Origin of the sequence: Amycolatopsis benzoatilytica AK 16/65, from assembly GCF_000383915.1 — a bacterium.
GTDB lineage: Bacteria > Actinomycetota > Actinomycetes > Mycobacteriales > Pseudonocardiaceae > Amycolatopsis > Amycolatopsis benzoatilytica.
Window position 1 is genome coordinate 4,599,682 of record NZ_KB912942.1, and the last position, 115,343, is coordinate 4,715,024.

Genomic DNA, 115,343 nt, shown 5'->3' on the forward strand with positions numbered 1-115,343 from the left:
CCTCGGTCAGGACAATGTCCAGCACCTCGAAGGCACGGCGTTGCCATCCCGGCAGGTGGATGAGAAGCGGTACGCCCAGTGCCAACTGAGCCCGAGCGGCCGCGCGGAGGCGGACCTCTTCTGCTTCGGTGAACTCGGGCGAGACGCCGATCTCTCCGATGACACCCGGCTTCGCCCCCGTGTCGCCGACGCCGTGCGCAAACTCGGCGAGGATCTGCGCGCAGAGCTCCGCTGCAGTGGCCAGGGCGGTCCCCCTGTCGTGATACCGGTGCACGTACCAACCAGAACCCATGACGATATTGAGACCGGTTCGCACCGAGATCTCGCGCAGCGCACGAGGGTTTCGACCGATGTCTCCGTTGGTGCAGTCAACGACCGTCCGTCCTCCTGCGTCGATGAAACACTGGAGTTCATCGACCGCGGCCGCGGTGTCTTCTAGGCGTGCGTTGTCGTAGCAGCAGGACGGATCCTCTGTGAGCAGCCAACAGATCGAGGGATCCACACGGCGAGCGAAGACACCGCGGTCAACGGCGCACTGCGGTTTGCGCAGGGCCTTCGTCCAGTCACAGATGAGGTGCTCGTGCGTCAGCGTCGTTCCGAGCTTGTCGGCCGGCACGGGACCCAGGACGGCGTTGACCTGGACCTGGCTGGCAGAGGCTTCGTCCATAGGTGCGGTTCCCTCATTGAATTCACGGTGCCGCGCCGCCGCGGCGCCCACAGACACTCGAATCGTTTCTAGTCGGAGCATAGCTCAGCGAGAACCACCCGCGCGGCAGCCGCATGGCACCCCCGACTTGAGCGCGCGTCGTTTCCGGATGCACAGATCGGCACCAGCACCTCGTCGGGCGCGCGATCGACACCTGCGAGAGGATCAGCGCGAGGCTGCTCACGGCGCCTGCAGCATGGGCTTACACCCGCCGCTTGCTGGACGAATCCCTTCGCAGAGGCACCTTGGCCGACGACGAGCGCACCGTCGGCCAGCGGTCAACCGGCATGCCGGTTGACCGGCAGCGAGCGCGCTGTTTTCCGCGCAACGCTGGCTCCAAAACCGCGAGGCCAAGGGCTTGGAGCAGTTGGCAACGCGCCGCAACAGGCAACGGGGCACAGACTCGCCGGGTTCCCTTCACGCGCGACCGCGCCGGTTCGGGAGCCCGCACGCTAAAGCAACGCCCCCGCCCCACGTCGGCGGACAGCCGGCGCGCGGCGATCGCGGGGGCGGCAGAAGGATGCGGGCCCTGCCACGACTGCTCGCGGTCAAGAGCAGCCGGAACTGTATCGAATCGCTTCCACAGGTGCCCTGAAGCGCCGTATCGCACTTCTATCGCCAGAAATGACAAGATCGGAGAGGTCGTTGACACTCAAAGTAGAATCGATAATACTTTTGCCCCAGAGCGTACCTGCAGTCCATGCGCCCAGCGAGGCCCGCGGCCGAGTTCGCACACCCCGGGGGGGGCTCGGCACAGTCGGCCAGACCGAGCCGCAACCGTGGAGTCGTGTGCCTCTCGGTGCCAGAAGTGAGGATGGGAAGAGATGTCGGACTTCAAAGATCTGGTGCGTTCGGCCTGGGATGCAGCCTGGAACCGAGGCGACTCCGATGCCTTGGACGAGATCGTCCACGCCGACTACGAGTTGGAGAACGCAGGGCTGGGGAGCACCTCAGGGCTGGCCGAGCTCAAGCGCCAGGTTCACGACATGCGGATGTCCATCCCGGACCTGCGGACGACGGTGGACAGCATCGTCGTGGACGGCGATGACTTCGCGCTTTTCTGGTCGGCAACCGGTACGTTCATGAACGCGTTCGGCGACGTCCCCCCGACAAGGTCTGCGCTGCACGCCCGAGGCGCAGTACAGGGAACGCTCCGCGACGGCCGGATCATTCGCGAGCGCGTGACCTGGGATCCGTCGGTCGACATGCTGTCCGACCTCGGAGCACCTGGCCTGGGATCGGCGCTCGAAGCGTCCGCCGCGTTCAACGGCACGGGCGACCCGGACGAGATGCCCAGCATCGAGGATCTCAAGGAGTTCAACCGGAAGTTCGTCACCGGTGTGACCGTGGTGACGACCATGGACTCCGCAGATCGGCCCCGCGGACTGGCTGTCAGCGCTTACATGCCCATCTCGCTGGACCCGCCGCTGGTGGCCTTGTGTGTGCAGAAGACGTCCTCGACCTACCCGTCGCTCTTCGAATCCAAGCACCTTGGCATCAACATCATCGCTAACACACAGCGTGCGGTCATCGACAGATTCGCGTCGAAATCGGATGACAAGTTCGCCGGGCTCGATTGGCACGCCGGGCCGGATAATTCCCCTCTGATCCGCGGGTCTGCCGCATCGATCGAGGCAGAGATCAAAGAACGCTTCCGGGCAAAAACGCATGTTCTGATCGTTGCGCAAGTCACCTACCTGGAAGTTTCCAGCTCGGATCCGATGGTCTACAAGGCTGCGAAGTTTTACGACGGGGCCACGCTGGAAGAGATGTAGCCGCACGAGGCCATGGCGTTGGTGACGCCTGCGGGAAGCTGGGTGGCTGGTTTCCCGCCGCGGTGCGCGCTCGAAGCCAGCTCCTCTCTGTCAAGTCCCGGCGTGTGTTGAAGGGGTAGGCAGGTTGTCGGGCGGCGGCAGATGACAGTGGCAAGCCGTCGTTTGAGGCAGCACATGGCTTCGCGGCGACCGTTGCCGTCTGCGCGCTTGCACTGGCAGTAAGTTCACGCCGGGGCGTGGCTGAGTGCGATGAGATGCGGTGCGTGGTTGAGCTCCGGCCCCCGGTGCGGGATAGCCAGCGGCGTGTGACGTCGCCAGAGGAGAACTCAATGGGCGCGATGCCGCAGCAGGACGCAAAAGGGATCGGCGTGGGAACCGGTCGAGTGACCCGAAACGACTGATCATGCGGGCAGCCAGGACGGGACCGCCTCCGGGCAGGTGCAGCAATCTCGGTTCGAGGTGCCCACGGCCCTCCGGTCGGCGAGCTGCCCAAGCGTCCACCGGGTAGATCCAGAAGTACCTGTTGCGACGCGTGGTCGCCGCCGGTTCGCTCCAGAGAATGCGGTGAGTGTGCTGCGGCCCTGAGCTATTCCGGTTCACTACTGGCATTTCACGGAGTGCTTCCAGCAGGCCAAGAACGCGGCCGGGCTGGATCGCTGCCAGGTCCGGTCCTGGCGGGCGTGGTCCGCGCACACCACCCTGCCCATGCTCGCGCGCGCCTGGCTGCCCACGACCAGAACCATCGCCGCAAAAGGGAATCGGTGTCCGCGATGCGGTGATCTGCTATCCAGCACGCGATCCGCCGACTCTTGATCAACCAGGTGCACCGGCAGGTTCCCGATCCCGAGTACGTCTGCTCATGGTCGTACTGGCAACGCCGATGCCAGCACTAAGCTCGCCTCAGTCACGGCAAACGACGAAGTCGCCCACCAGTTGAGTGCGGGTGCCGCATCAGGCGGCTGCACCGGCGACGTGGGGCCCGGGTCCACATTGGCGGCGGGGAACCCAGCATTCACCCGCGCTGCGCCCCGATGACGACAACACCCCTGACCGCGCACAGGACGTGCTCGCCCATATCGGCTCCTCGGGTCATTGGGCAACTCTGCCGTCGTCGAGGATCAGCTTCGGTTCGTGCCCCGCCCGATCCCGCTTGATCTCCAGGTAACGGATGTTCTCGGGGGTCGCCGGCACCGGCACCTGACCGAGCACCTTCAGGCCGTAATCTTCGAGCCCCACGCGTTTGGCGGGATCGTTCGTCAGCAGGCGCACAGAACGGATTCCGAGGTCGCTGAGAATCTGCGCCTCGGTGCCGTGGTCGGCGGAGTCCGCGGGCGGGCCGAGCCCCAGATTGGCGTCGACGGTGTCCGCGCCCAGCTCCTCCAGCTGGTAGGCCTGCAGTTTGTGCAGCAGCCCCATCCCCCGTCCTTCATGGCCCCGCATGTACAGCACGACACCTCGGCCCTCCCGCGCGACGGCCGAGAGGGCGGCATCCAGCTGGGGACTGCAGTCGCAGCGCAGCGAACGGAAGACGTCACCGGTGAGGCACTCGGAATGCACGCGCACGAGCACGTCCTCGCCGTCGGACAAGTCGCCGCAGACGAATGCGATATGCGCACGCTCGTCGTGGAGGGACGAATAGCCGATCGCGGTGAACTGCCCCGACGGCAAGGGGAGACGGGCCGAGGCAACACGTTCGACCAGTTTCTCGACCCGCCACCGATAGGCGATCAGATCGGCAATCGAGATCATTCTCAGGTCGTGCTGTTCCGCGAAGCGCTGCAGCTCCGGGCCGCGGGCCATCTCGACCGGGTTGTCCTCACTGGTGAGCTCGCACAACGCAGCCACCGGGGCGAGGCCCGCGAGCACCGCCAGGTCGACGGCCGCCTCGGTGTGCCCCTTCCGGCGCAACACCCCGCCGGGCCTGGCGCGCAACGGGACGACGTGACCGGGACGGCTGAAGTCGCCGCTGGTGGACGCCGGATCAGCCAGGCCGCGAATGGTTCTCGCCCGGTCGCGTGCCGAGATCCCCGTCGAGATCCCGTGCTTAGCGTCGACCGTGACCGCGTAGGCGGTTCCCCGCCGATCCTGGTTGGTGTTGACCATCGGCGGCAGGTCGAGCCGGTCCGCATCCTCGCTCGTCAACGACACGCAAATGTATCCGGACGTGTGGCGGACGGTGAATGCGACCAGCTCGACGGTGGCGAACTGGGCGGCGAAGATCAGATCGCCTTCGTTCTCGCGGTCTTCATCGTCGACTACGATCACCGGTCGCCCAGCGGCGAAATCGGCTATGGCCGCCTCGACTGCAGCTGTTCCGTGCACGGTTTCCTTCTTCAGTAGTCGACATATGCGCGACAGCGGGACATCGGCCCGCGACGCTGCTCAAGGCCAGTCCCAGGACTTGACCGCTCGCTGACGATGACACGGACATTCACATCACCAGCTCACGAAACTTGCTGCCGGGGAAGCCGGGAGTGAGACAACGTCGAGGTTTCGAACGTGCCCACTCGGAAAAGGACGAGTTCGTGATCCCGCCCGGCAGGACGCACCGATCATATGACCCTGTGTCCGGGTCAGAATAAAAAAGACCCAGCGGTCGCGACAGCGACAAGCGCTGAATGCGCGCTTGACCGGTATTCTCGAATCACACGAAGCTCCTGTCCGTACCAGCGGTCCGCTCGAAGGAAGGCCGGTCGCCGGGTTCTGAACCGCGAAGGTGGTATCGGTCATCGTTGTCTCCAGATCACGGTCAGAGTCCGCGCACGGGCGCAGTGCTGGCCGACGTGCAGGTCGTCGGCCAGCACTCGCCGGCCCCACGCCGTAGGCGCGGCCACAACTCCGTCAGCAGGGTCGGCGGTTGGTCAGCCCAGCAGCTTGCCGCGGTAGCCCCAGTGCGAGGGCTCGATACCGTGGAGGACGATGGCTGTGTCGTTGGCCGCGTCGTCCCCGAGTACGGAACCGACTGCCTGCGTCAGCGCCTCGACCATCTTCGCGCTGAACGTCTCGTCGTCGAAACGACTCTTGAAGAACGATGCTTCGATGTGAGCCATTGCTTTCTTTCTCCTCTTCCGTTGTTACCACGTGCGAAAGTCGTCTGAGCCCGGCTGGGGCCGGCCCCACCGTTCGCTGGCGCCGTTCTCGGTGAGTTCGTGGTGGTTGTTCGGTCAGGAATCCTCGGCCCGAGTCGGGTGCTCCGCTTCCTGGAAGTCGAGCGCCTCCGATACGGCTCGCAGATACCCGCTGAGCTCACGCCCGGCCCGCACGACGTGCCTGATGTTGGAGGGCTGGGCCAGGCGGCCGATGTCGTTGAGCACGTTTCCCTCGACTACGACGACATCGCCGACGGCACCGGTCCGCAGTGAGCCAAGATCCGGTCGGTCCAACAGCGACGCCGCGTTCGTCGTAGCGGTGGTGATCGCTTCTTCTGCGGACATGCCGTGCCGCACGTACAGCTCGAGCTCGCGCGCGTGCGCGCCGAACGGACACAGCGTGCCCGAGGAGTCGGTGCCCATCGCCACCTTGACCCCGGCCTCGCGTGCCAGTGCGAACGACTTCAGCGTGCGGTCGTGTGCTTCGCTGAGGTCCGCCACTCCTTGGGCGGTCAGGCCCCGGAGTGTCCCCTCCCGTTGACACCAGTCGTTGAAGGACATGGTGGGGACGAGGAAGGTCCCGCGCTCAGCCATCTCGATCGCCATCTCCTCGTCGAGATACGAACCATGCTCGATGGAGTCGACACCTGCGGCAAGACTGCGTCGAATGCCTTCGGCAGAGAGTGCGTGCGCTGCGACCCGCAGGTCCAGCTCGTGGGCAGTCTCGACGATGGCGGTCAGCTCGGCGATGCTGTAGTTGGGCCAGCTCGGCCGTTCGCCCTTCGACATCCCGCCGCTGGCCATCACCTTGATGAAGTCCGCACCAGCCCGGGCTTGGAGGCGCACGAGCTTGCGGCACTCCTCGATGCCGTCTGCCGTGTCCCACTGTTCTCGTGGCGTGTACGGCGGATAGAACAGATCGCCGTGACCGTTGGTCATGGTGATCCACCACGGAGCGACCACCAAACGAGGTCCGACCGCCAAGCCTTCATCGGTGAAATCGCGAAGCTCGGGCTCTCCGGCGCCGCGGTGCCCCATGACACGCAGCGTCGTGAATCCGGCGGCGAGCGCTCGGTGGGCGTTGCGCAGCCCGTGCAGCAGCTTGGCCGGCTTGCTCACCTGGCCGCGGAAGACATCGCTCGCAATTACGTGCTGGTGATCGGAATTGGTCGTCAGGTGGACGTGGGCGTCGATCAGGCCGGGCAGGACGGTGCAACCTGCAGCGTCAAGCCGGGGAGTCCCCGGGGGGACCCTGCCCTCTGCCCGCGGCCCTGCGTAGGCCACTGTGCCTGCTCGGATGTGCACGAGTCCGTCGCTGTGATGCTGGCCCGGCCCCGACCACACCAAGCCGCCTTCGATCGCGATGTCGCCGGCAGTCATCGCGAGCCCGGGAAGCACGCTGGATCTGACATTCTCATCCCCTTAGAAGGTGTGGTTCTTTCCGCCGAAGACAGCGCTCACGGAACCGTCGGTGAAGATGCTGCTGATCGAGTCCGCGAGCAGCGGGGCACAGGAAAGCACCTTGATCTTGTCAGGGGCACCTGCGCGGAGCGGGATCGTGTCGGTGACGACGACTTGCTCGAAAGGCGACGCAGCAAGACGTTCGTACGCACGCCCGCTGAAGACCCCGTGGGTCGCTGCGGCGAGCACTCGTCGAGCACCCGCGTGCTTGAGCGCCTCTCCTGCCGCGCACAACGTGCCGGCGGTGTCGATCATGTCGTCGATCACGATGGCGGTCTTCCCGCGGACATCGCCGATGACGGTGGTGATCTCGGCGACCTGCTGCTGGGGCCGCTCCTTGTCCAGGATGGCCAGGCCGGCCCCGATCTGCGTGGCGAACTGCTTGTTGAGCTTCACCCGACCCGAGTCCGGAGCGACGATCACCAGGTCGTCGTCGAGGCCGGCGAAGTAGTCACTGAGGATGCCCAACGCCGTCATGTGGTCGACCGGGATGCCGAAGAACCCCTGCAACTGGCCGGCGTGCAGGTCCATCGTCAGCACTCGGTCAACACCCGTCGCCTCAAGTGCGCGAGCCACCATGCGAGCCGAGATCGGCTCGCGCGGAGCTGACTTCTTGTCCTGCCGCGAGTAGCCATACCACGGAGTCACTGCGATCACGCGGTGCGCGCTCGCGCCGACGGCGGCGTCCACCATCACCAGGAGCTCCAGGAGCGAGTCGTTCGCATTGACGCCCGTCTCCGGGTTCGCGCACATCGGCTGAACGATGAAGACATCCGCGCCACGGATTGATTCTTCGAACCTGCTGTAGACCTCTCCGCTGGAGAACGTCTTCAGGGTCACCTTGCCAAGCTCGATCTCAAGAAGCTCAGCGATGGCACCCGCCAATGGCGCGTTGGACCGGCCGGAGAACACCATCAGCCGCCTGCCCCAATTAGCCTGCAACGACGCGTTCATGAGCTCACCACTCCGCCAGTGCGGATTACGGGCGCCCGAGGGCGCATCCGACCTTCCTCGGTCAGTGGTCAGATTCACGATGCAGAAGCCTTTCTACTTCGGTCCGAAAAATCGGAGACGCTGCGGGTTCGACCGCCGTTACGTGCCCGCGCGGCGCTCGGTGGTCGCCAGGACGGCGTCGATCGTCGCCGCACTCGGCATGCCCGTGCGCGCGCCCGCCGACTCAACCGACAACGCCGCAGCAACCACTCCGCGCCGCGCCGCGCCGGCGACGTCCGTTCCCGCTGCCAAGCTGGCGGCAAACACGCCGTTGAAGGTGTCCCCAGCGCCGGTGGTATCGACCACTCGACGTGCCGGCCAAGCCGGAATCCGGGTGCTGACTCCGTCAGCACCGCACAACAGCACCCCGTCGGCGCCCAGTGTGACTACCACCGGCGCTCTCGTATGCGATGCCACCGCGGCCGCCATCTTCTCCGCCGGCGGGTCTCCGGGCTCACCGAGCAGCTGGTAGAGGTCTCGCAGCTCGCCTTGGTTCGGGGTGATGATCGGGGCGAGCTTGAGGAGCTCTTGGATGCCGGGGGCGACAGGCGCCGGGTTGAGCACACACAGCCACCCCTGCGCGGTGGCGGCTTCGACCGCTTCGACGACTGCCGCGGCGGAGATCTCCGTACTCACCAGAACACACCCTGGCCACCCGCTCGCTCGCTCGATCGCGGCCCTCACGTCCCGAGCGCCCACCACCGCATTTGCACCGGCGGCTACGGCGATCTGGTTCTCCCCGAAGGGATCCACGACAATGAGCGCAGCTCCAGTAGCGGACCCGTCCTTGATCACGACATCGCTGACGTCGATCCCTTCGGCTCGCAGCTCGGCCAACGCAGCCACTCCGAACTCGTCAGACCCGACGGCGCCGACGTAGCGGACGTCGGTGCCTGAGCGCACCGCCGCGACAGCGGCGTTGCCGCCCTTCCCTCCGCCGTGACGCTGCAAGTCCGCCCCCACCACGGTCTCCCCTGGTCCGGGAAGCCTGGAGGCGGCGACGACCATGTCGACGTTCAGCGCCCCGACGACGAGGAGGCGCCCGCCCCTGCCTGATCCGGCCGACCGCGCACCGTCGCTCAAGCTCACGACACCTTTTCCCCGAGCGCCGGCGCTTTTTGCGCCTGCGCGGTCCACGAGACAATCGCCGTCCACATCTCGCCGTAGTGCGGCCAGTCCAGGAACTCCTGAGGTGCCCAGTGCGGGGCGAGATCGGAGGCAAACGCCGCGGTCCTGCCGTCACCGTGCTGGCCCACGACCAACATCGGGTCCTCGCCCACCCGCGCCACGACGGTGGCGTCCGGCTTCGCGATGAGTTTGTTGTAGCCGAGAAGGTGGGGCCATTCCGGCGGCGTGCCGCCCAGGACCGGGTGATCAGGCTGGCAGACCTCCACCTCGACCCCCTCCGACCTCTCGACACGGTCGTCGTACGGGAGCATGGCCACGGGCAGCGGATCGGCGAGCGGGCTCATGCCGAAGCGGCCCTTGCCATCGATTCCGGTGAAGGAAAGATACCCCCCGACCATGACGAGCCCGCCACCTCGCTTGACGTAATCCGCAACCAGGCCAAGCCGGTTTGGCGACCTCTCCGATCGCAGGAAACTCTCGTCCGGCAGCAGGAAGGAGTTGGATCCGATGTCAGAGATGATGATTACGTCGAACTCGTCGATTTCCTCCGGCGAGCGGGGGAACCGCAAGGTGATCTCGTGGCCGCGGACGTAGGTGACGTCGAACCCAGCGTCATTCAGGCAGCCGAGGAAGAAGCCCGCGCCCTCCTCGTACTCGGTCGAGTGGAACTGGTCGAAGCCCTTCATGTGGATCGTGTGTTTCACCCACGACTCCCCCACGAACAGAACCCTGAGCGGCGACCCGATGGTGCTCATGAACTGGAACTCCCTTGCGCGAACTGGTTTCTGGTTGATGCGGCTTTGAGCTGGCGACCCAGCGCATGCGCCTCGCGGATGTCGATCCCGAGGTAGGTCTTCGCGGCCAGGGGCGCCAAGACGGGCGACGGGTTCACCGCGACCGAGTGCGGGAACGTCGTGAACAGCTCCACGTCGCTGGATGAGTCCCCGTAGACCACACACTCGTCGGCGGTCAGGTTGCGAGCAGCGAGAGCCGACTGGGTGATTGCCACCTTCGCCTCTGGCATCAGCGTCGCTGAGTTCTCCAGCGGGCTGCCCAACTCGACGGCCGAGCCGTAGGTCTCGTTGACGCCCCAAAGCTCCAGCCTGCGGACGAAGAACGTCGGCGACTGGGAAATCACGATCACGTCCTCGCCGTGAGATCGAATGCTCTCGAAGGTTTCGGCGACACCGTCCATCCAGGGCGAGCTCTGAAAGGCATCGTCGAAGTCGGCAGGGGATGCGTCCTTGCAGATGTCGAGGAGCTTCGACCAGAAGTCGGTGTCGGAGATCGTCCCCTCGCCCCATGCCCTCTCGATTTCCTGCCCGGCCTCGAGTTGGCCCATCTGGCGAGCCAGCTCGATCGTGGCGGTGCTCCTCAGGAGGGTGCCGTCCATGTCGAAGACATGGAGGCAGCCCACCTTGCTGGCCTCAGCGGATGTGTTCACCTTCAGGGCCGCCCTTCGGGCGAGGAGGAGAACCGCGGCTTCTGATCGAGTACGACGGTCTTGTTCTCGAGGTACGGCAGAAGGCCGGCTACGCCGCCCTCTCGGCCGACACCCGACTGCTTGAAGCCGCCGAAGCCGATCCCGAAGTCTGCCCGGTTGCCGTTCTGCCCCACTGTCCCTGCGCGCAGGCGCCTGGCCACCTCGCGAGCACGGTCCGCGTCGTTGGTGAACACCGAAGCGTTGAGACCGAACACAGAGTCATTGGCGATCCGGATCGCGTCTTCCTCGTCAGCAGCGGCGATGACGGAGATCACTGGCCCGAAGATCTCCTCTTGGGCGATCCGGGAGGAGTTGTTCACATTCCCGAAAACGGTCGGCTCAATGAACCAGCCCCGGTCGAGGTCCTTGGGGCGGTTACCGCCGAACGCCAGAGTAGCCCCTTCGTCCTTGCCGATCTGGACATAACCCTCGACGCGCTCACGCTGTCGGCGAGAGGCCAGCGGCCCCATCTGGACGCTGGGGTCGAACGGGTTCCCCACCTTGACCCGAGAGAACCGCTCGGCGAGCGCCTCGAGCATCTCGTCGTGCCGATGGCGCGCCACGATCACCCGAGTCAGCGATGCACAGATCTGGCCGGAAACAAAGCACGCGCCCCCGGTCAGGCTGTCGGCCGCCGCGGCAATGTCCATGTCGTCGAGGACGACCGCCGCCGATTTGCCTCCCAGCTCGAGGGTGTACCGCCCGATGCGCTCGGCCAAGATCCCCGCGATCCTCTTCCCCACCGCCGTAGACCCGGTGAAGGTGATCTTGTCCACGCGGTGATCGGTCACCAGCGCTTCAGAGGCATCCCTGTCGGCGGTGAGCACGTTAACCACGCCGCGGGGGAGGCCGACCTGTTCAGCGATCTCCGCGATGACATACGCGGCTCCCGGTGCCTCCGGTGACGCCTTGACGATCACCGTGCACCCGGCGAGCAGCGCGGGTGCCAGCTTCCAGGCGGCCAGGTGCATCGGGGTGTTCCACGGAATGATCGCCCCCACGACGCCTACGGGCTCCCCGACGATCATCCCGAAGCCTTCGCCCGAGCTGGTGGGCACCTCTTGCTCGAACGGATACCGATCGGCGAGATCCGCGTAGTAGTCGAACGCCCCAGGGACCTCCTGCAGGACGGCCGGCACAATGCCGGCGATGACCCCCGTCTCTCGGGGCCACAACTGGACCAGGTCATCGGAGCGTTTGGCTGCGGCCTGAGCGATGGCGCGAAGGAACTCCGCCCGCCGGCTCGGCGGCATCCGTGGCCACGGGCCGTCGTCGAAGGCCCGGCGTGCCGCTCCCACCGCCCGCGCGACATCCGCCGCTTCGGCCTCAGCGACACTGAAAAACCGCTCCTCCGTCGCCGCTTCGATCACGTCGATCGTGTGGGTCGTCGAAGGATCGACCCACTGCCCGTCAATGTAGAACTGCCCCGGATTCGAGATCGGCGCGCTGGGCGTCTTGATTGTCATCGGAATGCTTCGCCTCCAACTGGTCGGCTACCGCAGAGCTGGTGGTTGTCGTCAATTGCCGACCCGGCACTTCATCGGATCGCGCCCAGTCGGCGATGGGCGCGAGGCCGGTGGCCAAGGAACTGGACGCGGTGGACCAGCGACTCGCCGTCACACAGCGTGATCCAAAACCCCCTCGAAGGGCGTGGATTCGATTACCCGCCGACGGATGGCCTGGTACAGCGGACCGTTCTCCTCACGACTGGCCAACGCTGATGCCCAATCAGGGTCCGCAAGGAACGTGCCCCATTTGCGCTCCAGCTCAGCAAGGTCGGAGAACCGCATCGTGTAGACGACCTCATTGAAAGAGTTGTCGCCGATGGTGGTGCAACCCACCTGCGTCATCTCCATCCCGTGCTTCCTGAACAGCGGCACCACCACTGACGTGAACAGGTCGACGACATCTCGGAAACGACCTGCCGCCGGGATATACTCGCGAACCTCGTAAATCACCTTGTTGACCTCCTCTGCGGTCTTCGCCTTCTGAGCCCTCACGGCAATCGACGGGTGGACGTCCACGGCTGGTATCGCTCAGGCGCACTTGGAGACGCGAAGGGTGCTAGTCCGCGAACGCGGGAAAGACCTCTTCAGCCATCATCTTCATGTTCTTGACGATCGCGTCGGTGGGCTGACCGACCGCGATGAGGCACGCCAAGTGGTCCACTCCAAGCTTCTCGTAGGACTTGAACCGCTCGATCATGCGATCCGGCGTGGTCAACACCGGGTCGGCGTACTTATCCAGCAGGTTGTCCCTGGAGAAGGAATGCTGCTCAGGTGTCATATTCCCGCGGTGCACATAGTCTCGGCTCTCGCCGACATTGCGGGTGGCGAGCCGCTCTTCCTTGGTGTCGACCGTGCCGGGACCCTTGACCAGGGCCATGTAGTAGTTGTATTCGTTCACGACGTCGTCGAAGTACTCCAACGCCTCTTCCTCGGTACGACCGACCCAGGTGTGGCGGAGCACCATGACCTCACCGCGAGGATTCCCGGTCTTTTCGATCTCGTCGTTGTAGCTCCCGATGAGCTCCTCAAGGTCGCCGTAGGGCTCGAAGTTGCCGTAGTTCGGCGCCGTGATCAGATTCAGGCCCTGCTGAGCGACCCGGCGAACACCTTCGTTGCTCTGCGATGCGACCCAGATGTCAGGATGCGGCTTCGTCGCCGGCTTCGGGACCAGGGTCGTCGGCGGGAATGAATAGAACTGGCCGTCATGGGACACGTCGTCTTCAGCGAAGAGCCGACGGACGATCTCCAGCCCTTCTTCGTACATTGCCCGCTGGTTCTCCGGCTTCACCCCGAGCCGATCGAGTTGGAACCTGCTCCCGCCGCGTGCCACGCCGATCCCGATCCGACCTGGCGCGAGATGATCCAGCAGGCTCATCTCGGAAGCGACCAGGAGCGGGTTGTAAGCCGGCAGGACGACCACCCCCGGGACGATCCGCAGCCGCTTGGTCCGCTGAGCCACGACCGTCGCGAACATCATCGCCGAGGGATTGGCTACGTAGTTCTGGAACTGGTTCTCGTTGATCGTGATCCCCTCGAAGCCGAACTCCTCAGCGGCATCGACGATCCTGAGCATGCTGTCCAAAACCTCGGACCAGGGCCGGGTCGTGTCCGGATAAAAGAACGGCGCCGTAACCCAGAACTTCATTGCCATCGTGTTTTCCTCAACTCTTGTTCGCTGACTTCCAAGGGGACCGCAGGACCAACCCCCGAGGCTCTCGGCGCGGCAGTCCACGGCATCGGGAAAGACCACGATGCCGTGGACTGCTTCATGAATGCCTCGCGGGTGAGTGATTCAGCTGACGGCCGCGCCGTCGGGTGCCGGTGCGGATCCGGTGACCATCGGCGCGAGGTAATCGCCGTACCATTCCTGCGGCACTGGTGCCTCACTGGCAGCGATCAGCTCAGAGAAGTCCCACTTCTTCAGCAGCTTTCCGTTGCGGAAGACGGGCTTGAGCAGGTTCTGCTCAGGGCTGACCGAGTCGCGCGGCACGGTCTTGTACTCACCGTCCTCCAGAACGAGGGCGAGCCGCCCGGCCTTGGACCTCTTGAAGCTGGCTCCGGTGGGCTGCTTGGAGATATCGCGCCACTCACCGTTGACGCACACGGCGTTTGCCTTCTGCGCGAAGTTGTTGGTGTCGCGGTTGACGTGCTGGAGGAGGCCGCCGCCCATGCCGAAGACGGCGTTGTCTGCCGCCAGGCCGCGGCGCTCCATCTCGATGAGGACCGCCCTGAGGCTCTCGCCGGTCACGCCGTCGCCCTGCACCACTCGGATGAACGGAGGGAGGATCTTGAAGCCCTTGCTGTTGACTTCGTAGCCGAAGGCGTCCATGAGCCACTCGGTGGTGTCGGAGGTGACCTGGACGACGTCGCCGGAGTCGGGGCGCGCGCCCACCAGGCCGGGGAAGTTCTGGATCAATTCCTTCAGCTCGCCGCCGAGGATCTTCTTGACGCAGTGCTCGTGGTCGTAGGTGTCGGTCAAGACCAGCGCGAAGCCGTTGTCGCGGTAGGTCTCGAGCATGTTCCGGATGGCGTCGACCTCGAAGTCTCGCCCCCAGGCGGTGAAGCCGGCGTGCTCGGAGTTGGGGCCGGAGTTCGATGGAGCCACGGCGTTGTACCAGCGCTTGGCGGCGAGGATGCCCGGGGTGGTGTCGCTCTGGCTGAAGTTCACCAAGTGCGCCATGCCACCCAGCGCGGCGGACTGCTGCGAGCTGACGCCCCGTGCGCCGTAGTCGTGAAGCATGTGCCGGAGCGCTCCCTCGTTGTCGGAAGTACGTTCCAGGGCGGTGCGGATCACCTGCTTGCACAGCCAGCTCAGGGTGCCGATCGTGGTCGGGTACCACACCGCCCTCAGCAGGGCGGTCTCGAAGAAGCTGGTCACCCAGTGATACTTCGGGTCAGTGTTGATGAGCTGCACGAGCACGTTGTTGCTGGGCAGCACGGTGCCCTCGGGGATCGCCTCGATCTCGACGGGCAGATAGCCGCCGTGGTCGTTGATGATGCCCATCCAGTTGTCGCGGTTGAAGTGCATCCCCTGCTCGCGCATGAGGTACTCGGCCTCATCGACATCCTCAAGCGTCACGGGGCGCATCAGGTAATCCCGGATGAAGGCTTGGAGGCCGACGAACATCGTGACGGGGAACTCGCCGCCGCGGGACTCGATGTACGACGAGATGTACTCGGTGCCCGGCGGGTACAGCGAGTAGTGGCAATGCTTGTAGTTGTCGGTGTTGACGATGATGTTGTCGAACTGCTCGCCCAGGGACATCTTTGTCCTTCCTCTCGGTCGCCCCGCGACTGGAGTAGTCACCAGCAGTCGCCGGCAGGCCATTAACGATTCTACACACGTGCCGAAGCATGCGGTCTGCGACCACGACTTTCGCTGCTCAATATCGTTGACCCAGCGAGTAGAAACCTTTCTAGCGACCGGACTGTATCAGCGGCAGATCGGCTCTGTAAACGGTGAGTTTCGATCGGCCGGAGGGAACCAGGCCAGGGAGGACCCGAGCGGCCCGGCCAGGGGTACCTGACGGCGGTCGAGCTCTCGATCGAACTCGAAGATGTCGTGACCGTGGAGGTCGGAGATTCCGGTGCCACCACCCCCTACCGCGGATCACTGCTCGGCCGTCACTGGCCGCGCCCCCTCGTGTCCGGCGGGCTTGCGGCTCCAGGCCGCCTCAGCGGCCAGCGCCCGAACCGGGGCGCGGAGCGGCGATGCGCAGCGGCCGACAGACCCGCGCCACCCGCGACATCGGGGACGCTGCGCCACTCGCGGCCAGCCTAGTCCAGCAGTAGTTCTGGAAACCGTTCTATCTCTGAGCTGGAATCAGCTATGGTTACCCTTCGCGACGTGAACGAAGTGCCGCATGAGGACACGTGGGGGTGACTTGACCCGAAACTCGGGAGCCATGCCGACGCGCAGGCCCACGATGAAGGAGGTTGCTGAGCGGGCAGGAGTCGCTATCAGCACGGTAAGTTACGTGCTCAACGACAGCGGGCCCGTCGCGGCCGACCGGCGTGCGCGGGTGCTGGAGGCTGTCCGCGCGCTGGGCTATTTGCCCAACGAGTCTGCTCGCAACCTCAAGAGACACAGCGTGGCCACCGTCGGCCTCGTCGTCCCCGACCTGGTGAACCAGTACTTCGCGCTGATCGCCGAGGGAGTGGAACAAGCCGCGTCCGAGAAGGACGTCTTGGTGGTGTTCTGCACACCGGAAGCGACCGGTGGCAGCGAGTCCTGGAACAGCAGACTGCTGCGCAGTCAGCGCCTCGACGGGCTCATCTACCTCTCCGGGTCAGAGACGCGAATGGAGGCTCTGGTCGAGCTGACCCAGGTCGGCCCTGTCGTCCTCGTCGACGAAAAGCTCCCCGGATTCAACCTGCCGTCCGTGGTCTCGCAGAACCGTCGGGGCGCGAGGGAGATCGCCACCCATCTCACCTCGCTCGGGCACGAGCGCCTGGCCATCCTTGGCGGTCCGCTCGAGCTCTGGACGGCCGAACAGCGCCTCTCGGGCTACCGAGAGGCCATCGCCGCCGCCGGATTGGATCCCGATGGCATCCCCGTGCTCGTAGGTGACTACAAGATGTCGTCGGGCGAGCAGTTGGCCGCCGAGATCCTGAGCCGCCCGGCGGACGATCGGCCCACTGCTTTACTCTGCGCGAACGACCTCATGGCAATTGGGGCTCTGACCTACTGTCGCCGCGCTGGCCTGCGGGTGCCGGAGGACGTCTCGGTGGTCGGATTCGATGACCTGCCGTTCGCTTCCCTCCTGACGCCAGCTCTCACCACCGTCCGGCAGCCCGCTCGGGAGATGGGCATCCAGGCCGTCAAGCTGCTGCTCGGCATGGTCGACGGCACCGATCCGACCCCTCCCCCTCCGTCGCCGGTAACTCTGAAGATCCGGGAGTCGACAGGTCCCGTCTCCGTCCACTGACGAGCGTAAAAGCATCGATGCTCAGAGGTACGTGCCCCTAGAGCCGCCCGGCAAGGTTGTGGACTCGGCATCTGACACCCGGGGTGAGCCGGGACCGGCTGTACGTCGCCGCTTCCTGGCCAAGCGTTCACGACACCGGGCCAGGAAGCGTGCGAGACGAGCCGCCAGGATCAGGTGCGCGTGGATTTCTTCGCACGCAAGCCGAGGTAGAGCACGATCAACCCGCAGAACGCGGACGGAATTGCCAGGGTGAGGAACAACTGCTGATGACTCCATCCGGCGGACAGCATGCCGCCCACGATCAGCGGGCCGAGGATGCCTCCGACCCGGCCGATCCCCAGTGCCCACCCGACACCGGTGGACCGCACTTCTTCGGGGTAGAAGACGGCGGCGAGCGCGATCACGCTCTTCTGTCCACCTGAGACCGAACAGCCGATCAGGAAGATGGCGACGAGGACGAGCCACGCCGGTGCGCCGAGTACCGCGCTCATCAGTGCCAGGAAACCGCAGCCGGACAGGTAGAGCGTGGCGAGCGCGCCATACGCGCCGAGCCGGTCCATCGCGGGGCCGACCAGGAACGCGATCGCGATGCCGCCGATCGTGGTCATCGAGGAAGCGGTGGCCAGGGTGCCCGCCGAGTATCCGCGTTCGTGCAGAACGGTGGGCATCCAGCTCTGCAGGCCGTAGAACATCGCCAAATTGACGGCGAAGACGACCCACAACAGGACTGTGCCGAACAGCTGCCGACCAGAGAGGAGTTCGGACAGTTTGACTCGCTTGCGCGGGTCGGCGCTCGCCGCCTCGATCCGCACGGCGGTCGTATCCGGCAGCCGCCGGTCGATCCGCCGGCACAGGGCGTATGCCTTGGCGGTCTCGCCGCGGCGCACGTGGAAAGCCAGCGATTCCGGCAGCCGCCAGGTCAGCAAGCCCAGCAGAATGAGCGGCAGGATCGCTCCGGCGAGGAAGACCGAGCGCCAGCCGTGCATCGGGATGAGCCAGTCGGCGGCGTAATTGGCAGCCACGAATCCCAAAGAGAATCCACAGTAGATCGCCAGTACGAAACTGGCCCGGGCCCGTTTCGGGCTGTACTCGGCGGTGAGCGCGATCGTGCTCGGGGTTGCCATGCCGAGTCCGATGCCGGTGACGAGCCGGAGCACCAGGAGCTCATCGGGGTTGCGCACCCAGACCGAGAGCAGCGTGGACAGCGAGAAGACCGCCACCCCGGCGAGGACGAGCCGTTTGTGGCCGAACTTGTCCGACAGCGGAGCGAGCAGCAGATAGCCGATCATCAGGCCGACCAGCGCAGCGGAGAAGATCGTGCTCATCGTGCCGGTGGAAATGCCCCAGTCTCGGGTGATGGCGGGGGCCATGTAATTGATCGCCTGGGTGTCGAACCCGTCGAGCAGCATGACCAGTCCGCACAGCAGCGCGACGGCGAACTGGAAGCGGCCCGGGCGGCGTTCGTCGATCAAAGCCGGGAGGCGCAACAGTCCCGGCGGCCCGGCGGCGGTGGCGGGAGGCGAAGTGTATTCGGGCATGGGAACTCCAGGTGCGAGAGGATCAGCCGACGGGGTACGGCACGGGCACGGCGGAGACGAACGCGTCGGAGTGGAACCGCTCGGGAGGAAGACCTCGCGCACGGCACAGCTCCTCCGCAGCGGAACGGGTCATGGATTCACTGCCACAGGCGTAGACCTGGTGGCCGCCGAGGTCCGCGTGGTCGGCGATGGCGACCTGCTGGACCCAGCCGGTGGCGCCTTCCCAACCAGGGTGCGGCTGGGAGAGCACGGGCGTGAAACTCAGCCAGTCAAAACGGCCGGCCCAGGCTTGGAGGGTGGAGAACTGGTACAGGTCCTCGACAGTGCGCGCGCCCCAGTACAGGTGGACGGGACGGGTCAGTCGGCGCGCGATGTGGTCGAGGATGATCGACCGCATCGGTGCGAATCCAGTGCCGGTCGCCAGCAGCAGGATCGGGGAGCCGGCCTGGTCCGCCCCTTCGGCGGGGTCTTCGACGAAGAACTCGCCGAACGGGGCTTCGATCTCTACGGTGTCGTGGAATTCCAGCTGCTGCAGGATCCTCGCGGAGAACGCTCCGCCGGGCTCGTGGCGCACGTGCAGCTGGGCGAGGTCATTGTGCTGTGGAGAGTTGGCCAGCGAATAGGATCTGGTGTCGCCGTCGTCCAGGATGACGTTGAGGAACTGGCCGGCGCGGAACGGCGTCCGCCGGCCGATCGGGTAACGCAGGTCGAGAATCGTGACGCTGGGCGCGACCTGGCGCCGGCGGTAGACGGTGGTGGTGAGCTTCTTGCGCACCGGAGGCGTGCGTGCCTCGATGCGGCGAGGGGCGATCTCCACGTCGCCGATCGGGCGCGCTCGGCATAGCCGGACTTCCGCAGGACCGCACGCTCGGCCGCTGCCGGGTATTTCCGCCTCTCCAGCCGTCAAGGTGCCGACGCAGGTGTCGCATACGCCTTTGCGGCAGGAGTAAGGGATTGCCCACCCCGCGGCCTCTGCCGCGTCGAGCACATTCTGTTCGGGCGCGCAGTCGAAGGTGATAGCGGTGTCTTTGACGCTGATGGCGGTCATCTCAGTCCTCCTGAACGGGCGGTGCGAGCAACCGGAGGGCGGAGAGCACGGCGCTCGGGTCGGCGGTGCCGCTCCCGGCTTTGTCGAAAACAGGGCCGTGACCGACGCTGGAGAACGGAATGCCCGCGCCGATCGTGATCGCGGCGGCGGTGCGCCCGGCCAGTGTCTTGACCGGGAGGTGCCCTTGGTCGTGGTACATCGCCAAGTACGCGTCCGCGTCCCGCGTGCCGCCGAGCAAGACGTCTGCCCCGGTCGGCCCCTCGGCGTCAATGCCACGCGCACGCAAGGCCGCCACCGCAGGCTCGGTGACCCGGCGGTCGTCGTCCCCGAAGAAGCCATGCTCGCCTGCGTGCGGGTTGATCCCGAAAACGCCGATCCGTGGCGCGGCAATGCCCATCCGGCGAAGCGCCGTATGGAGAGCGACACCGGCCTGGACGACCAGCTCTGGGGTCAGCCGGCCTATCGCGTCGACGAGCCGTTCATGCAGAGTCACATGCGCGATCCGGACGCCGCCGCCGACCAGCATCAAGAAGACTTCGTCGATCGGCGTACCAGTCAGCTCGGCGATCAGCGGCGGGTAGCCCGCGAAGGCGATGCCGGCCTGGCGGACCGCGTTCTCTGAATGCGGGCAGGCGACGACGCCTCGGTAGCCGCCGTCCATCGCCAGCGCAACTGCCTTGGCGGCATAGGCGATGGTCGCTGCGCCTGCCGCAGCGGTCACTCGGCCGATGGCCAGCTCCGCGGGATCGAGTGCGCCGACGTCGATCACGTCGCACATTCCCGCGTCGGCCCTCGCCCCGGGGACCGCTGCCCGAAGGGCAAGGCCGGCCTTGCGGGCAGGTTCCACGAGGACGTGCCGGTCTCCCACCACGACCGGTGCGGCGGCGCCGAGCATCGCAACCGCTTTGACCGCGATGTCGGGGCCGCTGCCGTTCGGGTCACCGATGCTCAGCAGCGCTCTGCGCGGCTCGCTCACAGCGGAAGCACCAGCAATGTGTCGGTGCGGGAGCTGTCGCAGACCACCACCCGCTTTTTCAACAGCGCCGCGCCGTCGGCGAAGACGTACTCGTCAAGGTAGCGGCCGCTGGCGAAGACATCCGTCGGCCCGTTGCCGGCGATGCGAAGAACCAGGAAGGCGGTTTCGCTGGTGGCGCCGGACTTGCTCTCGGCGAGGATCGCAGGCTGGCCAAGCAGGTGCCGGTAGACGTGCGGCTCGTAGATGTTGGCTTCCTTGAGCGCGGAGATCCGGTCTTTGAGCATCGCCTTGTTGTCGGCCCAGATGAGGCCAGCGGGCAGGCCGCGGCGGTGATTGTCGGCGGTGGTCACCTTGTAGAAGGCGTCCTCGGCGAAATGCTCGGGCCAGTCTTCGATCGGGCCGTCGTCGATGGCGCGCACGTAACTGCCCTGGGCCCTGCTGATCAGCGTGAACGCGTCCATTACCGGCGCACTCCTTCGCACTCGTCGATCGAGAAACCCATGGCTTCGCGATAGACCTTCCAAAAGCCGCGGATCGAGGCCTCGGTTACCCTGCTCTCGCTGGAAACCGCCTGGTCGCCGCCCATCTGAACGGTGGCGAACTCACCGCTCGCGCCGGCGATGCCCCGCTGCACGAAGCCGCCGATCGCGCCGTCTTCCATCGAGACGAACCCGGCTGGGCCGACCAGGTTCGACTGCTTCATCCGCACCAGCTGCTGTTCCTCGGTGTCGTCCTCGAAGCCGAGGTAAGTCCAGTTGAGGTGGGTGGAGTCGACCCCGGTCGGGAGCACCTGGCGCACCGCGATCGAGTTCTGGATCTGCTGCAGCACGAATCCCGGCGAGACCGACAGGATCTGCAGGGTGACGTCGTCGCCGAACTCGCGGAAGCTGTTCACCAGCGAGGGGTCCTCGAGCTGATACTCCGAGTCGGAGCGGATGCCTTGGTCCTTGTAGTGCTCAGCGGTCTTGGCTTCGGCCTCCCGGTTGATCGCCGACCAGCTCACGTGGTTGCCGCCGGACTCGGAGACGATGATGCCGCCCTTTTGGTTCAGCTTGTTGAGCCCGAAGGTGGTGAAGAACAGATGCAGGATGCTGGCGTGGTAAGAGTCCTTGACGTTCTCCAGGTACAGCTTCCAGTTGTTCGGCAGCGTCTGGGTGAACCGCCCGAGCACTACCGGCTTGCGCCCGCCGAGAACACGCTCGATCCGGTCGAGGATCTCCTGGCCGAGGTACTCCTCGATCGCGGGTACGTCGTTGTCGAGGCTGCCGAAGATCAGGCCGTGGACGTTCGCGAGGCGGAGCCGCCGCGGACTGTGCGCGGCCTTGCAGAACTCCTTGCGCATTCCGCCCTTGCCATTGATGCCGTCTTCGAAGGCAACGCCGGTGAGGTCGCCTTGGAGGTTGTAGGTCCAGGCGTGGTAGACGCACGTGAAGTCCTTGGTATGCCCGTAGTGCTCCATCGCGATCAAGGAGCCGCGGTGTGCGCACCGGTTTTCGAAGGCATAGATCTGGCCGTCGTGATCGCGGGTCACGAGCACCGGTTGCTCTCCGATGAAGGTGGCGCAGAAGTCTCCCGGCTCGGCGAGCTCCGCTTCCAGGCAGAGGTAGTTCCACGTGGGGCCGTGAAAGATGTTCTGCTGCTCGGCTCGATAGACGTCCTCGTCCTGGAAAACCCAGTACGGAACTTCGGTCAGCGACACAGGCCACGCGCGGCTCGACATGTCGGCACGCGCCGCGGCCTGCGACGCCGCCCCTGCCCCTCTCGACTCGTTCAACGCATTCCCTCCGGAGACACTTGACTAATTCCGTTCGGTATGCGAACGTATAACCGCTTTCCGAACATCTGCTTCAGTAGACGTGCCGCGGGGCACGCATGTCAAGAGGAGGGCTGCATGGCAGTCGAAGGAATGGCCGGACTCGCCAAAGGGCTCGCTGTCCTCGAGGCATTCGGGACGGCCACGCCCCGGCTGACGATCAGCGACGCCGCCCAGGCCGCCGGGCTGAGCCGCGCCGCCGCTCGACGCTGTCTGACCACGCTTGCGGAAATCGGCTATGTCACCTTCGACGGGAAGTTCTTCTCCCCCACTCCCCGGGTCCTCCGCATCGGTGCCGCCTACGCCGAGTCCGCAGCTCTCCCGCAGCTCGCACGACCACACCTGGCGGCTATCCGCGACGTGATCGACGAATCCGTCTCGCTGGCGGTCCGCGACGAAAACGACTCGCTGTTCGTCGCCCGGAGCGAGGGCACCCGGATCCTCAACAGCAGCATTCGGGTGGGCGCGCGAATCCCGCTCTATGCCTCCTCGACCGGACAGATCCTGCTCGGCGCGTTGAGCGAATCCGAGTTGGCCGACTATCTCGCCGCCGCGCCATTTCCAGCGCGCACTCCCAAGACGCCGACCACTGCCGACGCCGTCGCACAGCGCGTCAAGGACGCCGGTGCGGACGGTGTGGCCATCGGCGACGAGGAACTCGAACCAGGACTGCTCTCCATCGCCGTGCCGGTCCGCGACCCGGCCGGCCAGGTCGTTGCCGCCATCTCCATCAGCGCCTCGAGCTCCCGGGTCACTGTCGAGGAGTTCCGCGACCGTGTCCGGCCGGTCATGCAACAGCACGCGGCCGAACTCGGGCGGCAGCTCTGACTGGGAAGGAGCCGCAGAGGACACTGGGGTGACACGCCCGAAACTCGACAGCGCTCGCCGGGCACTGGTGATGTTGTTCGCCTTCGCCGCCCAGCGGCCGACGCCTCGGTGAAGGAGGTTGCTGAGCAGTGGGCGAGTCCGGTGCCCTCAGCACACCGGTAACTAGCGATGCTGCGGGACATGGGCCTCATCGAAAGAGCAACCGCGGCCACTACCACTCAACCGTGCACGCGGCCGCCCTCGCCCGGGCGGTCAGGCACGCCACACCGACCCTCGCTGCCGAAGTTGCGCGGCCTGGTCGCCCCGCTGGAGTCACACCGATGCAGAACCGAACGCTCAGCGGATCGGTGCTATCTGTTTCTGACAGGCGGCATGGTGCCCTGCGTCGTCTCGGCATCTCCGTCGACGGTCCGCCTCTGGTGTGGTCGCGTCGTCTCCGGCGCGCATCGACCCTTCACGGATCTGCCACGTGCCCCTGCGAACCCCATCCGCTCGCCGCTTGACCGTTCGAGCCAACGAACGCAGCCGTGTCCAGAGCACGAGCGAACCTCAACTGGACGAAGGATTTCCCAACGCCAAGCGCGAGGTACCAAGACAGGCTTCGTCGCATGACATCCCCGAACACGGGATGCACCACCGGTTCTCTCGGCACAGCGAGCGCCGCCGGCTTTCGCCCACGCCCGGGAACCGGATCCGGTCAACGGCTCCTTCCGGGCGATCCGCGATATCCAGGCGGCACAACGGAATCGGGGTGCTCACATCGGGCCCTCCGAGTGGCCTGCCCCGGCCGCGCCGGGCGACCGTGCGGTGAACACCATCGCGACGGTGGCGATCACGGCGCGGGTGGACAGACTGCGTCGCAGGGACGCTTCGCCGGACGACATCGATTCGCTCCATAGTGGACGTAATGAAGAACGTCGACGTAGCCGGTTCGCCTGCCGTTGAGGCCGTTCGGCGCACGTTCTGCCCGGTGGAGGCAGCACGCCTGCGGCACCGCACGACTGTCCGTTCGAGGTATCCCGTATGGAGGAGTCAGTAGGCGCCGGACAGCAGATGACCGGCGTCCGGCACCGTGGTGTCGAGGCGCAGCGTGGCGAGGATGCGATGCACGGTCGCCGCGGCCGCGGTGACCACTGGCACGCCGAGCTTGTCCTGCACCGGCTGGATCGCGGACAGCGAGGGCATCTGGACGCACGCGGACAGGACGACAGCGTCCGCACCCGTGATGTTCAGGCGCTCGACATGGTCGAGCAGGTCGGCGGGGTCGAGGCGGCCCACTGCGAGGTTGTCCGCCACTTCCAGGCTCAGCGCGTCGCTCACCTCGATCGACTCGCTCTCCAGGTATCCGGCGACTTGAGCGGTCAGCTGCTTCAGGTACGGCGTCACGATCGCCACCTTCTTGGCGCCGATCGTCTTGAGACCGGCGACCAGCGCCCCGGCCGAGCTGATCACGGGCGTCGGTGCCCCGTTAGCCTCGGCCACCTCGCCGAGCCGCTGCTCGGACACGCGGTGGTAACCCGGCCCCTGGCACATGATCGCCACCAGACATGCGTAGGCGAGCACATCGCACCGCGCGTCGCTGAGCTCGACGGCGCAGCGGTCGCTGTCGAGGTCCATGCGCTTGAGCTCGTCGGGATCCACGTGCATCATCCGCATCCGCGCGGAATGGAACGTGAAGCGCTCTTCGGGGAAGAGCCGGTGCCGCGCGTGCAGCATCGCAGGAACCTCGGTCTCCATCGTCGTGTTCGAACTCGGCACGATCTGGCCGATGCGGAAGTTGGTGGTCATGCGTTCTCCTCGGAAACGGGGTGGTGGTTCGCGTCGAGTTCCTCGCCGCCGGTTTCGCGCAAAGTGAAAACGAGGCCGGCGGCGAGGAGGTAGGTCACGGAGGCCAGGCAGTAGGTGAGGGCAAAGCCGGCGACGGGCACCAGCAGCGGCACGACGACGATTCCCGCGATCGCCCCGACCCGCCCGAAGTTGAAGCAGAACCCGGCCGCGGCAGCCCGGACACGGGTGGGGAACAGTTCGGCGTACCAGGCGCCGAATCCGCTGAAGTACCCGGTGAAGAAGCCGAGCAGGGCCGAAAGCCCGCCGACGATCGCGACGTTCGTTGTCGTCCAGGCCATTCCTCCGTCGCTCAGCGGGATCATGCGCACGCCGTAGGCGAACAGCGGGATCGAGACGGCGATGCCCACGAAGAAGAACGCGAATGCCCGCCTCCTGCCGATCCGCTCGGCGAGGGCACCGAACAGCAGGTAGCCGACAGTCGCGCCTACCCCTGTCCACACCAGGAAAACCGGTGCCTGGTCGATCCGGACGTGCAGCACGCTCTGGAGGAACGTCGGTGTGAACGTCATGATCACCCAGTAGCCGAACATGCCCAGGACGGAGATCGACAAGGCTTTCGCGGTGGTCGCGCGGAGTTCCCGCCGGAAGATCGCCGCGATGCCGGGCCGGGCGGTTTCGCGTCCGCCATGTGCTTGCTCGGCGATCCAGACGGGAGATTCGCTCACCGCGACGAGAATGCCGAGAGCGACGACGTACGCGGGGATCGCGGCGATGACGAACAGCTTGCGCCATGACGCCGGGTCGGCGGGATCCAGCACGGTCCAGGCGAGGACCGCTGCCAGGAGGTTGCCCGCGGACCATCCGGTCTGCATGACCGCGATCGCCCACGCGCGTTTCCGCGTCGGCCAGACTTCGCTGACCAGCGCGACCGCGGCCGACCACAGGCCGCCGACGCCCATGCCGACCAACAGCCGGTAGACGCTCAGCTCCACGACATTGTGCGCGAAGCCACAGAGCAGGGTTCCGGTCGCATAGGTGACGACCGATACCAGCAACGTGCGTTTCCGCCCGATGCGGTCCGAGAGGTAGCCCAAAAGATAGCCGCCGACACCGGTAGCCAGCAAGAACCAGGCGACGGAGGACGCTACCTCGGCGAGTGTGGTGTGGAACGTGTGCGCGACCGCGAGCAGGACGAAGCTGAACACTGCGGCGTCGAGCGCGTCGAAAAGCCAAGCACCCCAGCAACCTCCGAGCGTTTTCCAGCGCACGGAAGGTGCGACCGAGCCCATGCCGGCAGACGGCGACTCTGGCGAGTCAGCACGGATCATCGATGTCCCCTCTCTCCCTTGTTCCCATGTTCCGGCGCCAGTGCCCGACGGCTGGTCCGGAGCGGACGATGAAGATTAAGCAGGCCGCGTTGCCGTTGCACAGCAATGATTCGCGAGACCGCCATCACCTGCCGTCATGGCTGGAGGGCGCGTCCTTCGTCGCTGAGGAGGTGTTCGAACATGAGCCGCGCCGCGGGTGGCAGCGCCTCGGCTCGGCGGACGCACAGGGACAGGTCGCGGCTGGCCCACGGCTCGTCGAGAGCCAGCGTTCTGGTGCCGGTCAAGGCGTACCCCACGAGGTTCCCGGCCGGAACGACGCCGATCCCCAGGCCGCATTCGACCATCCGGCACAGGGCGTCGTAGGACGCGACTTCGATCTGATGCCGCAGCGTCCGCCCGGCTTGCCCGGCTGCGGTCAGCATCTGCAGCCGCAGATGCGTTCCGGTGCGGAGCACGACGTGCTCGTGGTCGAGCGTTTCGGCAAAGGCGACCGAATCGCGCGCGGCCAGCGGATGCCGTTCCGGCACCAGCACCTTCAGCTCGTCTCGGCGGAACGGGTAGACCTCGATGTCGGCGTGGTACGGCAGGCTGGTGAACAGCCCGATATCCGCCCGGTTCTCGGCGACCGCCTCGGTGATCGCGAGACTGTCCTGTTCGAGCACCTGCAGCCGGACGCCGGGATAGCGGGCGGCGAACGACGCGACCAGCGGCGGCACGAAGGTCGACACCGCGGAGATGTTCGCCAGCAGACGCACGAGCCCGCGCGAGCCGGACGAGAAGTCCCGCATCCGTCGCGTCAGGTCTGCCAGGTCGTCGAGCACCTGCCGGGCCGAGACCGCGAAAGCGGCACCGGCCGCCGTCGGGGTGATTCCGCGGTTGGTGCGCACCAGCAGTTCCGTTCCCAGCATCTGCTCCAGATCGCGCAGCCGCCTGCTGATCCCCGCGGCGGCGAGATGCTCGCGGTCGGCGACTTCGGCGATCGTGCCGTGGTCCACCACTTGCACGAACAGTTTCAGGGACGTCGGGTCCAGCGTCATCGCTCCGGTCTCTCCTTTCAGCGGTCTGAGCATTCCCCGGTAGCTCCTGGCTCGTTTCGGCGGGGTGCGGGAAAGTAATGCGATCGGAAGGCTTCGCCCGAAAGGATACGCATCCCCGGGCCCGCCGCAGACATCCCGCGGGAACGCCGGGAATCCCGGGTTCGCGAAGCATCCCCGTGGAATTCCGGAGCCGCGGATACTCCCGCGCGGCTCCGGCCGCCGTCGCCACCGCCGCATAGGTGTCCGAATCGTTCGTCCAGGCAAGCTTCGGATCCTTCGACGAGTTGCCCGCCGAGTGCGTGCGCCGTGCTGGCGACCGGTTGGCCGAAGCAGTCCGAGCCGCGCAGGTCCTTGTACAAAACGGCGGTGTCGACGAGGGCGACCGCTCGCTGCTCCTCGCGATCTGGTTCAGCGCGATCTCGACCACGATCGGCTGACGGAGGAGGCATTCCGAGTACGGCCACGTCGAGATGACCGATTGGCGACGTCGGATGTTCCGCGTGCTCCGCTGCCGCAGTGGCGGCGTTTCCGCGCCTTGGCAGCGTCGGGTTCACGGACACGCGGCCGTCTTCGGGGTCAGGCAGAACAAAATGGCCGCGGAAACCCGAAAGCCATGACTGACGAAGTGCACCCTTCGGGGTATCCCGAAGGGGTGGCTTGCGCATTGTTCGGTGCAGTGCGCAACAGGAATACCGCTGGGAAGCTCCGGCACGACTGACCGTGCTCGGCGGGCCGTGGCGCGCCGGCGAAACGCCCCCGTCGGCCTACTGCTCAACTGTGCGATAAACGCGAATGGCGACGTGCGACAAGCGCCGCCTTCAGCTCAAGTGACCACCTGGGAGTTTGCGAATGTCGCGATTACCTTTTGAGGGAGTCGCAGCGCCACTCGCAACGGAATGCAGTATTCCGTCGGAAACCAGATCCCACAATGTCTGATTGCACTGCACATCATCGAGCCCCGAAGCTCGGCACGAACTCGATGGAATGTTTCTCGACGGCTAGCGTCTCGCTGGCCGTGTTCGCCGCCTCGGCGACAGCGAGAGCCAGCCGAAGACTCTGCCATAAAGGAAAACGACTGGTCGGATAGCTCCGCTGGCGAGCACGATGACTCGCATCTCACCGGATAATCAAACCATAGTCTTGCGTTCATCGCATCGGTTTATCGATAGATAACCGGCGAACTCGGCCGGTTGCTGGGCGAACTCGCGGACTGCACCCAGAGCGCGGTCGCACTCGGCACGACCATGTCGATCGGGAGCTACCGGCCGCTATTCGTCCTGACCGGCTTCCGCGAACGCGCCGGGAGGCACGCTACGCAGTCGGGCGCATGGCAGATAACTCTCCCGCTAACTGGCCGCCAGAGGGGAGTTAGCTGGGAGTTCAACTGGCCACCGACACGCGCGGCACACCGGTAGTAGGTCCGGGCATCCCGATCAGCCGGCGCGGGCCGGAAGCGCGTCACGTGCCCAGCCGCCCCGGCGTCCGGATCGAGCCGCATGCCCTGCCTCGCCCACCGACCGAAGAGCACGTATCCGGTGTCCCGCCACTGTCAGACGGGAGTGGCGTCGTCGGCCGCGGTCCTGGCGCCGCGCTCACGATCGAGCGCACCCCGGGTTTCCGGGCTGGCCAGGATCGCGATGACGAACACCAGGGTCGCGCCCGCCAAGAAGATCACGAGCCGCGAGGGAACGTCCGACAGAGCCGGGCTGAGCAGGCTCACTACGGTCGGCATCAGCCCGCCCAGCATGAAGCCGAGGTTCCAGCTCACTGCGGTGCCTCTGGCCCGCAATTCGGTCGGGTACCGCTCGTTGAGGAAGATCATCAGCGGCGAGTACGCGGCGTTGGACAGCATCACCATGATCACGCACAGCACCGCGACGACCGCGCCGCGATGGCCTCCGGCGGAGGCGATGCCCCAGGTGAGCAACGGCAACGCGAAGAGGTTGCACAGGCCGAACCCGATCATGGTGCGGCGGCGGCCGAGCCGTTCGCTCAGTTCGCCCGCACCGATCGCCGCCCCGATCACCACGACGCTGCTGATCAGCAGGATGGCGCCGCGCTGACCTGCCGGTACCCCCACCACCTCGCTGAGGAGGGTGGGCAAGTACCCGGACGTCAGATAGTACTGCGCGCCGCCGCCGGCGGCCACCGCGATGTTGAGCGCGAGGATCTTCTTTCCGCGGCCCCGAACCAGTTCCCGGAACGGCACCGGAGCCCGCTGTTTCCCTTCGAACTCCGGAGATTCCTCGACCTTGCGCAGCACGAACAAGCTCAGCAGCGCGCTGAGCAGTCCGCAGAAGAACAGCACCCGCCAGCCCCACTGGTCGAATGCCGGGCCGGTGAAGATCGCCGAGACCACGATGTAGGCCAAGCTGGCCAGCGCGGCGCCGAGGCCCGCTCCGCCGGCCCCGATCAGCCCGCTCATCAGGCCGCGCCAGCGCGCGCCGATGCTCTCCGTGCCGAGCGTGTGGGTGGTCGCGGTGACGCCGCCGACGAACAATCCTTGCGCGATCCGCAGCGCCAGGAACAAGATCGGGGCGAGCACGCCCACCGCGGCGTGCGGCGGGACCAGGCCCATCGCGGCGGTGGTGATGCCGACGCCGCCCATGACCAGCACCATGGTGGCCTTGCGTCCCTTGCGGTCGGCCAGCTCGCCGAAGATCGCGGCACCCGCCGGGCGCATCACGACGGTGACCGCGAACGAGCCGAACACCGCGGCGATACCCAGGGTCGGACTGGTGCTCGGGAAGATGTTCTTGCTGATCGGGCCGGCCACGTAGAGCAGCAGGAACAGGTCGAACAAGTCGAAGGACCAGCCGGCGACGGATGCGAATACCGCGGCACGAGGCGACTTTGACCGTGGTGCGATATCGGGTGTCAAGGTTTTCCCCTCACGGGAGACGAGACAGGACAGCGAGAACCAGGACAGGAATCCGAAACGTGAACTCCTGCCCGCGAATCCGGATCAGCGGGACTTCCGGCGCGGGCGACGCAAAGCTGTCCGGATCCGGTCGAACAGCGGAGCGAACAAGAGTTTCAGCGCGCTCGGCGCTTTGACCGGACCGCTGGGCGCCTGCCCGGAGGTCGCGGCTTCGGCCAGGGCGTCCGCGAACTGCTCGAACATGCGTCGGCTCACGTCCCCGGCCAGCGCGCGGCCGAACTGCGCGATGCGCCCGGTGAGATAGACCTTGGCTTCGGCCCGCATCGCGGTGCCGGCGGCGGTGGCCTCGGTGCGCAGCACGATGTCGGCCTGGGTCTGCGCTCCGCCGGTGTCCTGCCCCTGCGCGAGCACGCGCAACCGCTGACTGGCGCGGTCGTGCTCGACGACGTGCGCCACCCCTTTGAACGCGAGCTTGATCGGGCCCACCGAAACGCGCGCGCGGCCGGCATAGTGGTCTTCGCCCAGGTCCTCGGTGAGCTCTGCTCCTGGCAGGCACCGGGCGAGCAGCGACACATCGTCGAACACGCGCCACACCGCGTCCACCGGCACGCCGATCTCGGTCTCGATGTCGACCGCGATCGTCGGATCGCCGTCCGGCAGCACGATGTCGACCCGGCGGGTCTCGGCGGCGTTGCTGTCCTCGTCGGCTTCGCGGCCGTCGGTGCTGCCCGCTTGACCGCTGGCCCGGCCCACGAGCGCCCGGCGCGCGCAGTTGCCCGGGGCGGGAATGCCGTCCGGGTGCGCCGCCCGGGTTTCCTCGACCGCGGCAAGGATGTTGCGATACCCGGTGCAGCGGCAGATGACCCCGGACAGCTCCTCGGGCAGTTCGTCCTCGGTCACTTCGGGCTTGTTGCTGAGCAGGTCGTACGAGCTCATCAAGAAGCCGGGGGTGCAGAAACCGCACTGCAGCGCGTGGTTGCGGCCGAATGCCTCTTGCAGCGGGTGCAGGTCGTCCGGCCGGCCCAGGCCCTCCACGGTGACGATGTCCGCCCCGTCGAGCTGGACCGCGAACAGCAGGCAGGCCCGGGCTGCTTCCCCGTCCACGAGCACCGTGCACATCCCGCACACGCCGTGCTCGCAACCCACGTGCGTGCCGGTGAGCCCGAGGTGGTCCCGCAGCGCGTCGGCGAGCGTCACTCGCGCGGGCACGCTGAGCACGGCAGGCGTTCCGTTCACCGTCATCCTGACCTCGACGAGAGCGTCCGCGGCCGCCTTGACCGCACGCGGTTTTCCTTTTTGCGCCAAGGGTTCGGTCGTTTCCGGAACAGTCTTCACGAGGTCACCTCACCGGCGCTCCTGCGAGCGCGCTCGTATGCCTTGCACAGTTCCCGGCTCGCCAACGTGCGGAAAAGCCGGCGACGGTAGTCGCGGGACGCGTGGGCGTCGCCGTCGGTGTCGACCAGTTCGTCGGCCACCGCCGCGAGCGGGTCGGACAGAGCGCTCGCCAGGCGGCGCACGTCGCCGCCGCACTCACCGAGCGCGGTGGCGAGCTCGGCGCGGACGGAGCGGGTGACCGGCCGATCGGACACGCCGAACCCGGTCAGCTCCGCCTCGGTCTCCGCACCGCGCACCCGGACCCGGACCGCGACCCCGGCGAGCGCGAAATCGCCGTGCCTGCGCGCGATCTCGGCGAACCCGAAGCCTTCCCGATCGCCGCCTGCCGGGAAGCGCACCGCGGTCAGGATGTCGTCCGGTCCGAGCGCGGTGATCATCGCGCCGGAGAAGAACTCCCGGGCCGGCACCTGACGGGAACCCTCGGTGCCGGTCACGGTCAGCTCGGCGTTCAGGCAGCACGCGACGGCCGGCAGCTCGGCGGCGGGATCGGCGTGCGCGAGGCTCCCGCACACGGTGCCCCGGCTGCGCAGTTCCCGGTGCCCGACCCACGGCAACGCCATGCCCAGCAGGGGAACCGTGGCAGCCGCCGGGTCCCGTTCGACCCGGCGCTGGCGCACCGTGGCGCCGATTTCCAGGTACCCGCCCGCCGTGTCGACCCGGTCCAGCTCCGGGACGGAATTGATGTCCACCAAGGTTTCGGGGCGGGCGAGCCGCATGGCCAGCACAGGGACCAGTGACTGCCCGCCCGCGATGACCTTGCCGCCGCCGCCCGTGCTCGCGAGTTCGGCGATCGCGTCGGACAGACTCGACGGCCGGACGTAGGCGAATGGTGCGGCCTTCATGGTGTCAGCTCACCGGCCCTGGAACTTCGGTGCGCGCTTCTCGGTGAACGCGGCGACGCCCTCAGCGAAGTCGTTGCTGGAGCGCAGCATCGAGTACGCCTTGCGCTCCAGCTCGATGCCGGAGTACAGCGGCGCGTCCACGCCCTTGTCGAGCACCTCCTTGGCGGTGCGCGCGGCGAGCGGGGAGAACCCGAGCAGCACGCCCACGATCCGCTCCACCTCGGCGTCCAGCGCGGCCCGGTCCTCGACCACGTTCGCCACCAGGCCCCAGTCCCCGGCTTGCTGCGCGTTGATCCGGGACGCGGTCATCACGTGGTACTTCGCTCGGGACAGCCCGATCAGCCGGGCGAGGCGCTGGGTGCCGCCGGAGCCGGGGATCATGCCCAGCCGCATTTCCGGCAGCGCGAATTCGGCGCGCCGGGTAGCCACCCGGATGTCGGTGGACAGCGCGAGTTCGAGCCCGACGCCGAAGCAGTAGCCGTCGACCGCGGTGATCACCGGCTTGGGGCTGCGTGCCGGGGCGGTGACGTTCTGCCCCAGGTCGGTGAAGTCGATCGGGTCGACCTCCATGAACCCGGCGATGTCGCCGCCGGAGGAGAAGTGCTCCCCCGCGCCTTGGACGACCACGACCTTGATCTCGTCGTCGGCGTCGATCTCCGCGAACCGGTCGGCCATCACCTGACGGGTCTCCCAGGTGATGATGTTGTACTTGCCGTGATCGAGGGTCAGGTAGGCGACCCGGCCTTCGTGGCCGCGGTCGAGCCTGATCTCGCCTCCGGTGAGTGCCATCGTCAGTGGTTCCTTTCGTTCTGCGAGGTGCTGCCGGTCAGCAGCTCGTGGAGCACGTTTCCGTGCAGGGGCAGGCTGGTGACGTCCACTCCGGCCGGAGCGAGCGCGTCCGCGACCGCGTTGGCGATCGCGACCGGCAGGCTCATGCAACTGCCTTCGCCGCAGCCTTTCGCCCCGAGCCGGGTCAGCGGGGACGGTGTTTCCAGGTGGTCGCTGTTGAGCTCGAAGGTCGTTTCCGCGGTGGTCGGGCACAGGTAGTCCATGAAGGTGGCGGTGGGCTGCCCGGCGTCGGTGTAGCGCATCTCCTCGAACAGCGCGCCGCCCAGTGCGTGTGCGAGCGCGCCGTGCACCTGGCCTTCGAGCAGGGTGGGGTTGAGGATCGTGCCGGCGTCGTGCACGGTGACTACCTGCTCGAGCTTCACCTCGCGGGTGTCCGGGTCGATCCGGACGACGGCCAGTTCCGCGACGAAGCCGTAGCACAGGCTGGAATTGATCTGGTCTGTGCGGCTCGCCGCCTTCGACTGCGGCGGGGTGAACGCTGCTTCCTCGTACAACCGCGCGGACGTGCCTTCCGGCAGCGCGCCGGGATCCCAGTGCACCAACCCGGCCGCGTGCTTGAACGGGACCGCCCGGCCCGTTTCGCCGCGCTGCCGGACGTGTCCCTCGGCGAGCTCCACGTCCTCGGCCGCGACACCGAGGAGGGTGGCTCCGGCGATCTTGACTGTCTCGGCGAGCTTCTCCGCGGCCTCGACCAGCGCGCTGGTCAGCAGCGGTGCGAAGCGTGAGGAGTAGCTGCCCGAACTGATGGTCCACGGGGTGGTGGCGGTGTCCATTTCGACGATCGGGCGCACCTGGTCCAGGGGCAGGCCGAGCTGCTCGGCAACCACCTGCTGCGCGACGGTGGCGTGGCCCTGGCCCTGCGGCACGGTGCCCAGCAGCACCGACACCAGCCCGTTGGGGTCCACGCTGATCCGGACGTGCTCGGTGGAGCCTGACTTGCCGCGCCCGGACGCCCGCTGCTCGGCCGGGGTGGCCAGGCCGACGTAGCCGATGTTGGTCGCGGACGGGTCGACGATGGTGGCCACGCCGAGGCCGAAGTACTCGCCCCTCGCCCGCGCTTCCCGTTGCTTTTCCCGCAGCGCCTGATAGTTCGCGTTCTTCACGACCATGTCCAGTGCGCGGTCGTAGTCGCCGGAGTCGTAGATGCCGCCGGTCGGCGTGGCGTACGGGAAGTCCTCGTGCCGCACGAAGTTCCGCTTGCGCAGCTCGACCGGGTCCAGGCGGCAGGTCTCGGCGACCTTGTCCATCAGCCGTTCCAGGCCGAAGTACAGCTGCTGGCCGCCGAAGCCGCGGTTGAGTCCGGTGGGCGTCTTGTTCGTCACCACCGCACGCGAGCGGATCTCGACAGCGTCGATCTTGTAGGCGCCGGTGATGTTGCCGAAGCAGCGGTACAGCGTGCTGGGCTCCGGCGGCCGCAAGTAGGCACCCACGTTGTCCACCAGGTCGGCCCGCAGCCCCTGCACGATGCCGTCGGCCGACACGGCGGCCTCGAACCGCATTGCACGGTCAGACCCGGCGGAACTGGCCAGCAGGTGCTCGATGCGATCCTCGGTCCAGCGCACCGGCCGGCCCGCGTGCTTGCTGGCCAGCGCCATCAGCGCGACATAGGGATAGATTCCCGCCTTGATGCCGAAGCTGCCGCCGTTGTCGGCCGGGATCATCAGCCGGATCCGCGACGCGGGCAGGCCGAAGGCACCGGCCAGCACCGCCACCATGGAGAACGGGCCGTGGAAGTTCGCCCACGCCTGGATGGCCGGACCGTCCACTTCGTCCTGCCACTCGGCGACGACCGAGTAGCACTCCATCGGGGTGGAGGAGTAGCGCGGGAAGTGGTACTTGCCCTTCACCACGTGATCCGCGTTGGCGAACACCTCGTCCACCTCGCCGAAGGCGAAGGTCCGGTCGGTCGCGACGTTGCCGTCCGCGTCCTCGTGCAGCCGCGGCGCGTCCGGCAGGAGCGCCTTCTCGACGTCGACCACCGGCGGCAGCGGCTCGTAGTCGATTTCGACGAGTTCCGCCGCGTCCTCGGCCAGGTACCGGTCGCCTGCGACGACGACCGCGACCGGTTCTCCGACGAAGCGCACCTTGTCCGTCCCTGTCGGGTAGTACGGCATCGGTGTCTTGAGCGCCAGCGGGAACGGCCGGAGGGTCGCCTTGACCTCCTCGGGACCGATCACCGCGGCGACCCCGGGGTGCCGGCGGGCCCGCTCGAGGTCGACGCCGCGGATCCGGGCGTGCGGGTGCGGGCTGCGCACGATCGCCGCGGTCAGCGTGCCCGGCAACGGGTCCATGTCGTCGAGGAACCTGCCGCGGCCGGTGAGCAGCGCGGGGTCCTCGACTCGCGCCGTCCTCCTGGCCGGTTTGTCGGAGACTGCGTTCATTCGGCTCACCTGCCTGCTTCTGCGGCGCTGTCGGACAGCGCGCGGTAGTTGCCGGAGCTCAGTTCGCGGCGCAGGATCTTGCCCACCCCGGATTTGGGAATGGTCTCGACGGCGACGAACCGCTTGGGGCGTTTCAACGACGGCAGCCCGGACTGCTCGCGAACGAAGGTCTCCAGCACTTCGGTCGCGTGTTCGGGGGTCATGCCGTCGCCCGGGATGAAGAACGCGGTGGCGGCCTGGCCCCACCGGTCGTCCGCGATGCCGACGACGACCAGCTCGCGCACCGCCGCGCAGCGGATCAGCGCGTCCTCGATCTCCTCCGGGTAGATGTTCTCGCCGCCGGAGTTGATCATGTCGTCGACCCGGCCGGCGACCCAGAGGTCCCCGTCCTCGTCGGCGATCGCCAGGTCGCCGGGGAAATACCAGCCGCCGCGAATGGAGCTGGCGTCGGCGTCGGGACGGCGCCAGTACCCGGCGAACGCCTCGGGACTGGACATCGAGACGGCGATCTGCCCCTGCTCCCCCGGCTTCACTTCGGCGTCCGGCGGCGCCGCGGGATCCGGGTCCACCAGCCGGACCCGGGAGAAGAGGCCGGCGCGGCCCGCCGACCCCGGCTTCGCGACAACGTCCGGGCCGATCGTGAAGGTGTAGATCTCGGTGCTGCCGAAGTGGTTGACGAACGACTCCGGTTCCAGCGCGCCAGCGAGTTGCTCGGCCAACGCCGGCGTCATCGACGAGCCGGCGTAGGCCAGCCTGCGCACGGTTCGCGCCTCGGCGAGCCGGCCGGTGCGCACCAGCGACCAGTAGATCGTCGGCACCAGGTACAGCGAACCGATCCGCTCCGCGGTGATCAATTCGAGCGTCTCGTCCGCGTCGAACTTCACCTGCGGCACCCAGGTTCCCGCGCCGACCAGAGTGGCCAGCAGAGTGCGCAGCCCCATCGTGTGGAACAGCGGCATGACGCCCAGCGTGGCGTCGAAGCGAGACTGTCCACTCTGGATCAAATGCGCGATCGCCGCGTGGTGCTCGGCGGAGTGCGTGCGCGGCACGCCCTTCGGCTTCCCGGTGGTGCCCGAGGTGTAGAGCATCACGCTGATGTCCTGATCAGACACTCGGATGCCCAGGCAGCCGCTCGGCTGAGCCAGCGCCCGGCGCTCGACGGTGTCCTCGCCCGGTGACCCGGAGGCGATCCGGGCCACCGGGGGCAGCCCAACCAGCGCCTCGTCCGCGAGAGCCGCGGTCGAGGCGTCGGTGATCACCAGGGCGGGCGCGGCGTCGGCGACGCAGTAGGCAAGTTCGGGCGGCGCGAACCGGAAGGACAGGGGCACCGAGACCGCACCGAGCTTCTGCACGGCCAGGTGCAGGCTGGCCAGCGGTTCGCCACCGGCGAGCGAAAGCACCACCCGTTCGCCGGGCCGGACGCCGAGCTCGGCCAGCGCCCGTGCCAGCCGGTCGGTGTGCGCATCCCACTCCGCATAGGTCATGGGGCTTCTGCCGCCCACCGCGCGACGCCGGGGATAACGCTCCGCCGTCCAGCGCAGAACCGTGCCCAGATCCATGACCGTCCCTCCATCGCGACAGCGGTCGTGCCGATCGGAACTACCGTACGTAACACACGGTACGATTCTGACCGTCTGTTTCGGATGGTTGCGAACCTACGATATGGTTCGGAGCATGTCAACGGTTCGGTTGTCGACGACGTCGTACGTGGTGCTCGGCATGATCGCGCTGCGCGGTCCTTCCACGTCCTACGACCTCAAACGCGCGATCGGCCGCTCAGTGGGCTACTTCTGGAACTTCCCGCACGCGCAGCTGTACTCGGAACCCAAACGGCTCGAGGAAGCCGGCCTGCTGGAACTCGACGAGGAAGATTCGGGGCGCCGGCGCAAAACGTTCTCGATCACCGAAGCCGGCCGGAAGGCGCTGCGCGGCTGGATGGCCGAGCCTGTCGACGAGCATTTCGAGCTGCGCGACGTAGCGGAGATCAAGCTGTTCTTCAGCGAGCTGGCCGGACCGGACGACGTGGCACAGCTCGCAAAGGGTCAGGTCGAGCAGCACGAGCGCCGGATCGCCGAATACGAGGAAATGCAGCGCCGCTTCGGCCACATCGAGGAAGTAGCCGGCCGGATGATCACCCTGGAACTCGGGCTCGGCATGGAATACGCCGCCCTCGAGTTCTGGCGCGGCGTACGCGAGCGCGCCGACCGCGGCGAGTTCGAGGCCGGAAAGCAGTCGCCTCGGGACTAGCGTCCCCGCGCCGGCGGCCGCCGCCCGGAACGCGGCTCTCTGCCTCGTCCACCCAGTTACCTCGCGCCGACAACGCGCCGCGGGAACCGTTGGGCCTGGTGTGCACCCTTGGGCTCCAAGACCTCGGAAACCACCCAGAGCGATGAGGCGAAGTTCAGCCTTTGATCCGCAGCCGGCCGGCCGTAGCCAGCTGCTGCCGGACAGACGACCCCCGCACGGACGGAGACCGCACGGTCACCTCTTCCGGCGCAGCATGCCGCCCCCTTCGACCGACGTTGCCAGTCGTGTACTTGTTGCGTCGACCGAGAGAAATGGTGATCGCCTTCAACGACGGAGCGAACGGCGACGTCAGCTGGACGAGGACATTGAGCAGCTCCCTTTAGCGCAAAGAGAGTTCCTGCTCGTCGAGACGGTGAAGACGCACCGTTTCCACGTATTCAAGAAGCCTCTCGCGCGCAGCCACGCGCATGCGGATGGGATCGCCTACGACAGCGACGTCTTCATCCCCAGAAATCGGGCCGCGACGCGGGGCGGAAAGGCCGGATCTCGGCCTCCGTCGACTCTCCTGGCTGATCTCGAGGAGGAACGATGACGAAGCTGCGCCAGAACCGCGAACCGGAACAGTCCGTCCTCCGGAACTGGGCGCTCGCGGCCGGGCTAGGCGTTGGCTCGGCGGAGGCGTTCGGCTGCCTGCGCGCGAACCGCGTCGCCAGCCCCCGCAGAGGCGCCGTGCAAAGCTTCCCATCGGACGTCGTGCACCGCGGGCCAGAGACTGGCCGCCCACGCGATCTCCTGCTCTTCCGCGGTGAACGGCCGCCACCGGAAGTCCTGATATGCCGCCAAGAACGCCTCGGAGCTTTCGATCGGCGGCAGCGTCGCCGGCCCGGTCTTGGGAAACGCTCCGCTCGCCGCTCCCGCCAGCGCCGCATCCGGCTGCCACGCCAGGCTGTCCCAGTCATGCACAGCCCACCCGCGGTCGTCGCGCCAGCGGATGTTCTGCGCCTCGAAGTCAGCGTGGCCCAGCACGCACGGCAGGTCGGCGGCCAGCATCCGCGCGCGGACCCGCGCGGCCGCGTCGACGGCGGAGGCGGGCACGACGCTCTGATCCCGTTCGTCAAGGAACCCGATGGCCGGCCACAACCCGGAACCCCCGTGGTCCCAATGCACCCAGCGCGGATTCGGCAGCGGAGGAGGCACGACGTTCACCTCGGCCAGTTCCCCCCTCAGCCCAGCGAACACCGCCACGTCCGGCGGATCGTCCTCCAGCAGGTCGCCGCCGGGCCGGAACTCCTCAGCGTGCACGGCCGGCGCACCGACGCCGACTGCAGGCGTGAGCGGCCGGACACACCGAAACCCCCGCTCCGCCAACCGGCCCTGCACGGCAACACACGACGCGGCCCGGCCGTCGTCCTCCCGCGCCTTCACCGCGACGTCGCGCCCACCCGCCAACCGCAACCCGAACACCGCCGACATCGACCGCACCTCGAGAACACAGCCCACGCCAACGACCGACCACTCCCCCGCTGACCCCGCCACAACTCCGCCGTCGCCAACGTGAGCAAGCCGTCCACGATCAACGGCCAGATCGCCGCGGTAGTCCCCTCCGCACCGAACCGCGACGCGAACACCCGACCATGCCGGTACGACGCATACGCCGCACCCAACCCCACCAAACCCTTCGCACCACGCTGCACCCGCAACGACCACGAGCGCCGCGCCTGAGCCCCTACTCCGTTCCTGAAGCAAACAGCACTCTCGTGCATCAACTCCGTCGTCACGCCGACTCACCTCGACGCACCCGGCGGCAGCTCACAATCCCCACCACCGCAGAAACCCACAGCTCAAAAGCCATATTTCCCGATGTAGATGTCGCCCGAACCGCACCCTGGGTTCCGTCGCGCACCAGGTCGCAGCCTGCGCGAAGACTGGTTGGCGCGGCCGATGCCTCGGCATCCTCCTCAAATGCACCCCGCGGCGCAGGGCGGCCTTGCCGCCCAGCGCCGCAATTACGGCCATATAGCCGACCGGCCTGTAGCCCAGCACGGTCCGGCGACGTCCCGCCGGGCAGGCCAGGACCTTCGATGCGGTTTTGCCCAGGCGAATCAGCCCGCGGGCTTTGAACCGCGGCTCAGCTCGCCCTGTCGGCGCAGCGTGCCGTCGAACCGGCTTTCGCTGGGCTGCCGTCCTGACATGCATCAGCGCGCAGCCGGGCTTGCTCACCAAGAAACAGGCGCGATGCTCAGAGACGTCCGGGATCGGGCTCGCTATGTGCCTCGCCGGAACGACCCCCTGCACGACTGGTGGGAAAACCGCATCCAGTGCTGACAGCTTGAATATCTGTGCGGCGGAAGGACACGCGGTCAGCGGCGGTCGGGCACGCGAATTCGACCATCCCGAACACCGGAAGGAGGACCCACAACACCCACCGGTTACGGCCTCAAGCCGAGCCGTCACCCACGCGAAAGATCCGGGCTAACGTCCCTCCGATGCGGGCGCAAACCGGCAGTTCCGGATCGTGGGAGCACTCTGCCACGCACGAAATGGCCATTTTTTTGTCCACTGCGTGAGTGTTGATCGCTGCAGTCCCCTTGGCCAACAGAGCCCTTCACGCCACTGTAGTCGTCCACTGTCGCCCGGGCTCAAGGAAATCATCATGAACTGGCGTAACCCGGTTAGGCGAAACGAGTGACGATCACCGAATACGATGTACCGATGACTGCACAACAGGTAGAGAAGTCGAAATGGATGATGACGAGCTGCTCGAGGAATGGGAGTCAGCCGGGGCGAAGATCCTCGTGCTTGCCGAAGCCGGCGTGCTGCCTGGCCGGATGCCAGTCGTCAAGTACCTCGGGTCGAAAGCGGCACCGTTCTACCGGGCCGTGCTCGACGTCCTGGTCAACGAAGAGTCGCGGCTCGGCCTTCAGCTCCCGACCGCGGCCATCGCCCAGCGTGCGACCGAGCTGCTCGAACAAGCCGCCGACGGTCCTGTCGACTGTCCTCCCGTCGCGAAACTGCTGGAGCAGCTGTGTGAGTGGGGCAACGTCGACCGGATCCACAACACCCACCGCAAGGGCAGCCCCCAAGAGTACCTTCGGCATGACTACCTCTATCAGATGACACCGGCCGGCACGGTCGTCCACCGCGAGCTCACCAAGATCGACCAAGAGCTCGGGATGACCGGCGCGCTCCAGGCATCGATGCTACCCGAGGTGCGCCGGGCGCTGCTGGAGCTGGTCGCTGCGCTCGGCGAGCCCAGCGCAGCGGACCGCAACCAGCGAGCCTACATCGCCTTCACCCGTGTCGTGAATGGGTTCACGCAGCTGTCGGAGAACGCCAAGCTGTTCGTCCAGGGCTTGAACCGGTCGCTGCATCTCGACTCCGCCGAGAAGGCCGAGAGGTTCTTGGCCTACAAGCGGCTCGTGGTCGATTACCTGCAGACCTTCTCGATCGGCATCGCGAAGTTCGCGGCGGGTATCGCCGAAGGGATCGAGGCCGCCGAGCAGCGCGGCATTCTGGCCGCCCTTCCCGGTATCGCCGCAGTCGAGGCCGCACCCACGCTGGATGTGTCGACGGAAGAAGCAGCCGTCCGCGACGCAGAGGTGATGCGCGCCCAATGGCTCGGGTTGCGGCGGTGGTTTTTCCCAGACGGCGACCGGCAACCGGTGGTGATCACGCTGGCCGACCGTTCCATCGAGGCCGTCAGCCGGATCATGACCACAGTGCGTCAGCTGAACGACGAGCGGTTCCGGCGGGTGAATCGCAAGGCGGACCTGGTGGCGATGGCGCGGTGGTTCTCCTCGGCCGGCACTGATGTGACCGCCCTGTGGCACGCTGGTTTCGGGCTCTACTCCGCACGTCATCTGGGCGCGCCGCACCCGGCGGAGGCCCAAATCGACATCCGGCCGGGTATCGGATGGTGGGAGGGCGTCGCCCCTCCGATCTCGCCGCGCCTGCGCACGCAAGGCCCCCGGGCGAGCGGAGGGGTCGCTTCGCGCCTGCCGAACCAGCGCACGGCGAAGAAGCTGCTCCGGATGCAGCAGGAAGCGGAGGATGCCGCGGTGGAGGCGGCCGCCAGGTCTCTCGCCGGTCGTAGTCCGTGCTTGTTGTCCAGTCTCACCCATCTCCCGGCCGCGGAGTTCGACCTACTGCTGCGATGCCTCGACGTCGCGCTCGCCAGCGCTGAGCACAACGGAATCCGGTACGCGGAGACCAGCGATGGGTTGATCAGAGTGACGCTGCGGCAACCCGAGTCCGACGACGTCGCCACGATCACCACGCCGCGTGGCACGATGGGCATGGCCGACTTCCACATCACGCTGGAGGACATGGGGAGCGCATCGTGATCCTGGAGGAAACCACGAGGGAGGAGCTTCGCCAGGCCGCCCGGTTTCTCGTGCTGAATCCCTTGCTGCACCCCGGTGGACGTCACGCCAAGATGGCAACGCTGGTGCACAGCCACGCCAAGCCGCTCAAGGCCTGGTTCGACGAGTACCTCGGCTGGCCGCTGGTGATCGAACGTGACGTCATCCGGTTGGTCAAGGTGCCCGAGCCGCAGACCGTGACACACAAGGACGACGCTCACAGCGCCCGGTGCTGCACCCTGTTCTGCCTCGTGCTGGCCACGCTCGAAGATGCGGGTACGCAGACCGTCATCACCGAACTCGCCGATGAGGTCACCACCATCATCGCGGCCACCGAGGGAATCCCCGCCTACGACTCGACTGAGTACGCCGAACGCAAGGCGTTCGTCCAGGCGATCCGGCTGCTGACGACCTACGGCGCGCTGGTTCCCGTGCAGGACAGCGCCTCGACCTGTGAGGACGAGAACCGGTATGTCGAGTCCGAGGGAGACGCGCTCTACGACGTCGACCACCGCACAGCTGCGTTGCTCCTCGCTTACCCCACTCCCCCTACGCGAGCTGCGGTCCACCAGCACCTCACCCGGCAGTCCTATCCGGACACGGTGGAAGGCGCCAACAGGCGACGGCGCCACGCCGTCATGCGGCGGCTCGTCGACCATCCGGTGATGTACTTCGACGAGCTGACCGATGACCAGCTCGATTACTTCCGCAGCCAGCGCCCCCTCTTCGTCCGCCAGTTGCGGGAAATGCTGGACACCCGCCTCGAAGTGCGCGCCGAGGGCGCCGCCGTCATCGACGACGAGCTGACCGACCTCGCCTTTCCCAAGGACACCAAGGACCAGTTCGCCGCGCTGCTCTTCGCGCACGCTCTCGCCGACGAACCGAACGCCACGGAGGCGGGGAATCAGGTTGTGGACGAAGTCCTGCACCGAATCGCGGACCAGGTAGCACCACAGCTTGCGGCCCGCGCGATCAGAGCGAGCAGTCCGAGGGAGGTTCGGCAGGCGGCGCTCACGATGCTCACCAAGCTCCGGCTGGTCGAGCCTCTCGACGAAGGTGGTGTCCGTACCCTGCCCGCGCTCGGCCGCTACCGCAATGTCCGAGAACCCATCGCACCACAGCAAGAACCGGCAGCGGCGCTGTTCGCACTGGCCGGCGACGAGGAAACCGATGTCACCCAGTCCTGATTCCCCGCACTTACGCGACGTCCAGCTCTCAGCGTTGCTCTCCGGTACTCCCCCGACTCCGACCAGCTCGCGATTCAAGCCGTTGCGTATGGGCCTGATGGGAATCTGGCAGTACGCCAACGAGGAGTTCCACTTCCACGACGGACGGCTGATCCTGCGCGGCCGTAACGGCAGCGGCAAGACCAAGGTGCTGGAGGTGACCAGCCCGTTCCTCATCGACGCGAACCTCTCAGCGCGACGGCTCGACCCGTTCGGCAACAACGCGCGGTCCATGCGCGAGAATCTCCTGTACGAGGGACGCACCCACCAGATCGGTTACGTCTGGTGCGAATACGGGCGCGTCACCGAAGACGGCAGCGCCGAGTACCGGACGATCGGTGCGGGCATGCGTGCACGAGAGACCAAGTCCGGTAGCCCGGAGTCCTGGTACTTCATCACGCCATTGCGCGTCGGCGTCGATTTCAGCGTCTGTGACAACGCGAAGCGACCGCTCGACGGCGGCGACCTCGCCAAGCGACTCGGGGACTCGGACGACACCGTGTTCACGAAGGCCGAGGACTACCTGGCCAAGCTCGCGCGTGAGCTGTTCGGGCTGAGCCCCCGGCGCCTGCACAGCCTCGTGGAGCTGCTGATCATCTTGCGCAGACCCAAACTGAGCGAGAACCTGAGCGTCGAACGGCTCAAGGAAATCCTCTCCAACGGCTTGCCGCCCGTCGACGACGACCTCATCACGGGTCTCGCAAAGAACTTCGACGAACTCAAGCAGGACGAGGAAGACCTCAGGAAGTTCGTCAAGGCGCAGGAGGAAGTCGACCTCTTTCTCGCCAGCTACCGTGTCTACGCGCGGCGGATGATCCGGCACCTCACCCACGACGTCATCGACGCCGCAGCGAAACATCAGAAAGTACTCGGCCGCGGCAGCCGCGCGGCACAGAATCTCGCAAAGACCGAGACCGCCGTCGGCGAAGCAGACGCCGAACTGGCGCGTCTCGGCAACCAGCAGAAGATGCTGCACGGCCAGATCCGCGCGCTCGAGACCAGCCCCGAGATGAAGAACCGCGAGGCGCTCGACCGGCTCAAGTCCCAAGTAGCCGATGCGACGAAGGCTGCGGGGCAGGCGGAGCGCCGCACCGTACAAACGGCCGGATTGCTGGCCACCGAGCGACAAGCGCTCGAAGAAGCCGCGGGAAAGCTCGCCGATGCGCGCACGAACGCGGCCGAGGCCGAGGCCGAGGCACGGACCCATGCCTCGGTGGCAGGCATTCTCCCGGCGCTCGAGGCCGAACTGGACGGATTGCACAGCGCCGCGGCGAGCGCACGGAATACCGTCGAAGGCTACATCTCGGCACGCCGCGCGGCTGTGCAGGAGACCCGCCGGTTGTACGACCAACAGCAGGACGCCCAAGTCGTCGTAGAGCGGGTGCAAACCACTCACGACGACCTGTCCGCTCGCCGAACCAGCGCGACGGAGCAAGTGCAGACACTCGAAACGGCCTTCGACGACCAGGTGTCGCTGCTGTCGCAGGCGATCGTCTCCTGGTCCGGGGAATGCGTCGAGTGCCCGCTCACCGACGAACAAGTCACGTGGCTGGTCGCGGTGGCGGAACGGATCGGGGACGACCAAGCTCCCCGGCTGGCTGATTCGATTGCGGAGTACGTCGACCACGCCCGTGCCAGATTGCAAGAACAGCGCAGCACTGCGAGAGCCGAGCGGTTCCGGGTGGCAGCCCAGCATGCAGCCGTTACCCTGCAACGAGAGCAGGCCGATGCCGAGACAGACCCACCTCCGCCGGATCCCCTGGTCACCCGTCGCGACCGGACCGGGATACCGGGGGCACCGCTGTGGCGTCTGGTCGACTTCCACCCCGAGGTCACGGACGACGCGCGGGCGGGCATCGAGGCCGCGCTGCTCGGATCGGGACTGCTCGACGCCTGGGTCGCCCCGGACGGCACCTTGGTGGACCAGGACAGCTGGGACGCGATCCTCGTGCCGGGTCCGGCCCTGCCCGGCGGTGACTCGCTGGCGAGCCTGCTACACGCCGTGCCGCATGAGCATGTCGCGGCGAGTGTGGTCACCGCCGTGCTGGCCGGGATCGCGGTGGGTGATGACGAACAGCCGTCGGTCGCGCCGGACGGCCGGTGGGCGATCGGCCCCGTCCGCGGACGTTCCGGGCAAGAGCACGCGAGCTGTATCGGCCCGGCCGCGCGGGAAGCCGCCCGGCAACGAAAGCTCGCTACTCTCGACGCCCGGCTCGCCGAGCTCGCCGCGCTGATCTCAGGCCTGGACACCGACCTAGAGGTGTTCGACGAGCGGTTGCGCGCACTCGCCGAGGAACAGCGACGGCAACCCACCGACAGCGGCGTCCGCGACGTGCTGAGCGAACTGGCCGCCGCCCGTAAGCAGGAGGACCAACTCGGACGTGAGCTCGAGAAGTCCGCGACACGGCTCGGCATCGTCAAACGCACACTCGGTGAAGCCGCCGAGGCACTTCGCGCCTACGCCCACGCCCACCTCACCCCGACGACACCCGACCAGCTCCGCTCGGTGGACTCCGCCCTGACCGACCTCAACCTTGCGCTGGAACGACTCGTGGCCAGGATTGGCACCGCCCTGCTTCTGGCCGAACAGCACAAGGAAGCCGAGGGCCGCGTCAACCAGCTGGCAGAAGACCTCGGTGAGCGGGAAGAGGAGTCCACGGCCGCGGCGGAACTCGCGACCGAACTCCGAGAGGAGCTGAAGGAAGCGACGCAATCGCTTGGCATGGGCGTCCAGGAGATGCTGCGACGGCTGGAGGGCAAGCGCGAGGAGCTGACCAGGGCCGAAAAGACCAGCGGAAAGCTCACCGACCGGCTACGAGACCTCGGCGAGCAACGCGGCGCGCTCAAGCAGGAAGTCAGCACGGTCGCCGAAGAAGCCGGACGCCTGCTGGAAGTCCGGCAAGCCGCGGTGGCTGAGTTCCGGCGAGCCGGAGACAAGGGCTTCGTGGCACTGGTCGGCGTGCCCGGCGGCGACCAGCGGGACCCCGACGACCTGGCCGAGGCCACCAGGATCCACGCGCTGCTTACCGGCGAGGAGTTCGACGAAAACGCCAGGAACGCTGCCCGCAACGACGTCGACCGCCAGTTCCGCGACCTGCAGCGAGAGATCGAAGGGCCGGACTGGCGGCCCTGGGGTGACAACGAGGGCGATCTCTTCGTGGTCCAGGTGACGTTCAACGGTGCCGACCACTCCGTGCCCGACGTGCGGGAGCTGATCGCAGCCGAGATCGAGACACGCAGCACGTTCGTGCAGGCCAAGGAGCGCAAGCTGTACGCCGAGGTCCTGCTCGGCAAGGTGGGTGAGCACCTGCGCCAGCGCCGCCTTGACGCGAGCAGGCTCGTGCGGGAGATGGACGAACAGCTCAAACGCCACCCGACCGCATCCAAGATGCGAATGAGCATCCACTGGAAGCCCGCGGCGAACGCCGGTAAAGAGGTGCACAACGCGATCAGGCTGCTCGACCGTGGATCCACGAACTTCCTCGCCGAGGAAGCCCGCGACACGCTCATTGAGTTCCTCGGCGAGCAGGTTCGTGAAGCACGTCAGCGAGCTGAGTTCGGTGATTGGAAGACTCACCTCGCTGAGGCTTTGGACTACCGCCGCTGGTCTGAATTCGAGCTCCAGGTCCTGTCCCACGACAATCCCAAGCCGGCAGAGGTGACCGACGAACTGCACAAGAAGAAGTCGGGCGGCGAGAAGGCCGCGATGTTGCAGCTGCCAATGTTCGCGGCGGCCGCCGCCCACTATGCAGGCGCAGCGCCTACCTCCCCCCGGGCCGATCTATCTGGACGAAGCGTTCGCAGGCATCGACGCCGAGATGCGGGCGAGCTGCATGGGGTTGTTGACGGGATTCGATCTCGACTACGTCATGGCCAGCCACGACGAGTGGGGGTTCCATACCACCGTGCCCGGTCTGATGACGTACGTGCTACGCCGCGATCCGGAGATCTCCGGTGTCCTCGCCACCCCGATCGTATGGGACGGAACCCGGCGGCACAGGCTGGAGGACCGGTCGCTCAAAGCCGGGCCGACGCCGTCAATTCTCGACACGGACGAACAGGAGTAGCTGTGCGACGTGCGGTGGACCCCGCTTTGCTCGCCTGGACAAAAACAGCTGGTGGCAAAGAATTCTGCACGAAGGCACGTGAGAAGCTCGTCCGGGGTCGCAAGCTTGACAAGTGGCTCAACTACACCGTGAGCGAGAAGAACCTCGAAGACCTGCAGGCGTTGTTCGGACACGACGAAAGTGTCGTCAAGCCAACAGGCGTTCACCTGCGCAAGGCGGACTTCGCGCTGCGCCGCACCCGGTTTGACATCGGCTTACACCAGCTCCTCATCGCCGTCGACGGACCGGTCATCAGCGCGCGTGCCCGAAGACGCTACGACGACCGCGTGAATCTGTTCCGCGTGGCGGGACAACGAGCCGACCTATGGCAGGTCATGGTCCCCGTACCGCAGCTCGACCGAGAACGCCGGCTGCTGGAAGCGCTCGAGCTGGCGCCAACCTCGCAGGTGCCATCGGAATCAGCGACCGAGACGAAATCATGGCCTACCTACGAGGCCGCGATCAGAGCCGCGGCGTACTGGTACCCGGCGTCACAGACACGAGTGCCGTGGGAGAAAGAGGTGGCATCCAACGCGCTCAACGGCTCCAAGAGATGGACGATGGCCCAACTCGAAGCATTCTCCCGGTTGGTGAATACGGGCCTCAAACAAGCCCTGCAGTGGACCGACGCATTGATCCGCGTCGCCGGCCCGCTGTCGTGGACCAACCGGGCCCCAATCGCCGACGCAAACCTCGCCACACCGTGGATCGACATCCCCGCCCAGGGCTCACTCGAGTCCGGTGAGCTGGTCTGCCCGGCGGACGGGGTACTGCTGGTGGAGAACCAAACGACATTCGAACACCTGCGCCGCAACACCGATCTGACGAAGACATGGCTCTGCGTCTGGCTCGAAGGCAACATCAGCAAGGGACTTATCCCCTTCCTGCGGCACATCGCCCCGCGGCACGTCGCCGCATGGTGCGACCTCGACCCCGACGGCATCGAGATCGTGCAGAGCGTGGAGAACGGACTCAAACGCCGAGTACTCCCGGCGGGAATGACACCCGAGATCTGGGCCAAGGGCAAAAAGCTCGCGGAGAAGAAACCGGAAGATCACACTACCTGGCAGCACGCCGCGGCCAAGCTCGCCGACCACGGCCCCGAGCAACTGCGCCCGCTTGCGACCGCCATCGCGACCAACGGTCACCGCTGCGAGCAAGAGAGCATCCAGTTCGAGACCACACCGATCGTAGTACGGCAGCTCAAGCAACTCATCGCTTCGCCTAGCGGCTTGTGAGCCTACTTGGGATCGCCGTCGGAATAACCGGAGCGTATAGCCAGCGTCGAGGAACGCCTCCGCAGAACACAGGTGACAGTCCAACTCTCTGGCACGATCACCACGACGGTGTGCGGCAGGTACAGGATGCTGCGGGGCTCGAAAAGTCGTCGCTGCAGCTCAGGCGGCGTATCGGTACTCGTTGATGACTCCTGCGAGGACCCGGGTGCGCAAGAGTCTGCGGGTCCCGGAGTCCTGGACGACATCGGGCTGATCCTGGACATCGGGAGGCCGCTGACCTCGGGACCGATGCGGTCGGTGCCTGTTGCAGTGCTCCTGATACTCGGCGAGGACCCGTCCGGCGTGCACCTCGCTCATGACCAGAATGTGGTCGAGGACTTCGTGTGAGCCGTAGCGCTTCCGGAGGCCGCGCACGGCCAGAGTTGTCATCTGTATTCTCCAAACACCGGCTGCGCGTCGTCAGAGACACGGTGTTTTCCGATCGATGCCTGCCTGCACGTCCAATCAGCAGTGGACGGCACCGTCGCCGCCGCGGTTCTCGGCACCGATGTCCACAGAAGCCAGATTGATTGACGTCGGGCGATAAACGGAATCGGAGCCGTCGGAGGCAGAAGCGTGACCGGAATACAGGGTCACGCTCACCTTCCTCGGGTCTGCGGACCATGTCGGGTTCGCGCTCTTGACCGCCGCGGCGAGCGCAGCCGAGTCGTACATGACCTGACGGCACGTCCCCGCCGGCGTTCGCGATTCGCTCGTGTTGACGCCGTCGAAAGCCGCTGGCTGGCCCAGGTCCGTTGGCAAAATCGTTGCCGCCGCTGCGAGCGCCTGTTGCTCAGTGGTCTTACCGGAGAAGTAAATGTCCACGCCGACGACCCGTCCTCCCCACGTCGTGAAGGGTTGATCGTCGTAGCATGCGACGGCACCGTTTCGAAGAAGCCAGGCATGCTCGGTCCCGATGGGTTGCTCACCCTGCGCAAGACACTCGGCTGGGGCGGCAGGCTTGAAATGGCTTTCCCTGGGGTTGACCCGTTTTGACGGACAGGGTCGTTGAGGTGTGGTCAGGCTACTTGACGCGTGGTTGTTTCGTAGGTGTTGGGGCTGAGGTAGCCGAGGCTGGAGTGCAGTCGGCGGGTGTTGTACCAGCCTTCGATGTAGTTGAAGATCGCTTTGTGCGCGCTGGCGCGGGTAGGCCAGCTGCGCCGGTCGATCAGTTCTGCTTTGATGGTGGCGAAAAACGATTCGGCGACGGCGTTGTCCCAGCACTGTCCCTTGCGCCCCACCGACAAACGCACGCCGTGCTCGTCGGCGAGAGCGCTGAACTGGGCAGACGTGTATTGGCATCCGCGATCGGAGTGGAAGATCACCCCGGGTTCCGGTCGACGCTGGGCGACGGCGTTGTTGAGCGCGTCGGCGATGAGGCCGGTGCGCAGGTGATCGGCGGTGGCCCAGCCGACGACTCGGCGGGAGCCGAGGTCGATCACCGTGGCCAGATACAGCCAGCCCTCCCAGGTGTGGATATAAGTGATGTCGCCGCACCAGCGAGTGTTGATATCGCTTGTGCTGCAAGAGAAGTCCCGTTTGATCAGATCTGCCGGGGTGCTCGCGGCCGGGTCGGAGACGGTGGTGGTGCGCCACCGTTTCGGCGTTCGTCCGGCGCGGCCGGCGGCGCGCAGGAGCCGGGCGACGCGCTTGCGGGAGTGCCGGTGCCCGCGGTTGCGCAGTTCGGCTTGCACTCGCGGTGTTCCGTAGGTGCCGTTCGACTCGTCGTGGATCGCGGCGATCTCCTCGGTCAGTTCCGTGTCCTGCCGTGCACGGGCGGACGGTCCGGCGGCGCGGTGGGCGTAGTAGGCGGCTCGGGAGATCTTCAACAGGGTGCACGCGCGTTTGACGTTGCCGCCCTCGGCAGCGTTCTCCGCCTCGATGAACGGGTAGACGTTCACCGGATCTCCTTCGCGAAGAAAGCTGTCGCTCGTTTGAGGATCTCCACGTCCTCGGACAAACGGCGGTTCTCCCGCCGCAACCGGGCCAGCTCGTCCCGTTCGTCGCTGGTCAGCCCGTCGGTGCGGGTTCCCGCGTCCAGCTCGGCCTGGGTCACCCACTGCCGGACGGCGGTCTCGGTCAGGTCGAAGTCCTTCGCGACCTGACCGACCGAACGGTCGCCGCGCTGGCACAGTTCGACGATCTCGGCCTTGAACTCCCGCGTGAACGAACGACGAGGTCGAGGCTTCTTCTTGCCCATGGTGTCCATGATGAGGGACATCCTTCCGGGGGCACATGCCCCCTCATCTCAGGTGTCCGTCAAAACGGGGCATCCCCACCCACCATGCCTCCGAGTCGAGCAAACCTCTGGTCGGCGCAGCAGCGATCTGCGCAACCGACGCCGACGCCGCGGCGCGCGGCGGCGTTACGGCCGACCCAGCGGGCGGGACGCTCCGAGTCGTCGATCCAGCCGGCCGACCTGCGGGCGCGTCAGCTTTCGTCGACGACGGCGGCGATGGATCGACCATCGATCCGACCAGACCGACAATGAGGAGAACCACGAACGCCCCAGCCGCCCACAGCACAACCTTCTTCCACCTGGGCATTCGACGTCGTCCGGCCCCGGGTTCCGCCGGAACGTCGGTAATCGGCCGTTCACGAGGTTGCTGCACGCCCATCGACACTCCGCCCTGACTCCGTACAGCACAACATCGACGAGCAACGACGCGACGTTACGAGATCGCGCTGTGACCCATGAACGGCACATCGGCGACAGTTGGACCGACGACCCGCCACCGACGCCCCCGCTCATCCCTACGGCTCCGGATCGCAAAGGCTTCGCACGTCTGCTCCGAGCACGCAGCGGCGCGCGAGGCACGCTCTTTGATCGCCCTTGGTTGGCGCGCGACGCTGGCATCCGCGGGCCGATTGCGATCAGCTCCCAATGTTCACGAGCCTCATGGCCGTTTTCAGACGGGCCGAGATCATTCGCGTAACAGCCGGGTACCAGTCGGCGACATCGAAGGACAACTCGCGGATCTGCTGAACCTTTCGACACAAACCGTCCCCATGCCCAGACGATCGCGGAGGCCGCAGAAGCGATGATGCACCGAAAGCGACAGATCCAGCGCACATTTCTCCTAGTTTTCTGCGCCGGCACCATCGCCGCCTGCGCCGCACCCCGCCTTCAGACAGCGAGCTCGCCGACAACGGCAGCCTCCTCAGCACCGGTGCCGAGCACTTCCTCGACCGACAGCCCCCAGCCCCCGACTACGTCCCCGCCACAGTCCACCGGCAAATCCGAAACCCCGCCAACGAACTTCCCGTCGGCGGCGCTGCCCGAGGGCTACCCGAAGGTCGTCAAGGTCGCTTCGCTGCCCGACCAAGTGCGCAATTGGTTCCAGATGCAAGGCACAATCCAGGCTGTACAACTCGCCCCCGGCGTCTGGACCGCGTTGCAAGACGGCGCTGCCGTCGAAGACGCCGTCAACGCCGGCGTACTCGACGGCTTCTGCAGTTCAATCAAGGCATTCGAACGCCGATACCGCAGCGGACGCACCTACCCTGGCGCATGCTGGTGACAACAATGCGATCAACGAGTTCGATCACTCGGTCACCCTCGCTGATCGCCACAGCCGCCTCACTCCGAACGACCAGCCCAGAACGCTGCAGCACCAAGGCGAGCTGCAGATGATGCCTGCAACGACTGACTGCGACGCCTTCGCCCTAGGGGGCCTTCCAGCACCTCGCTGCTCGAGCCAGCCCGCAATCGGCCGACGGCCGACACGAGCTCGGCCCCCGGTTCCGGTCCCGTACCGGACAAGGCATCAGCGCCCGCCAGCCGACCCGATCGCCGCCACCGACGAATAACCCGACGACCGTAGTTGTGCGTTCCCGCCACCCGATCCAATTCCGCCCCACTCGGCGAACGCCCCACAGCAACCTGCTCCACGTAGTAGATCCACATCTGCTCCTCCGCCGTCACCCCTCCATCCCCGGCGAGACCGTCCGAGACCACCGGCTGAACCGCCGCTCCAGTCTCGGTCTCGCGACCACCCGCGATCGCCTCGACCTCGTCTCGCCCGGACACGGTCTCGGAGCAACTCTCGACGGCCCGCTGCTTCAACGCCCGGTTCAACAACTCCACCGCGAACAACAACGCCACCGGCGGACACGCCGCCACCACCACCTGCAACGAACTCAGCACTGGAGCCGACCCAATGTTTGCCAGCAACGACAACCCGATCCCGAACACGAACGCCGACCACGCCACCCACCGACCATGCTCCCGCCCGGCCCGCCGCCGCTTCCACAACTCCACCGTCGCGATCGTCAACAACCCGTCCACCAGCAACGGCCAGACCGACGCCGTCGACATATCGGCACCGAACCGGAGAGCGAACTCCCGGCCGTGGCGATACGACGCATACGCCGCCCCGACCGCAACCAGGCCGGTGCACCCGCACTGCACCCACAGGACAAGGTTCGGAGCAACCCGGTCCCGCTGCGCGCCCATCACGACACCGCACCTGCCACACGACCGAACGCCGGCAAAAACCGCCGAGCAGAGCGTGCCGGACCAGACGGCAGAGCCCGGCACCTGCGAGCCCGAGGGGAGCCCGAGCGCGCAGAAACCCGACGACAAACGACGACACCACCCGACACCAGCGACACCCCCGCACCGAGGAAAATGACCCTGCCCGACATCACGCGACACCACCCGAACCATGATCAAAACGACTCTTAACCAGCGGGTTCGGGGTTCGAGTCCCTGATGGCGCACCCTCAATCCCCAGGTTGTCGGAAACGACAACCTGGGGTTTTGTGTTATGCGGACGTTGTTCTTCCGGTTGTGGACTGTCCATTGTGGTCTCCTGCGAGCCCGAGGGGAGCCCAAGAGCGCGGGCCGGGTGCAGAACAGCCCGTCGGGGGATGGCTCCGGCGAGGCGGCGGGCGGCGTCGGCGGCGAGTTCCTGGGCGACGTTCGTGTAAAGGTCCATCGTGACCTTGATCGACGAATACCTCGGGATGTGCTGGATCACCTTCATCTCCACCCCCGCCGCCAGCATCAGGGTCGCGGCGCCGTGGCGGAGCCCGTGCAGTGTGATCGGGGGCAAGCCCGTCGCCTCGATCAGCCGGGCGAACTCGTCGGCGACGTCGGCGGGCTGCCGTCGGGGCGCGTGAAGAGCAAGTCGTGTTCCCGCCAGGAACTGCCCAGACGCGCCTTGGCTTCGTCCTGACGTGCCAGATGCGCGGCGAGGACGAGCACCGTGTCGGGATCCAGCGGCACGATCCCTCCGACGAGGGGGTCTTGGGTTTGGACTGACCGTTTCCCACCCGTACTGCACGATCTGGTTCGCCACTTCGAGACAACCAGCGTCGAGGAACGTGTCCGACCGGCGCTGCCCGCACGCCTCGCCCCACCGCAACGCCGCGGCTTCGGCCGCTCCGCCCGGGGCAACTCCACCAGCACCGCCACATTCACGATCAACAGGCCCTCCCGCCCCCGCCGGTTCAGCAATGCACGCAGGGTTTCCCGGATCCGGTGCAGCGACAACGGGCCGACCGGGCGCTGCCACTTCACCGCCGCGGCCTTCCTCGGGTCGCCGCTCTCCCGGTCCTGCTCGATCAGATCATTGTTCTCCACGATCGCCTCGAACATCGCGTCCAGATGCGCCACCCGCAGCTTGTCCCGGCGGACCTTCCCCAGATGCGGCCGCAGCAGCCGCACATGCGACTCGTAGGAGCGGTAGGTGTTGCGGCTGACCGTGCGCTTCTTCACCGCGAGGAACTCGTCGAACTCCTTGTCCATCAACGGATGCTCCAACGCCGCCGCCCGCACCAGCCGCCGGACCGTCTCGACCTCAGGCAACGGGTCCTTCTTCGCGATCACCGTGACGAGCAGGTCGCTGATCTTGCGCAACGTCTCCTCATCGCCCTCCCCGGCGATCCCGAGCAAGTCTCGGACCCGCCCGAGACCCGTCTCGGCCTCCGTCGCGCTCGCATACCCGCCGCGCCGCCGGGGCCGGCGATTGCCCGCCGCATCCGGCGGCAGCTCGGTCCGGAAGAACGACTGACCGTGTCGCTTGTTCGTCAGCTTCGGGCAGTCATCGCCCAGCGGCTTCTTGTTGCCGTCCCGGCACGAACACCGCGACCAGTGCGGAGACGTACGCCTCGACCGTCGGTTCCGCGCCAAGCTGGCCGGCGACCCGGTAGTCGCGCAGGCCCCAGTACGGCGGCGATGTCACCGCGCAATCGCCCGAGCCGGCTGGAAGGAGCCGCGACTGGTCAGCGGCGTCGCCTCGGTAGAGGACCACTTGACCGTCGTCGTAAGACAGAACCATCGCTGCCCCTCCGTGTCCGGTGAACGTTCCGAGACACGGAGGAAACGACATAATCCGATACGACATCGGCAGCCGATCTGCACACGAAAGCCTTGGAAACCTGTTCTGACGCAAGCGCACCGGTGTTTTGGCAGCACGGCCGGACTATCGACGCAGCGCCGTGACCACCTTGCGAGCGACGGGTCGAAGGCGGCCGTCGGCAGCAGGTCGTAGCGGACACGAGAGCGGAGGTGGCGGGAACGGATGTGTCGGTGGAGGACAAAGACCTCGATCACGCTCGCTGCCACCGCCGCGGTCACCAACCACAGCGCGGCACTCGTGAGTGCCTGATCCATATCGAGCGCCTGCAGCGCGCTGTTCCCCTGCATGACCTGACGGTCATGCGCTTGCGGGAACAAGTCGGCATTACGAGCAACCCAGGGCCACCCACAACGCACAGATGCGTCCCCTTCTCTCGAGGACGTTCGAGGCAGGGCCGCGAGAGTCCCGACTTGATGTGCCGGCGGGTCGGTGTCAGGGCCGGGTTCCCAGCGGGGTGGCGTCGGCGAGGAAGCGCAGCAGGAGGGTGCGGCTGATCGTGGCGCCGATGCTGTGGAAGTCCGCATCGAAGGCGTGGTCGCTGTACGGGACGGCGTGGTAGGTGACCAGGTTGCCGGCGGTGGTGAGCTGTCCCGCCAGGGCGCGGACGGTGGGTTCGGGGATGAGGTGGTCATTCATTCCGGTGACCAGCAGGGTCGGCATGAGACCAGGACGGACCTTGCTCGAGGCCGAGGCGTAGGCGTAGCGGTCGGGGTACTGGGCGGGGGTGCCTCCGGTGTAGGTCAGGGCAGCGCTCCGGCCGTATCCGAAGAGCCCGTTGCTGGTGTAGATGGCGGCGATGTCACTGGGCGGGAAGAACGCCGCGACCGCGACGGGCCGCTGCGCCGGGGTGCCGCCGCAACTGCTGGCGACCGAGTGGGCAGCGAGACCGTAGGAGGCGTTGAGGGCGAGACTGCCCCCGGCCGATCCGCCGGACAGGACAATCTGACCGGGGTCGATGTCGTAATCGGCGGCGTGGGTCTCGATCCAGGACAAGGCACAGACGATGTCGCCGGTGGCACCCTGCCACAGCGGCTGCGGAGCGAGCCGGTAGTCCACGGAGATGACGGGGTACCCCTGATCGGCGAGATAGCGGTAGAGCCGGTCCTGTTCGGTGAAGCTGCCCGCGGTGAACCCGCCGCCGTGGATCCACATCACCGCCGGCCGTGGGCCGCCTGTGGCATGACGCGGCAGCCACACCCCGGCTCGCAGTTCCTGTCCGCCGATGCGGGCGTAGGTCAGGGTCTGGTCTGGCGGGGCGGCCGGGCCACGGGTGTCGAACAGATCGGCGGCATCGAGTGCTACGTGCTCGCTGGCGGCGAATGCGAGCTGCCCGGCCAGCGCGGTCCCCGATCCGCCCAGCGCGGCAATCGCGCTGACCGTGATCCAGACTGCGGCCGTTCGGGCTCTGCGCCGCAGGAGGACAGCCCCCACCAGCAACACGGCGCCGGAGAGCACGAACCACAGCGCCCGGGGGTCGACGACCAACGATCCCACGGTGCCCAGGCCGGGGACGGCCGGGAACACCGCGCCCAGTACCAGCAGCGCCACCGCGACCGCGCCGGCCACCACGAGGATCAGAGCGGCGCGGCGCGCGGCGCGCGACGAGCGGTGAAACCGGCTTGTGGTGGGCGGTGCCGAGCTGAGAGACATGACCAAACCTCGCTAGTACGCTACCGTTCCGATGGAACACTGTCGTTCCATCGGAACGTTAACGTACATTTGCGGTGTGCGAAACGTGAGGGAGGGCACGGATGGAGGACCATGAGGACCACAGTGGCTCGCGCAAGCTGGTAGGCGCGGCCCTGCCGAGCCAGAAAGTGAGCCGGGCGATCCGCGATGCGTGCGTGGCCGAGCTGACAGAACGCGGGTACCGCGCGATGACGATGGAAGCCGTGGCGCGACGCGCGGGCGTGGGCAAGGCTGCGCTGTACCGCCGTTTTCCGGGCAAGCAGGAGCTCACGCTGGCAACCATCCGCGAAGTCACCGACGTACTCGGCCCGGACTCCGTGGACGGACAGGACCGCGCCGTGCCCAGCGCCGGCTCACTACGCGACGACGTGCGTGCCCTGGTGGGCTCCACGGAGCGGTGGCTGCACGATCCGCGGATCTTCAGCGACCTGATCGCCGAGGGACAGCGCGATCCCGAATTCCTCAGCCTGCTGCGCACCACCATCGCCCGGGTAAGGGAACGACCCGCGGCTCGTATCGCAGCCCGCGCTCGCGAACGCGGCGAACCGGTATCGACCGACGCGCTCGACCTCGCTGCCGACCTCGCCGTGGCAGGAGTGTTCTGGCGCATCGCAGTAAGCGAGGCACCGATGACCGAAACCTACCTCGACGAGGTAACCGACCTCATATGCGCAGCCCTCACCGCAACATCCACAAGCCGAACCGGCGCGTGACAGCGGATCAGCCGCGACAGTGCGCGACGACGGCGATCGCAAGCTCGTCGGCCGGGTCCACCAGCCGCGGCAGATCGCTGTTCCCGCGCGGCAGGACCAGCGGGAGTTCCGTGCACGCCAACACCACGGCGTCAACGGAATCGCGGGCCATCCGCCGAACAGCCTCGACGGCGAATTCCCTGGCCGCGCCGAGGTCGCCGCGTTTGGTCGCCGAAATCGCCGCGTCCACGCTGCCTTGCGTGTCCGCGTCCGGTTCGACCGGGCGGATGCCGGCCGCGGACAACCGGTCCTGATAGAGCCGGCTGTGCAGCACACCTCGCGTGCCGAGCAGGCCGGCCGTGCGTGGCGCGCCGCCGGCGGTGACCACTGAGGCGACGGTCGCTTCGATCATGTCCACGAAACGCAACCCGGTCTCGGCGACCAGGCGCGGCAGGAAGACATGCGCTGTGTTGCACGGCATCGCGGCGATCGTGACACCGAGGTCGCGCAATCGGGATGCGCCGTCCAGCAGAGCCGGATATGGCTCCGCGGTGCCGTTCAGCACCGCGTGGACCCGGTCCGGCACGGTCGGATCGGCCCAGACAGCGACCCGGAGGTGGTCTTGATCCCGGCGGGCGGGGGTATGCCTGATCAGCCGTGCGTAGAAGTCGGCTGTCGCAGCGGGCCCCATGCCACCGAGAATGCCGACCAGGTGCGCGGTTTTCGGCGTCATGACGCCGAAAACGTGGAGCGGTAGCCGAACAATGCCGCGCTGCCACCAGTGTGCACGAACACGACGTTCTCCTCCGGCGCGAAACGCCCCTCGGCGATGTTTCCCAGGAGACCGGCGAAGCCCTTGCCGGAGTACACCGGGTCGAGCAGGATTCCTTCGGTGGTCGCCAGCAGTTTCAGCGCGTCCACCATCGCGTCGGTCGGCACGCCGTAGCCGCCGCCGACCCAGCGGTCGTCGACCAGCACGGCTTCCTCGAGGATCTGTGATTCCGCACCGAACAGCGCGGCGGTGCGCCGGGCCAACCGGTACACCGCGGCGCGTTGTGGCTCTTCCTTCTGCCGGACGCTGATGCCCAGCACCTGAGCGTCGTGGTTCATCATCCGCAATCCGGCGACCAGCCCGGCCTGGGTGCCGGTGCTTCCTGTGGCGTGCACGACCCAATCGATCGGGATCGGCGCGGCATCGAGCTCCGAGGCGCAGGCCACGTAGCCGAGTGCGCCGGTCGGGTTGGATCCGCCTCCCGGGATGACGTACGGCTTGCGGCCTTCGCCGCGGAGGCGGTCCGCCAGGTCTTCCATCACGGCCTGCATGTCCGTGCCGGCTGCCGGCCTCCCGACGATGCGAGCGCCGAGGATCTCGTCGAGCAGCACATTGCCCGAGTGCTCGTACTCCTCGTCGCGTTCTTGCCGGCGCTCGAGGAAGAGCATGCAGTCCATCCCCGCGACGGCAGCCGCGGCCGCCGTCTGCCGAGCATGGTTGGACTGGGTGGCGCCTTGGGTGATCAGCGTGTCCGCGCCCTGCTGGATCGCCTCGCCGACAAGGAATTCCAGCTTGCGCGTCTTGTTGCCGCCGGTGGCAAGACCGGTGCAATCGTCCCGCTTGATCCACAACGCGGGAACGCGAGGATGAAGGTCGCGCAGCCGCTCGGTCAAGCGGACCAACGGCTCGAGCGGGGTCGGGAAGTTCCCCAGCGGGTGACGTGGGTATCGAGCAAGTGCGACCATCGTGAGCCCTCTCGTCAACGGAGTCGGATCTGCCAGCGGCACCCACTCCACAGGATCCGGGCGCCCCCGTCCAATGCCAAGTGCGCCGAGGCTATGCGTCTTCCACATCTTCACGGCCTCGTCAACGACCGGCGTTTTCGGTCGGCCAACACTTCGCGTTCGATACCGAATCGCCATCGCGACCACCTCACGTTCCCGGCGCCTGCGCTGCGGGCGCTGTAACCTCGGTTGCCGTCGAGCCGGAGCTCGAGAGATGGACGGATGCGATGACGCGGACGCGCTGGCTGCTGCTGAGCGCAGTCCTCCTGGCCGCAGTGCTGGCGATCGTGCTGGTCACGCGCGGCAGCGACCGGCCCCCGTCCGCGGCGCCGCTGCCGCTGCGGGCAGCCGGGCAGGTGACGCTGCCCGGCGGCAACTCCCGATTGGACTACGCGAGCCTCGACGCCGAGCGGGGATTGCTGTTCGTCGCGCACCTGGGCGCGAGCGAAGTCACCGAGGTCGACGTGCGCGCGCACCGGGTGGTGCGCACGATCCGCGACCTGGCGCAAGTGCACGGCGTGCTGGCGGTTCCGGCGCTGCACCGGGTGTTCGCGACCGCGACCGGGGCGAACCGGATGGTCGCCCTGGACGAGGACACCGGCGCGGTCCTCACGCAGGCGGCGACGGGCGAATACCCGGACGGGCTGGCCTTCGACCCGCGCCGCGGCGCGGTGTGGACGACCAACGAAAGCGGCGGTTCGGAGACCGTCGTCGACGCGGCGAGCGGGGCCGTGCGCGGCACGATCCCGCTCGGCGGCGAAGCCGGCAACGTCGTCTACGACCCGGCCGGGGACCGGATGCTGGTCGCCGCGCAAGGCACCGGCGACCTCGCCGTGATCGACCCGGCCACGTTCGCAGTGACGCGGCGGCTGCCGCTGCCCGGCTGCGACCACGACCACGGACTCGCCCTCGACACCACGAGCCAGTTGGCTTTCGTGGCCTGTGACGGCAACGCCACGCTGCTCACCGTGGACCTGAACACCGGGCAGGTGACCGGGACCAACCCGGTCGGGCAGGACCCCGACGTACTGGCCTACGACCCCGGCGCGCACCGGCTGTACGTTGCGGCGGAAAGCGGCACGGTCACCGTGCTGGACCTGCACGGCCGGGCGCTCGGCGTGACCGGGGCGGGGCACCTGGCCGACGGCGCGCACGTCGTCGCGGTCGACCCGGGCAGCCACCACAGCTTCTACCCAGTGCCCGCCGACACGGACGGCCGCCCCGCGCTGCTGGAGGAGCAACCCGCCCCCTGAGCGCGGGACGCCCGCACCTGGACGGCAGCCGACGCGCTGGGCATTGGTCGCGTGCGAGATCAGGTAGTCGAGGTCGCCGGCCATCGCGTCGCCGAGAGCGGAGAGATCGGCCGGGACGACTTGGGCGGGCCGCCGATGAGTGAGTCGGTCGTACGGAAGCCGACACCGTCTGTTCCGACAGCCGCCGCCACCGGCGGCGATCCAGTCCATCTCCAGCCTGTCACGATTCTCAGCGTGCCAGAATCGTCGGCGTCGGAATTCGCGACGACCTGAGACACTAAGACGTCCATCGGCTGGAACAATTCTTGCGGATCGCCCTCAGGTCCGCTTCTGGTCTGGGCGCAGTCTCACTGTTTTCTGATCAAGCGTGCGGAGCAGTGGAGGCGCGGACGATGAGATCGGGCCGCAGGAGAACGGACTGCCCCGGCCCCGACGTCTCGCCTTCGACGCGCTGCCGAAGCTGGCTGAACGCGGCCGCCGCGAGCTGCGGAAGAGGTTGGCGGACAGTGGTCAGGGGAGGTGCGACGAGGTCGGCGAGCATGATGTCGTCGAACCCGGTAACCGAGATGTCCGTGCCGACCGTCAGGCCGGCGTCGCGGACGCCAGCGCAGACTCCGAGGGCACAGAGGTCGTTGATCGCGACGATCGCCGTCGGCGGCCGAGGCCGCGCCAGCAGCTCGGCCACCGCGGCACGCCCGAGCCCCGCCAGGTCGACGTCGCCGTATGCCTCGGCTTCCGGGGCAGGCCAGACCACGAAGTCCGACAAGGACAGTCCGGCGGCCTCGATCGCACCTCGGAACCCGCGGAACCGCTCCGCGCGGTTGACACTGCGCAGCGAACCGGAGACGAACGCGAACCGGCGGTGGCCCAGCTCGAGCAAATGCCGGGTCGCCAGCGCCATCCCCAGCGCGTTGTCCACCGCGACGTCGGTCAGGCCCGGCGGGTCGTCGGGCTGCGCGATCCGGTCGAACGCCACCAGGTGCATGCCCCGCTCGACCACCGCCGTCGCGTGGGCCAGAGACGGGAGCGCGGAACAGAGAACCACGCCCCGGACCCCGTCGTCCCACAGCTCCTCCAGGTAGCTGCGCTCCCTCTCGGGATCGCGCTCGCTGTTGCACAACAGGACGCGATAGCCCTCAGCCAGCGCAGCGCCCTCGAGATGCCGGGCGAAGGAGCCCCAGAACGGGTTGGCCACCGACGGCACGACCAGTCCGATCACCCGGGTCCGGCCGGTGCGCAGCTGGCGGGCGGCCTGGTTCGGCCGGTAACCCAGCCGGGTGATCGCCTGCTCGATCCGGGTCCGCGTACCTGCCTGCATCCGCCCCACGCGGCCGTTCAGGTAGTTGGAAACGGTGCTCGGCGACACTCCGGCCGCCTCTGCCACCTGATAGATCGTCACCACGGCACCAGTGTATCGGTGCACCGCACGATTCCTTTCTGTTGACGTCTGAAGATCTCCGACATAGCCTCATCGGCGACCATTTGGTAAATCGATGCACCAGCTTGGGGGCGCCATGAACATCCGAGCCGCCCTGATCGGGCTGGGCTTGACCACCACGTGCGTGCCCGCGGTCGCTGCGGCACCGGCCGCCGCCGCGGACTGCCAGTACCCCGCCCAGGTCCTCGACCTGACGAACTGGAAGGAAACGCTCCCGCTCGGTTCGGCCGGCAAGCCCACCGAAATCCGGCAACCGGAGCTGGCCACCTACACGCGCTCGCCCTGGTTCACCGCCACTCCGAGCTGTGCCGGAGTGCAATTCCGAGCCGCGGTCAACGGAGCGACGACCAGCGGGTCGAAGAACCCGCGCTCCGAACTGCGCGAAATGACCGACAACGGCCAGGAGAACGCCTCCTGGTCGTCCACCTCCGGCACGCACACGATGACCATCTCCGAGGCGGTCACGAACCTCCCCGCCCAGCGCCCCTACGTGGTTGCCGGGCAGATCCACGACGCCGATGACGACATAGCAGTGTTCCGCCTCGAAGGCAGCAAGCTGTATGTCACCAACGGCGACGACAGTCACTTCAAGCTCGTCACCTCTGACTACGCCCTCGGCACGACCTTCGAGGCGAAGTTCGTCGTCCACGGCGGCCAGGTCAACGCCTACTACAACGGCGTCCTCCAGACCACCATCTCCACGGAGTTCTCCGACGCCTACTTCAAAGCGGGCGCCTACACCCAGGCCAACTGCGACAACTCATCCCCCTGCGACGACGGCAACTTCGGCCAGGTGGTGATCCACCAGCTCACCGTCACACACAGCTGACGCAACGCCGCCAGGCCGGTCAGTGACCTCGGCCGACAATCCACCATCGCTTCGCACCGACAGGCGACCCCGCAGGAAACGACCACCGATCCCGCTGGCAAGGGCGGCCCGACAGTCGAACGGCTTTGCGGACCAGGTCAGGCCACCCGAGCCTTGCGGCGGCGCGGCGGACGAGGCCCGGGCCGACGGCTGAGACCGACTGTCATCAACGCGATGTCGACGTAGCGCTCCGCGAGCTCGTCTGGCGTCAACGGGCCGTCGGGCCGGTACCACCGCACGATCGCCTGGCACATGCCGAGCAACGCCCGAGCCGTTTCCGCCGGCTCTTTAGGGGTGAAGATCCCTTCTCGGGCACCGGTCTCGACGATGCCGCTCAGCACATTCTCGACTTCTTTGCGGCGCTCGGCATAGTGCTGGCGATTCTCCGGCGAAAGGTGCCGGAGTTCGTTGTCCAGTGTCGCGAGCTGCCGCCGGTGGGCCATGTGCAGCACGATGGCCTGAATGACGTTGACGAACTGCAGGTCCACTCGGCCGGGCGCCGCGTCGGCGGCGGCCCGCACGCGCCACGCGGCTTCCCCGGTGCCGAGATCCAGCAGAGCCGCGAAGATGCCTTCCTTGCTTTCGTGGTGGTAGTACAACGACGGCACCGTCAGGCCGACGCGACGCGAGATGTCGCGCACGGTCGCGCCGTGGAAGCCGTTCTCCTGGAACACTTCGAGCGCAGCGGCCAGGATCGGCGTCAGCTCGAGCGGTTCGAAGACGCGCCAGTCGCTTCCCGGTTCACCGGCCGGACTCGTCGGCTCGTTCCGCCGATCCATCGTTTACCCCGCTGTCCTGGCTGTACCGCCAGCATCGACTCTGCCTAGCGAGCGCTAGTCTATGCAGCGGAGGTCAGCGAGGGCTCATCCGGATCGCTCCGTCGAGCCGGATGGTCTCACCGTTCAGCATCGGGTTCTCCACGATGTGCTTGGCCAGTGCGGCGTACTCGGCCGGATCGCCGAGCCGCGACGGATGCGGCACCTGGGCGCCCAGCGCCGTTATGGTCTCCTCCGGCAGAGAAGCGAACAACGGCGTGCGGAAGAGCCCGGGCGCGATGGTGACGACCCGGATCCGCAGGCTCGCCAGATCGCGGGCGATCGGCAGGGTCATCCCGACGATCCCGCCCTTCGACGCCGAGTAGGCAGCCTGGCCGATCTGCCCGTCGAACGCCGCGACCGAGGCGGTGTTCACGATGACGCCGCGCTCCTCGCCTGCCGCGGCGGCCCGCGACATCCGTTCCGCGGCCAGCCTGATCACGTTGAACGTGCCGATCAGATTCACGGTGACGATCTTCGAGAAATCGGGCAGCGGGAACGGCCCCTGCTTGCCGACTGTCTTGATCGCGTTGCCGATTCCCGCGCAATTGACCGCGACCCGCAGCGGCCCCAGCGCAGCGGCCGCGTCGAGCGCCGAAGAGACCTCGGCCTCGCTAGTCACGTCCGCCGCGGCGAACAGCACCCCCTCGCCCAGCTCTTCGGCCACCGCCTCCCCGTCCGACGACGGCAGGTCCACGACGACGACCTTGGCGCCCGCGCCGTGCAGGGCGCGCACCGTTGCCAGCCCGAGTCCGGATGCTCCACCGGTCACCAAGGCGACCGAACCTGCGATATCCATCTCTTCTCCTCTCAGTTCAGCAGGCCGGCCAGCCGGCCCGCGATGAGTTCACGCGCCTCGACGACGATCCGGCCGATCAGCTCCGCGACCGTCGGTACGTCGTGGATGACGCCCTGCACGAGACCGGCGGTCCAGACGCCCAGGTCGAGATCACCGGTTTCGAACACCTTGCGGCCGCGCGCGCCCGCCACCAGCTCGCGCACGTCCTCGAACTGTCCGCCCTGGCCCAGAATGGACACGACCTCGCCGCTCACCGCGTTGCGCGCGACCCGAGCGGTGTTGCGCAGCGGCCGGAAGATCAGCTCGGTGTCCCGTTCGGTGGCCTCCACCAAGCGCTGCTTGACCGCATCGTGCACCGGCGCTTCGACAGTCGCCAGGAAGCGGGTGCCCATGTTGATCCCGTCCGCTCCGAGCGCCAGCGCCGCGACCAGACCGCGGGCGTCCCCGAAACCGCCCGACGCGACCATCGGGATCGTGATCTTCTCCGCCGCGGCGGGGATGAGCACGAGTCCCGGGATGTCGTCCTCCCCGGGGTGGCCGGCGCATTCGAACCCGTCGATGGAAATGCCGTCGACGCCGAGTTCCTGCGCCTTGACCGCGTGCCGGACGCTAGTGCACTTGTGCAGCACCTTCACTCCGCCGGCGCGGAACGCCGGAAGGTGCTCCGCCGGATTGAACCCGGCCGTCTCCACGACCGGCACTCCGGTTTCCACGATCACGTCGCGGTACTCCGCATACGGCGGCGGATTGATCGAAGGAAGGATCGTCAGGTTCACCCCGAACGGCTTGTCCGTCATTTCCCGGCACCGCGCGATCTCCTTGGCGAGGTCCTCCGGCGTCGGCTGTGTCAACGCCGTGAGGAAACCCAGACCGCCGGCGTTCGCCACGGCGGCCACCAGTCCCGCACGGCCGACCCACTGCATGCCGCCTTGCACGATCGGATGCTCGACTCCGAACACGTCGCAGAACCTCGTACGCACCATTTGCTCACGGCCCTCTCGCATCGGCAGTGGCGATCACGCTACTTAACGATCGCTAGATAGCGGAGTGACTCACGTCTCGGTCCGCACTGTCTTGACATGCCCTCCTCTACTTAGCGATCGTTAGATCAATCAAGGAGGTCTGTCATGACCAGTGCCGTCATCGTCGACGCGATCCGCACCCCGTCGGGCAAGGGCAAGCCAGGCGGGCAGCTTTCCGAAGTGCATCCGGCCGACCTGCTCAGCCGTGTCCTGCGCGCCTTGACCGAGCGGACCGGACTGGACCCGGCCCTGGTCGACGACGTGCTCGGCGGCTGCGTGTCCCAGGCCGGCGAGCAGGCCCTGAACATCACCCGGAACGCCGTTCTCGGGGCCGGATTCCCGGATGCCGTGCCCGCGACCACCATCGACCGCCAGTGCGGGTCGAGCCAGCAGGCGGCGCATTTCGCCGCGCAGGGCGTGCTTGCCGGTGCCTACGACGTCGTGATCGCGTGCGGAGTCGAGTCGATGAGCCGGGTTCCGATGGGCACGCCGAGCCTCGGCAAGGACGCGGCCGGGCCGGCGGTGGCGGCGCGCTATCCCGAAGGCTTGGTCAACCAGGGCGTGTCTGCCGAACTGATCGCGGCCCGATGGAAGTTCGGCCGGTCCGAATTGGACGAATTCTCGGCGCAGTCGCACGCACGGGCCGCCACGACCGCGGCATCGGGCGGATTCGCCGCCGAAATCCTGCCGGTCCGGGTCGGCGGCACGACGCTGACCGCGGACGAAACCGTCCGAGGCGGCACGACGGCCGAAAAACTCGCCGGCCTCTCCCCCTCGTTCCGCAACGACCAGGCGGCCCAACGATTCCCGGAAATCGACTGGAAGATCACGCCGGGCAACTCCTCGCCACTGACCGACGGCGCGTCCGCGGTGCTGATCATGAACGAGCAGAAGGCAAAGGCACTCGGCCTCCGCCCGAAGGCCCGCTTCCACAGCTTCGCGGTGACCGGCAGCGACCCCCTGCTCATGCTGACCGGCGTCATCCCCGCCACGGAGAAGCTCCTCGCCCGAGCCGGTCTGTCTATTCAGGACATTGATGCCTACGAGGTCAACGAGGCGTTCGCTCCCGTCCCGCTCGTGTGGCAGCGGGAGCTGGGCGCCGACCCCGACCGGCTCAACCCGCGCGGCGGCGCGATCGCACTGGGCCATCCGCTCGGCGCCTCCGGCACCCGACTGCTCACCACGCTGGTCCACCACCTCGAAGCGACCGGCGGCCGCTACGGGCTGCAGACCATGTGCGAAGGCGGCGGCATGGCCAACGCCACCCTGATCGAACTTCTCTAGGAGCCCTCCATGGACCGAAACCTGTTCACCGCCGACCATGACCGGTACCGGGAAGTCGTACGCGAGTTCGTGATCCGCGAGGTGGCGCCCAACCTCGAGCGCTGGGACCGCGACCGGCTCATCGACCGGCCAGTCTGGCTGGCGGCCGGCAAGCAAGGCCTGATCGGACTGAGCATTCCCGAGGCCGACGGCGGCGGCGGGCAGCCGGACTACCGGTACCAGGTCGTGCTGATCGAGGAGCTCGCCCGCGCCGGCGCGGCGTCACTGATATCCAGCTTTTCCCTGCAGGACAACATTGTCGCGCCGTACGTCCAAGAGCTGGGCACCGCGGAGCAGAAACGGCGCTGGCTGCCGGGCATGGCAGCGGGCGAACTCATCGGCGCGATCGCGATGTCCGAGCCCGGCGCGGGCAGCGACCTGCAGGGAGTCCGCACCACTGCCCGGCGCGACGGCGAACATTGGGTCGTCAACGGGCAGAAGACGTTCATCACCAGCGGCGTGAACGCCGACTTCGTCATCGTCGTCGCCCGCACCGACCCCGACGCGGGCTCGCGAGGATTCAGCCTGATCGTGGTCGAGACCGGGACACCCGGGTTCACCCGCGGGCGCAAGCTCGACAAGATCGGACTGCACGCTCAAGACACCGCCGAGCTGTTCTTCGACAACGTGCGCGTCCCGGCGGCGAACCTGCTCGGCGAGGAGGGCCGCGGATTCGTGCAGCTGATGGAGCGGCTCCCGCTCGAACGGCTTTCCATCGCCACCGCGGCGCTCGCCGGCGCGGAGGCCGTGTTCGCCGAGACCCGCCGCTACTGCTTCGAGCGCACTGCCTTCGGCAAGCCGATCGGCGACTTCCAGAACACCCGGTTCCAGCTCGCCGAGATGTCGACCGAACTGGACGTCACCCGCGCTTACCACGATCAGGCGGTCCGAGCGCTGAACGACGGCACGCTGAGCGCCGTCGACGCCGCGAAGGCCAAGTGGTGGGCCACCGAACTGCAGAAACGCGTGATCGACCGGTGCCTGCAGCTGCACGGCGGCTACGGCTACATGCTCGAGTACCCCGTCGCCAAGGCTTTCCTCGACTCGCGCATCCAGACCATCTACGGCGGTACGACGGAGATCATGAAAGAGATCATCGGCCGCGACCTCGCCCGGACGGCGGGCTGACGTGGGCGGCCCGCTCACTGGCCTGCGGGTCGTCGAGCTGGCCGGCATCGGCCCCGGCCCGCATGCCGCGATGATCCTCGCCGACCTCGGCGCGGACGTGGTGCGGGTGGACCGCCCGGGCACCAGGGAACGCAACGCGCTGCTGCGCGGGCGCCGCTCGGTCTTCGCCGACCTCAAGACGCCCGCGGGCCGCGACCTGGTGCGGCGTCTCGCCGCGGTCGCGGACGTGCTCGTCGAGGGATTCCGGCCGGGCGTCGCGGAACGGCTCGGCGTCGGGCCGGCCGACTGCCTGGCCGTCAATCCCCGTCTGGTCTACGGGCGAATGACCGGCTGGGGGCAGGACGGCCCCCTGGCGTCGCGCGCGGGCCACGACATCAACTACCTCAGCCTCACCGGCGCCCTGCACGCCATCGGCCGCGCGGGGCAGCCTCCGGTGCCGCCGCTGAACCTCGTCGGCGACTTCGGCGGAGGATCGATGTTCCTGCTCACCGGTGTGCTCGCCGCGCTGTGGGAACGGGAGCGCTCGGGCCGCGGGCAGGTCGTGGACGCCGCGATGGTCGACGGCGCCAGCGTGCTGTCGCAGATGATCTGGGCGTTCCGCGGCGAAGGTGCCTGGACCGACGAGCGCGGAACCAACCTCCTCGACGGCGGCGCCCCGTTCTATGACACCTACGAATGCGCCGACGGCCGGCACGTCGCGGTCGGAGCGATCGAACCGCAGTTCTACGCCAAACTGCTGGACGGACTCGGCCTGGACGCCGCCGGCCCTCCCGACCAGCTTGACCGCGAGGGCTGGCCCGCCTTGCGCGCCCGGTTCTCCGAGATCTTCCGCGCACATCCGCGACAGCACTGGGAGAAGGTGTTCGCGGACACCGACGCCTGCGTGACCCCGGTACTGACCTTCGCCGAGGCAGAACACCATCCTCACCTCGCGGCGCGCGGCACGATCACCGAACTGGACGGCGTGGTCCAGCCCGCGCCCGCACCCCGTTTCTCCCGGACCACGACCGATGTTCCCAGCGCTGCGCCCGAGCCCGGCACGGACACCGCCGCCGTGCTGTCGGACTGGAAAGCCTGAGACGGCCCGACCACCGCGTGCCTCACCGGCGGCCAAGCGCAGATTTCACGCAAGCAAGGAGACACCGTGCCAGTCGACTTCGCCCTCGCCCCCCAGGTGGCCGACCTCGTGCAGCGAACCGAGGCCTTGGTCCGCGACGTCGTTTTGCCCGTCGAAACGGCGCATGGCGGTTCAGCGCACGACGCGCCGGAGGACCTGCGACGCGGCCTTCAGGACGCCGCGCGCGCGGCCGGGCTGCTGAGTCCGCATGTCAGCCGGGCTTTCGGCGGTCTGGGACTCGGCCTGCGCGACCGCGCGCCCGTGTTCGAGGCCGCGGGCTACAGCCTGTTCGGCCCGCTCGCACTGAACTGCGCCGCACCCGACGAGGGGAACATGCACCTGCTGGAGCGGGTCGCGACCGCCGGACAGCAGGAGCGGTACCTGCGGCCCCTCGCCGCCGGCGAGATCCGCTCCTGCTTCGCCATGACCGAACCCGCGCCCGGTGCCGGGTCCGATCCGAGTGCTCTCGCGACGACAGCGCGGCGCACCGAAGCCGGCTGGGTTCTCAACGGCCGCAAATGGTTCATCACCGGCGCCCGCGGCGCGGACTTCGCCATAGTCATGGCGCGCACCAGCGGCGAACCCGGCTCTCGCGGCGGGGCGACGATGTTCCTGGTCGACGCCGAGACGCCCGGCCTGACGCGGACCCGGGACGTCGACACCCTCGACGAGAGCTTCTTCGGCGGCCACGGCGAGCTGGTTTTCGACAATGTGGAGGTATCCGCCGACGCCGTGCTCGGCGAGGTAGACAGGGGTTTCGAATACGCCCAGGTCCGGCTCGGCCCCGCGCGCACGACCCATTGCATGCGCTGGCTCGGGACCGCGCGCCGCGCGGCTGACGTCGCGCTCGACCACGCGGCCGCCCGTCGCGCATTCGGCGCGCGCCTCGGCGACCTCGGCATGGTGCAGCAACACCTCGCCGACAACGAGATCGACATCGAGGCCAGCCGCGCCCTCATCCTCCAAGCCTGTTGGACGATCGACACCGGAGCGCCGTCCGGGCACCTCACGTCCATCACGAAGACGTTCGTCGCGGAGGCGGTCAACCGCGTAGTGGACCGGGCGCTGCAAGTGTGCGGGGCACTCGGTATTTCCGGCGACGCGCCGCTGTCGCGCCTGTATCGCGAGGTGCGCCCGTTCCGAATCTACGACGGCCCGTCGGAAACGCACCGCTGGTCCATCGCCAAGCGAGCGGTCCGCGAGGCCGCGAAACGAGCGGAGGCCGGACGATGACCAGGTCCTGCCAGGTGCCGCCCGGCATCGATCTCCCAGCGGTGCGACGCTATTTCGCCGACCACGTCCCAGGATCGACCGGCAACCCGAGCATCGAACTCATCGCGGGCGGAAAGTCCAACCTCACCTACCGGGTCGACGAAGGCGAACACCAATGGGTCCTGCGGCGGCCGCCTCTCGGCCCGCTGACGCCGACGGCACACGACATGGCCCGGGAATTCCGCGTCGTCGCGGCTCTCCGCGACAGCGCCGTGCCGGTCGCTCAAGCTGTCGCGCTCTGCGAAGACACCACCGTGCTCGGCGTTCCGTTCGCCGTCGTGTCCTATGTAGACGGATGGACGCTCCGGGGTGCGGCCGACGCGGCCGCCCTGCCGGCCGAAGACGCGCGTCGCTGCGCCGAGGCGCTGGCCGACTCGCTCGCCGCTCTGCACGCAATCCGCCCGGCTGAGGTCGGACTCGATGACTTCGGCCGCCCAGACGGGTATCTGGAACGGCAGGTGCGGCGCTGGCGCGGACAGTGGGCCCGAGTGGCCACCAGGCAACTGCCCCAGCTGGACGCCCTCGGCACGCGCCTCTCCGAGGCGATTCCGCCGCAGAGCACTCCCGGCGTCGTGCACGGCGACTACCGCCTCGACAACACGATCCTCGCCCACGACGACCCCGGCCGCATCCTCGCGGTCGTCGACTGGGAAATGGCCGCCCTCGGCGACCCGCTCGCCGACCTCGGGCTGCTGCTGACCTACTGGGACCCGGTCTCCGAACCCGTGCTCGGCGTCCGCCACGCCCCCAGTGCCAACCCGGGGTTCCCCGACGCGCGCGAACTCGCGGAGCGGTACGCGAAGTCCAGCGGCCGCGACCTGACCGAACTGAACTTCTACCACGCACTCGGCTGCTTCAAACTCGCCGTCATCGCCGAAGGAATCCACCAGCGTTACCTCGCCGGCCAAACCGTCGGAGAAGGCTTCGACACCGTTGGCGCGGCCGTTCCCGCCCTGCTCGACGCCGGACTGCGAACCCTAGGAGCACGCTCATGAAAACGGCTCTGGTCACCGGCGCTTCACGCGGCATCGGGCTGGAGATCACCCGCCGGCTCGCGGCCGAAGGCTATGCGCTGACGATCGCCGCACGGCGCGAACCCGGCCTGCTCGAAGTCGCAGCCTCGTTGCGCGAAACCGGCGCGGAGATCCACGCGGTCGTCGCCAACCTCGCCCGCGAAGAGGACATCACCCGGCTCGCCGCCGAGCATGCCGAGAAGTACGGCGCGCTGGACTTGCTCGTGCTCAATGGCGGCGTCGGCGCCGAGGGCCGCGTCGCCGAACTGCCGCTCAAAACCTACGACCTGGTGCTGAACGTCAACCTCCGCGCACAGTTCCAGCTGATCCAGGAGACCCTCCCGCTGCTGCGGAAATCAGCCGGCACGGCTCCCGCGCGCGGCGCGAAGATCGTCGCACTGGCCTCCATCACCGGCGTCGCAGGCGAGCCCGGTTTGGCCGCCTACGGCGCGAGCAAGGCGGGCTTGATCTCCCTCTGCGAGACGGTCACGCTCGAGGAATCCCGCAACGGCATCACGGCGACCGCGCTGTGCCCCGGCTACGTGGACACGGACATGGCTGCCCAGAAGCGCGACACCATCGGGCTCGAAACGATGCTCACCACCGGTGACGTCGCCGAGCTCGTGCTTGCGGTGTCAAGACTGTCGGCACACGCCGCCGTGCCAACGATCGTGCTGAGCCGGGCTGGAGAGCAGATCTGGCGGGCGTGAAACCGGCCGGAAGGGTCACCGGAGCACACCGGACTTCTCCAGCCGGTCGATCCGCTCGGAGTCGTAGCCGAGCAGGTCCGCCAGCACCTGGTGGTTGTGCTGACCGAATGCCGGAGCCGGGGCCGTCACCGCGCCCGGGGTCTCCGACAGCAGATACCGCGGGCCTTCGACCACCGTGCGACCGAATCGGGGATGCGGAAGCGATATCAGATGGCCGCGGTGGAGCAGCTGCGCGTCCAGGCAGAAGTCCTTGCTGGACGCGGAAACGTGTGCGGGCACGCCGACCTGTTGCAGCGCCGTTTCGACCTCCTCGGCGGTGCGCCGCAGGGTCCACTCCGCGACCGCGCCGTCAAGTTCTCGCGCGCACGCCCGCCGCCCTGAGGCAGTTGCGAGATCCGCACGGTCGAACAGGTCGTGCCGTCCCATCGCGCGCGCCAACGAGCGCCACTCCGAGTCCGAGGTGACCGCGACAGCGACGAACCGGCTCCGCACCGCAGTCGGGTACACGCCGTGCGGGGCGAATTCGCGGTCGGCGTTGCCCAAGCGCTCCACTACGGTGCCGTTGTCGGCGTTGTCGGCGATCTCCGGTGCCTGGAACCAGACCCCCGCCTCCACCTGGGCGACATCGAGGTAGCAGCCGGCACCGGTCCGGGTGCGGTACTCCACCGCGGCGAGCAGCGCGCACAAGGAGAATCGCGGTGCCACATAATCGGTGTACGGGCCGAAGGGCCCGAACATCGGGCGATCCGGCCACCCCGCGATCGCCTGGAATCCCGACAGTGCCGCACCGATGTTGCCGAAGCCGGCAAGTTTCGCGAGCGGACCGGTCTGCCCGTTGAGCGACGTGCTGAGCATGATCAAGTCCGGACGGTCGCGCGCGAGCGTGGCGTAGTCCAATCCCCACCGCGCCATCTGCCCGGGCGAGAACGATTCGACGACGGTGTCGGCCCAGCCGGCCAGGTCGTGCGCCACCGCGCGTCCTTCGCCAGTCTGGAGATCCAGCGTGACCCCGAGTTTCCCGGCGTTCCAGGTCCCGTACAGCGCGGAGCCCTCCCGCGACGGCACGCCGTTGACGAACGGCTGCATGTAGCGCGCTGTCTCGACTTTGGTCGAGGACTCGACTCGCACGACGGTGGCACCGAAGTCCGCCAGTGCTCGCCCGACCATCGGTCCGGCGACCACCCAGCTGAAGTCCAGCACCTTCAGGCCCGCGAGCGGCTGCCTGGCCGGTCGCACGGTGTTCGTGCGCACCGGACCCGCCGGTCGCCACTCGGCGAGTACCTCGCCGGTGTGCTCGCCTTGGCGCGGAGCCGGTCTGCGCAGCGCGAGCCCGGGGGCACCGGTGACCCGGGCAAAGGGGCCGGGCAGGATGCGGCGCCGGTCTCCGTGTCCGGTTTGGACGAAGAAGTTCCGGTCGGCCAGCTGCTTGCTTTCCTGGATGTCGGTGGTGGTGAAGATCGGAACGCACAACAGCTTGTGGCCTACAGCGGCGTCGAGGATCTCGTCCTTGGTCCGGCCGGCGAAGAAGCCCGCGATGAGGGAGCGCAGCTCGCGCGTGTCCTCGTGGGTGAACTCGCCCGCCTCGATCGCTTTGGGGAGCTTGCGGAAATCGAGTGCGGCGAACCGGCCAAGGACTGCGCCTTCGCCCGCCATCCAACGCAGGAGGTTGTTGGTGAAAGCGCCCGCGGCCGCTCCGATGCCCAGGTGGAATTCGACGATCCCGTCCGAGCAGCGCCACTTCTTCAAAGCCGGGTCGGTCGCCGCGCCACTGCCGGACTGGTCGATCCGTCCGGCCGGGAGCGTCGCCCCGGCGTCGGGATCGCGCGGCTGGTCGCCGACCGCGTGCGCCAGCACGTGCCCGAGCGTGGCAGCGCCGAGGCTGGCCTGCACGGACACGTCGACAAGCTGACCACGGCCGGACGAGCCGCGGGCAAGCAGCGCCAGTTGAGCTCCGGCGGCAGCGTCGGCGGCGGCGTGCAACCATGCCTGCGGCAGCGAAATGCGCACCGGCGGACGGTCTCCGTCGCGGTGTTCGTCGAGCGGCCCTCCGGCGGCCCAGAGCGTGAGGTCCGCGGCCGCGTACCCGGATTTGGGTCCGCTGCGACCGAACGGGGTGATCGAGACGTAGACCAGCCGCGGGTTGATCCGCCGCAGGTCGTCGGCGTCCAGGCCGCGCGGCCGCTGGACGGCCGGCCCTTCGTTTTCGACGAGCACGTCGGCCGCGGCCGCGAGCGCGCGGACGAGCTGCTGCCCTGCCGGCGTTTCCGGATCCGCGACCACTCCTCGCTTGTTCGCCGCGTATGCCTCCCACACGTACGAGGTGCTGCCGTCTCCCTCAGGCCGGGGAAGGCGCCCGCGTGCGGTGCTTCCGCTCGGCGGTTCGACCTGGACCACGTCTGCTCCGAGATCCGCGAGGATCCGGCCGGCGAGGAGACCGCGTTCATCGGTCAAGTCCAGGACGCGGACACGGTCGAGGAACATCGTCTTCCTCCAGCAGGGCGAACTCCGACAGCGGGGGCACGGACCGGAGTGTGCGGATCGGTCCGTGTCCCCGTCTTTCCGGCGACTCCGGATACCGGTCGCCGGGCCCGCGGCCGACTTCCGCACACACTACGGACTCGACGGCCGCGGAAACCTCTCATCCCTTGGCGCTGACCAGCGCCGCTTCTTCGTGCTCACCGCTCGGGTGGCAACGCGTGCACGGGCTGAAGCCTTCCTCGACAGCTTCGTCCGCGGTCAGCTCCTCGACGGCGGTCTCGCGCACCGATTCGCATTCCGGGACGTGGTATCGACGCCGCCCCGGCACGACGACCACCAACGCGGGCGTGCGCTCGGCTTCGCCAACGTCCTCAACGTCCTCAACGTCCTCGGAGCCCTCCGCCTCGGCGACGTCTGCCTCGTCTTCATCCGGCTCGGCGGCGTTCTTCCGCTTCGCCCGGCGCCGCCGAATCGCGGTGGCGGCCAGGATCGCGGCGCCGAGCACGCTCAGGCCGAAGGACACTTCGACCAGCACCATCCGGTCCGTCAGGTAGCCCGTCACCAGGCTCGCGAGGGACAGGACGGCCAGTACCAGGACGATCATCTGCTTCTCCTTCCGACTTCGGTTCGCGGCGCCGACGGGACCTCGCGGGGGCCCGCAACGTGTCGAAGCGCTGGGGTTTCGGGCTGACGAACACCAGTACGTCGATCACGACGCTGGGGATCAGGATCACCAGCATCACGGTGAGCACCACCGCCGTCGGCCAGTCGCTTCCGGTTCCGGTAGCGACGATCGCGACCGCCACGACCAGCAGGCTCACCGATCCCCTCACAGCATCCGGACGATCGCGCCGACCACGAAGAGCGCGGCGATGGCGTAGCACGTGTGGCAGCCGCGTCTCAGCACGTCGCGGCGGTGGAAGTGTTCGCCCTGGCTGCTCAGGACGTCGAGGTTGACCGAACCCACGGCACCCACCGCGGCGAGGACAACGGCTCCGACCAGCAGCAGCACGACGGTCATGGCCGCACCGCCGCGTCCGGGGTGTCCGGGTTCGCCGGCAGGTACTTGTCCGCGTATGCGATCTTGTCCGCTTTCATCTGGCCGCCGAGCCAGTCGTTCCAGACCTTGAGCCGGCGTTCGTCCAGCAGCGTGGTTTTCAGCTGGTCCTTGGCTTCGGCCAGGGAAAGCTGTTTTTGCGGCTGGATACCCAGCACCTGGCCGACGTTCCACCCGTTCTCGGTCTGGACCGGGCCGAACACGCTGCCGGAGGGAGCGGCGAACGCGGCTTTCGCATAAGCCTGCTGGAGCTGGTTCGCGGACAACGTGCCGAGGTCCCCGCCTGCCGACTTCGTCTTGCCGTCCAGGGAGACGGCACCCGCGAGCTGAGCGAAGTCCTTCCCGGACTTCAGCTGCTGGGCGGCGTCCACCGCCTCCGCCTCGGTCGCCACGACGATGTTGCGCAGGTGCCGCGCCTCCGGTCGGACCAGCTGGGCCTTGCGCGCGGTGTACGCCTGGGCGACCTCGACATCGGTCGGCGCGGCGACACGGTCGGTCACCTGTTCATACAGCTGCTGGTTGGCCAGCTGGCGTTTCACCTCGGCGAGGACGTCCGGCTCGGAGACCCCGTTTTGTCCCAGCTTCTGGACAAAAGCGTCCCGGCCGAGCGGGAAGTCCTCTTGGATGATCTTCGTCAGCTGGTCGCTCGCCGTCTTGTCCGCGATGACGATGCCTTTCTGCGCCGCCGCGTTGTCCAGCGTCATCGACACCGCCACAGCCTTGGCGCTGGCGCGGGCGAATTCGTCGGCCTTGCTGCCGTCCGGGGGCGCCTGCACCCCGTAGAGCGCCGAAAGCAGATGGACCCGTTGCTGGTACTCCTGCTGCGAGACCACCTTGCCGGCCACCCGCAGCACGGCCCCGTCAGGCAAAGCGGTAATCCGGTCGACGACTAGCTGAGCCGCCGAGCAGGCCAGCGCGACCGCCACCAGCGCCGCGCTGAACACCTGGGCCTTCGGATGCGCGGGCACCAGACTGGGCCGGATCTTCAACCGGGGGAACGGGATCTTCATGCGGTCACCTCCGCGGGTTCGCGCGGTCGGGGGCTGGGACGGACCCGCGGGTGCGGGCTCGGAGCGGAAAGTTCGCGCGGTTTCGGCGGGACAGCGGTCACCACTGCGACCGCGGCCAGCAACGAGAACGCGGTCGTCGTCGCCAGCAGCAACCCGAACTGCCGCAGCAGGGCGATCTGGGATGCGAGCAGCACCAGATAGCCGAGTGCCGCGAGCAAAGCCGTGATGCCGACCGCACGCCGGAGCCACGGACGCCGCTCGCGCCACGCGTCCGCGAGGACCACAGTGAATTCGCAGGCTGTGACCGTGGCGAGGGAGCCCAGCGCCACCGTCAGCGGATTGAGCGCGCCGCCGGCCATCCACAACGCGGCCAGGCCCCAGCCGGTCGACAGCACCGCAGCGAGGGCCGCGCGGCCGGCGTCGGCTCGGCGGCGCAAGCCGATGAGCAGGATCAGGCCGGTCGCGACGACCCCGGCGAGGTTCGCGAGGTAGCGGTCGGCGGACACCAGCTCGTAGCCGCGCACCGCGGCCAGCGGCAGCCCGGCGGGCTCGATGCGCAGCCCCGGCGGCGCCGGAGGCAGGTCTGTCTTGAGCGCATCGACGAGCTTTGCTTGCTGGGCGACGTCGTCGAGCTTCGAACCGAAGATCAGCACGGATTCCTGTCCGTCCGGCCGGATCACCGCGGAGGTCAGGTACTGCGGGAGGATCTGCAGCGCGGCCTTGATCTGGTCGGCGGTCGGCTGCTTTCCGAGGAAAGCCAGCAGGTCCGGCAGCGTCAGCACCGGGCGGACCTGGTCGCCGTGCGCGGTGATCAGCTTCCGCTGGACCTGGCCGAGCCAGGCCAGTCCGGCGGGCGTGCGCACGTCGCCGTGCACGACGAACCCGATCTCGCTCGACGAGCCGAGCAGGGCCTCCACGTGTTGCGCGTCGTCAATCGCCGGCAGGCCCTGCGCGAGTTTCTCCGGCTGCGCCTCGACCGTCATGCTCGGCAGCGCCACCAGCCCGAGACCCGCCACGGCGGCCCCGGCGACGAGGGCGGCGACGCGGTACCGGCGCGGCATCGACGGCGGGCGCCACCGTGACGGCGGCTGCACGACGCTCAGTTTCGGGTGCATCGCCAATGCGAGCAGCAGGGTCAGGACGATTCCGGCGGACAGCGCGATGCCGAGCTGTGACACGAACGGCAGCGGGGACAACGACAGAGCCGCGGCCGCCGCGGCGCTGGACAGCCCGGTGACGACGATCCGGCGGCGGTCCGCGGGCCGCTGGGCCAGGTACAGCGGGTAGCCGCAGCCGAGACCGAGCAGAATCGGAAGGAACGCCAGCACGCCGAGGGACATCGGCCGGTCCAGCCAGCCGAAGGCGGAGAGCACGGCCGCGGTGCCGGTCAGCGCCACCGCCAGCGGCCACAGGCGCTTCAGCCGTCCGCCGAGCCAGCGCACCCAGCCAAGGCACAACGCGCAGACGGCGATCGCGAGCCCGGCCAGCAGCGGCAGCTCCCCTCGGACGCCCTCGGCGAGGCTCGCGGTCAGCACCGGCGCGCCGGTGATGGTTTGTTTCCGGCTGTCCAGCCCCGCTGCGTCGACTGCGCCGCGTACGGCCGAAACGAGCCGCTGGGTGCCCTCCTGGTCGAGTCCTTCGCGCGGCCGGACCAACACGGCGACCGCGGAGGAGTTCGGAACGACGAACTGCCACTGCGGCCGCGGATTCTGCTGGTCGTCGAACACGACGTTGTTGACGAACTGCGGATTGCGCAGCGTCGGCAGGCCCGCAGGCAGCCCTTGCACCAGCAGGGTGCCGTAGCGAAGGTCGAAGTCGCGCACCGCGGACTGGCCCGCCTCGGTCACCGCGCTGTCGCTCTTGCCAGCCGCTTTCGCGTTCTGCTCCGCCTCGTTGCGGAGCGCGTCGCGGCGACCGGCGATCTGGGCGAGGAGGTTCTGTGCCGAGGCCGCGATCTGGTTCAGCACCGACGCGGGTCCATACACCGACGCGACATCGGGCAGCTTCGCCAGTTTTCCTTCCAGTTCCAGCAGCTTGGGCAGCTGAGCCGGGTCGGTGAGCAGCTTGGTGGGCAGCTTCGACTCGACCACGGCGACGATCGGATCGCCGCCGAACGCCCGCGCCTTGTCCTGGATCGCCGTGACCGCCGGGTCGTCGGCGGGCAGGAACGATTCGGTGCTGGTGTCGAGCCGCACGCGCAGCAGGCCGGCGGCCACCGCTGCCACGGCGACGGCGATGAGGGCGGACGCGCCGAGCTGCCGGCGGCTGGGGAGTCGCGTCATTGCGGATCCCTTTCGACGTGGGGGTACGGCCCCGCGTAGATCGTCGGGTTGCCGGACATCCCGGGCAGCGGGTACGGGTTGCTCTTGATCAGCGGGCCGACGTCGGCGGGCAATGGCAGCCCGGTCTTGAGGATCTGACTGGTGATGTTCACCGCGGCCAGCCGCAACACGGTCAAGCCGTCCTCGGCCTTGTACGCCCAGACCGAGTTGAAGCCCGCGAAGAACGCGGCGATGTCCTTTCCGAACGGCTGGAGGTAGCGCAGCATCGGGTTGACGTCACGCAGCGTCTCTCCCAGCGTCGGCGCCAGCGTCCGCAGGTCCTGGCCCGCCACGGGGATCCGCTGCAGCGTCGCCGGGGAACGGTCCAGCGTCGTGCCCAGCGACGGCAGCAGCGTCCGAAGGTCCTTTGTGGACTGCGGAAGCTGGTCCAGCGCCGTGTTCAGCGCGGGCGCGGCCGACTTCAGATCCGCGGCGACCGGGGCGAGCGAGCCAGACAGCGCGGTGAATTTGTCGGCCGCGGTCTTGGTGCTGCCGACCACGCCCGGCAGCTGCCGCAGCGCTGCCTCGACCGCCTGCCGCTGGCCGGCGGTCGCGGTCGTGAGCCGGTTGGCTGCGGAGACGAGGTCGGCGATCTGCCCCTGGCCGGTGTCCAGCGCGTTGAGCAGCGTCGTCGATTGCGCCATCAGGGCCTGCAGGTCGGCCGACTGGGCCGATAGCGCGTCCAGTGCCGTGTGGCCGTCGCGGCCGAGCTTGGCCAGGCCGGTCATGGCGCGGCCGACGTCCTCGGCGCTGCCGTTCGTGGCCTGGCCCAGCGACCGCAGGGTCGAGCCCAGTGCGTCGCGCGTCGGCTGGTCGAGACTGGCGAGGACGTCGTGCAGTTGCACGCTCGGCTTCACTGCGGAGTCGGGCAGCGCGGTGCCGCTGGGCAAAGCCGGCCCGGAGCCGTCGACCAGCTTCACGTACGACTGCCCGGCCAGGGATTTTTCGCTGACCTGCACGGTGACGCCCTGATGCAGCGGCACCGCGCCCGCGTCCAGGTCGAGATCGAGCCGGATCTTGCCCGCTTCGCGGTCGAGCCCTGCGACTTTGCCGCAGTTCAGACCCGCGAGCTGCACGTCGGAAAAGGACACCAGGTTGTCCACGTCGGCGACCCGGACGGACACCCGGTAGGCGGCGGACTTGCCCAGCAACGGGACGTTCGCTCCCGCTTGGGCGAGGAGAAAACCGAGGAACACGACGCAGGCCAGGACGAACGCGAGCACCAGGCTCAGCCGCAGCACTGCGGGGCGGGACCGGAGGTTCATCAGTTGCCCCCTCGCTCGGGCCGGTTCTTCGCCCAGTCCGGCACCTGGTCCGGCACGTAGCCGGTGCCGAGGGTGTCCACCTGCACGCCGAAGTTGCCGCGCGGGAACGTACCGCTCTTGTCACGGACGGAGAACACGGAGTTGGTGTTGTAGACGAAGCCTTGGATGCCGCCGTCGAGCGCGGCGACGATCTTGCGGGTCATGTCGTCGAGCCGGGCGGTCGTCGGCTTCAGCGCGTCCATGGCGCCGTTCAGGTCCGCGGCCAACGGCCGCAGGTCCGCGACGACAGGCCGTGCCTGGTTGACGATCGGCCGTGCGGCCTGGACGGTCTGGCCGAGCTGGTCGACAGTGTCCGAGACGCGTTGCAGGGCGGGCGGGAGGTCGCCGGAGGCGGCCGAGAGGTTGTCCAGTGTCGGGTTCAGCTGGGTGGTCAGGGTGGCGACCCCGTTCATCGCCGCCTTCAGGTCGCCGGCGAACCCGGGCAGCTCGGCCAGGGACTTGCTGAGGTCGTCCTGTCGTCCGGACAAGGCGGTCAGCGTCTGCTGCGTCGAGTCGACGAGCTGGGCCAGCCGCGTGTCGTTGCCGCCGACCGAGGTGGCGATCCGGCTGAAGGCGGTGACCAGCTGCTTGATCGTGTCCTGGCGAGTGCGCAGCGCGTCGACCACCGGCTTGAGCTTCAGCAGCGTCCCGTCGGTCGCGCGCAGTCCTCCGGGCAACGTCTGCGGTGCGTTCGCCAGCGCGACGTCCGACTCCGACAGCAGCGTCGTCAGCGCGTTGCGGCTGCGGTCGTCGAGATGGTCGAACACCTCGTCCGGCTGCACCGGCCGCTTGGTCTGCGCGAGCGGGACGACCCCGTCCGCGGGCAGCGGCTTGCCCGGCGGACCGCCGGGGTTCACCTCGACGTACATCTCGTTCAGCGGGTTCTTGGGCCGCAGGACGAGCTGGGCGTTGTCGTAGACGACGTGTCCGGGGTCGATGGCCATCCGGACCCGGGCGTGCCCGTCAGCGGTCACGTCGGCGCCGGTGATCTCCCCGACCCGGACGCCGGCGATCCGGACCTCCTGGTTGTTGCCGGGGCTGATCGCCGGGGCCTGGTCGAAGTCGGCGGCGAACGTGTAGCGGTCCGCCCACGGCGCGTGGATGTTCAAGTGGGACAGGATGATCGCGCCGGACACGATGCCGAGTGCGATGACGAGAGTCGTCGCGAGGACGTCTCGGCCGAGGCCGGGGACAGTGCGGATCCGCTGCCAAGTCTTGCGGGGGTTCACTTCGGCGCACCTCCCAGCTCGCCGAGAGCTGCCGCCAGGTCGTCGAGGCCGCCGGGCAGACCCCATACCGAACCGGGCCCGAAGCCGGCCTGGATGCCGAGCGTGGTGCCGTTCGCGTTGGTGCGCATACCGTCCATGTCGAGGTTGGTGATCATGTGCGCGACCTCCTGGCCGAGCGTGTATCCGTCGTTGCCGCCGCCGCGGTAGGGGCCGGTGCCGACCCACTTTTCGTTGAGCTTGTCGACGACCGGCCCCTTGAGCCGCTGCAGCGGGGCGCCGCTGACGTCGTCGAGCACGGCCGTCGTCTGCCGGCTGGTCGGCACGAGCTGGTCGACGAGCGGCCGGGCGTCGTGCAGCAGCGGGCGAAGGTCGGCCAGCAGGGGGCGGGCTTGGGCGAGGACCGGATCGAGCTTGGCGAGCAACGGCCCCGCTTCGCGGATCGCGGGGCGCAGTTTCGGTGCCGTCGCGGTGAGCCGGTCGAGACTGCCTCCGAGAGCGGTAAGGCCGGACCGCACGGAGGCGAGGGTCGACGGCAGATCGTGGATGGTGCGGGCGAGCGGGTCGCTCTGTTTGGCCAGCACTGCCGCCGTGGTGTCCGCCCCGTCCACAATGGACGCCAACTGGCCGTCGTTGCGCGTGAGGTCGTTCGCGACGGTGTCGACGTCGCCGACGAGGTTGGCCAGATCGGTGTTGGGGCGGGTGCCGAGCGCCGCGGTGAGCACGTCTCCGGCCGGGGCCAGCGTGCCTGGCGCGTCCCGGACCAGGTCCCGGATCGCGTCCTTGCCGCCGGCGGCAAGGGTCTGGTCGAGTTCTCCGACGCTGCCGCGGATGCCCTGCTGCGCGCGGGGCTGGACGGCCGACAGGACTTCGTCCAGCTCGACCGGGGTCGAGGTGCGCTGGACCGGGATGCTCCCGCCGGAAAACGTGCCGTGCGCACCGCCGGGGATGAGCTCCACGAAGTAGCGACCGCCGAGGATCGTGGTCGGCCGCACGGCCGCGCTCGGCTCGGTGCCGAGCTTGTCCAGCGTGCCTGAGTCGACCTTGACGGTGACGGTGACCGAGCCGGGTGCCGACCGGTCGATGCCGGAGACCGTGCCGACCGGCACGCCCGCGACCTTGACTTCGCTGTCGTCGGCCTTGAGCTTGTAATCGCGGCTGAACTGGACGGCGATCTCGTCGCCGGGCCGCAGTGCGGTGACGATCGACTGCTTGCCGAAGAGCAGCGCGACGGCGAGCACGAGCAGGACGACGAAGGCGAACCCTTGCCAGACGAGCGGGACCTTCTTCAGCCGGTGCATAGTCAGTTCCTCCCGCCGAGCAAACCCGGGCCCTGCGCCCGATCCTGCGTGTCCTGTCCGGGGGCCGGGTACGGGTTGCGCGCCACCGGCGTCATTGCGTTGAGCGGCGTGACCCCAGCAGTCGCGCCGGCGAGCCCGGGGAGCACCAGTTCAACGCGCATGTAGTGGCGGTCGCCCGCGTGCCCGGCGAAGACCAGCCCGCCGTGGTAGGCGAAGTCACCGATTTCCGGGGCGTAGGGCGCGAGCGTCTGCAGCAGAGAAGTCAGCGCGGGCAGGCCGTCGCCCAGCCGCGCTGCGAGCGGGCGGAGGTCCGCGAAGGTCTGGGTGAGGCTGTCGACCGCCGGGGTGGCCTGGTTCGCGAAGCCTGGGATCTTCTGCAGCTGGGCTGGCGCTTCCTGGAGCACGCCTCGCAGATCGGGGGTCGCGTCGCCGAGAGACTTCGCACCGGTCCGCAGGTCGGTGACGGCAGCGCGCGCGTCGGCCAGCGGCTGCGTGAGCGCGGCGGCCGCGGCGGTGCCGTGCCGCAGCAGGTCGGGCGCAGCCTTCAGCGTGTCGGCCAGCGGCTTGCCGTCGTCGACGTGGACTGCCTGCAGCGTCTGGTCGAGCTGCACGACGAGCGACTCGAGGTCCTTCTGTCGGCCTTCGAAACGTCCGGCCAGCCGGTCCGTGCTGGCCAGCAGCGCGGGCAAGTCGGCTTCGCGGGAGGCGATCGCCGACGCCACGGCGCCCGTGTCGCCGAGGATGCCGGGCAAGGAGCCGAGCAGGTCGTGCAGGTCCTGGCTGTGCCCGGCCATGCCGGTGCCGAGTTGCCGCACCGCGCTCGTGGCGGCATCGCGAGTGGGCTGGTCGAGCACGTCGAACAGCCGCGCGATGTCGGCCGAGCCCTCGGTCGCCGCCGCGGGGATGACGCCGTCGCCCAGCGGCGGCGCGGTCGCGTCGCCGGGCAGGAGCTCGACGAATTTCTGGCTCAGCGCCGACTGGTCCCAGATGGCCGCGCGGGCGTTGCGGTACACCGGCTGGTGGCCGTCGAGCTCCATGGTCACCTGAGGCCGGCCGCCGACCAGGTCGACTGAAGCGACCCGGCCGATCCGCACCGAGTTGCGGCGCACGTCCGCGCCCGCGGTGAGGCTGCCGACGTCATCGAACGCCGCTTTCACCTCGGTCCGGGCGGAGCCGGGCAGTCCTTGGTCCGCGGTCAGCGACACGTAGGTCACGACGCCGGCCAGAACGAGGATGACGAGGCCGAGGTAGAACGACCGGCCTTGGGCGCGGGAGACGCGAGCCACGGTCATCGCCCCCCGCCGAGCAGCTGTCCGATCAACGACTTCTCCTGGTCGGCGGTGAGCCCGGTGGCGTTGCCCGGGTCGGGCACCGCCGGAACCGGATTGGCTTGCGGTTTCGGGGCGCTCTTGCCGCTGCCGGGCGAGCCGAGCACCTCCGCCTGCACGGTCTGCAGCAACGGCTTCGGAGTGGCGACGAGCATGCCGCGGAAGTAGTGCGCCACCGAGTCGTAGCCAGTGCAGGCAAGACCCCAACCGGTGATCGTCGCGAGCAGCCCGTCCATGTTGTCCGCGAGCTCGCGGCCGAGCGGGATCGAGGCGACCGACGCGGTACGCAGGTCAGCCAGCTGCGGACGGAGTGCCTTCACCAGCGGCGCGGCCTGGTCCAACAGCGCTTTTGCGTGGTCGAGGACCGGGCGCGCTGCGGCCAGCGCGGGATCGGCGGTGTCGGCGAAGGTTTTCAGCTCTTGGCTGATCTTCGCCAGGTTGTCCGTGGTCGGGCGCACGTCCGCGAGCATCGGGGTCGCCTGCTGGGCGACGCCGGCCAGCTGCTGGACGGCTCGGCGGGCGTTGGCCAGGAACCCGGGCAGCTCGGTCAGCGTGTTCTGGAGCGCTTCGCGATTGGAGGAGATCGTGGCGAGGGTGCGGCTGAACGACTCCACGAGCTGGTCGAGGTTGTTCCCGCTGTTCGCGGCGAGCGCCCCGGCCACCGGCTGCACCCGGTCGAGCAGTTCGGTGAGGACTCCGTTCTGCTCCTGGAGGATCCTGCTCAGCTCGCCGGTCTGCGTCATCGCGGGTTCGAGCGCCTTCAGCGCCGCGGCGACATCGCCGGAGCGGCCAGCGGAGCCTTCGCCGAGTGTGGTGACCAAGGCCGCGAGCGCGGTCGACGTCGGATCGTCGAGAGAGTTGAGGATCTGGTCCAGGTCCACCGACGCGCTGGTGTGGTCGACGGCGATCGGTTGCCCCGCAGGCAATTCCGGTGCCGCCGCGGTGCCCGGGTCGAGCTCGACGTAGCGTTCGCCCAGCAGGCTGACCGGCCGTACCGTCGCGTGCGCGTCCTGGTGCAGCGGCAGCACGCCCCGGTCCACCGACATCTCGACGCGGGCCTGCCCGTGGTCGAGGCCGATGCCGGTGATGGTGCCGATCCGCATCCCGCGGAGGTTCACCGTGTTGCCGGGGATCAGCGGCGAGGCGTCGGCGAACATCGCGACCACGGTCGCCTTGCCGTCGTCCTTTTTCGCCTGCCAGACCACAGTTCCGGCGACTGCCACGGCGGCCACGACGACGGTCGTGACGGCGATGCGCAGCTTCTTCATCGCATGCCCTCCCCGTTCGCGTCGGACCACGGCTGTCCGCCCGCTTCCCCGGGCACCGGGGCGATCTGCCGGGTGAACCCGGGCAGGCTGTGCACCGGAAGCCCGTTCACGCTCGTCGGCGACGCGACCACCAGCCCGTTGATGTAGTGGCCGGTGGAGTCGTAGTCCGCGAACACCGAGCCCCAGTTGGCGAGGAAGCCGGCCAGCTCCGGTGTGTAGGGCCGCAGGTAGCGCAGGGTCGGCGCGAGGCCCTGCACCGCGGTGTTGAGCCCGGGTGCGGTGTTGTGCACGCTGTCCAGCAGACCTGGGGTGTAGTTCAGCAGAGTGCTGGCCGCGTCGAGCGTCGGGCGCAGATCGGCGATCGTGGGTCGCAGGTCCTGCAGCAGCGGGCCGAGATTCCCGGCGACCGACGGCAGCTTGTCCGCTGCCGGGCGCAGATCGTCGAGGAGCGGTTTCGCCGCGTCCGCGGCCCCGGGCATCTTGTCCAGGCCCGCCTTGGCGTCCTGCAGGGTGGCCGGCAACGCGCTGAGCGCGTTCGCGAGATCCTCCTGCTGACCCGCGGCCCGGCCGGCGAGGACGGCGAGATTGCCGACCGTGTTGCGGAGCTTGTCCTGCCGCTGCGCGAGCACCTTGGTCAGGTCGCTGAGCTTCCCGACGAGTTCGTGGATCGCCGGGCCGTCGTGGCCGATCGCGCCGAGCACCTGGCCGAGCGCCTGCACGGTCGGACCGGCGGTCTTGATCGTCGCGTTCAGGTCGGGTTCCCGGCCCTTCAGCGTCTGGTCCAGCTGCTTCACCACACTGTCCACGTGGGACCTGGTCTGCGGGTCGAGGACCTCCAGCACGTCCTCGACGTTGACCTGCGGCCGGGCTTCGACCAGGCCTCCGTCCGGCACCGCCGGATTGGCGGCAGGACCTGGCTTCACCTCGATGTTGCGCTCCCCCAGCACCGACCGGGTCTCGACCCAGGCGGTGGTTCCGGTGTGCAGCGGGGCGTGTGCCGCGTCGATCGACACCGTGATGACGGCCTGGTTGTCCTTGGCCTCGATCGACTGGATCTGGCCGACGTCAGTCCCGTTGGCCCGCACCGGCGCGCCGCCGACCAGACCCGCGGCGGACGGCATGACGAGCCGCACGCGGTAGCCGCCGGTGTCGCGCGACCACCACGAGTACGCGGTCAGCGCCGCGGCCGCGATGACCACCACCGCGCCCAGCACGAACAGTCTCCTGCGCAGCATCGTCAGTCCATCCCCAACGGCCCGGCCGAGTCCCCGGCGAGGAACTGGCGCACGAACGGATCGTCGGAGGCGAACGCCTCTTCGGTCGGCCCGTAGTGGATCAGCCGGCCCTTCCAGATCAACCCGACGTAGTCGCTGACCTTGCGCGCCGTGCGGATGTCGTGAGTGACCAGCACGTAGGTGCCGCCGTGCTCGGCGTGCATCTGCAGGATGAGGTCGTTGAGCAGGCTGGTGCGCACCGGGTCAAGGCCGGAGTCGGGCTCGTCGAACAAGACGACCTCGGGATTCATCACCAGCGCCCGCGCGAACCCGGCGCGCTTGCGCATGCCCCCGGAGACCGAACCGGGTTCCTTGTTCTTCGCCGCCTCGAGCCCGACTTCCCGCAGCCGGCTCATGACGATCTCGGTGATCTCCGCTTCGGACAGATCCGTGTGCTTGCGCAAGGGGAAAGCGACGTTGTCGAAAACGTCCATCGATCCGAAAAGCGCACCGTCCTGGAACAGGACGCCGAACCGCTTGCGCAGCTCGTAGCGATGATCCTCGCCCGCCTTCCAGATGTCGTCCCCGAAGACCCGCACTTCACCGGAATCCGGCTCCAGCAGCCCGACGATGTGTTTGAGCAGAACGCTTTTCCCGGTGCCGGACGGGCCGAGCACCGTGGTGATCGCATTGTCGGCGAAGCTGAGGTTCAACCCGCGCAGGATGTCGAACGAGCCGAACGACTTGTACACGTTGCGGATCTCGACGGTCGCGGCGCCGGCCGGGGCGGCCGTGCGCGGCGGCTGAGTGAGCGCGGCATCGTTGACGGGGGCGGGCATGGGACCTCCGGAGCGGGCGGACATCGGACAGCAACCTCAGTTTCCGATGGGGGCGTTGGGAAATCCGCCCCAGAACAATTGCTGGCAGAACATCCCGACCACGCTGATCAGGACCATGTTGACGAGCATCGACTTCGCGGTGTTCATGCCGACCCCGACCGGGCCGCCGCGGGCGTTGAACCCGTAGTAGCAGGCCACCAGTACGATCAGCGTTCCCGCGACCATGGTCCACAGCAACGAGAAGAGGATGTCGAGCGGACTCTGGAAAGCCCAGAGGACCGCGGAAAAACCGCCTTCGGACACGGTGCCGAGGACTGGGACGAGCATCAGGTAGGAAGCAACGTACATCAGCCCGAGGCCGACCAGATAGAGAAACGGCATGGCGATCCAAGCGGCGAGCACCCGGGTCCCGACCAGGTACGGCTTCGGCCGGATGCCCATGACCTGCAGGGCGTCGATCTCCTCGGTGATCCGCATCGAGCCCAGTTCGGCCACGATTCCGCAGCCGACCTTGGCAGCGAGGATCCAGCCCCACATCTCGGGCGCGCAGGTGCGCAGCCCGCCGAGCGCGGGGAACACCGCCACCAGGCCCTGCGCGCCGAACTGACGGCTGATGTAGTGGCCTTCGACGGCGAACACGCCGCCGATGACGAACTCCATCCCCCAGATCACCAGGCCGCTGGACAGCACGAGAATTCCGGCCTGGCGCAACACTTCCGAGGCGTAAAGCCGGGTTTTGCCGACGCTGCGGACCGCTCCGGCGGAGAAACGGACCACGTCCGCGGTGTTCTCCAGGAACTGGCCGACCCGGCCGAGCGGTGCGCGACGGTTCGCCACACTGGTCATCGGACGCCCTTTCTCAGCGGACCGTTTGCATTTCGGGGTTCAGGCCGAGCATGATCGAACTGAACGCGAAGTCGATCAGCCAGATGACGACGAACGAGATCACAACGGCCTGGTTCACCGCCCGCCCGACGCCGATCGCGCCGCCTTGGGCGGTGAAACCCTTGTAGGAACAGACCACTCCGATGACGAGACCGAAGACAGCGCTCTTGGCGAAAGAGCCCCAGACCTCGATCGGCGTCAGGTTCGCATACAGCGTCGAGAAATACTCTCCGCCGGAGACCCCGCCGAACACGATGATTCCGAACAGCCCGGAGAGAACCGCGATCATGATCGCCACCAGGTTCAGCAGCGCGGTCATGAAGACAGCCGAGACGACGCGCGGCAGCACGAGTTCCCGTACCGGGTCCATGCCCAGGACGCGCAACGCGTCCAGTTCTTCGCGGACCCGGCGGGCGCCGAGATCCGCGGCCAGCGCGGCGCCGATGATGCCGGCCACCACCATGGAATTGATCCACGGCGAGAACTCGCGGACGCTGGCGATGAAGAAATACTGGCCGTAGCGGTTGTTCGCACCGATCAGCGTGGTGAAGTTGATCCCGAGAATCGCGACCATCACGCCGAAGGTGAACACCGCGAGGATCATCGGGAACCAACACAGCTTGAGCAGCGTGTACATCTCGTCGCGCACCGCGCGCCAGTAGCCGACCGGGTGCCGCACCGCGCTCCACACGACTTTGCCCAGCAACTGGGCCATCGCGCCCGCTTGCTCCAGAGGACCGAAGACCGGGGCGGGCAGTTTCGCCGCCACCGGCGGCTTTTCGAAGGTCGGCGGCGGGCCGGAAGGCAGGTCCGCGAGCACCGCCGCCGATCCCAGACCGCTGATCGCGTGGTCTCCGGCACCGGGCACTCGGCCGTCGGAGTTCGCCATTGTCGTCTCCTGGTTTTCGCCGGCAGCGTCGCCGGCTTGTCGCGTCATTGCGGACCAGTTACCTATTGTCGTTAGTTTAAACATGGCATCGCACCCGGCGTCAACCCGAACGGTCGCCGAGCACTCGGCCGATCAGCCTTCGCCCGCGGCGACCAGCTGGCGCACGGCGCGATAGTTCAACTGCCGGATCGCCGCCTCGGAGCGGCTCATCATGGACGCCGTCTCCGTCACCGAATATCCGTGCACTCGCCGCAACAGCAGGCATTGCCGCTGCTCCGCGGAGAGCGCGGTGAGCCGGGTCGAGACCTCGTCGAGATCGAGCGCGGCCAGCACGCGCCGTTCAGGTCCATCGACCGCGCGTTCCAGGTCGACGTCCTCCGACACTGCGATCTCGCGCCGGTATCGGCTCGACTTCCAGTAGTCGAACGCGAGATTGCGCGCGATCGTGAGCAGCCAGGACCCGACGTCCTTGCCCTGATAGCGCACGTCGCGAATCGCCCGCAAGGCACGGACAAAGGTCTCGCTCGTCAAGTCTTCTGCGGTCGCGAGATCGAACGGGCGGCCGAGAAAGTACGCGATCAGCACTTTCGAGTAATGCCGGTAGATCAGCTCGAAACCCGCACTGTCGCCGTCCTGCGCGGCATGCACCCAGGACCAGGTTTCTTCCGGTTTCCACTCCCAGCGACGTTGCTGCATGACCCGACGCCTCCTCGCGATCCGGGTGCACGGTCCCGAGTGGACCAATTTATCTAATGGTAGTAGATAACTCGTCCGGCAATACTCACCCGTGCGGGTGAAACGTGACAGAATCCGGACCGAAGCTGCCGTCAAGAAACCTTGCAGCAGGAGACGGCGTCGCCGGATACCACCGTCCGACACGACCCCAGTGAGTCCACTGTGGAAGATGAACGGACCAGGAAAGTCCGCATCGGACACGACCGTTCAGCTCTGCCCGTCGTTCAGGACGATGAAAAGGCCCCGGCGAACCATACGCGCACCGTCAAGTCCTCGCCGACCGGCGCGACCGAGCGGAAGTTCACGGTCAGAGACGCCGTACGCGCGGGTCAGCGGCCGAAATGCCGGAAAGCCGCCCGGGTACCTCGTCGAACAGCAGCGCGATCGCTCCCCCGTAGACGGCGCCTTGCCGCCCAGGAAAAACCGGCCGAACCGCACACGGGCCATCTCCGGAACCGCCGGGCAAGCCGGCAGCGTCGCCGTATCCACCGGCGGCGAACGACTCCGGAACCCGATCCGGGCGTCCCACGGTTCGGCTTCGCGCATCGCCGACCTGAACACCCCGCACGGCTTGGGAGACCGGCGGGCTCGCACCGCGGCTCCGGCCATAAACCTTCCGAGGTTTGGTTAACAGTTTCCCGGGAAGGAGGAGAACCGGTGCTCCGTCGTCGTGCGACAATCAGGAGGAAGACGGGAATAGGCGACATGAGGAGGACGGGTGCCGCGTCCGAGCACACCACTGATCAGCCGCGAGGCCACGATCGAGGCGGCACTGTCGATCATCGACGAAGACGGCCCGGAGGCGCTGAGCCTGCCGCGCCTCGCGCGCGAGCTGCACGTCAAAGCCCCGTCGCTGTACTACCACTTCGCGGACAAGAACGAGATCCTCACCGCGGTCGCCCAGGCCATCGTCGCCAAGACCGTCTTCCCGCGCAAGCCGGTGTCCGGGGACTGGGCGGAGTGGTTCACCCAGCTCAGTCTGAACTTCCGCGCCGCGGTGCTGCGACACCGCCGGGCCGCGCCGATCCTGCTGCAGTTCCTGCCGCGCGACATGCTGATCGACCTGTACGAAAGCGCAGCACAGTACCTGCAGGAATGCGGCGTGCCGGTCGAGCTCCACGTCCAGATCCTCGACGGGCTCGAGAAGCTCTCGCTCGGCGCGACGATCGCGGAGGCGATGCGGCCGGCGTCGCGGAGCCGGGTGCAGTTCCCCCACGCAGATCCCGAGCGCCACCCGGTCCTGTCCGCCGCCGACCGGGCCAATCGACTGAACGCACGGCAGATCTTCGAGCACACCGTACGCAGCTACCTGCTGGGGATCGCGCACTTCGGCAGCGTCGAGACCACTGCGTCCGGCCAGCTCGACGTCACCGCCTGATCAGCGGCGGTAGATCGACTTCGCCACCAGGTACGGCGCAATGCCCTCCGGTCCCAGCTCCCGGCCGAGACCGCTCGCCTTCACACCGCCGAAGGGCGCATTGATGTGCAGCTCGTAGTGGTTCACGCCGACCGTGCCGGTCCGAATCCGGCGCGCCAGCGCCAGACCGTGCTCGGCGTCGTCGCTCCACACCACACCGCCCAGGCCGTACTCGCTGTCGTTGGCCAGCGCGATCGCCTCGTCCTCGCCGCGGTACGGGATCACGCAGAGGACCGGTCCGAAGATCTCCTCCTGTGCGATCGACGAGCTGTTGTCGACGTCGGCGAAGACGGTGGGCTCGACGAACCAGCCGGGCCGGTCCGGGGCGCCGCCGCCGGCCGTCAGCTTGGCGTAGTCAGTGCCGCGGGCGATGTGGGAGAGGACCCGCTCGCGCTGGACGGCGGAGACCAATGGGCCCACTTGCGTCGCCCGGTCGAGCGGGTCGCCGACGGTCAGGCCGGCGACCGTTTCGGTCACGACGTCGACGACCTCGCGGTATCTGCTCGCCGGAGCCAGAATCCGGGTCGCCGCGTGGCAAGTCTGGCCGTTGTTGGGCAGCGAGACGTCCAAGAGCTTCGATGCGAACAGTTCGAGATCCGCGTCCTCGGCCACCAGCGACACCGATTTGCCGCCCAGCTCGAGGGTGACCGGCCGGAGGAGCCGGCCGGCGACCTCCCCGATCGCCCGGCCGGCAGCCGTCGAGCCGGTGAACGCCACCTTGTCGACGTCCGGGTGTTCGACCAGGCGAGCACCCGCTTCTCGGCCGCCTGGAACCACGTTGAGCACCCCCGCGGGCAGCCCCGCGGCGGCAGCCGCGTCCGCCAGGACGAAGGCGTCGAGGGCGGTCTCGGGCGGCGGCTTGAGGACTACGGTGCAGCCCGCCGCGAGCGCCGGCGCGATCTTCATGATCGCCAGCGATTGAGGGTAGTCCCACGGGGTCACCGCAGCCACGACGCCGACCGGTTCCCGCCTGACTACTGTGTCGCCGCCGGTCGGGCTCGGCCGGGTCTCCTCATCGAGGGATTCAGCCAGGCCCGCGTAGTACTGCGCGATGAACGCGGGCGCGCTGCCGTTGACGAGCCGCGACAGCGCGAGGGGCATGCCGTTCTCGCGGCTCACCAAAGCAGCCGTCTCCTTGCGCCGAGCGTTCAGCTCGGCGGCGAACGCCGTCAGCAGCCGGGCGCGCTCGGCCGGGGTCAGCGATGCCCACGGACCGTTCAGCGCGCGGCTCGCGGCCGCGACCGCCCGGTCGATGTCGTCGGCGTTCGCCAGCGCGGCCGTAGCGAGCGTCTCGCCGGTCGCCGCCTCGATCACCTCGTGCGCGGTGCCGTCGGCGGGCGCGGCCCATTCGCCGTCGATGTACAGGTCCGGCCGGTCGAGTTCCGGTGCCGTCATGATTCCTCCTAGAGAGTCCGGTCGCTGCCGAAGAGCACGGAGCTGACCAGGGGAGCCATCGGCCCGCCGATGAACAAGGACGTGTCGGCGGCGCCGGCTTGATTGCGCGAGGTACCGCGCACCTGGCGGACGGCCTCGACTGCCAGGCCCATGCCGTTGACGAACGAGTCCGCGATGTTGCCGCCGGAGGTGTTCACCGGCAGCGCGCCGCCGGGGGCGGTCAGGTTCTCGACCGTCATGAATTCGCCTGCCGCCGGCCCCTGCGGGCACAGACCGTGGTCGATGAGAGAAGCGACCGCCGGTCCGCTGAAGTTCTCGTAAACCTGGACGACATCGACCTCGCCGGGCTTGACGCCGGCTCGGTCGAACAACCGCGAAGCCACGCCCGCTCCGGAGTCGCCCGCCGCGAAGCCCGCCGACGTGTAGTGCCGGTCGTTCTCGGTGAGAGCCGAGTACCCGCCGGGCGCGCCTTGCGCGGCCGCCAGGAGATAAGCCGGCGGCTGGGCCAGTTCCGCTGCCCGCTCGGCCGCCGTGATCACCAGAGCCACCGCGCCGTCGTTTTCCCGGGAGCAGTCGAAGAGGTGGAACGGCTCGACGATGAGCGGTGACGCGTCGTACTTCGCTTCGTCAAGCGGCTTGCCGTAACCGGCCGCGTCCGGGTTCTGCTGAGCATGGCGGTAGGCTGCCAGGACGAGATTCCGCATCGCGCTGCGTGGCACGCCGTCGTGTTCGAGCATCCGCTGGGTCCGCAACGCGCACACATGCGCCGGCGTCGCCACACCGTGCGGGAGATAGTTGTTGTCGAAGTAGTACTTCGCGTAGCCGAGGCGTCCGGTATCGCGCTGGGCCATGCCGCGGAAAGCCACGACGCATTCCGCCTGCCCGGAAACCACCGCCGCCGCGGCCGCACCGATCGCCGCCGCGACACCCCCTCCGCCCCCGCCCCACACCATGCTCGACCAGCGAAGCTCGCGGATTCCGAGGTCGGCGGCAAGTACCGGACCGCTGTTGTCTCCGCCTGCATACGAGGCGAATCCATCGACGTCGCGAGGGGAAATCCCCGCGTCGCGACAGGCGGCGAGGATCGCCTCCAGGACCAGCGCGCGCTCCCCCGCCGGAGCGCCGCCGCGCGGGTAGTGCAACTCGGACACGCCCGCCACGGCGGTGGCACCGCGGAACGTCATGCGAGACCTCCTGTCTTCCAGCGCAGCACCGGCCATTCGGCATTCGCGGGCTGCTCGATGACGCCCTGTACGCGATCGCCGATCGCCGGGTCGCCGGAGGCGTCGACGAGAATGCCCAGCAATCGCACGGGCGCGCCCGTCAACTCGACCAGCACGGTGACGTACGGGGTTTCGACGTCGAGTTCGCTCATGAACGCGCGGTGGCTGCGGATCCAGGTGTAGACCGTGCCTTCGGGCTCGACCTCTTCCCAAGCGAGGTCGAACGACCAGCATTCGGCGCAGACCGGCCGGCCAAGCGCCCGCCATGTTCCGCAGTCGGCGCACCGTGGGAGCTTGAGCCGGCCGGCGCGCAGGCCTTCCCAGAAGGCGAGGTCGGCGCCGTCTGGAGCCGGACCGGCGGGAAGGGTTTCAGCGCTGGTCACTCGTCGCCCGCCGGGAAGTTTTCCAGCCCGTCGGCCTTCCATTCTCCGTCGACGAGCCCCCATCCGGACCTCAGCCCGATCGGACCGTCCGGAGTCCGGTAGACCGCCTCGCCGGTCGCGCGGTCGCCTTCGACCCGCACGGCCACTACCTCGGCGGAGCCGACCTTGTCCTGCGGCACGTTCACTCCGCGAAAGACCGAGGGGACCGAGCCCGGTGCCATGTCGTTCAAGATGCCCTTGCGGTCGCCTTCGACCACCATGGCCACGTGCCGCCGGTACGTCGTCTCGAAATCAACCGTCATCGGGAACTCCTCATCTCGGCGTGAAAGTGCCGTCTTCGCGTACGTCGGCCTTGATGCCGGCGTCCTCTTCGTGCACCAACTGGCGGACTGTGCCGGGGTCGTCGCAGCGCGCGAGAGTCCGTGCGCCTGACGCCGTGCGCAGGGCCGCCATGGCGGTGTCAGCCTCCCCGTCCCGGGTGAACGCGACTGTCCACGCTTCCAGCTCGGCCGGACCGGTGTAGTCAGCGGCGACCGCGGTCGGCGGCACCCGGTCCGCTTCGGCTTGAGCCGACTGGCGACGGAATCCCTCGCCCGGCCACGGCGAATAGACGCCGATCGAGTGTCTGGTGAGGTAGCCGCTGTTCGCGGTGATCAGCCCCGGACGCTGGGTGCGCCGGACTTCGGCGATCATCGTGGCTATCGCGTGCGTGCTGTAGTTGTTCCACGGCCCCCCGGCGAAGGTGAGCCCGCCGGTGATCGTGAGCGGGCGCGCCGGATCGTCGACCGGCAGCCCGAGTTCCGCGGCCGCGACCTGCACCGCGGAGGGGAAACACGAATACAGGTCGATCGGGCCCAGTTCCGCGACTCCGACGCCAGCCAGCTCCAGCGCTGCCCGACCAGCAGCGCCGATCGCCGGGGAACCGGCGAGCCGGGGCCGTGCAGCGACGGCCGCGGTGTCCGAAGCCTCGGCACCGGCGCGCGGAAAGACCCAGCGGTCCTCAGGCACGCCGAACCGCCGCGCAGCCGCCGCCGAGCAGACCAGGACCGCTGCCGCCTGTTCGACGTTGTTGTTGGAATTCATCAGTTTCGGGTAGGGCCAGGAGATCATCCGGTTCTTCGGCCCGGGCGTCGCGATCTCCGCCGGAGTGTGCGCGCGGGGGGTCCACGCGGCCGGGTTCCCGGCCGCGACCTCGCTGAATCGCGACCAGAGCGACGCTATCCGCGCGTGGTGCTCCTCGATGCCGCGCCCGGCATCGAGGCGGAGCGCCTGCTCGAACAGCGGATAAACGAAGGCGGGGCGGTCCAGTCCCGCCCGCACTTCCAAGGGATCGCGCATCGGCACGTCCGGACGACGCTCCGGCTCGCGGACGTCGTCGCTCTGTACCGTCCACTCCGGACGCCGGCCGTCGGCTTTCAACGTCATTCGCGTCCGCCACGCTTCGGCGCCGACCACGAGCACGACGTCGCACCGGCCCGCGGCGATGTCCTCCGCGGCGTCGTTGACCAGGGATTGGGGATGGCTGCCGCCGTTTCCCGTGTAGACGGTGTGCCGGACCGGCGCGCCGAGCCGCTCCCCGACCAGCCGCCCTGGGTCGCGGTAACGCCAGGACAGCAGACCGACAACCCGGACTGACTCGACGGCCTCGGCGAGTCCGGGGGCGCCGGCGTCGGCTGCCGCACGGCGGGCGGCTTCGACCATCATGTCGACCGGCTCGCGGGGGCGATCGCGCTGGTTGAGCTGGCCGCCGCCGGCCAGGACCGGGATCCGGGGATCCATGTGCCTCCTTCGGGTCAGCCGTCTTGGCGGGCTACGGCGAGCATTTCGGCGACGTCCACCAGCTTCACTCGCGGCCGCCGCTGCCGGCGCCCCGCGTCCACTTCGTGGTCGTTGATCCGCCGCCACCCGCCGAGATCGATGTGCCGCGGCAGCACGTCAGCGATGTCCCCGGCTTCGGCCGGGGCTGGGAGCCTTCCTTCGCGGAAGTCGTCGAGGAGGGCCCCGACAGTGTCCCGCGCACACTTGCGGTTGGTGCCGATCACACCGGACGGACCGCGCTTGATCCATCCCGTCGCGTAGACGCCGGGCACCGCCACCCGGCCGGCGTCGTTGGGGATGACGCCCCGCCGGTCGTCGAACGGCAAGCCGGGCAAGGGCGAACCGCGGTAGCCGACCGAACGGAACACGAGCCCGCAGGCCAGTTCCTCGAAGTCGTCGGTCGGGATCGCGCGCACCACGCCGTTGTCCGCGACGAGCCGGGTGCGGCACAACCGGACACCCTCCACCCAGCCGTCGCCGGTGATCTCAGTCGGCGCGGCCAGGAACCGCAGGGCGACCCGACGGTCCGCGCTCGGCCGGCGACCGGCCAGCTCGGCCAAAAGGTCTATTTTGGACTCGCCGTCCGGCTCCGGCAGTTCCTCCGGCCGTACCACGAGGTCCGCCCCGGGTGTCCGCGCCAAGCCGAGCAGTTCCTTCGTCGTGAACGCGGCTTGCACGGGCCCGCGCCGCCCGACCACGACGACTTCGCGGACCGAACTCGACCGCAGCTGCGCCAGGGCCGGGTCGGCGATGTCGGTCTTCGCCAGGCGCTCCGGGTCGGCAGTCAGAATCCGGGCGACGTCCAGCGCCACGTTCCCGTTGCCGATCACCACCGCCCGCTCCCCCGACAGGTCGAAGGTGCGATGGGCGAAGTCGGGATGGCCGTTGTACCAGCCGACGAACTCCGTCGCCGAATGACTGCCCGGCAGGTCCTCGCCCGGAATCCCGAGCGGCCGGTCGGTGAGCGCCCCGACCGCGACCACCACCGCGTGGTACCGCTCGCGCAGCTCGTCGATCCTCAGATCGGAGCCGATCTCCGTGTTGAGGAACAGGCGGAAACCCTTGCGCCGCATGGTGTTCGCGAAGGCCCGAGTCGCGTCCTTGGTGTCCTGGTGGTCCGGCGCGACGCCGAAGCGCACCAGACCACCAGGTGTCGGCAGCCGCTCGAACATGTCGACGCGGACGTCCAAGCCGCGTTGGGCCAGCAGTTCCTCGGCTGCATAGCAGGCCGCTGGGCCCGAACCGACCACGGCCACCCGCAAGTCGCCACCCGCCCACTCGCGGACCCGCGCGACCTGTTGCTCCTGCGGGTAATCGCGACGGCCCGGGCCGTCGAACCACCGCGCGTTGAGCTCTTCGAACGGGATCTGCTCGTCGGTGAGGTCGTAGTCGGCGCTGATCGCGCCGACCGGGCAGACCTCGACGCACGCCCCGCAGTCGACGCAACCGGCCGGGTCGATGTAGAGCATTTCGGCCGTGCCGTAGTCCGGCTCGTCCGGCGTGGGGTGGATGCAATTCACCGGGCACACCGCGACGCACGAAGCGTCGTTGCAGCACGCGCGGGTGACGACGTGGGTCATCGCTGGCGTCCTCAGAAGTCGATGACGCCGCGAAGGTTGATGCCCGCGTGCATGTCGCGATAGCCCTGGTTGATCTCCTCCAGGGAATAGCGGCGGGTGATCAGCTCGTCCAGCATCAGGTGCCCCTCTTGGTAGAGGCGCAGCAGGTCCTCGACCGCCCGGGTGGGCTGCATCATGCCGAACAGCGAGCCCTGGATCCGTTTCTGGTACATAGCCAGCTCGAACAGGCTCACCGGGATGCCGTACTCGACGACGTTGCCCATGCTGGTCAGCACGACCGTGCCGGCCTTGCGGATCGAAGCGAACGCCTCCGCCACGTGCTCGCCGGTGACGACGCCGACGGTCACGATCGCCGAGTCCGCGCCCTGCCCGTTGGTCAGGGCTTGGGCGAGGTCCGTCGCCTGCTGCATGTTCTCGAAGGCGTCCGTCGCGCCCAGCTTGAGCGCCGCCTCCCGGTGGAACGGAGCCGGGTCGACCGCGATGATCCGTGACGCGCCGGCGAACTTGGCGCCTTGCACGGCGTTGATGCCGATCCCGCCGACGCCCATGACGATCACGACCTGGCCGGGCTGGACCGCGGCGGCGTTGACCGCCGAGCCCCAGCCGGTCGGCACTCCGCAGCCGACCAGCGACGCGACCGAGAGCGGGATCTCCGGGTCGATCTTCAGGGCTCCCCATTCCGGCAGCACCGAGTACTCCGAGAACGTCGACACCAGCGAGCACTGGCCGACGTCCTTCCCGTCCTCGGTGTGCAGCCGGAAAGTGCCGTCCAGTTGGGTGCCCAGCATCATGTAGGCCCCGTTGTCGCACAGGTTCTGCATGCCGCGAGCGCACCACGTGCACCGGCCGCAGCCCGGGATGAACGCCGCGACGACGTGGTCGCCGACCTTCAGGTCGCGCACTCCGGGACCGACCTTTTCGACGACGCCCGCTCCTTCGTGCCCGCCGCAGAACGGGTAGGCCATCGCCGGGACGTCGCCCTTCGCGTAATGGTCGTCGGAGTGGCAGAGGCCGGCATGCTCGAAGCGCACCAGGACCTCGAACTCCTTCGGGTCGTCGACCTCCACCTCGACGATTTCCCATTCGCCGGGCGCCTCGAACAGGACTGCCGCGCGCGACTTCATTCGAACTCCACCTTCCCCATCGTCTGCTGGATGTACATGAAGGCAGGCATGTTCTTCAGCATCTGCGCCATCTTCCCGCGCACCCGCAGCTTGCCCCGGGTCATCGCGACGGTCGGATTGATGCTGCCGTCGAAGCATCCGCGCCAGGTGTCGCTGCTGCCGCTGATGAGGAAGTCTGCCTTGTCGAGGTCTTCCTGGGACGCGACGCGCACCTCGGTGACCCGGCCCTTGTCGAAGCTGACGAAGAACTGGCCCTCGACCGGGGCCTCGTACTTGTAGGCCATGTCGAAGTCGATGTTCTTTCCCTTTTCGGCCCATTCCGGGTCGTTGTTGAGGGCGTCGGCCATCGCCTCGTAGAACTCGACGCTTCCGAGTTTCACGGTCATCTCTACACTCCTTTGTGCGGGGGTTATCAGAGGGATTCGCCGAGGACCAACGGCAGTTTCAGCACGCCCTTGACCTGGCTGAGGTGCCGGACCGGCGGGTCGGCGGGGTCCAGCCGGTAGTCGGGGATCCGGCGGTGCAGCTCTTCGAACGCGACGCGCAGCTCCAGCCGGGCCAGGTGGGAGCCGACGCAGCGGTGGTTGCCGGCGCCGAACGCCAGGTGCGGATTGGGATCACGGGCGAGGTCGACGTCGTCCGGGTCGGCGAACTTGGCAGCGTCGTGGTTGGCCGAGGCGAACGGGATGAGGATCTTGTCCCCCGCCCGCAACTGGACGCCGTCGAGCACATGGTCTTCCTTCACCACGCGCGCCGGGCAGACCGCAGACTCCCAGCGCAGCATCTCCTCCACCGCGGTCGGCACCAGGCCGAGGTCGTCGACGAGCTGCTTGCGCACCTCCGGGTGCTCGGCGAAGTAGATCACCGTGTGCGCGAGCTGCCCCTGCACGGTGTGCAGGCCGCCGATGAGGAAAAGGAACAGGATGTTGAGGACCTCGAACTGGGTCAGCGCGCGGTCCTCGAACGTGCCGTTGATGAGGATCTGCGTGATGTCCTCGCCGTCCCCGGAGTCGGCGCGCTCGTCGATCATTTCCGCGAAGTAGGCGTAGACCTCCATCGCTGCGCCCATCCGGACCTCGGTGGTGCGTTCCTCGCTGGCCCCCGGTTCGCCGAGCACGATCGTGTCGGCCCAGCCGTTGAACTTGTCGGCGTCTTCGGCGTTCCAGCCCATCAGGGCGAGAAAAACCCTGCTGGGCAGAGCTTTCGCGAAGGCATCGACGAAATCGACCTTGTCGTGCTTGAGCATCTCGTCGATCAGCTCGCCGGCGATCTCGCGGATGCGGGGTTCCAGATCGGCCATCCGCTTCGGCGAGAACAGCGGGTTGATCAACTTGCGGTAGATGCCGTGGTCCGGCGGGTCCACCTCGATCGGGATCATCGGGCCGTCCTGGCCGATGGTGTTCGGCACGTTGACCGATTCGCTCGAGAACACCCCGGGGTTGCGCAGGATCTCCTGAATCGTGTCGTACTCGGTCGCGATCCAGTGGCCGCCGTAGCGCGGGCTGTGCGCCACCGGGCATTTCTGCCGCATCTGCGCGTACACGTCGTAGACGGTGTCGGCGAGATCGGGCGAGTGGATGTCGAAGTCGTACTGAACGTCGGCGCTCGCCGCGTCCTTCAGTTCGGTCATCGGGCGTCCTTTCCGTGGTAGGCGGCGGTGATCGCCTGCTCTGGGCAATTGCTCGCGGCCCGGTCCAGCTCGGCGATCTGCTCTGCGGTCGTGGCCTCGTCGGCGACGATCGCGAAACCTTCGTCGTCGCAGTCGAACAGTTCGGGAGCGGTGAGATAGCAGCGTCCGTGTCCCTTGCACAGCACGCGATCCACCGTCGCGACCTTGCTCATCCCCACTCCCCTCCGACGACTCCGTAGGCGCGGACGTCGAGGTCGGTGTCGAGGGCGGTGTAGAGACTGCGCGTCTTGGTATAGGCGAAGAGCCCTTCGACGCCGTTCTCCGAGCCGACTCCGCTCATTCCCCGCCCGGCCAGCGGGGTGCGCGCGACGTCGGCCTGCGCGACGTCGTTGATCCAGGTCAGTCCACCGCGCAGGCGCAGCGCGACTTCGCGGGCCTGCACCAGATTCGTGCCCCACACCGCCGCGGCCAGCCCGTAGCGGGTGTCGTTGGCGATGCGGATCCCGTCCTCGACGCCGCGGTACCTGATGACCGACAGCACCGGACCGAAGATCTCCTCGTGCGCGGCCGGATTGTTGTTGTCCAGGTCGACCAGCACGGTCGGGCTGACGTAGTGGCCGCCCTCCGGCACCCCGGATGGCTGATCGCCGCCGACGAGCGCCCTCGCCCCGTGTTCGATCCCGGCCGCGACGAACTTCTCGACCTTCATCCGGGCGGCCGCGGAAATGACCGGCCCGACGTCGGTGGCGAAGTCGGCGGCCGGGCCGAGCCGCAGCACCGACGCACGTTCCTGGAGCAGCTCGGCGAACTCGTCGTAACGCTCGTCCGGCACGAGCATGCGGGTCGTGGCCACGCACGCCTGTCCGGCGTGCATCAGGCTGCTGAACAACGTCCCGCGCACGGCGAGTTCGGCATCGGCGTCGGGGAGGACTAGTGCGGGCGACTTCCCGCCCAGTTCGAGGATGACCTCCTTCGCGGTGGCGGCGGCCGCGGCCATGACCCTGGTGCCGACGGCAGTGCTGCCGGTGAAGCTGATCAGGTCGACGCCTGGATGCGCGACCAGAGCCTCCCCGGCGGTCCGGTCGCCATGCACGATGTTGAGCACGCCAGGCGGCAAGCCGGCCTCGATCGCGGCGGCGGCGAGCGCGTCCGGCCCGACCGGGGTGAGCGGTGACGGCTTGAGCACCACGGTGTTGCCGGCCAGCAGGGCGGGCGCGATCTTCCACACGCACATGAACAGCGGGAAGTTGTACGGCGTGAAGGCACCGACCACCCCGACCGGCTCGCGGTGCAGTTCCCACTGGCCGAGGGAAGGACTCGCCTGGATCGGGAAACTCTCCGGGCGCTCCAGCAAAGGCGCCATGTCGGCGAAGTCGCGCAGGTGCGCCATCGGAGCCCCGACCTGCAGCATCGGGCAGAACCGCGCGGTGGCGCCGGTGTCGGCGATCAACTCGTCGACCAGGACGTCGAATCGGCTCTCCAGCGCCGTGGCCAGCCGCCGCAGCACCCCTGCCCGGTCGCCGGGGGACATCCGCGCCCAGGGTCCGTCGTCGAACGCCGCCCGGGCGGCTCGCACTGCCTCGTCGACCGTTTCGGCGGGCGAATCGGGCACCTTGGCGAAGACCTCGCCGGTCGACGGGTCGTCCACCGGCAGAACGCCTTCGGCGTCGGCCCAGCGGCCGCCGATGAAATTGCGGAAAGAACGCATCGTCGCAGTCCTCCGTGTGATGCTGTTGACGTCGTTGTCGGTGGTTCAGTTGTCGGTGAGCGGGCGGACGTAGCAGAAGTCCGAGTGGTCATGCTCGAAAGCCAGCTCGCGTGAAGCGCTGACGAAGTCCGCCCGCAGGGCATCGACGTACAGCACCGCCCGGCGTGCGCCTGCCTCCTGCACGTCGAGCAATGCCTGGCTCAGCAGACCCTGCAGAAGCTCACGGCCGGCATCCGGGGTCTCCACGGCCACGCAGGCCGGGTGGCCTGCCGGGTCTTCGGCGTCGACGCCGACCAGCAGACTGCCGTTTCCGTCCACATCGGACAGCCGAGTCATCGCGTGCCCGAACGGCGCCCGCTCGTCCGGAGCCATCGCCGTCCGGTGCCCGGCAACCACTTCCGGCGGCGGTTCCGCAGCCGGTGATCGCCGCACGTCAGCCGAAGGCCCGCGGTACGGGCGGGAGCCGCCGAGGAGCCGCAGCGTTTTGAAGACGCCGTGTTCGACGATCGCCCCGAACCGGCGGGCCGTCCGTTCGGCTGCCGGGTGATTGCCGTGCGCCCACACGTGCAAGCGGCGCAGGCCCGGCACCCGTGCCCAGCCGTCCGGCCGCTCGTCGAGCAGCTCGGCGAGCAGGGTGGCGACCCCGTGCGACCGGAATTCCGGGCGCACGACGAACTGGACGTCGCCGTCCCCGTCGGACAGCTCCAGCCGAAGGTAGGCCACGATGTCCGCCTCGGGCAGCCGGTCGAGTTCGGCGTTCCCGCGTTCTCCCTTGGGCGCTATCGTGACCACGATGTGGCGGGTCGCGCCCGTGCTTCGCTTCGCCGGCAGCGCTGTGGGGAATCCCGCTTCGGCGTCGAAAGCAGCCGCCGCGGTCAGCAGTTCGTCGACCTGGCGGGTTTCCTCGTCGTCGAGCGACTCCCGCCACCGGTAGCCGATCACGCGTCCGCCGTTTCCGCCAGCAGCCGCTTGAGCAGTCGCCGAAAAACCTGGTTGGCGACCTCGTTGCGGCCCAGCAGCATCGAGCCGGCGTCACGGCTGGCCATCCCGGCCTGCGAATCGCGCAGCACCGGGAAATCCTCCGCGTGCAGCACCGAAAGCAGGATCTGCCAGTTCTTCTCCCAGAGCTGTTCCCACCGCTCCGGCGGGAGACCCGCTTCCTCGGGCGAGGGCACGATCAGCCGCATCTCCATGACCGAATGCGTCGGCGACTCCGGGTGCGGACGGAAGGTCAGCAGCTGGAAGTGGTCCGGTTGCTTGAGCAGCGTGCTGTTCGGGCCGAGGAAGTGCGTCTCGGTGACGTCTTCGACGAGGCTGCGGTCGCCGGGGTCCTCCTCGAGCCAGCGGTCGATGCTCTTGCGCGGAGCGATGAACCTGCAGTGCCGGCCGAAATCCTCGAACACCATCACGTTGGTGTGGATGTACTTCGCGGCTGTGTTCGGATGGGCGTACTGAACGTGGTAGCCGTCGAGGAAGGCGTCCTGCATGATTTTCCAGTTGGTCGGCTCCTCGAAGCCTTCCTGCCGGACGCAGGCGAGCCGGTCCAGTCGGTAGCCCGCGAGGATGGCGTCCATCTCGGGCCCGAGCCAGCCCGCGACGTCGATCTCCGCGCCCGCCCGGTCGATCACCCAGACGAACCCGTGGCGCTCCTCGCACGGCAGCTCGACCAGCCCGGCTTCGGCGCGGTCGAGCTCGCCGAAGGTGTTGTCCCGGGTGACCGTGCGCAGCTTGCCGTCGATGTCGTAGGACCAGCGGTGATACGGGCAGGAGAACAGCCGGCGGCGTCCGCTTGCCTCGCATTCCAGCAGCGCGCCGCGGTGCCGGCACAGGTTGACCAGAGCCTTCACCCCGCCGTCGCGCTGACGCGCGATGATCACGTTGTTGCGCGGCATCCGCACCGTCTTGAAGTCGAACGCGTTCGGGATCTCCGACCCGTGCGCAACGATCGTCGGGACCCGGCCGAACACGAGATCGCGCTCGCGCGCGGCGAGTTCCGGATCTGTGAACTCGCTCGCCTCGAAGGGCTCCACCTTGTCGAACTGATCGGTCGTGTCGTTCTTCAGGTGCTGCAGCGCCTGCCTGATCCGCGCTTCGCGGTCGGTCCCCGTTTCGTCCACCGTGACCACCTCACTAAATCTAACGACATAAGATAAACGGAAGCATGGATGTCCGCAACCGAGAACGGAGTTCCGGTTCTCAGGTGCCGATCAGCCCGGCGCCCGGCTGGGCCGGCTTGCCGAGCATCGCCTGCCAGGAGGTGCGTTTCCGCACCGCGGCGCGCAGCTTCATCAGCGGCCCGGTGCGGTCGAAAGCGAACGCGCCGGCCAGGTCGCCGTCGTAGCGGTACTGCGCGAGGAACGGGTCGCTCGCTCCCCCGGCGTCGCCGAGCAGCTCGACCTCGTCGGCCGGTTCGCCGAGCAGCTGGAGCTTGTGCCCATACCACTCAGACCAGAAATACGGCACGATCCCGCACGGGCTCCGGTCGTCGGTCAGCGCGTTGCGCACCACCGCCACGGCCTGTTCGCCGGTGGACGTCCAGTGCTCCAGCCGGCTCGACCGGCCGTTCCACTGGTTGACCCAGCGCGCGACGTCCCCGACCGCGTATACGCCGGGCACGGTGCTTTCCAGATAGGGAGAGCACGCGACGCCGTCGCTGACCGCGACACCCGAGCCGCGCAGCCACCCGGTCGTCGGATCCACCCCGATCCCCACCACGACGAGATCGGCCGGGACGACGCTGCCGTCATTGAGCCGGACCTTCTCGACCGCGCCGTTCCCGGTGATCTCCCGGACCTTGGTGCGAGTCCGGAGGTCGACGCCGTACTGGCGGTGCAGGTAAGCCAGTCGTTCGGCCACCAGCGGGCCGACCGCGTTCGCCAGCGGCAGCGGGAGTGCTTCCACCACCGTGACGTCCGCGCCGCGGGCCCGCGCACTGGACGCGATCTCGCAGCCGACGAAACCGGCCCCGACGACCACGACGCGCGCGCCGGGTTCGAGCGCCGCCCGGACGGTCCGCGCCTGCTCGACGGACCGCAGAGTGGTGACCCCGGGCAGGTCTCCGCCCGGCACCTCGAGCGGCCGCGGCTGCCCGCCGGTCGCGATCACCAGCGCGTCGTAGCCGACTTCGCCGCGCTCGGTGCGAACCAGCCGGTTGCGCGTGTCCAGCGACAGCGCGGCCGTCCCGGTCATCAGCGTGACGGCGAGCGCCTCCGGGTCCGGCAGGTGCGCGACCAGCTCCGGCTCCGTTTCCGCCGTCAGGAACTCCTTGGTGAGCGGCGGGCGGTCGTAGGGCACGTGGTGTTCCCGGCCGATCACGACGATCGACCCGGCGAATCCGATCCGGCGCGCTTCTTCGACGACCCGCGCCGCACCCAGCGACCCGCCTACGACGACCAGTCGGTCGATCCCGCCCACGTCAGCGCCCCGTCCACTGCGGAGCGCGTTTCTCGGCGAAGGCCCGGGTGCCTTCGGCGAAGTCCGCGGACCGCAGCACCCGGCCCATCGCGCGGTCGTTGACCTCCCACGGGGCCTCGTCCCAGTCGGAACCGAGCGCGGCGGTCCGGTGCATCGTCTTTTTCGTCTCCCGCACCGACAGCGGCGCGTTCGCCGCGATCCGCTCGGCGAGCTCGACCGCGGTCTCGAGCGCCTTCCCCGACGGCGCGGCGCGGTTGGCCAGCCCCCAGCGGACGGCGGTCTCGGCATCGACCGGGTCGCCGGTGAGCGCGAGTTCCATCGCGAGTTTCAGCGGGATCTGCCGTTGCGTGCGGATCACCCCGCCGGCCGCGGCGAGCAGGCCGCGTTTCACTTCTGGCAAACCGAGCGCGGCGCCCTCGTCGAGCACCGCGAGATCGGAGGCGAGGACGATCTCGGTCCCGCCGCCGAGCGCGAACCCGTTGACCGCGGCGATCGTCGGGACGGACACAAAGTGCCTCGTGTAGCCCGCGAATCCCCACTCGGGATGCCCTGGGGCCGAGATGTCCTCGCGGCGGGCCAGCGCTTTGAGGTCCGCTCCGGCGCAGAACGCCGCACCGGTGCCCGTGATCACGAGTGCACGGACGCTGTCGTCCGCGTCGGCCTCGGCGAGGGCCTCGCCGATCCCGCCGGCGACTGCGGCGTTCACCGCGTTCATCGCCTCCGGACGGCGGATGGTCACCACCCCGACGTGACCATGCCGTTCCAATGTCACCGTTGCCGGCATTTTTCGGCTCCCTGTGCGATCGTCAGCGGACTTTGGCGTACTGCTCGGTCAGGCCCGCATACTGCTCCCGAACCGCGGTCCGGCTGATCTTCCCGCTGGGCAGTCGCGGCAGCGGTTCCTCGCGCAGCACCACGTAGCGCGGCACTTTGAAGTCTGCGAGCACTTCCGAGCACGCGGCGACAACGTCCGCTTCGGACACGCCGGGCGCTGCGTGGGCGATCACCGCGGGTGTCTCCCCGAACTTCGGATCAGGCACCGCGATGACAACGGACTCCGCGATTCCGTCGATCGCGTCGACGACTTGCTCCAGTTCGACCGGCGAGACGTTGATGCCGCCGGTGATGATGAGGTCTTTGAGGCGGTCGACGAACCGGATCCGGCCGTCTTCATCGGTCACGCCGAGATCGCCGCTGTGCAGCCAGCCGTCGCGGAAGACCTCGGCGTTGACCTCGGGCGAGTCCCAGTAGCCCGGGGTGACGCCCGGACCGCGGATGACCAGTTCGCCGGGCTGCCCGGCCGGCGCCGGGGTCCCGTCGTCGGCCACCACCATGACCTCGGTGAAGATGTGCCCGCGGCCGCAGGTGTCCGGGTGCTCGCGGAACTCGTGCACCGGCGTCGAAGTCGCGATCCCGCCAGCCTCGGTCATGCCGTAGATCTGGCGCAGCGCGACGTTCTTCGCGGCCCACGCCTGCAGGAGCGCGACGGGCACCGCTGCCCCGCCGACCACTGCACTGCGCAGCGACTCGAGGTCGGCCCCGGCGAACTCCGGAGCGGACGCGAGCGCCTGGTACACGAGCGGAACGCCGAAGATCGCTTCGATGCGGTGTTGCTCGATCAACCGGACCGCGCGGGAGGGGGACAGTTCTTTTTCGATCACGAGTTTGCCGCCGAGCACAGTGGTCATGAGCAGACCCCAGACCAGTCCGGGCGTGAAGGCGAGCGGCAGCACCAGCAGGGTGCTGGACCCACGGTGGAAACCCGCTTCGACCAGGGTCGCCTCGAACACGATGCTGAGCAGGGTGCGGTTGGTGAGCACCACGCCCTTGGAACGCCCGGTCGAGCCGCTGGTGAAGATGATCGCGATCGGCTCGTCTTCGGCGCGGTCGACGCGAAATGACGTTTCGGGGCCGGCCCGCAGGACGTCGACGGCGCTGAACGGCACCACCGTCACGGGGCCGCCGCGCGTACTAGCCTCGTCGACCACCCCCTTCAGCGCATCGTCGGCGATGACGACATCCGCCCCTGCGTCGGCCAGCACCTTGCGCAGCTCCGCGGCTTTGAACCGGCTGTTGAGCGGCACCAGGACGGCACCGGCCTTGACCACGCCGAGCGCTGCCACCGGCCAGGGGACGCTGTTCGGGGCGAACAGCCCGACGCGGTCGCCTTCGCGGACCCCTTCGGCGCGCAGGTGCTGCGCGATCCGGCTGGACCACGCTTCCGCCGTCGCGTAGTCCAACGTCTCTTCTTCGAAGACGAACGCGGCGGCTTCGGGCGTATTCGCGGCCCACCACGCCAGGGCGGCACCGACGGTGGCGCTCATAGGCTGTATCTCCTTACAGGTCCAGGACCAGCGGGCCGCGCACGCATCGGCCGACGCAGATCATCATGCAGTCGTTTCCGGCCTGTTCTTCGGCCGTGAGCACGGAATCGCGATGCTCGGGAACCCCGTCGAGAACACCCGTCTCACAGGTTCCGCAGGTCCCTTCTCGACAGGAAAAATCAACGGAGACACCGACCTCGCCGAGCGCGTCGATGATGCTCTGTCCCTCGTGGACGGTCACTCGCTGCCCGGTCGAGGCAACCTCCACCTCGAAGGCCGTGCCGGAGGTGTCGACCGGCTCCTTCGGGGAGAAGCGTTCGACGTGCAGCGATTCGCCCGGTCGCTCGGACATCGCGCGTTCGACCGCGGCCAGGAGGCCCTCAGGTCCGCAACAGTAGACGCGGCGGCCAGGAGCGGGCTCGCCGAGCAGCTCGCCGAGGTCGAGTATCCCGGTCTCGTCCTGAGGCAGGATCGTGACGCGGTCGCGGTAGGTCGCCAGTTCCGGCAGGAACGCCATAGTGGACAGGCTGCGCCCGCCGTAGGAAAGCCGCCAGTCGGCACCCGCCATCTCGGCGGCACGGATCATCGGCAGGATCGGCGTGATGCCGATCCCCCCGGCGATGAACTGGTACGACTCAGCCGGTTCGAGCTCGAATCGATTGCGCGGACCGCGCACCTTCAGTTCGTCGCCTGCTTCGAGCTTGTCGTGAATCCAGGCAGAGCCGCCGCGGCCGTCTTCGACCCGCAGGACCGCGACGTCCCAGCGGTCGGCGTTCGCCGGATCGCCGCACAGGCTGTACTGCCGGACGAGGCCGCCTTCGGGTTCGAGGTCCACGTGCGCGCCGGGGCGCCATGCCGGAAGCACCGCCTGATCCGGCGACGCCAGGACGAGTCCGACGACGCCGTCAGCCAGCGGGCGCCGGTCGACGACGGTCATCCGCAGCGTCGTTTCGCGGTCCATCGCCCACCTCCAGCTCCATTGCCGTTCGTCGGTACTCATCCAACTTTAACTAATCACGTTAGTTTTGTGAACCCCTTGCCCGCACCTCGGACGGTCGAACTCCCGACGGTTCGGCCGACGCGGACGCGTCAAGCACCCCCGGGGCCGCCCCGCGCCGCAATCACCGCACACGGATGTCCGGCCACCGCGGACCGTAGTCCGGATAGTCGCGCGGCACGCGCAACGGAAAGTCCGGCGATCTCTTGTCCAGAAAAGCTCGCACGCCCTCGGCGACGTCGGCCTGCGCCGGCAGGTGGTGCACTCCGCGCGATTCGACGGCGTGCGCGTCCCACGGCGAAGCCGCGCCGAGCATGCTCCACAACAGCTGCCGCGACAGGGAAACGGCCACCGTGGACGTGTTGGCCACGATTTCGCGAGCAATGCCGTAGGCAGCATCGAGCAACTGGCCGTCTGGCACGACCCGGCTCGCCAGACCGGACGCGACAAGCTCGGCGGCGTCGAGCAATCGACCGGTGAGCACCCACTCGCTCGCTCGAGCCATGCCGACCAGTCGCGGCAGAAACCAGCTCGACGCCGACTCGGTGAGCATGCCGCGGCGCGGGAATACGAATCCGAGGCGCGAGGACTCGCCGACCACCCGAATGTCGGCCGGCAGCACCATGGAAGCCCCGCCGCCCACCGCCGCGCCGTTCACCGCGACGATCAGCGGCTTCAGCATCCCGGCCAGTCGGAGCGTGACCACCCCGCCGGCGTCGCGCGGCACTCCCCCGATTTCGCCGAAGCGCTCCGCGAACGCGGTGAACTGCGGGCTCGGCTCGCGGTCGCCGTGATGGAAACCCTCATCGAGATCGGCGCCGACACAGAAGTTGCGGCCAGCGCCAGTGAGCACCACGGCGGCGACCTCGTCGTCGGCCTCCGCCCGGTCGATCGCGTCGACTAGTTGCTCGCACAAGTCCAGCGTCATCGCGTTGCCACGGTCCGGGCGGTCGAGCAGGACCGTCGCGACCCGGCTGTCGACCCGGTAAGTGATCACAGTGGACATCGAACCTCCAGGGATTGGCAAATAAACCGAACGACGTTAGATTAACAGCAGCCGATCGAGGAGGATCCGCGATGACTGCGGGGAAGCTGCCGCTGCACGACGTGCGCGTCGTCGATCTCGGCGACGCCGTCGGGGAAGCGGCCGCCCGGCTGCTGGCCGACTTGGGCGCCGACACCGTGAAGGTCGAGCCGCCGGGCGGATCCCCGTTGCGGCACCAGACCCCCGCAGTCGGCGGTGTATCGATTCCTTTTGCTGTCCGTAATGCGAACAAGCGTGCAATCGCCGCGGATCTGGACGTCCCGGACGACCGTTCCCGCGTCCGGCAGCTGCTCGCCGGCGCGGACATCGCGTTCGTGACGCCTCGCGCACTGGATCAGCTCGGCATCGACGGGCTCGACCACCTAACCGTCGTAATCAGCTCGCCCTTCGGCCGCACCGGTCCGCGCAGCGGGTGGCAGGCGACCGCACGAACCTTGCTGGCGCTCAACGGTTCCCTGTCGCGATCGGGACGCCCAGGCGGAGAACCCCTGCTCCCGCCCGAAAGCATCGCCGAGGCAACCGCCGCCGCCCAAGCGGCGTGGACCGCACTCGTCGGCCACGTCCTGCGCCGCCGAACCGGCCGTGGGCAAGTCATCGATCTTTCCCACCAAGAGGCCCTGGTCACCGGCCTCGACCCCGCGTTCGGCGCCCAGGGTTCCGCCGCGGCCGGCCGGTCCGGCAAAGTCCGTCGCGGCCGCCCGCCGGCGGACGTCTACCCGGTGTACCGCTGCGCCGACGGCTTCGTCCGGCTGTGCCTGCTCAGCGAACGCCAATGGCGCGGCATGTTCTCCTGGCTCGGGGAGCCCGAGGAGTTCGCCGACCCCTCCTACCGCTCCATCGCGGGACGCGTGGCTGCGGCCGACCGCCTGGAACCGTTGATCAGTGCATTGTTCGCTCCTCGGGTCGCGGCAGACCTGGTCGAGGACGCGGCCCGCCGGGGAGTGCCGCTCGCGCAGGTGCTCACGCTCGGCGACGCGGTGGCGAGCGACCACTTTATTGCGTGCGGAACGGTGGCCAACCGGGAAATTGCGCCCGGCCTCGAACTGGCACTGCCCGTCGGGTTCGCCGACGTCGACGGCCGTCGGCTCGGAATCCGGTCGCCGAGTCCAGCTGTTCCCTCCACAGAGGACAGCCGGTGGCGGCCACGGGAACCGCTGCCTGGCTTCGGTTCCGGTGCGGCCCCGTTCTCCGGCATTCGCGTCCTCGACCTGGGCGTGATCGTGTTCGGCGCGGAAGCCGGCCGGGCTTTCGCCGACCTGGGCGCGGACGTGATCAAGATCGAAAACACCGCGTTCCCGGACGGGCTCCGCCAGACCCGCCGTGGCGAGGCGATGAACGCGTCGTTCGCGTGGGGCAATCGCGGCAAACGCAGCCTCGGACTGGACCTCCGCAGCGCCGAAGGCCGTCGGCTGTTCGAAGACCTGGCCAGCCGCAGCGACGTGGTGCTGGCGAACTTCAAGCCGGGCACCTTAGATTCGCTCGGCATCGGCTACGACCGGCTGTCGGCGGTCAACCCCAGGATCGTCGTGCTGGAAAGCTCCGCGTTCAGCCGGAACGGACCGTGGGCGAACCGCCTCGGGTACGGCCCGTTGGTCCGCGCCGCGTGCGGAGTCACGAGCCTGTGGAAGTACGCACCGGAAGACGTTGAGTCATGGGACGGCGTCACCGTGTTCCCCGACCACGTAGCGGCGAAGCTGGGTGCGCTGACGGTGGCAGCAGCACTGCTGGCCCGAGAGCGAACCGGTCGCGGCGCACATCTGGAGATCGCCCAGTCCGACGTGGTCCTTCACCAGTTCGCCGCACTGGCCGCCTTGGCGGGCCTGCGATCAGGCTCGGCCGCCGCGGGCAACGCGGACACGGTGTTCGCCTGCGCGGGCGACGACGAGTGGTGCGTGATCGACACCCGAGCTGCCGAGGCACTCCGCGAAGTCTGCGGAGCACCCCCGGACGGCGACCTGGCCGAGTACGTCGCCAAGTGGACCGCCGGCCGCGCGCCAGCCGAGGCCGCAGAAATACTGCAGGAGCAGGGAATCGCGGCAGCACCGATGGTTCGGCAACCCGAACTGCTCGACGACCCGCAACTGCGCGCCCGCAACACCTTCACGACCATGCGGCACCCGCTCCTCGACGGCGCCCTGCCGATGGAAAACGTCGCAGCCCCCTTCGAGCGCCTGACCGTACCTCCGTCCAGACCAGCCCCGCTCAGCGGTGAGAACACGGTAGAAATCTGCGAAGACGTACTCGGGTTGCCGCCTGAAGAAACACGTGCCCTCCTCAGCCGGCAGGTGGTCCACCGATCGGTCGCCGACAGCGCGTAGCGCACTGGCACAGCGCTGTCCGAAGGGGGCTATCGGCTTCGCGACCGAGGAATCCGAAGAGACGAGCGACACCTCGGTATGAGCACGTCAAGCATTTCGCGACCACGCGGAATACGTCGCTGCCAGTTCAGTGCCGGGCGCTAAAAGCACGGTTTCAGCTAGCGGGCGGGTGCTCCGTGCGACGCCGGCCTTGACTTCCGATAGGTGCGACGTCTCGTCTCAGGTTGTGGGTGGTGCGGCTCGGGGGCTGCGTCGCCCCGTACTCCAGGATACGCCCCAGTCCGTTCCGATGATGTCTCAACTTGAGACACCATCGGCATCGCGCTGTCCGTACCCTGAGCTTCAGGACACCCGATGTGTTCCTTCCGCCGTGTGTTGCGGGTGCAGGAGGGGGATCTGGCGTTGGACGAGCTCCCCCAATCGAACAGTTCGGCGGCCGCGGTGGTCGCCGACGACGAAAACCTGGCGCAGATCCGGATCCGCACCGCCGCGGCATTCGAGACCAAGCAGGTGCCCAAGCCGATTCTTTCGGACTGGTGCCGTTCGCACGATTTCCAGGTGCCTGCCGACCGCATCGAGCCGCCCTACCTCGACGACCCGGATCTCGAGATCCCCTTGGTCCGCGGTGCCGAACCCGCCCTGGCCCGGCTCGGCGACCAGCTGATCAGCATCATCGCGACAGGTCCCTCCGGGATCGTGCTGAGTCGGCGCACCGGGAACCGGGACCTGCACCTGGAAGGGGCGGAACTGCTTCCTGGGTTCAGCTACGGCGAGCAGTTCTTCGGCGCGGTCAGCTCACCTGTGCGAACTGCCGCCGGAGTTCCACACCGTCACGCGCAAGCACCTCAATCGCATCGAGGCGACCGAATGCGACGCGATCTTCCGCGGCCTCGAAGAAGCGGCCGGCAACAAAGTCGACGCAGCCCGCTTGCTTGGCGTCTCGCGCGCAACGATGTACCGCAAGATCCACGAGTACGGCATTGTCACCCCGCTCGCTAGAGAGGTCCCACCATGACGAACACCTCGGCCCCGCCCGCTGCTATCCGGCAGCTCACCACGCCGGATGCGCAGGCGTTGACCGGCCTAGTGTCGGCCTTCGACGACCTGCAGACTGTGCTGAGCTGTTGCGAGCGACTGGTCGCGGCACTAGCCCCCGAAGGCGAACGGGATGATCTGACGGTGGAATCGCTCTGGACGACCGCGTTGCTGTCCTATGCGCGGTGCTTCGCCAGCGGCCAGCTCAGCGAGGAGGACGTCACCTCGATCAAGCTGCGCGGCGAAGTCCTGGCGTGGCACAAGGTCTTGCGGCAGCTCCGCAAGCACTACGCCGACCCCGTCCACAACCCGCGGGAACAGGTCGCGGTCGGTGCCGCGCAGGACTCCCAGGGACACGCCGCCGGCATCGCCGTCACCTCCGCCCCGCGCGCCTCGTTGGACGACGCCACTGTCCGCCAGACGGGCGCGCTGGCCTACGAACTCAGCAGGATCGTGGAACGCCGCATCACCGAGCATCAGGAACGCCTGCGCAGCGCCGCAGGCGCCATGTCCGTTGCGGAGCTGGAGAAACTGCCGCTGATCGAAGTGTCCCCGGAGCAGCTCTGACCGCCAGCTGAAACCGGAACTCTCGGTGGCGCGGTGAAACGCACGCGGGCAAGGATGTGCACGTCGTGCTGGACAACCTCTCGACTCACCCGACGCCGGAGATCATCTCGTCGCCCGGCGGCAGACTCCGCCCGCGACAAGCGATTCGCACCTGCCCGCAGAGAAAACGGGAGCCGGTTCCCGCTGACCGCACGCTCTGCCGCGCAGATGCGCTTTCGGCTGCGATGGGGCATTACTTCCATCGCAGCCGATGCCGTTTACGCTGCGGCGTCCCAGAGGTGCAGGAACGACGCTCCACTCCGAACCCACCAGTACGACCGCGATGATCGGCCACGAGCTGGGCGAGCACGTCGCCCGGAATCCAAGATGCCTTCCGTGATCACGTGCAGGTCCGCGTCGAGCGCGTACCGGGCCACGGTCGCCAGCAGCCCGACGTTCACGCCGCCCGGCACGTCCGCCCCTCTGCTGGCAATGACGCTCCGCGAGCCTGCTCCCCTGCCCCGAGTGTGGCAGTATGCTTAGCGTGGCTATCGATCTTCCTGGTGGGCACCAAAGCGCGACCGGGCCTCCCGAAGCCGCTGACACGCCGGTGTTCGCCGAACACGCGGCCCGGGTCTCGCGGCTTCGGTCACAGCTGGCCAGGATCGCCCCGCACGACCGGGTTCGGCTGGCGAAACGGACGTCGAATCTCTTCCGGTCCCGGGCCGCTACGAAGACGCCGGGGCTGGACGTTTCGGATTTCACCCACGTGCTGCGGGTCGACCCGCTGACCCGGACCGCCGAGGTCGAAGGCATGGTGACTTACGAGCACCTGGTCGACGCGACCCTGCCCTACGGCCTGATGCCGCTCGTCGTGCCGCAGCTGAAGACGATCACCCTCGGCGGCGCGGTCACCGGGCTGGGCATCGAATCCTCGTCGTTCCGCAACGGCATGCCGCACGAGTCGGTGCTGGAGATGGAGCTGCTCACCGGGGACGGCCGGGTCGTCGTGGCCCGGCCGGACAACGAGCACCGCGAACTCTTCCACGGCTTCCCCAACTCCTACGGCACCCTCGGCTACGCGCTCCGGCTGCGGATCCAGCTGGAACCGGTCAAACCGTACGTTCGGCTCCGGCACCTCCGGTACCGAGACGCACGCGCGTATTTCGCCGGCCTCGCCGCCGTCTGCGAAACCCGAACCCACGACGGGGAGCTGGTGGACTTCGTCGACGGCACGGTGTTCGGCCCGGACGAGCTCT

At 68.1% G+C, this 115,343-nt stretch carries 100 protein-coding genes and 1 pseudogene (2 of these 101 only partly in view); 25 read left to right on the forward strand and 76 right to left on the reverse strand.

Annotated features, from left to right (window positions below):
- Positions 1-667: the 5' portion of a phosphotriesterase family protein gene (locus AMYBE_RS0121155; protein WP_020661387.1), read on the reverse strand. Its footprint begins 431 nt before the window's first position; only the first 667 of its 1,098 coding nucleotides appear in the window; the start codon lies at positions 665-667; the stop codon falls past the left edge of the window.
- An 863-nt stretch (positions 668-1,530) separates the two neighbouring features.
- Between AMYBE_RS0121155 and AMYBE_RS0121160 the strand changes: the two genes are divergently transcribed.
- Both AMYBE_RS0121160 and AMYBE_RS44135 read left to right on the forward strand, forming a co-directional pair.
- Positions 1,531-2,481: a flavin reductase gene (locus AMYBE_RS0121160; protein WP_020661388.1), complete on the forward strand. Its 951-nt coding sequence runs from the start codon at positions 1,531-1,533 to the stop codon at positions 2,479-2,481.
- 603 nt (positions 2,482-3,084) lie between these two features.
- Positions 3,085-3,294, forward strand: a pseudogene (locus tag AMYBE_RS44135) (hypothetical protein); the annotation flags it as partial.
- A 276-nt stretch (positions 3,295-3,570) separates the two neighbouring features.
- Here the strand turns inward: AMYBE_RS44135 and AMYBE_RS0121170 are convergent.
- From AMYBE_RS0121170 to AMYBE_RS0121220, 11 genes are all read right to left on the reverse strand, one after another.
- Positions 3,571-4,803 carry a bifunctional 3,4-dihydroxy-2-butanone-4-phosphate synthase/GTP cyclohydrolase II gene (locus AMYBE_RS0121170; protein WP_027927858.1) on the reverse strand — a complete coding sequence of 411 codons (1,233 nt, stop codon included), beginning with the start codon at positions 4,801-4,803 and terminating at the stop codon, positions 3,571-3,573.
- 539 nt (positions 4,804-5,342) lie between these two features.
- A complete protein-coding gene (locus tag AMYBE_RS0121175; RefSeq protein ID WP_020661391.1) occupies positions 5,343-5,531 on the reverse strand; it encodes a tautomerase family protein in 189 nt (62 codons plus the stop codon).
- Positions 5,532-5,645: 114 nt separating this feature from the next.
- Positions 5,646-6,950 (reverse strand): metal-dependent hydrolase family protein, encoded by a 1,305-nt coding sequence (locus tag AMYBE_RS0121180; RefSeq protein ID WP_020661392.1) that lies wholly within the window; start codon positions 6,948-6,950, stop codon positions 5,646-5,648.
- Between the two features lie 42 nt (positions 6,951-6,992).
- Positions 6,993-7,985 (reverse strand): ribose-phosphate diphosphokinase, encoded by a 993-nt coding sequence (locus AMYBE_RS0121185; RefSeq protein WP_027927859.1) that lies wholly within the window; start codon positions 7,983-7,985, stop codon positions 6,993-6,995.
- A 138-nt stretch (positions 7,986-8,123) separates the two neighbouring features.
- Positions 8,124-9,113, reverse strand: a complete 990-nt coding sequence (locus AMYBE_RS0121190; RefSeq protein ID WP_020661394.1) for a ribokinase — start codon at positions 9,111-9,113, stop codon at positions 8,124-8,126.
- Complete coding sequence (locus AMYBE_RS0121195) at positions 9,110-9,907, reverse strand: glutamine amidotransferase (RefSeq protein ID WP_020661395.1); 798 nt, start codon at positions 9,905-9,907, stop codon at positions 9,110-9,112. The genes AMYBE_RS0121190 and AMYBE_RS0121195 overlap by 4 nt, the downstream gene beginning before the upstream one ends.
- The gene (locus AMYBE_RS0121200; RefSeq protein ID WP_199817982.1) at positions 9,904-10,596 is read right to left on the reverse strand and encodes an HAD family hydrolase; all 693 of its coding nucleotides are present in this window, start codon (positions 10,594-10,596) and stop codon (positions 9,904-9,906) included. The genes AMYBE_RS0121195 and AMYBE_RS0121200 overlap by 4 nt, the downstream gene beginning before the upstream one ends.
- Before the next feature lie 2 nt (positions 10,597-10,598).
- A complete protein-coding gene (locus tag AMYBE_RS0121205) occupies positions 10,599-12,101 on the reverse strand; it encodes an aldehyde dehydrogenase (RefSeq protein ID WP_020661397.1) in 1,503 nt (500 codons plus the stop codon).
- Positions 12,102-12,251: 150 nt separating this feature from the next.
- Positions 12,252-12,659: an NIPSNAP family protein gene (locus AMYBE_RS0121210; RefSeq protein ID WP_020661398.1), complete on the reverse strand. Its 408-nt coding sequence runs from the start codon at positions 12,657-12,659 to the stop codon at positions 12,252-12,254.
- A 40-nt stretch (positions 12,660-12,699) separates the two neighbouring features.
- Positions 12,700-13,794 (reverse strand): LLM class flavin-dependent oxidoreductase, encoded by a 1,095-nt coding sequence (locus AMYBE_RS0121215; protein WP_027927861.1) that lies wholly within the window; start codon positions 13,792-13,794, stop codon positions 12,700-12,702.
- A 141-nt stretch (positions 13,795-13,935) separates the two neighbouring features.
- Positions 13,936-15,408, reverse strand: a complete 1,473-nt coding sequence (locus AMYBE_RS0121220) for a nicotinate phosphoribosyltransferase (RefSeq protein WP_020661400.1) — start codon at positions 15,406-15,408, stop codon at positions 13,936-13,938.
- A 661-nt stretch (positions 15,409-16,069) separates the two neighbouring features.
- On the opposite strand from AMYBE_RS0121220, the gene AMYBE_RS0121225 reads away from it, so the two are divergent.
- Positions 16,070-17,071, forward strand: a complete 1,002-nt coding sequence (locus AMYBE_RS0121225; protein WP_034288981.1) for a LacI family DNA-binding transcriptional regulator — start codon at positions 16,070-16,072, stop codon at positions 17,069-17,071.
- Between the two features lie 170 nt (positions 17,072-17,241).
- Here the strand turns inward: AMYBE_RS0121225 and AMYBE_RS0121230 are convergent, their stop codons facing one another.
- The 5 genes from AMYBE_RS0121230 to AMYBE_RS0121250 are packed head-to-tail and all read right to left on the reverse strand — an operon-like array spanning position 17,242 to position 22,407.
- A complete protein-coding gene (locus tag AMYBE_RS0121230) occupies positions 17,242-18,609 on the reverse strand; it encodes an MFS transporter (RefSeq protein ID WP_020661402.1) in 1,368 nt (455 codons plus the stop codon).
- 22 nt (positions 18,610-18,631) lie between these two features.
- Positions 18,632-19,657 (reverse strand): 2Fe-2S iron-sulfur cluster-binding protein, encoded by a 1,026-nt coding sequence (locus AMYBE_RS0121235; RefSeq protein ID WP_020661403.1) that lies wholly within the window; start codon positions 19,655-19,657, stop codon positions 18,632-18,634.
- A 1-nt stretch (position 19,658) separates the two neighbouring features.
- On the reverse strand, positions 19,659-20,633 hold the full coding sequence (locus AMYBE_RS0121240) for a PdxA family dehydrogenase (RefSeq protein WP_020661404.1): 975 nt from the start codon (positions 20,631-20,633) through the stop codon (positions 19,659-19,661).
- Positions 20,630-21,094 (reverse strand): aromatic-ring-hydroxylating dioxygenase subunit beta, encoded by a 465-nt coding sequence (locus AMYBE_RS0121245; RefSeq protein WP_020661405.1) that lies wholly within the window; start codon positions 21,092-21,094, stop codon positions 20,630-20,632. Before AMYBE_RS0121245 ends, AMYBE_RS0121240 begins: the two co-directional genes overlap by 4 nt.
- On the reverse strand, positions 21,094-22,407 hold the full coding sequence (locus AMYBE_RS0121250) for an aromatic ring-hydroxylating dioxygenase subunit alpha (RefSeq protein WP_211226836.1): 1,314 nt from the start codon (positions 22,405-22,407) through the stop codon (positions 21,094-21,096). The genes AMYBE_RS0121245 and AMYBE_RS0121250 overlap by 1 nt, the downstream gene beginning before the upstream one ends.
- A 117-nt stretch (positions 22,408-22,524) precedes the next feature.
- Between AMYBE_RS0121250 and AMYBE_RS0121255 the strand changes: the two genes are divergently transcribed.
- Positions 22,525-23,274 (forward strand): IclR family transcriptional regulator domain-containing protein, encoded by a 750-nt coding sequence (locus AMYBE_RS0121255; RefSeq protein ID WP_020661407.1) that lies wholly within the window; start codon positions 22,525-22,527, stop codon positions 23,272-23,274.
- Positions 23,275-24,029: 755 nt separating this feature from the next.
- On the opposite strand, the gene AMYBE_RS46685 is transcribed toward AMYBE_RS0121255, so the two are convergent.
- From AMYBE_RS46685 to AMYBE_RS0121275, 4 genes are all read right to left on the reverse strand, one after another.
- Positions 24,030-24,158 carry a hypothetical protein gene (locus tag AMYBE_RS46685; RefSeq protein WP_020661408.1) on the reverse strand — a complete coding sequence of 43 codons (129 nt, stop codon included), beginning with the start codon at positions 24,156-24,158 and terminating at the stop codon, positions 24,030-24,032.
- A gap of 148 nt (positions 24,159-24,306) precedes the next feature.
- Positions 24,307-25,062, reverse strand: a complete 756-nt coding sequence (locus tag AMYBE_RS0121265; RefSeq protein WP_020661409.1) for a maleate cis-trans isomerase family protein — start codon at positions 25,060-25,062, stop codon at positions 24,307-24,309.
- Entirely contained in the window at positions 25,059-26,390 is a 1,332-nt protein-coding gene (locus tag AMYBE_RS0121270; RefSeq protein WP_027927864.1) for an MFS transporter, read from the reverse strand. The genes AMYBE_RS0121265 and AMYBE_RS0121270 overlap by 4 nt, the downstream gene beginning before the upstream one ends.
- A 134-nt stretch (positions 26,391-26,524) precedes the next feature.
- Positions 26,525-27,427, reverse strand: coding sequence for a LysR family transcriptional regulator (locus AMYBE_RS0121275; RefSeq protein ID WP_027927865.1), 903 nt, complete (start codon positions 27,425-27,427; stop codon positions 26,525-26,527).
- A 239-nt stretch (positions 27,428-27,666) separates the two neighbouring features.
- Between AMYBE_RS0121275 and AMYBE_RS0121280 the strand changes: the two genes are divergently transcribed.
- A complete protein-coding gene (locus AMYBE_RS0121280) occupies positions 27,667-27,864 on the forward strand; it encodes a hypothetical protein (RefSeq protein ID WP_020661412.1) in 198 nt (65 codons plus the stop codon).
- Positions 27,865-28,976: 1,112 nt separating this feature from the next.
- Here AMYBE_RS0121280 and AMYBE_RS0121285 read toward each other — a convergent pair.
- From AMYBE_RS0121285 to AMYBE_RS0121310, 6 genes are all read right to left on the reverse strand, one after another.
- Positions 28,977-30,230 (reverse strand): MFS transporter, encoded by a 1,254-nt coding sequence (locus AMYBE_RS0121285; RefSeq protein WP_020661413.1) that lies wholly within the window; start codon positions 30,228-30,230, stop codon positions 28,977-28,979.
- 162 nt (positions 30,231-30,392) lie between these two features.
- Positions 30,393-31,643, reverse strand: a complete 1,251-nt coding sequence (locus tag AMYBE_RS0121290; protein ID WP_020661414.1) for a xanthine dehydrogenase family Fe-S subunit — start codon at positions 31,641-31,643, stop codon at positions 30,393-30,395.
- Entirely contained in the window at positions 31,640-32,545 is a 906-nt protein-coding gene (locus AMYBE_RS0121295) for an FAD binding domain-containing protein (RefSeq protein ID WP_020661415.1), read from the reverse strand. The genes AMYBE_RS0121290 and AMYBE_RS0121295 overlap by 4 nt, the downstream gene beginning before the upstream one ends.
- Before the next feature lie 9 nt (positions 32,546-32,554).
- Entirely contained in the window at positions 32,555-33,334 is a 780-nt protein-coding gene (locus AMYBE_RS0121300) for an enoyl-CoA hydratase/isomerase family protein (RefSeq protein ID WP_020661416.1), read from the reverse strand.
- Positions 33,335-33,336: 2 nt separating this feature from the next.
- Entirely contained in the window at positions 33,337-35,775 is a 2,439-nt protein-coding gene (locus AMYBE_RS0121305; protein ID WP_020661417.1) for a xanthine dehydrogenase family protein molybdopterin-binding subunit, read from the reverse strand.
- A 5-nt stretch (positions 35,776-35,780) separates the two neighbouring features.
- Positions 35,781-37,334 (reverse strand): class I adenylate-forming enzyme family protein, encoded by a 1,554-nt coding sequence (locus AMYBE_RS0121310; RefSeq protein WP_027927867.1) that lies wholly within the window; start codon positions 37,332-37,334, stop codon positions 35,781-35,783.
- Between the two features lie 115 nt (positions 37,335-37,449).
- On the opposite strand from AMYBE_RS0121310, the gene AMYBE_RS0121315 reads away from it, so the two are divergent.
- Complete coding sequence (locus AMYBE_RS0121315) at positions 37,450-38,022, forward strand: PadR family transcriptional regulator (protein ID WP_027927868.1); 573 nt, start codon at positions 37,450-37,452, stop codon at positions 38,020-38,022.
- Positions 38,023-38,679: 657 nt separating this feature from the next.
- On the opposite strand, the gene AMYBE_RS0121320 is transcribed toward AMYBE_RS0121315, so the two are convergent.
- Complete coding sequence (locus AMYBE_RS0121320) at positions 38,680-39,495, reverse strand: aminoglycoside phosphotransferase/kinase family protein (RefSeq protein ID WP_020661420.1); 816 nt, start codon at positions 39,493-39,495, stop codon at positions 38,680-38,682.
- A complete protein-coding gene (locus tag AMYBE_RS46895; RefSeq protein ID WP_425386955.1) occupies positions 39,444-39,650 on the reverse strand; it encodes a hypothetical protein in 207 nt (68 codons plus the stop codon). Before AMYBE_RS46895 ends, AMYBE_RS0121320 begins: the two co-directional genes overlap by 52 nt.
- On the opposite strand from AMYBE_RS46895, the gene AMYBE_RS46900 reads away from it, so the two are divergent.
- The 4 genes from AMYBE_RS46900 to AMYBE_RS0121335 all read left to right on the forward strand — a co-directional run bounded on the left by AMYBE_RS46900 (position 39,577) and on the right by AMYBE_RS0121335 (position 48,953).
- Positions 39,577-39,744, forward strand: a complete 168-nt coding sequence (locus AMYBE_RS46900; protein ID WP_425386978.1) for a hypothetical protein — start codon at positions 39,577-39,579, stop codon at positions 39,742-39,744. The genes AMYBE_RS46895 and AMYBE_RS46900 overlap by 74 nt on opposite strands.
- Before the next feature lie 1,019 nt (positions 39,745-40,763).
- Positions 40,764-42,365, forward strand: a complete 1,602-nt coding sequence (locus AMYBE_RS0121325) for a TIGR02677 family protein (protein WP_020661421.1) — start codon at positions 40,764-40,766, stop codon at positions 42,363-42,365.
- Positions 42,362-43,570 (forward strand): TIGR02678 family protein, encoded by a 1,209-nt coding sequence (locus AMYBE_RS0121330; RefSeq protein WP_020661422.1) that lies wholly within the window; start codon positions 42,362-42,364, stop codon positions 43,568-43,570. The genes AMYBE_RS0121325 and AMYBE_RS0121330 overlap by 4 nt, the downstream gene beginning before the upstream one ends.
- Complete coding sequence (locus tag AMYBE_RS0121335; protein WP_281172099.1) at positions 43,554-48,953, forward strand: TIGR02680 family protein; 5,400 nt, start codon at positions 43,554-43,556, stop codon at positions 48,951-48,953. Before AMYBE_RS0121330 ends, AMYBE_RS0121335 begins: the two co-directional genes overlap by 17 nt.
- A 504-nt stretch (positions 48,954-49,457) precedes the next feature.
- Here AMYBE_RS0121335 and AMYBE_RS45000 read toward each other — a convergent pair.
- The 3 genes from AMYBE_RS45000 to AMYBE_RS0121355 form a co-directional block, all read right to left on the reverse strand.
- Complete coding sequence (locus tag AMYBE_RS45000) at positions 49,458-49,817, reverse strand: hypothetical protein (protein ID WP_154676266.1); 360 nt, start codon at positions 49,815-49,817, stop codon at positions 49,458-49,460.
- Positions 49,818-50,011: 194 nt separating this feature from the next.
- A complete protein-coding gene (locus AMYBE_RS0121350) occupies positions 50,012-50,893 on the reverse strand; it encodes an IS3 family transposase (RefSeq protein ID WP_020661425.1) in 882 nt (293 codons plus the stop codon).
- Positions 50,890-51,201: a transposase gene (locus AMYBE_RS0121355; RefSeq protein ID WP_020661426.1), complete on the reverse strand. Its 312-nt coding sequence runs from the start codon at positions 51,199-51,201 to the stop codon at positions 50,890-50,892. Before AMYBE_RS0121355 ends, AMYBE_RS0121350 begins: the two co-directional genes overlap by 4 nt.
- 961 nt (positions 51,202-52,162) lie before the next feature.
- Here AMYBE_RS0121355 and AMYBE_RS0121360 point away from each other — a divergent pair.
- Entirely contained in the window at positions 52,163-52,513 is a 351-nt protein-coding gene (locus tag AMYBE_RS0121360; protein ID WP_020661427.1) for a hypothetical protein, read from the forward strand.
- A gap of 59 nt (positions 52,514-52,572) precedes the next feature.
- Here AMYBE_RS0121360 and AMYBE_RS0121365 read toward each other — a convergent pair whose 3' ends face one another.
- The 5 genes from AMYBE_RS0121365 to AMYBE_RS43435 form a co-directional block, all read right to left on the reverse strand.
- Positions 52,573-53,448, reverse strand: a complete 876-nt coding sequence (locus AMYBE_RS0121365) for a DUF2637 domain-containing protein (protein WP_034288991.1) — start codon at positions 53,446-53,448, stop codon at positions 52,573-52,575.
- A 190-nt stretch (positions 53,449-53,638) separates the two neighbouring features.
- Complete coding sequence (locus AMYBE_RS46260) at positions 53,639-54,049, reverse strand: tyrosine-type recombinase/integrase (RefSeq protein ID WP_245573233.1); 411 nt, start codon at positions 54,047-54,049, stop codon at positions 53,639-53,641.
- A 14-nt stretch (positions 54,050-54,063) separates the two neighbouring features.
- Positions 54,064-54,891: a hypothetical protein gene (locus tag AMYBE_RS46265; protein ID WP_245573234.1), complete on the reverse strand. Its 828-nt coding sequence runs from the start codon at positions 54,889-54,891 to the stop codon at positions 54,064-54,066.
- Positions 54,892-55,039: 148 nt separating this feature from the next.
- Complete coding sequence (locus AMYBE_RS45010; protein WP_020661429.1) at positions 55,040-55,276, reverse strand: hypothetical protein; 237 nt, start codon at positions 55,274-55,276, stop codon at positions 55,040-55,042.
- A 513-nt stretch (positions 55,277-55,789) separates the two neighbouring features.
- A complete protein-coding gene (locus AMYBE_RS43435) occupies positions 55,790-57,007 on the reverse strand; it encodes an alpha/beta hydrolase (RefSeq protein ID WP_020661430.1) in 1,218 nt (405 codons plus the stop codon).
- 101 nt (positions 57,008-57,108) lie between these two features.
- Between AMYBE_RS43435 and AMYBE_RS0121380 the strand changes: the two genes are divergently transcribed.
- Positions 57,109-57,759, forward strand: coding sequence for a TetR/AcrR family transcriptional regulator (locus AMYBE_RS0121380; RefSeq protein WP_020661431.1), 651 nt, complete (start codon positions 57,109-57,111; stop codon positions 57,757-57,759).
- Positions 57,760-57,766: 7 nt separating this feature from the next.
- On the opposite strand, the gene cuyB is transcribed toward AMYBE_RS0121380, so the two are convergent.
- The gene (gene cuyB / locus AMYBE_RS0121385; RefSeq protein ID WP_020661432.1) at positions 57,767-58,471 is read right to left on the reverse strand and encodes a cysteate racemase; all 705 of its coding nucleotides are present in this window, start codon (positions 58,469-58,471) and stop codon (positions 57,767-57,769) included.
- A complete protein-coding gene (gene cuyA / locus AMYBE_RS0121390) occupies positions 58,468-59,475 on the reverse strand; it encodes a D-cysteate sulfo-lyase (protein ID WP_020661433.1) in 1,008 nt (335 codons plus the stop codon). The genes cuyB and cuyA overlap by 4 nt, the downstream gene beginning before the upstream one ends.
- A 266-nt stretch (positions 59,476-59,741) precedes the next feature.
- On the opposite strand from cuyA, the gene AMYBE_RS0121395 reads away from it, so the two are divergent.
- Entirely contained in the window at positions 59,742-60,767 is a 1,026-nt protein-coding gene (locus AMYBE_RS0121395) for a YncE family protein (protein ID WP_020661434.1), read from the forward strand.
- A 361-nt stretch (positions 60,768-61,128) separates the two neighbouring features.
- Here the strand turns inward: AMYBE_RS0121395 and AMYBE_RS0121405 are convergent, their stop codons facing one another.
- The gene (locus AMYBE_RS0121405; RefSeq protein ID WP_034287157.1) at positions 61,129-62,190 is read right to left on the reverse strand and encodes a LacI family DNA-binding transcriptional regulator; all 1,062 of its coding nucleotides are present in this window, start codon (positions 62,188-62,190) and stop codon (positions 61,129-61,131) included.
- A 91-nt stretch (positions 62,191-62,281) separates the two neighbouring features.
- Between AMYBE_RS0121405 and AMYBE_RS0121410 the strand changes: the two genes are divergently transcribed.
- A complete protein-coding gene (locus AMYBE_RS0121410) occupies positions 62,282-63,034 on the forward strand; it encodes a polysaccharide lyase family 7 protein (protein WP_020661437.1) in 753 nt (250 codons plus the stop codon).
- Positions 63,035-63,171: 137 nt separating this feature from the next.
- Here the strand turns inward: AMYBE_RS0121410 and AMYBE_RS0121415 are convergent, their stop codons facing one another.
- The 3 genes from AMYBE_RS0121415 to AMYBE_RS0121425 form a co-directional block, all read right to left on the reverse strand.
- Positions 63,172-63,852 carry a TetR/AcrR family transcriptional regulator gene (locus AMYBE_RS0121415; protein WP_020661438.1) on the reverse strand — a complete coding sequence of 227 codons (681 nt, stop codon included), beginning with the start codon at positions 63,850-63,852 and terminating at the stop codon, positions 63,172-63,174.
- Between the two features lie 73 nt (positions 63,853-63,925).
- Positions 63,926-64,687: a 3-hydroxyacyl-CoA dehydrogenase gene (locus tag AMYBE_RS0121420; protein WP_020661439.1), complete on the reverse strand. Its 762-nt coding sequence runs from the start codon at positions 64,685-64,687 to the stop codon at positions 63,926-63,928.
- An 11-nt stretch (positions 64,688-64,698) separates the two neighbouring features.
- Positions 64,699-65,670 carry an NAD(P)H-dependent flavin oxidoreductase gene (locus AMYBE_RS0121425; RefSeq protein WP_027927870.1) on the reverse strand — a complete coding sequence of 324 codons (972 nt, stop codon included), beginning with the start codon at positions 65,668-65,670 and terminating at the stop codon, positions 64,699-64,701.
- A gap of 144 nt (positions 65,671-65,814) precedes the next feature.
- On the opposite strand from AMYBE_RS0121425, the gene AMYBE_RS0121430 reads away from it, so the two are divergent.
- The 6 genes from AMYBE_RS0121430 (at position 65,815) to AMYBE_RS0121455 (ending at position 72,272) form a co-directional block, all read left to right on the forward strand.
- Positions 65,815-66,993, forward strand: coding sequence for a thiolase family protein (locus tag AMYBE_RS0121430; protein WP_020661441.1), 1,179 nt, complete (start codon positions 65,815-65,817; stop codon positions 66,991-66,993).
- A 9-nt stretch (positions 66,994-67,002) separates the two neighbouring features.
- Positions 67,003-68,160 (forward strand): acyl-CoA dehydrogenase family protein, encoded by a 1,158-nt coding sequence (locus AMYBE_RS0121435; protein ID WP_020661442.1) that lies wholly within the window; start codon positions 67,003-67,005, stop codon positions 68,158-68,160.
- Between the two features lies 1 nt (position 68,161).
- Positions 68,162-69,238: a CaiB/BaiF CoA transferase family protein gene (locus AMYBE_RS0121440; RefSeq protein WP_020661443.1), complete on the forward strand. Its 1,077-nt coding sequence runs from the start codon at positions 68,162-68,164 to the stop codon at positions 69,236-69,238.
- A gap of 66 nt (positions 69,239-69,304) precedes the next feature.
- On the forward strand, positions 69,305-70,510 hold the full coding sequence (locus AMYBE_RS0121445; RefSeq protein ID WP_020661444.1) for an acyl-CoA dehydrogenase family protein: 1,206 nt from the start codon (positions 69,305-69,307) through the stop codon (positions 70,508-70,510).
- Positions 70,507-71,544, forward strand: a complete 1,038-nt coding sequence (locus AMYBE_RS0121450; RefSeq protein ID WP_020661445.1) for a phosphotransferase family protein — start codon at positions 70,507-70,509, stop codon at positions 71,542-71,544. The genes AMYBE_RS0121445 and AMYBE_RS0121450 overlap by 4 nt, the downstream gene beginning before the upstream one ends.
- A complete protein-coding gene (locus AMYBE_RS0121455; RefSeq protein ID WP_020661446.1) occupies positions 71,541-72,272 on the forward strand; it encodes an SDR family NAD(P)-dependent oxidoreductase in 732 nt (243 codons plus the stop codon). The genes AMYBE_RS0121450 and AMYBE_RS0121455 overlap by 4 nt, the downstream gene beginning before the upstream one ends.
- Before the next feature lie 15 nt (positions 72,273-72,287).
- Here AMYBE_RS0121455 and AMYBE_RS44150 read toward each other — a convergent pair whose 3' ends face one another.
- The 15 genes from AMYBE_RS44150 to AMYBE_RS0121535 all read right to left on the reverse strand — a co-directional run bounded on the left by AMYBE_RS44150 (position 72,288) and on the right by AMYBE_RS0121535 (position 90,088).
- Entirely contained in the window at positions 72,288-74,753 is a 2,466-nt protein-coding gene (locus AMYBE_RS44150) for a CaiB/BaiF CoA-transferase family protein (RefSeq protein WP_020661447.1), read from the reverse strand.
- Between the two features lie 157 nt (positions 74,754-74,910).
- A complete protein-coding gene (locus AMYBE_RS0121470; protein ID WP_020661448.1) occupies positions 74,911-75,354 on the reverse strand; it encodes a hypothetical protein in 444 nt (147 codons plus the stop codon).
- A 225-nt stretch (positions 75,355-75,579) separates the two neighbouring features.
- The gene (locus AMYBE_RS0121475) at positions 75,580-75,771 is read right to left on the reverse strand and encodes a hypothetical protein (protein WP_020661449.1); all 192 of its coding nucleotides are present in this window, start codon (positions 75,769-75,771) and stop codon (positions 75,580-75,582) included.
- Positions 75,768-76,817, reverse strand: a complete 1,050-nt coding sequence (locus AMYBE_RS0121480; RefSeq protein WP_020661450.1) for a peptidylprolyl isomerase — start codon at positions 76,815-76,817, stop codon at positions 75,768-75,770. Before AMYBE_RS0121480 ends, AMYBE_RS0121475 begins: the two co-directional genes overlap by 4 nt.
- Positions 76,814-79,099, reverse strand: a complete 2,286-nt coding sequence (locus tag AMYBE_RS0121485; protein WP_020661451.1) for an MMPL family transporter — start codon at positions 79,097-79,099, stop codon at positions 76,814-76,816. Before AMYBE_RS0121485 ends, AMYBE_RS0121480 begins: the two co-directional genes overlap by 4 nt.
- Positions 79,096-80,403 carry an MlaD family protein gene (locus tag AMYBE_RS0121490; RefSeq protein ID WP_020661452.1) on the reverse strand — a complete coding sequence of 436 codons (1,308 nt, stop codon included), beginning with the start codon at positions 80,401-80,403 and terminating at the stop codon, positions 79,096-79,098. Before AMYBE_RS0121490 ends, AMYBE_RS0121485 begins: the two co-directional genes overlap by 4 nt.
- A complete protein-coding gene (locus tag AMYBE_RS0121495; RefSeq protein WP_020661453.1) occupies positions 80,403-81,671 on the reverse strand; it encodes an MlaD family protein in 1,269 nt (422 codons plus the stop codon). The genes AMYBE_RS0121490 and AMYBE_RS0121495 overlap by 1 nt, the downstream gene beginning before the upstream one ends.
- Positions 81,668-82,969, reverse strand: a complete 1,302-nt coding sequence (locus AMYBE_RS0121500) for an MlaD family protein (RefSeq protein ID WP_020661454.1) — start codon at positions 82,967-82,969, stop codon at positions 81,668-81,670. The genes AMYBE_RS0121495 and AMYBE_RS0121500 overlap by 4 nt, the downstream gene beginning before the upstream one ends.
- Positions 82,970-82,971: 2 nt before the next feature.
- The gene (locus AMYBE_RS0121505; protein ID WP_020661455.1) at positions 82,972-84,261 is read right to left on the reverse strand and encodes an MlaD family protein; all 1,290 of its coding nucleotides are present in this window, start codon (positions 84,259-84,261) and stop codon (positions 82,972-82,974) included.
- The gene (locus AMYBE_RS0121510) at positions 84,258-85,565 is read right to left on the reverse strand and encodes an MlaD family protein (protein ID WP_020661456.1); all 1,308 of its coding nucleotides are present in this window, start codon (positions 85,563-85,565) and stop codon (positions 84,258-84,260) included. The genes AMYBE_RS0121505 and AMYBE_RS0121510 overlap by 4 nt, the downstream gene beginning before the upstream one ends.
- Entirely contained in the window at positions 85,562-86,800 is a 1,239-nt protein-coding gene (locus AMYBE_RS0121515; protein ID WP_027927871.1) for an MlaD family protein, read from the reverse strand. Before AMYBE_RS0121515 ends, AMYBE_RS0121510 begins: the two co-directional genes overlap by 4 nt.
- Positions 86,801-86,802: 2 nt before the next feature.
- Complete coding sequence (locus tag AMYBE_RS0121520) at positions 86,803-87,618, reverse strand: ABC transporter ATP-binding protein (RefSeq protein WP_020661458.1); 816 nt, start codon at positions 87,616-87,618, stop codon at positions 86,803-86,805.
- A gap of 36 nt (positions 87,619-87,654) precedes the next feature.
- Positions 87,655-88,464, reverse strand: coding sequence for an ABC transporter permease (locus AMYBE_RS0121525; RefSeq protein WP_020661459.1), 810 nt, complete (start codon positions 88,462-88,464; stop codon positions 87,655-87,657).
- 13 nt (positions 88,465-88,477) lie between these two features.
- Positions 88,478-89,392, reverse strand: a complete 915-nt coding sequence (locus tag AMYBE_RS0121530; RefSeq protein ID WP_020661460.1) for an MlaE family ABC transporter permease — start codon at positions 89,390-89,392, stop codon at positions 88,478-88,480.
- A gap of 132 nt (positions 89,393-89,524) precedes the next feature.
- Complete coding sequence (locus AMYBE_RS0121535; protein WP_020661461.1) at positions 89,525-90,088, reverse strand: RNA polymerase sigma factor; 564 nt, start codon at positions 90,086-90,088, stop codon at positions 89,525-89,527.
- Between the two features lie 757 nt (positions 90,089-90,845).
- On the opposite strand from AMYBE_RS0121535, the gene AMYBE_RS0121540 reads away from it, so the two are divergent.
- The gene (locus AMYBE_RS0121540) at positions 90,846-91,505 is read left to right on the forward strand and encodes a TetR family transcriptional regulator (protein ID WP_020661462.1); all 660 of its coding nucleotides are present in this window, start codon (positions 90,846-90,848) and stop codon (positions 91,503-91,505) included.
- Here AMYBE_RS0121540 and AMYBE_RS0121545 read toward each other — a convergent pair whose 3' ends face one another.
- The 18 genes from AMYBE_RS0121545 to AMYBE_RS0121630 form a co-directional block, all read right to left on the reverse strand.
- Positions 91,506-92,939: an aldehyde dehydrogenase gene (locus AMYBE_RS0121545; RefSeq protein ID WP_020661463.1), complete on the reverse strand. Its 1,434-nt coding sequence runs from the start codon at positions 92,937-92,939 to the stop codon at positions 91,506-91,508.
- 8 nt (positions 92,940-92,947) lie between these two features.
- Positions 92,948-94,123 (reverse strand): thiolase C-terminal domain-containing protein, encoded by a 1,176-nt coding sequence (locus AMYBE_RS0121550; protein WP_020661464.1) that lies wholly within the window; start codon positions 94,121-94,123, stop codon positions 92,948-92,950.
- Positions 94,120-94,545, reverse strand: a complete 426-nt coding sequence (locus tag AMYBE_RS0121555) for a Zn-ribbon domain-containing OB-fold protein (RefSeq protein WP_020661465.1) — start codon at positions 94,543-94,545, stop codon at positions 94,120-94,122. The genes AMYBE_RS0121550 and AMYBE_RS0121555 overlap by 4 nt, the downstream gene beginning before the upstream one ends.
- On the reverse strand, positions 94,542-94,847 hold the full coding sequence (locus AMYBE_RS0121560) for a hypothetical protein (protein WP_020661466.1): 306 nt from the start codon (positions 94,845-94,847) through the stop codon (positions 94,542-94,544). The genes AMYBE_RS0121555 and AMYBE_RS0121560 overlap by 4 nt, the downstream gene beginning before the upstream one ends.
- Positions 94,848-94,857: 10 nt before the next feature.
- The gene (locus AMYBE_RS0121565) at positions 94,858-96,324 is read right to left on the reverse strand and encodes an acetyl-CoA acetyltransferase (RefSeq protein WP_020661467.1); all 1,467 of its coding nucleotides are present in this window, start codon (positions 96,322-96,324) and stop codon (positions 94,858-94,860) included.
- A 14-nt stretch (positions 96,325-96,338) separates the two neighbouring features.
- Complete coding sequence (locus AMYBE_RS0121570; protein WP_020661468.1) at positions 96,339-97,943, reverse strand: FAD-dependent oxidoreductase; 1,605 nt, start codon at positions 97,941-97,943, stop codon at positions 96,339-96,341.
- Positions 97,944-97,954: 11 nt separating this feature from the next.
- Positions 97,955-99,067, reverse strand: coding sequence for an NDMA-dependent alcohol dehydrogenase (locus tag AMYBE_RS0121575; protein ID WP_020661469.1), 1,113 nt, complete (start codon positions 99,065-99,067; stop codon positions 97,955-97,957).
- Positions 99,064-99,453 carry an SCP2 sterol-binding domain-containing protein gene (locus AMYBE_RS0121580; protein WP_020661470.1) on the reverse strand — a complete coding sequence of 130 codons (390 nt, stop codon included), beginning with the start codon at positions 99,451-99,453 and terminating at the stop codon, positions 99,064-99,066. The genes AMYBE_RS0121575 and AMYBE_RS0121580 overlap by 4 nt, the downstream gene beginning before the upstream one ends.
- A gap of 26 nt (positions 99,454-99,479) precedes the next feature.
- Positions 99,480-100,697 (reverse strand): cytochrome P450, encoded by a 1,218-nt coding sequence (locus tag AMYBE_RS0121585; RefSeq protein ID WP_020661471.1) that lies wholly within the window; start codon positions 100,695-100,697, stop codon positions 99,480-99,482.
- On the reverse strand, positions 100,694-100,909 hold the full coding sequence (locus AMYBE_RS0121590) for a ferredoxin (RefSeq protein WP_020661472.1): 216 nt from the start codon (positions 100,907-100,909) through the stop codon (positions 100,694-100,696). The genes AMYBE_RS0121585 and AMYBE_RS0121590 overlap by 4 nt, the downstream gene beginning before the upstream one ends.
- Positions 100,906-102,405, reverse strand: a complete 1,500-nt coding sequence (locus AMYBE_RS0121595) for an aldehyde dehydrogenase family protein (RefSeq protein WP_020661473.1) — start codon at positions 102,403-102,405, stop codon at positions 100,906-100,908. Before AMYBE_RS0121595 ends, AMYBE_RS0121590 begins: the two co-directional genes overlap by 4 nt.
- A 45-nt stretch (positions 102,406-102,450) precedes the next feature.
- Positions 102,451-103,347, reverse strand: coding sequence for a GNAT family N-acetyltransferase (locus AMYBE_RS43440; RefSeq protein WP_020661474.1), 897 nt, complete (start codon positions 103,345-103,347; stop codon positions 102,451-102,453).
- Positions 103,344-104,522, reverse strand: a complete 1,179-nt coding sequence (locus AMYBE_RS0121605) for an aromatic ring-hydroxylating oxygenase subunit alpha (protein WP_020661475.1) — start codon at positions 104,520-104,522, stop codon at positions 103,344-103,346. The genes AMYBE_RS43440 and AMYBE_RS0121605 overlap by 4 nt, the downstream gene beginning before the upstream one ends.
- A 79-nt stretch (positions 104,523-104,601) precedes the next feature.
- The gene (locus AMYBE_RS0121610; RefSeq protein WP_020661476.1) at positions 104,602-105,819 is read right to left on the reverse strand and encodes an NAD(P)/FAD-dependent oxidoreductase; all 1,218 of its coding nucleotides are present in this window, start codon (positions 105,817-105,819) and stop codon (positions 104,602-104,604) included.
- A 1-nt stretch (position 105,820) separates the two neighbouring features.
- Positions 105,821-106,603, reverse strand: a complete 783-nt coding sequence (locus AMYBE_RS0121615; RefSeq protein WP_027927872.1) for an enoyl-CoA hydratase-related protein — start codon at positions 106,601-106,603, stop codon at positions 105,821-105,823.
- A 22-nt stretch (positions 106,604-106,625) separates the two neighbouring features.
- Positions 106,626-108,143, reverse strand: a complete 1,518-nt coding sequence (locus tag AMYBE_RS0121620; RefSeq protein ID WP_020661478.1) for a class I adenylate-forming enzyme family protein — start codon at positions 108,141-108,143, stop codon at positions 106,626-106,628.
- 13 nt (positions 108,144-108,156) lie between these two features.
- Entirely contained in the window at positions 108,157-109,143 is a 987-nt protein-coding gene (locus AMYBE_RS0121625; protein WP_245573235.1) for a PDR/VanB family oxidoreductase, read from the reverse strand.
- A gap of 121 nt (positions 109,144-109,264) precedes the next feature.
- On the reverse strand, positions 109,265-110,146 hold the full coding sequence (locus tag AMYBE_RS0121630) for an enoyl-CoA hydratase-related protein (protein ID WP_020661480.1): 882 nt from the start codon (positions 110,144-110,146) through the stop codon (positions 109,265-109,267).
- Positions 110,147-110,217: 71 nt separating this feature from the next.
- Here AMYBE_RS0121630 and AMYBE_RS0121635 point away from each other — a divergent pair, with 71 nt between their 5' ends.
- The 4 genes from AMYBE_RS0121635 to AMYBE_RS0121655 form a co-directional block, all read left to right on the forward strand.
- The gene (locus AMYBE_RS0121635; protein ID WP_020661481.1) at positions 110,218-112,503 is read left to right on the forward strand and encodes a CaiB/BaiF CoA-transferase family protein; all 2,286 of its coding nucleotides are present in this window, start codon (positions 110,218-110,220) and stop codon (positions 112,501-112,503) included.
- 877 nt (positions 112,504-113,380) lie between these two features.
- Positions 113,381-113,518: a helix-turn-helix domain-containing protein gene (locus tag AMYBE_RS46905; RefSeq protein WP_425386956.1), complete on the forward strand. Its 138-nt coding sequence runs from the start codon at positions 113,381-113,383 to the stop codon at positions 113,516-113,518.
- The gene (locus AMYBE_RS0121645) at positions 113,515-114,105 is read left to right on the forward strand and encodes a hypothetical protein (protein WP_027927874.1); all 591 of its coding nucleotides are present in this window, start codon (positions 113,515-113,517) and stop codon (positions 114,103-114,105) included. The genes AMYBE_RS46905 and AMYBE_RS0121645 overlap by 4 nt, the downstream gene beginning before the upstream one ends.
- Before the next feature lie 589 nt (positions 114,106-114,694).
- Positions 114,695-115,343, forward strand: partial view of an FAD-binding oxidoreductase gene (locus AMYBE_RS0121655; RefSeq protein ID WP_020661483.1) — the 5' portion only. 713 nt of this gene lie beyond the right edge of the window; only the first 649 of its 1,362 coding nucleotides appear in the window; the start codon lies at positions 114,695-114,697; the stop codon falls past the right edge of the window.

Excerpts from the sequence above, each read along its gene's own strand:
- AMYBE_RS0121515 (WP_027927871.1), bottom strand. The coding sequence starts at position 86,800 with ATGCTGCGCAGGAGACTGTTCGTGCTGGGCGCGGTGGTGGTCATCGCG.
- AMYBE_RS0121450 (WP_020661445.1), top strand. The coding sequence starts at position 70,507 with ATGACCAGGTCCTGCCAGGTGCCGCCCGGCATCGATCTCCCAGCGGTG.
- AMYBE_RS0121490 (WP_020661452.1), bottom strand. The coding sequence starts at position 80,403 with ATGAACCTCCGGTCCCGCCCCGCAGTGCTGCGGCTGAGCCTGGTGCTC.
- AMYBE_RS0121275 (WP_027927865.1), bottom strand. The coding sequence starts at position 27,427 with ATGACGCTGGACCCGACGTCCCTGAAACTGTTCGTGCAAGTGGTGGAC.
- AMYBE_RS0121590 (WP_020661472.1), bottom strand. The coding sequence starts at position 100,909 with ATGAGCAAGGTCGCGACGGTGGATCGCGTGCTGTGCAAGGGACACGGA.
- AMYBE_RS0121635 (WP_020661481.1), top strand. The coding sequence starts at position 110,218 with ATGACTGCGGGGAAGCTGCCGCTGCACGACGTGCGCGTCGTCGATCTC.
- AMYBE_RS0121475 (WP_020661449.1), bottom strand. The coding sequence starts at position 75,771 with ATGACCGTCGTGCTGCTGCTGGTCGGAGCCGTTGTCCTCGCCGCGGTG.
- AMYBE_RS0121300 (WP_020661416.1), bottom strand. The coding sequence starts at position 33,334 with ATGGCACTCACCGGAGGCGAGATCAGGCTCGACCGCGGCCACGAAGGC.
- AMYBE_RS0121425 (WP_027927870.1), bottom strand. The coding sequence starts at position 65,670 with ATGGTGCGTACGAGGTTCTGCGACGTGTTCGGAGTCGAGCATCCGATC.
- AMYBE_RS0121505 (WP_020661455.1), bottom strand. The coding sequence starts at position 84,261 with ATGACCGTGGCTCGCGTCTCCCGCGCCCAAGGCCGGTCGTTCTACCTC.
- AMYBE_RS0121455 (WP_020661446.1), top strand. The coding sequence starts at position 71,541 with ATGAAAACGGCTCTGGTCACCGGCGCTTCACGCGGCATCGGGCTGGAG.
- AMYBE_RS0121365 (WP_034288991.1), bottom strand. The coding sequence starts at position 53,448 with ATGGGCGCGCAGCGGGACCGGGTTGCTCCGAACCTTGTCCTGTGGGTG.
- AMYBE_RS0121315 (WP_027927868.1), top strand. The coding sequence starts at position 37,450 with ATGTCAACGGTTCGGTTGTCGACGACGTCGTACGTGGTGCTCGGCATG.
- AMYBE_RS0121335 (WP_281172099.1), top strand. The coding sequence starts at position 43,554 with ATGTCACCCAGTCCTGATTCCCCGCACTTACGCGACGTCCAGCTCTCA.
- AMYBE_RS0121645 (WP_027927874.1), top strand. The coding sequence starts at position 113,515 with ATGACGAACACCTCGGCCCCGCCCGCTGCTATCCGGCAGCTCACCACG.
- AMYBE_RS0121435 (WP_020661442.1), top strand. The coding sequence starts at position 67,003 with ATGGACCGAAACCTGTTCACCGCCGACCATGACCGGTACCGGGAAGTC.
- AMYBE_RS0121480 (WP_020661450.1), bottom strand. The coding sequence starts at position 76,817 with ATGAAGATCCCGTTCCCCCGGTTGAAGATCCGGCCCAGTCTGGTGCCC.
- AMYBE_RS0121255 (WP_020661407.1), top strand. The coding sequence starts at position 22,525 with ATGGCAGTCGAAGGAATGGCCGGACTCGCCAAAGGGCTCGCTGTCCTC.
- AMYBE_RS0121270 (WP_027927864.1), bottom strand. The coding sequence starts at position 26,390 with ATGATCCGTGCTGACTCGCCAGAGTCGCCGTCTGCCGGCATGGGCTCG.
- AMYBE_RS0121530 (WP_020661460.1), bottom strand. The coding sequence starts at position 89,392 with ATGGCGAACTCCGACGGCCGAGTGCCCGGTGCCGGAGACCACGCGATC.
- AMYBE_RS0121570 (WP_020661468.1), bottom strand. The coding sequence starts at position 97,943 with ATGACCCACGTCGTCACCCGCGCGTGCTGCAACGACGCTTCGTGCGTC.
- AMYBE_RS0121620 (WP_020661478.1), bottom strand. The coding sequence starts at position 108,143 with ATGAGCGCCACCGTCGGTGCCGCCCTGGCGTGGTGGGCCGCGAATACG.
- AMYBE_RS0121220 (WP_020661400.1), bottom strand. The coding sequence starts at position 15,408 with ATGTCCCTGGGCGAGCAGTTCGACAACATCATCGTCAACACCGACAAC.
- AMYBE_RS0121305 (WP_020661417.1), bottom strand. The coding sequence starts at position 35,775 with ATGAACGCAGTCTCCGACAAACCGGCCAGGAGGACGGCGCGAGTCGAG.
- AMYBE_RS0121410 (WP_020661437.1), top strand. The coding sequence starts at position 62,282 with ATGAACATCCGAGCCGCCCTGATCGGGCTGGGCTTGACCACCACGTGC.
- AMYBE_RS0121395 (WP_020661434.1), top strand. The coding sequence starts at position 59,742 with ATGACGCGGACGCGCTGGCTGCTGCTGAGCGCAGTCCTCCTGGCCGCA.
- AMYBE_RS44150 (WP_020661447.1), bottom strand. The coding sequence starts at position 74,753 with ATGTTCCTCGACCGTGTCCGCGTCCTGGACTTGACCGATGAACGCGGT.
- AMYBE_RS0121175 (WP_020661391.1), bottom strand. The coding sequence starts at position 5,531 with ATGGCTCACATCGAAGCATCGTTCTTCAAGAGTCGTTTCGACGACGAG.
- AMYBE_RS0121470 (WP_020661448.1), bottom strand. The coding sequence starts at position 75,354 with ATGATCGTCCTGGTACTGGCCGTCCTGTCCCTCGCGAGCCTGGTGACG.
- cuyA (WP_020661433.1), bottom strand. The coding sequence starts at position 59,475 with ATGGTCGCACTTGCTCGATACCCACGTCACCCGCTGGGGAACTTCCCG.
- cuyB (WP_020661432.1), bottom strand. The coding sequence starts at position 58,471 with ATGACGCCGAAAACCGCGCACCTGGTCGGCATTCTCGGTGGCATGGGG.
- AMYBE_RS0121185 (WP_027927859.1), bottom strand. The coding sequence starts at position 7,985 with ATGAACGCGTCGTTGCAGGCTAATTGGGGCAGGCGGCTGATGGTGTTC.
- AMYBE_RS0121630 (WP_020661480.1), bottom strand. The coding sequence starts at position 110,146 with ATGTCCACTGTGATCACTTACCGGGTCGACAGCCGGGTCGCGACGGTC.
- AMYBE_RS0121215 (WP_027927861.1), bottom strand. The coding sequence starts at position 13,794 with ATGGCAATGAAGTTCTGGGTTACGGCGCCGTTCTTTTATCCGGACACG.
- AMYBE_RS0121265 (WP_020661409.1), bottom strand. The coding sequence starts at position 25,062 with ATGACCACCAACTTCCGCATCGGCCAGATCGTGCCGAGTTCGAACACG.
- AMYBE_RS0121575 (WP_020661469.1), bottom strand. The coding sequence starts at position 99,067 with ATGAAGTCGCGCGCGGCAGTCCTGTTCGAGGCGCCCGGCGAATGGGAA.
- AMYBE_RS0121355 (WP_020661426.1), bottom strand. The coding sequence starts at position 51,201 with ATGGACACCATGGGCAAGAAGAAGCCTCGACCTCGTCGTTCGTTCACG.
- AMYBE_RS0121535 (WP_020661461.1), bottom strand. The coding sequence starts at position 90,088 with ATGCAGCAACGTCGCTGGGAGTGGAAACCGGAAGAAACCTGGTCCTGG.
- AMYBE_RS0121205 (WP_020661397.1), bottom strand. The coding sequence starts at position 12,101 with ATGACAATCAAGACGCCCAGCGCGCCGATCTCGAATCCGGGGCAGTTC.
- AMYBE_RS0121560 (WP_020661466.1), bottom strand. The coding sequence starts at position 94,847 with ATGACGGTTGATTTCGAGACGACGTACCGGCGGCACGTGGCCATGGTG.
- AMYBE_RS46685 (WP_020661408.1), bottom strand. The coding sequence starts at position 24,158 with ATGTCGTCCGGCGAAGCGTCCCTGCGACGCAGTCTGTCCACCCGCGCC.
- AMYBE_RS0121380 (WP_020661431.1), top strand. The coding sequence starts at position 57,109 with ATGGAGGACCATGAGGACCACAGTGGCTCGCGCAAGCTGGTAGGCGCG.
- AMYBE_RS0121180 (WP_020661392.1), bottom strand. The coding sequence starts at position 6,950 with ATGACTGCCGGCGACATCGCGATCGAAGGCGGCTTGGTGTGGTCGGGG.
- AMYBE_RS0121595 (WP_020661473.1), bottom strand. The coding sequence starts at position 102,405 with ATGCGTTCTTTCCGCAATTTCATCGGCGGCCGCTGGGCCGACGCCGAA.
- AMYBE_RS0121580 (WP_020661470.1), bottom strand. The coding sequence starts at position 99,453 with ATGACCGTGAAACTCGGAAGCGTCGAGTTCTACGAGGCGATGGCCGAC.
- AMYBE_RS0121230 (WP_020661402.1), bottom strand. The coding sequence starts at position 18,609 with ATGCCCGAATACACTTCGCCTCCCGCCACCGCCGCCGGGCCGCCGGGA.
- AMYBE_RS45010 (WP_020661429.1), bottom strand. The coding sequence starts at position 55,276 with ATGGTTCTGTCTTACGACGACGGTCAAGTGGTCCTCTACCGAGGCGAC.
- AMYBE_RS0121295 (WP_020661415.1), bottom strand. The coding sequence starts at position 32,545 with ATGAAGGCCGCACCATTCGCCTACGTCCGGCCGTCGAGTCTGTCCGAC.
- AMYBE_RS0121245 (WP_020661405.1), bottom strand. The coding sequence starts at position 21,094 with ATGGACGCGTTCACGCTGATCAGCAGGGCCCAGGGCAGTTACGTGCGC.
- AMYBE_RS0121310 (WP_027927867.1), bottom strand. The coding sequence starts at position 37,334 with ATGGATCTGGGCACGGTTCTGCGCTGGACGGCGGAGCGTTATCCCCGG.
- AMYBE_RS0121325 (WP_020661421.1), top strand. The coding sequence starts at position 40,764 with ATGGATGATGACGAGCTGCTCGAGGAATGGGAGTCAGCCGGGGCGAAG.
- AMYBE_RS0121545 (WP_020661463.1), bottom strand. The coding sequence starts at position 92,939 with ATGACGGCACCGGAACTCGACCGGCCGGACCTGTACATCGACGGCGAA.
- AMYBE_RS0121235 (WP_020661403.1), bottom strand. The coding sequence starts at position 19,657 with ATGACCGCCATCAGCGTCAAAGACACCGCTATCACCTTCGACTGCGCG.
- AMYBE_RS0121420 (WP_020661439.1), bottom strand. The coding sequence starts at position 64,687 with ATGGATATCGCAGGTTCGGTCGCCTTGGTGACCGGTGGAGCATCCGGA.
- AMYBE_RS0121320 (WP_020661420.1), bottom strand. The coding sequence starts at position 39,495 with ATGTCGGCGGTGTTCGGGTTGCGGTTGGCGGGTGGGCGCGACGTCGCG.
- AMYBE_RS0121615 (WP_027927872.1), bottom strand. The coding sequence starts at position 106,603 with ATGCCGGCAACGGTGACATTGGAACGGCATGGTCACGTCGGGGTGGTG.
- AMYBE_RS0121195 (WP_020661395.1), bottom strand. The coding sequence starts at position 9,907 with ATGAGCACCATCGGGTCGCCGCTCAGGGTTCTGTTCGTGGGGGAGTCG.
- AMYBE_RS0121160 (WP_020661388.1), top strand. The coding sequence starts at position 1,531 with ATGTCGGACTTCAAAGATCTGGTGCGTTCGGCCTGGGATGCAGCCTGG.
- AMYBE_RS0121415 (WP_020661438.1), bottom strand. The coding sequence starts at position 63,852 with ATGGATCGGCGGAACGAGCCGACGAGTCCGGCCGGTGAACCGGGAAGC.
- AMYBE_RS0121430 (WP_020661441.1), top strand. The coding sequence starts at position 65,815 with ATGACCAGTGCCGTCATCGTCGACGCGATCCGCACCCCGTCGGGCAAG.
- AMYBE_RS0121500 (WP_020661454.1), bottom strand. The coding sequence starts at position 82,969 with ATGCACCGGCTGAAGAAGGTCCCGCTCGTCTGGCAAGGGTTCGCCTTC.
- AMYBE_RS0121510 (WP_020661456.1), bottom strand. The coding sequence starts at position 85,565 with ATGAAGAAGCTGCGCATCGCCGTCACGACCGTCGTCGTGGCCGCCGTG.
- AMYBE_RS0121520 (WP_020661458.1), bottom strand. The coding sequence starts at position 87,618 with ATGCCCGCCCCCGTCAACGATGCCGCGCTCACTCAGCCGCCGCGCACG.
- AMYBE_RS0121485 (WP_020661451.1), bottom strand. The coding sequence starts at position 79,099 with ATGACGCGACTCCCCAGCCGCCGGCAGCTCGGCGCGTCCGCCCTCATC.
- AMYBE_RS0121225 (WP_034288981.1), top strand. The coding sequence starts at position 16,070 with ATGAAGGAGGTTGCTGAGCGGGCAGGAGTCGCTATCAGCACGGTAAGT.
- AMYBE_RS0121525 (WP_020661459.1), bottom strand. The coding sequence starts at position 88,464 with ATGACCAGTGTGGCGAACCGTCGCGCACCGCTCGGCCGGGTCGGCCAG.
- AMYBE_RS0121565 (WP_020661467.1), bottom strand. The coding sequence starts at position 96,324 with ATGGATCCCCGGATCCCGGTCCTGGCCGGCGGCGGCCAGCTCAACCAG.
- AMYBE_RS0121585 (WP_020661471.1), bottom strand. The coding sequence starts at position 100,697 with ATGACCGAACTGAAGGACGCGGCGAGCGCCGACGTTCAGTACGACTTC.
- AMYBE_RS43435 (WP_020661430.1), bottom strand. The coding sequence starts at position 57,007 with ATGTCTCTCAGCTCGGCACCGCCCACCACAAGCCGGTTTCACCGCTCG.
- AMYBE_RS0121625 (WP_245573235.1), bottom strand. The coding sequence starts at position 109,143 with ATGAGTACCGACGAACGGCAATGGAGCTGGAGGTGGGCGATGGACCGC.
- AMYBE_RS0121550 (WP_020661464.1), bottom strand. The coding sequence starts at position 94,123 with ATGACGTTCCGCGGTGCCACCGCCGTGGCGGGCGTGTCCGAGTTGCAC.